Origin of the sequence: Clostridium nigeriense, from assembly GCF_050585245.1 — a bacterium.
GTDB classification, from domain to species: domain Bacteria; phylum Bacillota; class Clostridia; order Clostridiales; family Clostridiaceae; genus Clostridium; species Clostridium nigeriense_A.
In genome coordinates this window covers 622,815-719,261 of the sequence record NZ_JBNOOF010000001.1, presented here as the reverse complement: position 1 = coordinate 719,261, position 96,447 = coordinate 622,815, and the positions used below count along the sequence as shown (strand labels likewise).

Annotated in this window: 76 protein-coding genes, 4 pseudogenes, 2 riboswitches and 1 other annotated feature; of the genes and pseudogenes, 70 read left to right on the top strand and 10 right to left on the bottom strand. The window is 27.5% G+C overall.

The genetic code is table 11. From position 1 onward, the window contains the following. The 16 genes and pseudogenes from ACQPUY_RS03410 to ACQPUY_RS03335 all read left to right on the top strand — a co-directional run. Positions 1-130 (top strand): annotated as a pseudogene (locus ACQPUY_RS03410) (flagellin lysine-N-methylase); the annotation flags it as partial. 366 nt (positions 131-496) lie between these two features. Then, the gene (locus ACQPUY_RS03405; RefSeq protein WP_430839509.1) at positions 497-1,354 is read left to right on the top strand and encodes a DegV family protein; all 858 of its coding nucleotides are present in this window, start codon (positions 497-499) and stop codon (positions 1,352-1,354) included. Between the two features lie 139 nt (positions 1,355-1,493). Continuing rightward, on the top strand, positions 1,494-1,703 hold the full coding sequence (locus ACQPUY_RS03400; protein ID WP_430839508.1) for a hypothetical protein: 210 nt from the start codon (positions 1,494-1,496) through the stop codon (positions 1,701-1,703). Between the two features lie 77 nt (positions 1,704-1,780). Then, positions 1,781-2,341, top strand: coding sequence for a hypothetical protein (locus tag ACQPUY_RS03395; RefSeq protein ID WP_430839507.1), 561 nt, complete (start codon positions 1,781-1,783; stop codon positions 2,339-2,341). 706 nt (positions 2,342-3,047) lie between these two features. Beyond that, positions 3,048-8,753, top strand: coding sequence for a beta-N-acetylglucosaminidase domain-containing protein (locus ACQPUY_RS03390; protein WP_430839506.1), 5,706 nt, complete (start codon positions 3,048-3,050; stop codon positions 8,751-8,753). A 245-nt stretch (positions 8,754-8,998) separates the two neighbouring features. Then, positions 8,999-10,024 (top strand): DUF5105 domain-containing protein, encoded by a 1,026-nt coding sequence (locus ACQPUY_RS03385; RefSeq protein WP_430839505.1) that lies wholly within the window; start codon positions 8,999-9,001, stop codon positions 10,022-10,024. Between the two features lie 169 nt (positions 10,025-10,193). Beyond that, complete coding sequence (locus ACQPUY_RS03380; protein ID WP_430839504.1) at positions 10,194-10,796, top strand: YdaS family helix-turn-helix protein; 603 nt, start codon at positions 10,194-10,196, stop codon at positions 10,794-10,796. A 30-nt stretch (positions 10,797-10,826) separates the two neighbouring features. After that, positions 10,827-10,994, top strand: coding sequence for a hypothetical protein (locus ACQPUY_RS03375; protein WP_430839503.1), 168 nt, complete (start codon positions 10,827-10,829; stop codon positions 10,992-10,994). 10 nt (positions 10,995-11,004) lie between these two features. Next, the gene (locus ACQPUY_RS03370) at positions 11,005-11,163 is read left to right on the top strand and encodes a hypothetical protein (protein WP_430839502.1); all 159 of its coding nucleotides are present in this window, start codon (positions 11,005-11,007) and stop codon (positions 11,161-11,163) included. Positions 11,164-11,249: 86 nt separating this feature from the next. Beyond that, a complete protein-coding gene (locus tag ACQPUY_RS03365) occupies positions 11,250-11,564 on the top strand; it encodes a nucleotide pyrophosphohydrolase (RefSeq protein WP_430839501.1) in 315 nt (104 codons plus the stop codon). A 146-nt stretch (positions 11,565-11,710) separates the two neighbouring features. Next, the gene (locus ACQPUY_RS03360; RefSeq protein WP_430839500.1) at positions 11,711-12,628 is read left to right on the top strand and encodes a ParA family protein; all 918 of its coding nucleotides are present in this window, start codon (positions 11,711-11,713) and stop codon (positions 12,626-12,628) included. A gap of 1 nt (position 12,629) precedes the next feature. Then, on the top strand, positions 12,630-13,004 hold the full coding sequence (locus ACQPUY_RS03355; protein WP_430839499.1) for a hypothetical protein: 375 nt from the start codon (positions 12,630-12,632) through the stop codon (positions 13,002-13,004). A gap of 137 nt (positions 13,005-13,141) precedes the next feature. Further along, positions 13,142-13,852 carry an ABC transporter ATP-binding protein gene (locus tag ACQPUY_RS03350; RefSeq protein WP_430839498.1) on the top strand — a complete coding sequence of 237 codons (711 nt, stop codon included), beginning with the start codon at positions 13,142-13,144 and terminating at the stop codon, positions 13,850-13,852. Then, the gene (locus ACQPUY_RS03345; protein WP_430839497.1) at positions 13,845-15,368 is read left to right on the top strand and encodes a hypothetical protein; all 1,524 of its coding nucleotides are present in this window, start codon (positions 13,845-13,847) and stop codon (positions 15,366-15,368) included. Before ACQPUY_RS03350 ends, ACQPUY_RS03345 begins: the two co-directional genes overlap by 8 nt. 407 nt (positions 15,369-15,775) lie before the next feature. Next, entirely contained in the window at positions 15,776-17,623 is a 1,848-nt protein-coding gene (locus tag ACQPUY_RS03340) for a P-loop ATPase, Sll1717 family (protein WP_430839496.1), read from the top strand. Positions 17,624-17,900: 277 nt separating this feature from the next. Continuing rightward, the gene (locus tag ACQPUY_RS03335; RefSeq protein WP_430839495.1) at positions 17,901-19,715 is read left to right on the top strand and encodes a DNA methyltransferase; all 1,815 of its coding nucleotides are present in this window, start codon (positions 17,901-17,903) and stop codon (positions 19,713-19,715) included. Between the two features lie 41 nt (positions 19,716-19,756). On the opposite strand, the gene ACQPUY_RS03330 is transcribed toward ACQPUY_RS03335, so the two are convergent. Then, a complete protein-coding gene (locus ACQPUY_RS03330; protein ID WP_430839494.1) occupies positions 19,757-21,244 on the bottom strand; it encodes a hypothetical protein in 1,488 nt (495 codons plus the stop codon). A 363-nt stretch (positions 21,245-21,607) separates the two neighbouring features. On the opposite strand from ACQPUY_RS03330, the gene ACQPUY_RS03325 reads away from it, so the two are divergent. From ACQPUY_RS03325 to ACQPUY_RS03250, 16 genes and pseudogenes are all read left to right on the top strand, one after another. Then, positions 21,608-24,775, top strand: a complete 3,168-nt coding sequence (locus tag ACQPUY_RS03325; RefSeq protein ID WP_430839493.1) for a DUF3427 domain-containing protein — start codon at positions 21,608-21,610, stop codon at positions 24,773-24,775. A 68-nt stretch (positions 24,776-24,843) separates the two neighbouring features. Beyond that, positions 24,844-25,230 carry an 8-oxo-dGTP diphosphatase MutT gene (mutT, locus tag ACQPUY_RS03320; RefSeq protein WP_430839492.1) on the top strand — a complete coding sequence of 129 codons (387 nt, stop codon included), beginning with the start codon at positions 24,844-24,846 and terminating at the stop codon, positions 25,228-25,230. Between the two features lie 55 nt (positions 25,231-25,285). Continuing rightward, positions 25,286-25,711: pseudogene (locus ACQPUY_RS03315) on the top strand (PD-(D/E)XK nuclease domain-containing protein); the annotation flags it as partial. Positions 25,712-25,782: 71 nt separating this feature from the next. Continuing rightward, a riboswitch (cobalamin riboswitch) is annotated at positions 25,783-25,991 on the top strand. A gap of 298 nt (positions 25,992-26,289) precedes the next feature. Continuing rightward, complete coding sequence (locus tag ACQPUY_RS03310; RefSeq protein ID WP_430839491.1) at positions 26,290-27,147, top strand: sirohydrochlorin cobaltochelatase; 858 nt, start codon at positions 26,290-26,292, stop codon at positions 27,145-27,147. After that, positions 27,116-28,414 (top strand): cobyrinate a,c-diamide synthase, encoded by a 1,299-nt coding sequence (locus ACQPUY_RS03305; RefSeq protein WP_430839490.1) that lies wholly within the window; start codon positions 27,116-27,118, stop codon positions 28,412-28,414. Before ACQPUY_RS03310 ends, ACQPUY_RS03305 begins: the two co-directional genes overlap by 32 nt. Next, positions 28,414-29,037 carry a precorrin-8X methylmutase gene (locus ACQPUY_RS03300; protein ID WP_430839489.1) on the top strand — a complete coding sequence of 208 codons (624 nt, stop codon included), beginning with the start codon at positions 28,414-28,416 and terminating at the stop codon, positions 29,035-29,037. The genes ACQPUY_RS03305 and ACQPUY_RS03300 overlap by 1 nt, the downstream gene beginning before the upstream one ends. A gap of 4 nt (positions 29,038-29,041) precedes the next feature. Continuing rightward, positions 29,042-30,130 (top strand): cobalt-precorrin-5B (C(1))-methyltransferase CbiD, encoded by a 1,089-nt coding sequence (cbiD, locus tag ACQPUY_RS03295; protein ID WP_430839527.1) that lies wholly within the window; start codon positions 29,042-29,044, stop codon positions 30,128-30,130. A 1-nt stretch (position 30,131) separates the two neighbouring features. Then, positions 30,132-30,755 carry a precorrin-6y C5,15-methyltransferase (decarboxylating) subunit CbiE gene (cbiE, locus tag ACQPUY_RS03290; protein WP_430839488.1) on the top strand — a complete coding sequence of 208 codons (624 nt, stop codon included), beginning with the start codon at positions 30,132-30,134 and terminating at the stop codon, positions 30,753-30,755. After that, complete coding sequence (gene cbiT, locus ACQPUY_RS03285) at positions 30,742-31,320, top strand: precorrin-6Y C5,15-methyltransferase (decarboxylating) subunit CbiT (RefSeq protein WP_430839487.1); 579 nt, start codon at positions 30,742-30,744, stop codon at positions 31,318-31,320. The genes cbiE and cbiT overlap by 14 nt, the downstream gene beginning before the upstream one ends. Positions 31,321-31,322: 2 nt before the next feature. After that, positions 31,323-31,988: a cobalt-factor II C(20)-methyltransferase gene (locus ACQPUY_RS03280; protein WP_430839486.1), complete on the top strand. Its 666-nt coding sequence runs from the start codon at positions 31,323-31,325 to the stop codon at positions 31,986-31,988. A 15-nt stretch (positions 31,989-32,003) separates the two neighbouring features. After that, positions 32,004-32,750: a precorrin-4 C(11)-methyltransferase gene (gene cobM, locus ACQPUY_RS03275; protein WP_430839485.1), complete on the top strand. Its 747-nt coding sequence runs from the start codon at positions 32,004-32,006 to the stop codon at positions 32,748-32,750. Between the two features lies 1 nt (position 32,751). Beyond that, positions 32,752-33,720 carry a cobalt-precorrin 5A hydrolase gene (gene cbiG, locus ACQPUY_RS03270; protein ID WP_430839484.1) on the top strand — a complete coding sequence of 323 codons (969 nt, stop codon included), beginning with the start codon at positions 32,752-32,754 and terminating at the stop codon, positions 33,718-33,720. An 87-nt stretch (positions 33,721-33,807) separates the two neighbouring features. After that, on the top strand, positions 33,808-34,524 hold the full coding sequence (gene cobJ / locus ACQPUY_RS03265; protein WP_430839483.1) for a precorrin-3B C(17)-methyltransferase: 717 nt from the start codon (positions 33,808-33,810) through the stop codon (positions 34,522-34,524). Next, positions 34,521-35,297, top strand: a complete 777-nt coding sequence (locus ACQPUY_RS03260) for a cobalt-precorrin-6A reductase (protein WP_430839482.1) — start codon at positions 34,521-34,523, stop codon at positions 35,295-35,297. The genes cobJ and ACQPUY_RS03260 overlap by 4 nt, the downstream gene beginning before the upstream one ends. Before the next feature lie 283 nt (positions 35,298-35,580). Further along, positions 35,581-36,741: a 5-bromo-4-chloroindolyl phosphate hydrolysis family protein gene (locus ACQPUY_RS03255; RefSeq protein WP_430839481.1), complete on the top strand. Its 1,161-nt coding sequence runs from the start codon at positions 35,581-35,583 to the stop codon at positions 36,739-36,741. 27 nt (positions 36,742-36,768) lie between these two features. After that, positions 36,769-37,911, top strand: a complete 1,143-nt coding sequence (locus ACQPUY_RS03250; RefSeq protein WP_430839480.1) for a toxic anion resistance protein — start codon at positions 36,769-36,771, stop codon at positions 37,909-37,911. A 92-nt stretch (positions 37,912-38,003) separates the two neighbouring features. On the opposite strand, the pseudogene ACQPUY_RS03245 reads toward ACQPUY_RS03250, so the two are convergent. After that, a pseudogene (locus ACQPUY_RS03245) lies at positions 38,004-38,345 on the bottom strand (TIGR04076 family protein). A gap of 58 nt (positions 38,346-38,403) precedes the next feature. Between ACQPUY_RS03245 and ACQPUY_RS03240 the strand changes: the two are divergent. The 7 genes and pseudogenes from ACQPUY_RS03240 (at position 38,404) to srtB (ending at position 45,366) form a co-directional block, all read left to right on the top strand. Continuing rightward, positions 38,404-38,613, top strand: coding sequence for a helix-turn-helix domain-containing protein (locus ACQPUY_RS03240; RefSeq protein WP_430839479.1), 210 nt, complete (start codon positions 38,404-38,406; stop codon positions 38,611-38,613). Between the two features lie 88 nt (positions 38,614-38,701). After that, on the top strand, positions 38,702-39,598 hold the full coding sequence (locus ACQPUY_RS03235; RefSeq protein WP_430839478.1) for a LysR family transcriptional regulator: 897 nt from the start codon (positions 38,702-38,704) through the stop codon (positions 39,596-39,598). Between the two features lie 109 nt (positions 39,599-39,707). Further along, on the top strand, positions 39,708-40,220 hold the full coding sequence (locus ACQPUY_RS03230) for a flavodoxin (RefSeq protein WP_430839477.1): 513 nt from the start codon (positions 39,708-39,710) through the stop codon (positions 40,218-40,220). Then, positions 40,219-40,461: pseudogene (locus tag ACQPUY_RS03225) on the top strand (carboxymuconolactone decarboxylase family protein); the annotation flags it as partial. The gene ACQPUY_RS03230 and the pseudogene ACQPUY_RS03225, both read left to right, overlap by 2 nt. Before the next feature lie 12 nt (positions 40,462-40,473). Continuing rightward, entirely contained in the window at positions 40,474-41,310 is an 837-nt protein-coding gene (locus tag ACQPUY_RS03220; RefSeq protein ID WP_430839476.1) for an SDR family oxidoreductase, read from the top strand. Between the two features lie 299 nt (positions 41,311-41,609). Next, positions 41,610-44,480, top strand: a complete 2,871-nt coding sequence (locus ACQPUY_RS03215) for a beta-N-acetylglucosaminidase domain-containing protein (protein WP_430839475.1) — start codon at positions 41,610-41,612, stop codon at positions 44,478-44,480. Between the two features lie 160 nt (positions 44,481-44,640). Continuing rightward, positions 44,641-45,366 carry a class B sortase gene (gene srtB / locus ACQPUY_RS03210; RefSeq protein WP_430839474.1) on the top strand — a complete coding sequence of 242 codons (726 nt, stop codon included), beginning with the start codon at positions 44,641-44,643 and terminating at the stop codon, positions 45,364-45,366. Between the two features lie 208 nt (positions 45,367-45,574). Here the strand turns inward: srtB and ACQPUY_RS03205 are convergent, their stop codons facing one another. Next, on the bottom strand, positions 45,575-46,405 hold the full coding sequence (locus ACQPUY_RS03205) for a MerR family transcriptional regulator (RefSeq protein ID WP_430839473.1): 831 nt from the start codon (positions 46,403-46,405) through the stop codon (positions 45,575-45,577). Positions 46,406-46,502: 97 nt separating this feature from the next. Here ACQPUY_RS03205 and ACQPUY_RS03200 point away from each other — a divergent pair, with 97 nt between their 5' ends. Together ACQPUY_RS03200 and ACQPUY_RS03195 are read left to right on the top strand one after the other, a co-directional pair. Beyond that, positions 46,503-48,236, top strand: a complete 1,734-nt coding sequence (locus tag ACQPUY_RS03200; protein WP_430839472.1) for an ABC transporter ATP-binding protein — start codon at positions 46,503-46,505, stop codon at positions 48,234-48,236. Then, on the top strand, positions 48,229-50,007 hold the full coding sequence (locus tag ACQPUY_RS03195; protein WP_430839471.1) for an ABC transporter ATP-binding protein: 1,779 nt from the start codon (positions 48,229-48,231) through the stop codon (positions 50,005-50,007). Before ACQPUY_RS03200 ends, ACQPUY_RS03195 begins: the two co-directional genes overlap by 8 nt. A gap of 90 nt (positions 50,008-50,097) precedes the next feature. Here the strand turns inward: ACQPUY_RS03195 and ACQPUY_RS03190 are convergent, their stop codons facing one another. Next, positions 50,098-50,733 (bottom strand): DUF3793 family protein, encoded by a 636-nt coding sequence (locus ACQPUY_RS03190; protein WP_430839470.1) that lies wholly within the window; start codon positions 50,731-50,733, stop codon positions 50,098-50,100. A gap of 23 nt (positions 50,734-50,756) precedes the next feature. Further along, the gene (locus ACQPUY_RS03185) at positions 50,757-51,173 is read right to left on the bottom strand and encodes a flavodoxin (protein ID WP_430839469.1); all 417 of its coding nucleotides are present in this window, start codon (positions 51,171-51,173) and stop codon (positions 50,757-50,759) included. A gap of 169 nt (positions 51,174-51,342) precedes the next feature. Between ACQPUY_RS03185 and ACQPUY_RS03180 the strand changes: the two genes are divergently transcribed. The 3 genes from ACQPUY_RS03180 (at position 51,343) to ACQPUY_RS03170 (ending at position 53,380) form a co-directional block, all read left to right on the top strand. Continuing rightward, on the top strand, positions 51,343-51,552 hold the full coding sequence (locus ACQPUY_RS03180; protein WP_430839468.1) for a hypothetical protein: 210 nt from the start codon (positions 51,343-51,345) through the stop codon (positions 51,550-51,552). Next, on the top strand, positions 51,549-52,010 hold the full coding sequence (locus ACQPUY_RS03175; RefSeq protein ID WP_430839526.1) for a sensor histidine kinase: 462 nt from the start codon (positions 51,549-51,551) through the stop codon (positions 52,008-52,010). Before ACQPUY_RS03180 ends, ACQPUY_RS03175 begins: the two co-directional genes overlap by 4 nt. 116 nt (positions 52,011-52,126) lie before the next feature. Continuing rightward, positions 52,127-53,380 (top strand): Nramp family divalent metal transporter, encoded by a 1,254-nt coding sequence (locus tag ACQPUY_RS03170; protein WP_430839467.1) that lies wholly within the window; start codon positions 52,127-52,129, stop codon positions 53,378-53,380. Positions 53,381-53,384: 4 nt separating this feature from the next. On the opposite strand, the gene ACQPUY_RS03165 is transcribed toward ACQPUY_RS03170, so the two are convergent. Further along, on the bottom strand, positions 53,385-54,263 hold the full coding sequence (locus ACQPUY_RS03165) for a LysR family transcriptional regulator (protein ID WP_430839466.1): 879 nt from the start codon (positions 54,261-54,263) through the stop codon (positions 53,385-53,387). Between the two features lie 177 nt (positions 54,264-54,440). Between ACQPUY_RS03165 and ACQPUY_RS03160 the strand changes: the two genes are divergently transcribed. The 4 genes from ACQPUY_RS03160 (at position 54,441) to ACQPUY_RS03145 (ending at position 57,776) form a co-directional block, all read left to right on the top strand. Beyond that, the gene (locus ACQPUY_RS03160) at positions 54,441-55,103 is read left to right on the top strand and encodes a DUF6198 family protein (RefSeq protein ID WP_430839465.1); all 663 of its coding nucleotides are present in this window, start codon (positions 54,441-54,443) and stop codon (positions 55,101-55,103) included. Between the two features lie 177 nt (positions 55,104-55,280). Next, a complete protein-coding gene (locus ACQPUY_RS03155; protein ID WP_430839464.1) occupies positions 55,281-55,700 on the top strand; it encodes an Rrf2 family transcriptional regulator in 420 nt (139 codons plus the stop codon). Between the two features lie 119 nt (positions 55,701-55,819). Beyond that, the gene (locus ACQPUY_RS03150) at positions 55,820-56,368 is read left to right on the top strand and encodes an NADPH-dependent FMN reductase (protein WP_430839463.1); all 549 of its coding nucleotides are present in this window, start codon (positions 55,820-55,822) and stop codon (positions 56,366-56,368) included. Positions 56,369-56,585: 217 nt separating this feature from the next. After that, positions 56,586-57,776, top strand: coding sequence for a pyridoxal phosphate-dependent aminotransferase (locus ACQPUY_RS03145; protein ID WP_430839462.1), 1,191 nt, complete (start codon positions 56,586-56,588; stop codon positions 57,774-57,776). Positions 57,777-57,915: 139 nt separating this feature from the next. On the opposite strand, the gene speE is transcribed toward ACQPUY_RS03145, so the two are convergent. Together speE and speD are read right to left on the bottom strand one after the other, a co-directional pair. Next, on the bottom strand, positions 57,916-58,773 hold the full coding sequence (gene speE / locus ACQPUY_RS03140; protein WP_430839525.1) for a polyamine aminopropyltransferase: 858 nt from the start codon (positions 58,771-58,773) through the stop codon (positions 57,916-57,918). Between the two features lie 10 nt (positions 58,774-58,783). Beyond that, positions 58,784-59,197, bottom strand: coding sequence for an adenosylmethionine decarboxylase (speD, locus tag ACQPUY_RS03135; protein ID WP_430839524.1), 414 nt, complete (start codon positions 59,195-59,197; stop codon positions 58,784-58,786). Positions 59,198-59,635: 438 nt separating this feature from the next. Here speD and ACQPUY_RS03130 point away from each other — a divergent pair, with 438 nt between their 5' ends. The 10 genes from ACQPUY_RS03130 to ACQPUY_RS03085 all read left to right on the top strand — a co-directional run bounded on the left by ACQPUY_RS03130 (position 59,636) and on the right by ACQPUY_RS03085 (position 73,839). After that, the gene (locus ACQPUY_RS03130) at positions 59,636-60,613 is read left to right on the top strand and encodes a diaminopimelate dehydrogenase (protein ID WP_430839461.1); all 978 of its coding nucleotides are present in this window, start codon (positions 59,636-59,638) and stop codon (positions 60,611-60,613) included. Positions 60,614-60,804: 191 nt separating this feature from the next. Beyond that, positions 60,805-61,536 (top strand): AzlC family ABC transporter permease, encoded by a 732-nt coding sequence (locus ACQPUY_RS03125; RefSeq protein ID WP_430839460.1) that lies wholly within the window; start codon positions 60,805-60,807, stop codon positions 61,534-61,536. Continuing rightward, positions 61,533-61,856: an AzlD domain-containing protein gene (locus ACQPUY_RS03120; protein WP_430839459.1), complete on the top strand. Its 324-nt coding sequence runs from the start codon at positions 61,533-61,535 to the stop codon at positions 61,854-61,856. Before ACQPUY_RS03125 ends, ACQPUY_RS03120 begins: the two co-directional genes overlap by 4 nt. Positions 61,857-61,870: 14 nt before the next feature. Then, complete coding sequence (locus ACQPUY_RS03115) at positions 61,871-63,244, top strand: bifunctional metallophosphatase/5'-nucleotidase (protein ID WP_430839458.1); 1,374 nt, start codon at positions 61,871-61,873, stop codon at positions 63,242-63,244. 103 nt (positions 63,245-63,347) lie between these two features. Then, positions 63,348-63,434: riboswitch (cyclic di-GMP riboswitch) on the top strand. A 157-nt stretch (positions 63,435-63,591) separates the two neighbouring features. Further along, positions 63,592-65,760 (top strand): pectate lyase family protein, encoded by a 2,169-nt coding sequence (locus ACQPUY_RS03110; RefSeq protein WP_430839457.1) that lies wholly within the window; start codon positions 63,592-63,594, stop codon positions 65,758-65,760. 578 nt (positions 65,761-66,338) lie between these two features. After that, positions 66,339-67,682 (top strand): dicarboxylate/amino acid:cation symporter, encoded by a 1,344-nt coding sequence (locus tag ACQPUY_RS03105; RefSeq protein ID WP_430839456.1) that lies wholly within the window; start codon positions 66,339-66,341, stop codon positions 67,680-67,682. A gap of 476 nt (positions 67,683-68,158) precedes the next feature. Then, complete coding sequence (hdhA, locus tag ACQPUY_RS03100) at positions 68,159-68,956, top strand: 7alpha-hydroxysteroid dehydrogenase (RefSeq protein WP_430839455.1); 798 nt, start codon at positions 68,159-68,161, stop codon at positions 68,954-68,956. 107 nt (positions 68,957-69,063) lie between these two features. Further along, positions 69,064-71,250, top strand: coding sequence for an alpha-galactosidase (locus ACQPUY_RS03095; RefSeq protein WP_430839454.1), 2,187 nt, complete (start codon positions 69,064-69,066; stop codon positions 71,248-71,250). Positions 71,251-71,390: 140 nt separating this feature from the next. Next, on the top strand, positions 71,391-72,296 hold the full coding sequence (locus tag ACQPUY_RS03090) for an ROK family protein (protein ID WP_430839453.1): 906 nt from the start codon (positions 71,391-71,393) through the stop codon (positions 72,294-72,296). 145 nt (positions 72,297-72,441) lie between these two features. Then, positions 72,442-73,839 carry a glycoside hydrolase family 1 protein gene (locus ACQPUY_RS03085; RefSeq protein WP_430839452.1) on the top strand — a complete coding sequence of 466 codons (1,398 nt, stop codon included), beginning with the start codon at positions 72,442-72,444 and terminating at the stop codon, positions 73,837-73,839. A gap of 185 nt (positions 73,840-74,024) precedes the next feature. Here the strand turns inward: ACQPUY_RS03085 and asnB are convergent, their stop codons facing one another. Continuing rightward, positions 74,025-75,614 (bottom strand): asparagine synthase B, encoded by a 1,590-nt coding sequence (gene asnB / locus ACQPUY_RS03080; RefSeq protein WP_430839451.1) that lies wholly within the window; start codon positions 75,612-75,614, stop codon positions 74,025-74,027. Between the two features lie 48 nt (positions 75,615-75,662). Then, positions 75,663-75,922 (bottom strand) — a binding site (T-box leader). Between the two features lie 164 nt (positions 75,923-76,086). Between asnB and ACQPUY_RS03075 the strand changes: the two genes are divergently transcribed. The 9 genes from ACQPUY_RS03075 (at position 76,087) to ACQPUY_RS03035 (ending at position 86,562) form a co-directional block, all read left to right on the top strand. Beyond that, positions 76,087-76,701: an ECF transporter S component gene (locus ACQPUY_RS03075; RefSeq protein WP_430839450.1), complete on the top strand. Its 615-nt coding sequence runs from the start codon at positions 76,087-76,089 to the stop codon at positions 76,699-76,701. 167 nt (positions 76,702-76,868) lie between these two features. Further along, complete coding sequence (locus tag ACQPUY_RS03070) at positions 76,869-77,834, top strand: tRNA dihydrouridine synthase (RefSeq protein WP_430839449.1); 966 nt, start codon at positions 76,869-76,871, stop codon at positions 77,832-77,834. Between the two features lie 224 nt (positions 77,835-78,058). After that, on the top strand, positions 78,059-79,162 hold the full coding sequence (locus ACQPUY_RS03065) for an HpcH/HpaI aldolase/citrate lyase family protein (RefSeq protein WP_430839448.1): 1,104 nt from the start codon (positions 78,059-78,061) through the stop codon (positions 79,160-79,162). Continuing rightward, positions 79,152-80,345 (top strand): phosphoribosyltransferase domain-containing protein, encoded by a 1,194-nt coding sequence (locus tag ACQPUY_RS03060; protein WP_430839447.1) that lies wholly within the window; start codon positions 79,152-79,154, stop codon positions 80,343-80,345. Before ACQPUY_RS03065 ends, ACQPUY_RS03060 begins: the two co-directional genes overlap by 11 nt. Before the next feature lie 209 nt (positions 80,346-80,554). Then, on the top strand, positions 80,555-81,163 hold the full coding sequence (locus ACQPUY_RS03055; protein ID WP_430839446.1) for a nitroreductase family protein: 609 nt from the start codon (positions 80,555-80,557) through the stop codon (positions 81,161-81,163). Positions 81,164-81,312: 149 nt separating this feature from the next. Continuing rightward, on the top strand, positions 81,313-81,870 hold the full coding sequence (locus ACQPUY_RS03050; RefSeq protein ID WP_430839445.1) for a hydrolase: 558 nt from the start codon (positions 81,313-81,315) through the stop codon (positions 81,868-81,870). 26 nt (positions 81,871-81,896) lie between these two features. Further along, complete coding sequence (locus ACQPUY_RS03045) at positions 81,897-83,177, top strand: Gfo/Idh/MocA family protein (protein WP_430839444.1); 1,281 nt, start codon at positions 81,897-81,899, stop codon at positions 83,175-83,177. A 136-nt stretch (positions 83,178-83,313) separates the two neighbouring features. Beyond that, a complete protein-coding gene (locus ACQPUY_RS03040; protein WP_430839443.1) occupies positions 83,314-85,254 on the top strand; it encodes a sigma-54-dependent Fis family transcriptional regulator in 1,941 nt (646 codons plus the stop codon). 234 nt (positions 85,255-85,488) lie between these two features. Continuing rightward, on the top strand, positions 85,489-86,562 hold the full coding sequence (locus tag ACQPUY_RS03035) for a 2,3-butanediol dehydrogenase (protein ID WP_430839442.1): 1,074 nt from the start codon (positions 85,489-85,491) through the stop codon (positions 86,560-86,562). Between the two features lie 97 nt (positions 86,563-86,659). Here the strand turns inward: ACQPUY_RS03035 and ACQPUY_RS03030 are convergent, their stop codons facing one another. Beyond that, entirely contained in the window at positions 86,660-87,769 is a 1,110-nt protein-coding gene (locus tag ACQPUY_RS03030; RefSeq protein ID WP_430839441.1) for an iron-containing alcohol dehydrogenase family protein, read from the bottom strand. A gap of 395 nt (positions 87,770-88,164) precedes the next feature. On the opposite strand from ACQPUY_RS03030, the gene ACQPUY_RS03025 reads away from it, so the two are divergent. The 3 genes from ACQPUY_RS03025 to ACQPUY_RS03015 all read left to right on the top strand — a co-directional run. Next, positions 88,165-90,087 carry an OPT family oligopeptide transporter gene (locus ACQPUY_RS03025; RefSeq protein ID WP_430839440.1) on the top strand — a complete coding sequence of 641 codons (1,923 nt, stop codon included), beginning with the start codon at positions 88,165-88,167 and terminating at the stop codon, positions 90,085-90,087. A 213-nt stretch (positions 90,088-90,300) separates the two neighbouring features. Then, positions 90,301-91,596, top strand: coding sequence for a uracil permease (uraA, locus tag ACQPUY_RS03020; RefSeq protein ID WP_430839439.1), 1,296 nt, complete (start codon positions 90,301-90,303; stop codon positions 91,594-91,596). Positions 91,597-91,792: 196 nt separating this feature from the next. Beyond that, a partial coding sequence (locus tag ACQPUY_RS03015; RefSeq protein WP_430839438.1) for a glycoside hydrolase family 2 TIM barrel-domain containing protein occupies positions 91,793-96,447 on the top strand: 4,655 nt, incomplete at its 3' end.

The window sequence follows — 96,447 nt, the reverse complement described above, 5'->3', positions numbered from 1 at the left end:
AAAAGATTATATTGTAATTTTTTCAAGGATTATAGGTAATAATTCTGAGGCAGTAATAGAATTTTTATTAGATATGTTTGAAAGTGAAATATTAGAATTTGATTATATATGTTCTTTAACTTTAATTTAATAGAAATAACTGAAAAAGAAATTTTTAATACATTTTCTTTTTGGATTAATTTTAATTTCTGTTTGAAGCTGGCAATAGTTAAAAGCTATTACCTGTTTTTTGTTTTTGTACAGCTTATTATGAATTAAAAGTTTAGAAATAAAACTATGTATTATGAAAATAATGGTACAATATAACTATATAGAGAATTATTTTTAAATAAGAGATAGTATTTTGAAATTAATATATTAAATGATTATACAGTGAAAAAATGCCAACTTTTAATATATATAATTAACTTGAAGTTTAAGTGAAATTTATTTCTTTAACTAAATTTAATCGCTTTAACAATGTAAAATAAGCAGATAATAAAAGGAGGAAATAAAAATGAGTAATATTATATTAGTGGCAGAAACAGGTTCAGATATTCCAAAGGATATTGCTGAAGAAATGGGGATTTTCCTTGTTCCAATGCATGTTACTATGGGAGATAGTACTTATGATGATGGAAGTTTTCCAGTTGAACAAATTTGTGAGTATTACAATAATACAAATAAAATACCAAAGACTAGTGGAAGTTCACCACAAGACTTTACAAAGGTATTTGATGAGATTCATAGATTATATCCAGATAAGCAAATACTACATTTAGCATATTCGGCGGTAACTACTTGTTCTTATCAAAGTGCACTGATAGCAGCAGAGAATAGAGACTATGTTACAAGTTTTGATACTAAAAATGTATCTATTGGTCAGGCAGCAGTTGTGATTGAAACAGCTAGATATTTAAAAGAAAATCCAAGTGTTAATATTGAGGAATTACTAAAAGAAGTAAGAAACTTAAGTGAGGGTTGCCAAATGTGTTTTATTCCTTCTGAATTAGAGTATCTTAGAGCAGGAGGGCGTGTCAGCAATGCAGTCTTTATAGGTGGGAAAATACTAAAGATACATCCGTCAATTGAAATAGAAAATGGGTATTTAGTAGCTAAGAAAAAGTATAGAGGGAAAATGGAAAGTATAGTTACAAAGCTAATAGAAGACTTTGACTCTATAAAAAATTTGAATAAAAAAGAAGTATACCTATTGTGGTCAATAGGATTATCAGAGAAGATTCGTAGAGTGGCTGAAGATAAAGTAAAGCAAATGGGATTTGAAATAATTAGATGGATGCAAACAGGATGTGTAATTACATCTCATGGAGGACCAGGTTCATTTGGAATTGTAGGGTTTTCTAAAGAAGTTTAGAAAGTGATGTAGTTTAAAATAAATATTAAGTATAGGCATTAATCACATTAGGGATATATGTCTATACTTATTTTGTTTAAAAAGCAAAAATTCTGGAAATAATAAACAATAATAAAGCATATTTAGGAGGAAGGATATTATGGAAAATAATACTTGGACAGGAAGGTTTATTAAAGAAAGAAATGATAAAAATACAGATATAATAAAGCAATATAATAATTTATTTAAAGAGATAAGTGATATATTAATTAATGAGAATGTACAGATAGCAATAAGGAGTGATAGAGAATTTAAGGAAAATGCTTTCAAATTATATGTTATACTCAAAGATATATTTAATGAAAAATAGTTAAAGAAGCACTACATAGGAATTATTAAGAACGTTTTAGCATATCGTTTATTATAATGAATAACGAGGTGATATATTTGGAGAAAAGTTTCTTGATAATTCTAGAAAAAGTTTTAAAATGTATAATTAGTAAAATTGATAATGATGGGTTTAAGGGAATAGTTCCAATTAGTGCAGTCATATTTTTAATAATTATATTTTTATCCCCAGGATATATTTTAATATTTAATTTTAAAATAATGCAAAATATAAATAGTAACTTAATTATAGATATATCAACTATGATAGTTTTGGATGTCATATTATTTTTCATTATATATGTAGCTAGTTTAGTAATGAATATAGAAGTAGATGAAGAAAAACATCTTAAAGAGAGTGAGATAAACATTCAATTTGATATTATAAAAGTAGTTACTATATTTGGAGGAATATCAACAGTTTTATTTACGATATATGGAGTGATCTTAGCCTTGGAAAGTTCTATTAATATTAAAGTAGGACTTATATCATTAGCAGTATTACTAGCTTCGATAATAGCATTTTATGGAATGAGATTGAAGAAGATAATGAAGTCCGTAAAACTACCAAGCCCTAAAAAAGCTTTTAAGACGATAAAGAAAATTAATCAAAAAAAGTAAGTTTAATGCAATAGCAGATTAAGATAAATAGAAAACTGTATTATATCAAAAGTTTTAAGTAGTTGCTTTAATGATGATTTAGAAGAGATGATTATTTCATTTGAAATGATTATATTGGAATACTTATTAATAAGACATGCTGTATTTTTAAAATATTGCATAAAAAACAAATTAGCATCCAAGATGTAAAAGATTATATTGTAATTTTTTCAAGGATTATAGGTAATAATTCTGAGGCAGTAATAGAATTTTTATTAGATATGTTTGAAAGTGAAATATTAGAATTTGATTATATATATTATTTAACTTTAATCTAATAGAAATAACTCAAAAATTATCAAAGAAAAGCTTATTTTGTATAAGTAAAAAATATACAGAATTTTAAAGTAATAAGATTAAATAACCAGTGAAATTATAAATAGATTTAAAAAAGTAACAAAATTGCGATTTTTCAGAAAAAAATAGAAAATACGTTTACATAACCATTTTCTTATTATATAATTTAGAATAAAAGGGAATATTTGAATTTATTTTGTGTTGCGTGCTACCAATTGGGCATTAGCTTTCTTACAAGATTTGTAAGTGAGCTTTTTTTATTATTTAAAGAAAATTTAATTAAAAGATAATATGTAAATAAGAAAATTGGTAATAACATTACAAGATATTATTCAAAGTCTTTTAATATTATTTATAGGGAGGAAATAATGTGAGGATTAATGGTAAGAAATTACTGAGTTCTATTTTAGCTATTGCTATGACTTGCGGTTTGATTCAACCATCTGTGGCTCATGGAGTAACAAGAGTAGAAGAAAATGAGGAAAAAGTTGGATATGAAATCTATCCAAACCCTCATGAAATGCTATATACAGGAGACGAATTTGTAATACGTAAAGATGTAAACGTAGTTTATGATAGTACCATTGATGAGGTAACCAAAAATCGTATGACTGAAGTTTTAGATTCAAAGAATAAAAATATTACAGTCTCAAATGAAGTTGTAAATGGAAAAACAAACATATTAGTAGGAACATATTTATCAGATGAATATGTAGATAAGTATGTTCAAAGTAACCATGAATTAGATACTAAATTGTTTGAAAAAAATGATTCTTATTATATGGTATCAGAAAATGGAACAATTTCTATTTTAGGAAAAAATACAGATGCTGCATTTTATGGAATTACATCATTAAAACATATATTTAGTCAAATGGATGGATCAACAATTCTTAATTTTGAAATGAAGGATTATGCTGATACACGAATTCGTGGATTTATCGAAGGGTATTATGGTATTCCATGGACTAATGAAGATCGTATGTCTTTAATGGAGTTTGGTGGAGAGTTTAAGATGACATCTTATATTTTCGCACCTAAAGATGATTTATATCATACAAGTAAGTGGAGAGAATTATACCCAGAAGAAGAATTAGCAGAAATTGCTGAAATGGTACAAGTAGGGGTTAATACAAAGACAAAATTTGTTTGGACAGCTCATCCTTTTATGGGTGGATTTAATGCAAATGATTATGATAATGAAATGATTAAGTTAAAAGCAAAATTTCAACAATTATATGATGTTGGTGTTAGACAATTTGGTATTCTTGGAGATGATGTTGGTAGCCTTGATAAGCAAATTGTCGTTAATATGATGACTGAATTATCAGAATGGGGTAAAGAAAAAGGGGATGTTTACGATTTTGTATTCTGTCCTGCAGGTTATAATGCTAGTTGGCAAGGAGATTACTCAGAATTAAATATTTATGATGATCAATTCCCAGATGATGTTCAAATTTTCTGGACAGGTAATTCGGTATGTGCACCAATTAGTCAAGATACTTTAACTAATTTTAAAACAAATAGACTAGAAGCAGGTAAAGAGAGCAGAAGAAGTCCTTTATTCTGGTTAAACTGGCCTGTTAATGATATTAATATGCAAAGATTAATGATGGGAAAAGGAAGTTTATTACACACTGATATCAATATTGATGATTTAGCTGGTGTAGTAACAAATCCTATGCAAGATGCTGAACCATCAAAAGTATCTCTTTTTGCTATAGCAGATTATGCTTGGAATGTAAAAGAATTTGATGATGATAAGAGCTGGGAAGATTCATTTAAATATATAGATAGTGATGCTTCAGATGCATTACATACAATAGCAAAACATACTTCAGATCCAGCACCGAATGGACATGGATTAGTATTAGAAGAATCAGAGGAAATAAAACCTTTATTAGATGAATTCAAAACTAAATTAAGTAGTGGAGCTTCACTTATTGAAGTTGGAACTAAATTAGTAAAGGAAATGGATACAATAATTGAAGCTAGTGATGAATTTATTAATACTAGTAACAATGAAAGAATGGTTGAACAAATTACACCATTTGCAAATTCATTAAAGGATTTAGCAACTTCTATTAAAGATTATGTTACTGCAGCAATGAATTTAGAAGAGAAGGATAATGAATCAGCAATTCAAAATTTTGCTGAAGGAACTGTTGCATATGAGAATAGTAAGAAATATGATAGACCAACTATTAGTGGAAGTACTAAAGCTCAGCCAGGATCGAAGCGTTTAGTTCCATTTGCAGAAGCTGTTAGAGATGGAATTTCTAAAAAAATTAATGATTTAGTTAATGGTGGAGATAATTTAGTAATTACAGCTTCTACTAATATATCTAATGTATATTCAGGGAAAATTGAAGATATTATTGATGGTAAGGCAGATACATTTATATGGAATGGTCAATATGAGGCTGTAGGTCAATATTATCAGCTATCATTAAGCAAGCCAACTACAATTTATGGAGTAGATATCTTAAATGGTACTCCAGATAAGAAAGATGATACATTTGGTACTGCAAAAGTACAATATACAACTGATGGAATAACATGGAATGATATTAATAGTAAAACATATGGACCATATGCTACATCAGTTAAAGTTACTGGCGTAGAAATAGACAATGTTGTTGGGGTAAGGTATATTAGTACAGAAGTTGGAAGTGGAAATAAATGGCCAGCTATGAGAGAGTTCTCAATTGCTACATCTCCACAAGAGTCAGAAGGACCAACATTTACAAGTGAAGTAATACGTACAACTGATGGTTGGAGTGTGTATTCAGGAAAAGAATCTAATATTATAGATGGAGATGAAACTACAGGTGTTCACTATAATGTTAGACAAAGCGGAAATCCTACTAATACTAGTATCTCTGGAGACTATGTAGGAGTAAAATTAAGTGAGCCAATTATATTAGGTAAAATTAATATTGTTCAAGGGCCAGATGCTAGTTCAGGAGATTGGTTTAAGAATGCTACTTTAGAGTATTCTTTAGATGGTAAAGTTTATACAGAAATTAAACAATGTGTAAATGAGAAAGAGATTAAATTAGACCTTTCAGATCAAGAGATTGAAGCACAATATGTACGTTTAAGAAATAATGTGAATCAAGGAACTTGGATTGGATTTAGAGAATTTGAGGTAAATTCAAAAGTTTATCATAATGGTAAAGTATATACTAATGTAGAAAACTATAAAGAGCATTCAGCAGATTATTATAATGATAATGCTAGTATGGTTGAACTTCAAAATATTACTTTACAAAAGGGAGAATATATAGGATTAAAATTAGATCGTATTCATGAATTAACTGAAGCTATTGTAAATGGTTCTTCATTAGATAATCTTACATTACAAGTTTCTAAAAATGCTTATGAATGGACTAATGTAGAAAGTGGAAGCTTAACTGAAAATAATGATGCTAGATATATTCGTTTAGTTAATTTAACAGACAATGCAGTTACTTTTGATATAGATGAATTTAGAGTATCATCAAGAGAATTTGGACAACCTACAGTAAGTGAAACTAATATGGGAACAATTGCTGAGGGTAAAGTAGAAAATTTATTTGATAAAGATCGTACAACAGGTTTAAAATATCAAAAAACACAAGCAATTGGAGATTATATGATTCTTGACCTAGGTCAAGAAATAGATCTAAATGAGTTAAAGCTTGTAACTCATGATTCAGATAAAGACTATATCCGTGATGGAAAGGTTTATGTTTCAACAAATAAAACTGAATGGGGAGAGGCAATCATTACACTAGGAGATCAAGTAGCTAATACTGGAGCTGATGATTCAACTATTAATGAAAGTTTCCCAGAACATGAAATTTCATATAATGTAGCAAAAGCAACTGATATTAATAGAAGAGCCCGTTACATTAAGATTGAAATTACACAACCTTATGCTCATAGATGGACAAAACTTAATGAAGTTGAAATAAACAATGGTGAATATATTCCAACAGTAAATAATCCAACATTTGAATCAAATACAGAAGATACAGAAAAGGGATTATATGAATATTTAGTTGATGGCGATATTACTACAATGTATATTCCAAATAAAGATACAGGATATCTTGTATATTCAATATCTGAAAAAAATGAAGTTAATCATATTAGAGTTATGCAAAATGCTAAACAAATTTCAAATGCAGAAGTAAAGGTTAGAATTTTTAATACTACTAATAATAGTGCTGAGTGGATAACACTAGGAAGATTGAATAAAGCTACAAATGAGTTCATTTTACCAGTTGGAACTAATATTTTAGATGTTAAGTTTGAGTGGAATGGAGTTACTCCAAATTTAGTAGAATTATCTATGGATTCAGTATTAGATGTAAATGCAAATAAGCAAAAATTAGAAGACTTAATAAATGAGAATTTAAATACTGAAGACTGGACTACTAATAGTGCAAATGCATATAAAGAAGCTATAGAAGTAGCTAAGGAAATTAAAGAAAATAATTATGTAGCACAAGCAACTGTAGATAGTGCTATAAAAGAAATAGAAAAAGCAAAAGAAAATAAAGCAATAAAAGGTGATAGTACTGTTTTAAAAGATAAAATTGATAATGCTATTGCTGATACTGATAGTTCAAAATATACAGGTAAGACTTGGGCTAACTATCAAAAAGCTTTAAATGCAGCTAAGAAAGCAATGGAAGATGCTAATAATTTATCAGAAGCTGATATTACAAGATTAGTTGAAGAGTTAAATTCTGCAAAGGCAGCTTTAGTATATAATCCTAATAATAGAGAAGAAGCAGAAATTATAGTAGAAGATATTACTGAGTTTATGAATAATATTAAAGCTCCAGAAAAAACATATACTATAAATTCTTGGAACTTATTAAAGGGTACAAAGGCAGAATTAGAAGCATTAATTGAATTAAATAAAACAGAACCTCAAGATCCTGCAACATTTGAAGCTATAAATGAGGCTATGTTAAATGCTAAGAATTCTTTAGTAAATGTTGAATCTTTATCAGTATTAATAGATGAATTTAATAAAATAATTGACTCAAGTATTTATACAGAGGCTTCTTATAAAGCTTATGAAAATGCAATTAATAAGGCTAAAGAAGTTATGATTAATGGTACAGTTGACACAGTTAAACAAGCAGTAACTGATATTGAAAATACAAAGAAGAATTTAGAATTAGTAGATTTTAGTGATAGCATTAAAAAATACATTTCTGAATTGAAGAAATTAGATAAAGTTAATTATACTAGTAATTCTTATAAAGCATTAATGGATAGAGTAGCTGAAATAGAAGCTATGAACTTAGATGGAATGTCTGAAGAAGAATTAAAAGGATATGAAAAAGAACTATTAAACTTAAGAAATAGCTTAGTTAATGTAAGTGCATTACATGCTCAAGTTGAGACTGCTAAAGGATTTAAAGCTGACTTATATACTACAAGCAGCTACGATGCATTAATGGCCTTAGTCAATGCAGCAAATGAAGAATTTGTTTCAGGTAGTGCAGATAGCGTACAAGATTTAATTAACAAGATTGATGTAGCAATTAAAAACTTAGTTGCAAGAGTAGATAATAAAGAACTTGTAGATTATGTTAATGGTATCGAAGAGATTGATTTAACTAAATATACAGAAGAAAGTGCAGCTAAATATGCGGAAGCATTATCAGTATTAAAAGCTATGTTAGAAAATGCTGATAATACTGCTGCTACAGATTTTATAAAAGCTAAAAATAACTTTGAAGATGCAAAAGAAAACTTAGAGTTAAAACCTAATACTAACCCAGGTGAAGGGGAAGAAAATCCAGGTGGTGGAGAAGAAAATCCAGGAACAGGGGAAGAAAATCCAGGAACAGGGGAAGAAAAACCTGGTACTGGAGAAGAAAATCCAGGAGCTGGAGATAATACTACAGGAAGTGGAGAAAATTCTTCAGAAAATAGTAATGGTAAAAATGAAGGGACTCTTCCAGGAACTGGTGGAGTAAACTCTACAAATGTATTATTATTTGGATTTATATTAGTTGCTGCAGGCGTAGTATTTGTATTTAATAAAAAAGTAAAGCATGCAAAATAATAGAAGTTTCAAATGGTAGTTAATTAAAAATTAAAATGGATTATATCTTTAGTTTTAAGGATATAATCCATTTTTATTTAGATTTTTAGTAAAAAAGAAAAGAAAATCAGTATATCTTGTAGGAATATTTTATTAAGTTGTGGGGACTTATAAAAATATAATTGGAAAATAGTATTGACTAAGTAAATAAATGTAAGTATAATTTATATTGTCTAAGACAATATTTTGTGGAAGGGGTAAAATTAATGAGGAATTTTAAAAAGTTAGCATTAATATTAGCTATGATGCTATCAACAGTATTAATATACGGATGTGGAGGAAAAACGCCAACAGCTGTTGTTAATGAGTATTTTGAAAAGATTAAAAGTGGTGATACTGATGTTCAACAATTATTTTCTATGGTAGAAGAAGAAACAGAAAATGCTGAAGAGAATGAGGGGAATTCACAAGAGGATAATTTTTCTGAAGAAGTTCAAAATAAGTTGTTAGAGAAGTTAAAAGAAATAACTTATACAGTAAATAGTGAAACTATTGATGGGGATAATGCAAAAGTTAATGTTACAGTAAAAGGAATGGATCTTAATATTGTTATAGGAAAAGTTATGCAAGAAGCTTTTAGTTTTGCATTAACACAAGCTTTTTCTGGAACTGAAATGACTGAAGAAGAAAATGATGCTTATTTTAATAATTTATTTAGTAAATATTTAGATGAAGTAACCTATAGTGAAAGAACTTTAGATATTGAGTTAACTAAGGTAGATAAAGAATGGAAGATAAAAGAAACTGATACAATATCAAAGTTATTATTAGGTATTGATGAATCTACTTTTGGTAGTGAAAGTGAAGAAGAAAGTACAGTAATTACACAAGAAATGACTTTGAATACTCCATTTACTGTAGAAACAGAAAGTGGAAATTATAACTTAACTATTGAAGGTGCAAGGGCAACTGAAGAAAGAAATGAGTTTTCAGATAAAGAAGTTAATCAAGTAGTAATGTTAGATTATACTTATGAAAATATAAGCTTTGGAGAAAAAGATGGATCAGATCTTTATATTAGTGAATATGATTTTCAAGTTTTAGATGATGAAGGAAATGTTCTTGATACCTATCCAGTATCTGATGAAAATAGATATCCAAAAGCAACTCCAGTAGGGGGAAAATGTAAAGCAAGTGCAACTTTTGGAGTTCCTACTGATAGTAAAAACTTAAATGTTACATTTAAAAGAGGAAATCAAAAGGTAGCTAAGATAATAGTTCCAATAAATTAAATATAAATTAATAACAAAGGAGAAGGCAGATAAAATAAATATCTGCTTTTTCTATATAATAATTAAAATATATCATATTAATTTTACTTTTATTGCTTAAATATGAGAGAAAATGTACAATTATAGATATATTAATGAAAAAATATGTCTATGTTTAAGCAGAAAAGTGGTGAGTAAAATAAAGGGATTAGAATATATATTAGCTTTATATGATATGCAGCATGTAGAGCTAGCAGAAAAGCTTGGTATAAAGAAGCAAAATATTAATATGTGGATAAAAGGAAAGCAAAATATATCTAAAAAATATCTTCCAGTATTAGAAGAAATTTTTAATATAAAGCAAGAATATTTTAATAAGGATATAGATGAAATAGATAAGCTTGAAATACAAAAGGAAAAACTAAAAAAAGAATTAAATCCAATTATAGAAAAGCAACAATCAGTATATATATGTGAAGATGTAAATGCTATGGTTAATATGCCTATTTATGATAAAGAAGAAATAAATACTATAGAAAGAACTATAGAAAAAACTAAGCTTATAAGTAAATTTAAAGAAGCTTTAGAAATAGTAGATCCTAATCCTTATATTGATACATATAAGCTTATTATAGAAATATTAGAAAAAAGTCAGCATGAGCCTTTAGTTCATAAGACTATAGAAGCTTTAGCTCATTACTTAGAATTATTACCAGAGGGTATAACTACAGGTGATGAACAAGCAGAATTTGAAAGTGAAATATTTGAAGTTTTTGATGATAATAATTTTTAAAATTTAAGATAAATACTTGGAGGAATGAAGATGTCAACAGCAAATATAGGTTTTGAAGAAACTCTATGGAAATCAGCAGATAAATTAAGAGGAAGTATGGATTCAGCAGAATTTTATGGCTTGTTTAATAGGAAATTAAGAGGAGTCTATAGTTGTGTAATTGAGAATGAATTATACGACTTAATAATAAGTTTATAGAAAACAGTATATGTATAAGGTGTTAAATTCGAATATTATTCCAGATAATTGTGGAATAGCAATTGAGTATAGAATACCAGCTACTTCAAGAAGAATAGATTTCATTATTACTGGATTAGATTGTGAAGATAAAGATATTGAAAGTTATACGGATAAAATATTACTTTAAAGTTATCATAATTAATTAAATTCATGAGCTATATAGTTTGTATAATTAAATAAGAGTACGCTAAGGGTAAGAATGGGGAGAATAGAATGGAAGAAATAAAAAATCGAGTAAGAAAATTTAGAGATGACAGAGAATGGGCACAATTTCATACACCAGCCAATTTAGCAAAGGCAATAAGCATTGAGTCAGGTGAATTATTAGAACATTTTCTATGGAATGATGACTATGATAAAGAATCAGTATGTGAGGAATTGGCGGATGTTATGATTTATTGTTTACATATGGCAGATTCTTTAGGAGTTAATATAGAAGATATAATGAATAATAAAATGGACAAGAATGAAAAGAAATACCCAGTAGAAAAAGCTAAAGGAACAAGCAAAAAATATACGGAATTTTAAAGAATAAGCTAGTAACTAGGTTTGAATAGTTATTAGCTTATTTTTATTTAGATAAATATAAAATAAGATTTTAAAAGGTATTTATGGATTAATTAAAAGATATTGTAGTATATATAGAAAGTGAATATGTAAAAGGAGAAATTATAGTGAAAGTTATTTCTATTGTAAATTACAAAGGAGGAGTAGGTAAGAGCACGGTTGTATCTAATTTAGGGGCTTTATTAGCTTTAGAAGGCTATAAAGTATTATTAGTAGATTTAGATCCACAAGCTAGTTTAACATTTTCTTATATAGATGTTGAGGTTTGGAAAAAGGCTTATAAAAAAGATAAAACCATAAAAACTTTCTTTAATACATTAATTAATAATAACAAAGATAATATAAAGAATTATATTACTAAGGATTTAAAGGCTAATGATATTATTGTAAAAAATGGAGGACAAGCTATAGGGTTACTTCCATCTAGTACTGATTTATATGAGATACAGATAGATTTAGCTCGTACTATAAAAGGTCCTTGGAGAAGAAATCTTACAAGGAATCGACTAAATTGCATATCAAGACTGAAGAATGAAATAATGACTATTGATGGCGAGTATGATTTTGTATTATTAGATTGTCAACCAAGTTTTGATTTAATAACACAAAATGCAATTTATGCTTCAGATTATTATTTGATACCAACAAAGTTAGATTATCTATCTACAGTAGGTGCACCTACACTATATGAGCATATTGAAAAGTTAAGAGATGAAGTTTCAAAAGGTATAGATGAGTTTGATCTTAGAGAATTTAATAAGATGGATGTTAAAAATTTAGGATTATTACCAACTATGGTTAAGATAATAAGTGGTAAACCTAAGAGTTTGCATTATCAGTATCTCCAAGAGGTTAAGAAAATTAAAGGAATTAAAGCCTTCAATAGTAGTATTAGAAGCAACGATAATGAAATAGATAATAGCATTTCAATTCCTTTTGCTTTAAATAGCATTAATAAAAAGAAATCCTGTATAGATATTGATTTTGAAGAATTTAAAAATGAGTTTTTAAGAGAGGTAAAATAATATGAATAAGAAAGAAATACTTTTAGTAAATAAGTTAGCTTTTGATTTCATATTAAAACTTAAAGACGAAGATATAAATTCATTAATCAAAGGAGAAAAGAAAATAACTTTAATAGATAATGAAAAAAATCTAAAATGTGAGAAAATAAATAACACAGAAGAAAAGTTAGAAGAAGTAATAAATAGAGTATATTCCTATTCAAATAAAGATGAAGCAGTAGAATATTTGAATAAATTTAATGTAATAGATTTAAAGAAAATAGCTAAGCAAGCGAATGTATACATTAAGAGTAGAAATAGGAAAAGTGAAATTATAGATAGAATTGTAGAAGGAACAATTGGAACTAAGATAAAAATAGATATATTACAATATTAAATTATAAGATAATATGCCTGGGGATATTAGTGGGGTACTAAGTATCCCACTTGCCATTGATGTTATAAACATATGTTTATAACATTAAAACTATGCTGTTGTAAATAAAAATAATTGTTTTAGGGGTGAGATGTTATATGTTAAGCATAGAGAATATCCATATGAATTATGAAAAAAATAAAATTTTAAGGGGGATAAATCTTGAAATAAAGAAAGGGGAGATTATATGTCTATTAGGAGCAAATGGGCAAGGGAAGACAACATTACTTAATATTATATCGGGTATTTCAATACCTACCAAAGGAAGATTGAAAATAAATAATGTTTATATAGATGAAAATCCCCAATGTTATAAAAGTATGTTGGGATATGCGACTGATGATACAAAGATATTAGAATATAAAACATTAAATGAATATCTTCAATTTATTATTAGCATATACAATTGTAAGGAGAATATAGAAAATTTAAAAAAATATGTTGATATATTGAAGCTGGATGAGGAGAGAAGTAAAAGGATAGAAATTTTATCAAAAGGTAATAGAAAAAAAGTTGTAGTAGTTACTAGTATATTACATGAACCTAATGTACTAATAATGGACGAGCCGATTGATGGATTGGATTTAGATATTCAAATAGAAGTTATTAATTTAATTAAAAGTTTAAAAGAAAAAATGGCTATATTAATAGTGACTCATTCTGTTAGTGTTATTACTGAACTTGCTGATAAAGTAGCATTTCTTCATAATGGTATAATTAAAGAATTTGATACTTATGATAATTTGATGAAAAGATATAAGGTTACTTCAATTTATGATTTGTATAGAAAGGTAACATATGATGAATAAGAATGTAAAAGCTTTAAAAAATATTGAAGATAAAAAAAATAATACTTTGGTAAACTACTTGATTACAATTTTCTCAATAATATCCATTGTTATAAATATATATTTATCGAGTAAGGATATAAATTTAGTAGATTTTAATGCTTCTGAATATTTTATTAATCAAATTCTTTATTATATAAAAAATATAGTAAGTATTTTTATTGTTTCAAATTTATATAGTTTTCAACAAATTAAAAGGTACTCTAATTTTTATTATTTACCTATTTCAGTAGATGAGTTCTATATATTTTTTATACAACAGCATAAAAATAAGTTTATTATCATATCTATAACAAATTTATTTTCTTTTTTAATAACTACAATTAATTTAAAATTAAGTATTTTAACTTTAATATTTAATATTTTATTTTTAGCTATTATAACATTTATAATTTATTATGTAGTTAATATATTACTAAGTATTTTGTTATTAAATATGCCATTGAAAATATATAACAATATAATAAAAATAGTATTTCCTGTATCTGTAGTAATAAATATTATACCAAGCACTTCATTTGAAATTTTATCTAAATATTTAAATAAACATATATTCACATCATTTTTAAATTTAAGAGTATTATTAATAGTGATATTATTAAGTTTATCTATAGTGGTATTAAAAAATATTAAATCTAAATTGTTAAAAAAAATTTTTAGGAAATCAGTTATGGCTGAGGAGCAAAGTAGAAAATATGATAAATATATAAGTATTAATAAACTTAAAGTTACATCACCATTATGGGGTTATATTAAAAATGAGATATCTTTATTAAAGAAAGGGTATTTTAAATTAACCAGTGGGTTAATGTTTACTATAATATTATATAGTAGTATGTTATTATCAATAATAGCTACTTTTAATACAATAGAATTAAATGATGAAACAATTACTTTTATTATCATATATAGTGTATCCATACTTGTTGATATATCAATTTTTAATTACTCTCTAAATTCTATTTTTTTTATGGAAGACTTTATTAAATGGATAAAAGCTACTTGTTTGAATGTACTAATATATTATCGTTCTAAGTTATTAGTTAAGTGTATTCTAAATTCAATACTTTTTATAATAATTATAGTAAGCATATATTTCATTTTACCAATTATTAGAATTTCTAATGATAAAATAATTGTGCAGGCTATTATATGCTATTTTAATATTCTTATAATGTCGTATTTTGATAATAACTTAGATTTTAGATATCAAATCTTCTATAGAGATATTAATATAAAAGTTTATATCACTAAGATAAAGAAATACACTACATTTTTATTAGGGAAAATTAGTATAATTACTATTCAATTGATCATATATAATTATTTATTAAAAAATATATATGGAGCAATAATATTTTCGTATGTATTAATAGCAATAACAATTTATTTTTTTAGAGAAAATATATTTATACACATACCAATAAAACGATCTAAGAGAAAAGAAAGATATATAAAAATAGATGATCTAATATGACTTTAAAAGTGTATAAGAAATATTTGTTACATTTTATGGTGTTTTTTGGAATAGATTTTTCTAAACATTTAAGTTTAATCAATGGGAATGTTTTAAAATATTGAAGTGTTTATACTTTTTTTTATTCATATTAATTAAGACTTCTTTTCTTGGGAATATTAATTAATATTTGGAAAATAATAATTAATATTCCTGCAAGTAAATATTAATTATTATGAAAATTATTTATTGTATAAAGCTTCATTTCGCCTCCATTAAAAAAAGCTAGTATAAATAATATATATTTATTATTAGTAGTTATATAAATTTTTATAAAGTTATGTGAAAATAAAACAGTAGTATAAATATTTATTTATATAATACTGATTAAATGGTATAATAAGTAAAATGAGCTGGGAGGCGGAAATATGCTAACAGTAAAGGATATCTATATAGGAAAGCCTGATGCAAAAGATGAAATAATATCTCAAAAGTCAGATGAGTTCTTAGAAAGTTTTGTTATTCCACCAAATTTTGATTTTGAAAAATTAATTTCAGGAGATGAAATATTTATAAATGGATATAAAGGTACAGGAAAAACTGCTTTGTTATTGTATTTGAATGCTAAATGTAAAGAAAAAGATATATTAACTTGTTCATCATTTATTTTATTTAAAAGTAATTATGGAAATGTACAGAAGTTAGAATTAGAAAATATTTCTAAGAATATAATAAAAACAATAGGAATAGATAAAGAGATTCTAATAAGAGAAACTGATTTTGAATATATATGGAAATGGATTATTTTTAAACAAATAATTGATGATAATAATGAAAATAATGGAGCAATATTTATAGAAGATAGTAATTGGTATGAATTTAAAGAAATTGTAGATTCAATTCTTTCTGAAAAATCATCAAATAGGTTTTTTAGAATGCCTAACAAGGTAAAGATGGGAGTTGGATATACATATAATAACGCAAATGCTAATTCAACTATTAAGCCAGAGATATTGTTGGATTTCGATAAAAAAGATAATATTGATGAATATTCTAGCTTTATTAAATTATTAGATAAAGCAACAGAAATATTCCATACACTAAAAAGGACAGAGATACCATATTACATCTTTGTAGATGAACTTGAAGCTTTTTATGCTGAAGCTAATCTATTACAACGTGATTTAACAATGATTAGAGATTTAATTATTACAATAAAAAATATAAATACATTATTTATTGAAAGTAATTTTAATAATACAAAAATAGTGTGTTCTATTAGAACAGAAATAGTAAATAGTATAATGAAATTTGTACCATCTAAAGAGATAAATAAAATTATTTCTGGCTATGAATGTCCTTTGGTATGGAATTATAGTAATACTAATTCTTATACTCATCCAATTTTTGAAATATGGCTTAAAAGGATTGAATTGTCAGAAAATAGAAACAATTTTACGTTTAAAAATAAAAAGGAAATTTATGAAAAATGGTTTTGTCCAGAAGTTGATGAAGTTCCTACTGTTACATATATTCTAAATAATACATGGAATAAACCAAGAGATATTGTAAGATTTTTAAATTCAACTAAAAACACATTATTTTCTAATAGAAATGTATATTCACCAGGGATATTTCATGCAAGTATTCAAGAGTATTCACAGGAGAGCTTAAAGGAAATAAAAGAAGAGTTAAATGCATTATATACCCCACAAGAATTGGATGTTATTTTTATGTGTTTAACTGGATATAAGCCATATTTTTCATATGAGGAATTGGTGGAAAGAATAAATAAGTACTTTAATAATTCCTTTTTAAAGATTAATATAGGAAGTGTACTTAATGATTTATATAGAGTAGGGATAATAGGAAATAGGTCAAAATCTTCTGGGCAATATAGGTGGCAACACAAAAGTAATGACGGGATAATTTTTGATGAAGAGTGGGATATTTGCGTGCATAAAGCGCTGTGGAAAAGTTTGTCTTTAAGTGAAAAGCATGGAAGAATATCTAAGATAATTGAAGAGAATAACAAAAAGGACTTGTATGGAACAATAGTAAAGTGTGTGGTTGAAAAGGTAGTTTTAGGGTTTGCAATAGTTACATTTGAGATTAATGATGAAAAATTATATGGAAGTATACACATAAGTGAATTATCTTCTAAATATATTAAGAACATATTTGATTTTATAAAAATAGGAGATATATTAGAGGCAAAGGTTCTAAACTATAATAAAAAACATTTAAAATGGGTATTAACATGTAAAAATTTATAATGGGAGAGAAATTGAAATTTCTAAAGGGGATATAGGGCCTCCGCTAATTAAAATCTCGATAACTTATAAAGTTGTTGAGTTTTTATATTTTTAAATATAGAATTACTATAATAAGATATTTCACAATAGATATTTTTTTGTATAGGTCTATAATTATCAATAGTGAAAAGCATTATTCAATTATTTTAAGTATGAATTTATAAGACCGTAATTTTTGTGGACTTATATTAATATGAGGGACATATACAAATATAGAGCTGTTAATGGAGGATAATTTATGTTTGAGTATAATAATAAAATAATAAATAATTATGACTATTTATATAGGGATAGTACTAGTAACAAAATAAAAAATGATGGTAATATTGATGAAATTAAGTTAAGTGATAATGATAGATTATCAAATCCAATATTTAAAAGTATAGGCTATCCAAGTAAAATATATTATAAAAATATTCAGAAATTTATAAAGCAATATACCGATAAAGGAGCGATCGTATTAGATAGTTGTTGTGGAAGTGGTTCAACTGGAATAGCAGCATTATTAGAAGAAAGAATGGTTATATTATCTGATAATAGTCCACAAGCAATAAATATAACATTTAATATTTTAAATTACATTGATTTAAATCAGGCTAATAAAGAATATAAAAAGTTATTAAATAATCTAGAGGGAAAAATTAATTACCTGTATAAAGTCAATTTGGCAGATGGATCTGAAGGATATGCTGAATCAATAATAGAAAGTAGTATTTATTTGTGTCCAGAATGTGGTGAAAGAGTTATTTTATATGAGACTGCAACAGGAAAACGCTCAGAGTATAAATGTAAGAATTGTGATAGAATAATAAATATAAGCAAAAAAGAGGATAAAACCTTTTTACTTGAAAAAAGAAAGCCTGTAGAAGCTAATATAGTAATAACTAAATCAAAAGGAAAAAGAGGAAAGATTAGAAGAAATATAGAGGCTTCAGATTTAGAGTTATGGCAATGTATATTAGAGGAATATAAAGAAAAATATAGTTCATTATGGAAACCTACAGAAAAAATTATTTATAATAGATGCTACCCAAGACCGGGAGGATGGCCAGGCTTTGATATTAATTCAAGTGTTTCTGACTTGTTTACAGAAAAAAATATAATAGCTTTACAAATATTAAACGATTATATTGAAAGCAATATTTTAGATGATGATATAAAGACGTTTTTTAAATTTGTTTTTACAGAAATACTTTTTAGAACAAGTAGTAGACTATTTACTACATCAGGTATAAAAAATGTTTATCATATACCGGCAGTAGGAAAAGTTCAAAATGTTATGGCTGTATTTAAGCGAAAGTATAGCCAAATAATAAAAGCAAAGGAGTTTTTACAACAACAAACTACTAAAGAGTGTGTAGAAAATAATATTAGAATAATGAAAAATGATGCGAAAAAATTAAATGTTAATAATAATAGTATTGATTACGCCTTTATAGATCCTCCATACGGAGGAGTAGTGCCGTATGCAGAACTTAATCTTTTTTATAGTGCATGGTTAGGAGAAAAGGAGGATTTACAAAATGAAATAATAATTCCCATGGATTATGACAAAAAAATTGAATTTGTAGAAAGATGGGGGAATAAATTAGAAGCAGCATTTAAGGAAGTGTATAGGGTATTAAAGCCAGGGGCATACTTTACTATAGTTTTTCAAAGTAGATTTAATGAAATATGGAATGAATTACGAGATATAATGAACAATAGAATAGGATTTGAATTTATTAATATAGTTAAAAATGATAGAGGAACAACATTCCACACGAATAATTCAAATGACACTAATCCAGAAAGTGCATTTATTACATATAGAAAGCCAATTAATGAAATTGCTATAACACATATCGAAAGTGAAGGGATAAATGGGAAGGATGTATTCGGAATATTTCCACTAAAAGAACTTCAGCAAGAATTATCTTTAAGAGAAGTACAAACGAAAATTATTTATTTAGTTCATAAATATAAGTTAGATAAAGTACCATCAGATAATGAAATAAAATGTTGGTTAGAAAGTATATGTACATTTAGTAATAATAAGTATAAATTAAAATAGTTATAAATAATAGTCAGTATGAAAAACATACTGACTATTATTTATAATCTTATTAATTGTGAGGGGTTGTTAATATCAGAGTCAACCAATGAAAAAGCTTTTAGTAAAGAGATTAAAAATGGGATACGGTGTTCTAAACTACTTCGAGCAGGGATGCTAATATCAATAAGATTTAAGTAGTCACTTACTGAAGGGATTGTCCAAAAGTTATCATATAATTCTGAAATTAGAATTATTCCAGTAGGGTGATTAGATACATAATCAACAAGAAGTCTGAAAATATTTAAGTTGCTAAATATTTCATATAATCTTGATTTAGATAAATCATCTAAATTTCGAATGAAGTTAATATAGTAATCTACGTTATTATGTTTCATTCTCCAAGTTGTATTAGAGTTAGTGTAAAAATCATAAAAATCTGAATTAGTAACATTGTTGTTAAGTACTTCTAATAATTTAAGACCATTATTGCTTAGTGTCAAAGAAAATGAGGGATTATTCGTATTTTCAGGAAGTCTATAATCAAATAATAATAATAATTCCATACAAGCTGCAACTTTATAATTTGTTTGCCTTACAGTAGTTCCATCTGTACCAGTTGTTGAACTATTAAATAATCTTAATCTATAATCAAGTAATCCATCACCTAATGATTTAATAATATAAAAAATATGACCTAAATGAACACCTTGAGGAATGTGATAGTAATTTTTTGTAAATCCGTCTATATGTTGAATAAAGTTATTGTATGAACCATAAAGGGAATCATAAGTTTCAATACAATTAGTAGTTACAATAGGATTGGTATATATAGTAGTAATATCATTATTTGGAACAACTATTTCTTCGTCTTCAATATTATTATGATAACGATCAGATATGTCATGACTTATTCTAGGAGCAGTAAACCTTTCAGACCCAAAAATTCTTTCGTGAGAATTCGATGAATGTTCACGAGTTAAACCATTACGATTTATGATTTCTTCTGAGTAAATATAACCTCTTTCATGTAAATTATAAATTAATTCCGTAGTGACTTTCAGACAACAATTATTAGAGGTATTTGTGTAAAGTTTAAATAATTCTTGAATATCTGTATATGTTTGAGGTGTATCACAGTCATTAAGTTGGAGTTCGCCATAAATATTTGTTTCATAATTGGTAAATAATCCACCGGAAGTCAAATTGCTAGAGCCTGAAGAAAACCAAATATTATTTTCTGATTCGAAGAGATATACTTTAGGATGAAAAGTTTGCGTTGGAACTTCAGAGTGATAAATATAAAGTTCATCACATAGAACCAGTAATCTTTGAATAGCCTCTAATGAAGTATTATGTTGATCGATACCTACAGTACCGATAACTTGCCCACCATTAGATTTAAATGAGTTTATTGTATTTTCTAAATATCTAACTCCACTTAATTTAGCATAGGCTACAATGAATTTAAAAGAATTATAATTTTCATTTAGATTAGATAATAATAATGTACCTAAATTTCCGTTACTAGGTTGATTTAATAAATACATAAAATTACTCCTTTTATATAATAAATTTCTATTTAATCATAACATATAATGTGGAAAAAATGATAAAATATGAGATATTATTTAATATATTAAATCGTTATAAAAATATTAAGTTTAGGAGAAAAGCTATTTAAGATATAGTCATATATAATAAATAGCAATTTATATTAAATTATAGGATACAATGATAAAGAATAAGCATAAGTGAATTGAAATGTGTTCATAGTATCTAAAGGATAAACATAATATAGATTTTTAAAAATCACACACTAGTAGGTATTTTTATTTTGCTTAAATATCTATAATGATACAAATATCATAGAATATAAATTGACATAATAAATAAAAGAGGTGGCGAATTTATTGAAGCAAGGGTTATATGAGCAAGTAATTAATAGTGAAATACAAGAACAACTTAAAGTTATGGAAAATGAAAAGTTTATTATAGAGAAAAGCAAAATAGATAATGAAGAAGCTAAAGCTATTCTTTCTCAATATATTTCTAGGGTGATTAGGAAGTCTTTGAATTATATTAGAGATAAGGAAAAAGAAGATAGTGATAAGTTATTAAAACAAATAGAGGCTTGTAATAATATTATTAACATATTAAGTGAAGTGTCTAATGAAGATGATATTAAGAAGTATGAAATAGATAAAAATGGGGAAATACTTAATGCTTTGTATAGTAAGGTTAATAATAAAAAGGCTTTAAAGAAGGAAAAGTTAGTAAGGCCTGCAACGCCTTTATCTCAGAGTTCTTTATTTACAGGGGCTTCCTTGGAGCCTAATATGCTTGGTGAATTAAATAAGGAAATATTAACTTCTGATTCTATTGATTTATTAGTTTCTTTTGTAAAATGGAGTGGTCTTAGATGTATAATTGATAGTCTTAGAGAAGCTACAATGTCTGGAAAGAAATTAAGGATAATTACAACTTCTTATATGGGTGCTACTGATGTAAAAGCAATAGATGAATTAAGTAAGTTACCTAATACAGAAATTAAGATATCTTATGATACAGAAAGAACTAGATTGCATGCAAAGGCTTATATGTTTAAAAGGGATACAGGCTTTACTACTGCATATATTGGTTCTTCTAATCTTTCTAATGCTGCTTTAACTTCTGGTTTAGAATGGAATATAAAAATAACAGAGCAGGATTCCTTTGATATTATAAAAAAGTTTGAAGCTACTTTTGAAAGCTATTGGAATGATGGGGAATTTATATCTTATTTAGGAACTGATGAAGATAAAAATATATTAAAGAGATCATTAAATAAGGAAAAAAGAATTGATGAAGAAGAATTAAATTTTTCTTTTGATATAAGGCCTTATGCTTATCAAAAGGAGATATTAGATAAATTAAGAGTTGAAAGAGAAATATTTAATAAAAATAAGAATCTTGTTATTGCAGCAACAGGAGTAGGTAAGACAGTAATTTCAGCTTTTGATTATAAGAATTTTTGTAGAGAAAATAAGAAACAGCCAAATAGATTATTGTTTGTTGTTCATCGTGAAGAAATTCTTAGACAAGCAAGAGATACCTTTAGAGCAATACTTAAGGATAATAACTTTGGTGATTTAATGGTTGGCGGTAATGCTCCAGATAGTTTAGAGCATTTATTTGTTTCTATTCAAAGCTTAAATAGTAAGGATTTATGTGAAATAACTACAGAGGAGTATTATGACTTTATTATAGTAGATGAATTTCACCATGCAGCAGCTCCATCTTATCAAAAGTTATTAAGTTATTATAAGCCAAAGGTTTTATTAGGGTTAACAGCAACTCCAGAAAGAAATGATAATAAGGATATATTTAAATATTTTGAAGATAGAATTTCAGGGGAAATAAGATTACCAGAAGCTATTGATAGAAAGTTATTAAGTCCTTTTCAATATTTTGCCGTATCTGATTTAGTAGATTTATCAAAAGTAAAATGGCAAAGAAAAGGCTATAATATAAGTGATTTAGATAAGGTTTATACAGGAAATGATATAAGAGCAAATGAAATAGTAAATGCTTTAAATAAATATGTAACTGATATTGATGATGTTATAGGTTTAGGTTTCTGTGTAAGTAAAGAACATGCAAAGTTTATGGCTAAAAGGTTTAATGAATTTGGAATTGAATCTATAGCTTTAACTGATGAAAGTAAGAAAGATGAAAGATCTGAAGCTAAGAAAAGATTAGTAAATAAAGAAATTAAATTTATATTTGTTGTAGATTTATATAATGAAGGTGTAGATATTCCAGAAATAAATACAATATTATTCTTAAGACCAACTGAAAGCTTAACAGTATTTTTACAACAGCTTGGAAGAGGTTTAAGACTTCATGAAGATAAAGAATGTTTAACTGTTTTAGATTTTGTAGGGCAAGCTCATAAAAATTATAGCTTTGAAGAAAAATTTAGAGTGTTAATTGGAAGAAGTAACAAGGCTGTAAAAGAATATATTGAAAATGGATTTTTAACCTTACCAAAAGGCTGTTATATTCACTTAGAAAAAGAGGCTAAAGAATATATTTTAAGAAATATAAAATCTTCATCTAATACAAAAGTAAATTTAATTAATAAACTTAAGTCTTTTAAAATAGATACTAACTTAGAATTAACATTAGAAAACTTTTTAGAATATCATAACTTATCTTTAGTAGATTTTTATGGAAAAGGTAAAGATAGAAGTTTTTCTAGAATGTGTGTATTAGCAGGTGAAAGAGAAGATTTTAATGATAGTAATGAAGAAGAAATAACAAAGAAGTTAAGTAATTTATTATCTATAAATTCAAGAAGATTTATAGAATTTATTATTAATTTATTAAAGAATAATAGTGATATTAATAATGTTGAATTTAATAAAGAAGAAAGCTTAATGATTAATATGCTGTATTATATTTTCTATAATGATTCACCACAAAAGATAGGTTTAGCTTCATTAAAAGAAGGTGTTAATAGATTACTTAATAATAAAATTATGATGAGTGAAGTTTGTGATATATTAAATTATAATTATAAGCATTTAGAGTTTGTAGATAAAAAAGTAGATTTAGCCTTTGAATGCCCTTTAGATCTACATTGTGATTATACAACAGATGTAATAATGGCTGCCTTTGAATATTATAATGAAGATAAAAAGCCTGCATTTAGAGAAGGTGTTAAGTACTTTGAAGATAAGAAAATAGATATATTCTTTATTACACTAAATAAAAGTGATAAAGACTTTTCACCTTCAACATTATATGAAGATTATGCAATAAACGAAAAATTGTTTCATTGGCAAACTCAATCAAGAACTTCTGTTGAAAGTGCAACGGGACAAAGATATATTAATCACTTAAAAACAGGAAATAAGATAGCCTTATTTGTTAGAGAATATAAATCAAAGGATGGACTAACATCACCATTTACTTATTTAGGCACTTGTGAGTATAGAAGCCATAGTGGAAATAAACCAATAAGCTTTATATGGGAGCTAAAGGAAGAAATCCCTCCTAGGATGATAAATAAAGCAAATAAATCAATTATAATTTAATGGATAGATAGTGATACATCATAAAAAATAGGTATCAAATAAAATATAGGTTAAAGGAAATAGAAGGTATGAAAGTAATAGAGGTAGTTGCAGCAATAATTAAAAAAGAAGATAAAATATTTATTACCCGCAGAAGCTATGGTGAATTCAAAGATATGTGGGAATTTCCAGGTGGAAAGATAGAATCAGGTGAAACTAGGCATGATGCATTAGTACGAGAAATTAAAGAAGAACTTGAGTTAGATATTAATAATTTAGATTATTTAACAACAGTAGAATATGATTATCCTAATTTTCATTTAACAATGCATTGTTTTATTTGTGAAATATGTGGTGGAAAGTTAAATTTAAATGCACATAATGATGCAAAATGGGTTTCATTGGATGAATTATCATCACAAAATTGGGTGCCAGCAGATGTTGAAGTAGTTAAAAACTTAGTAGGAGTTTACTAAGTGAGTGATGCTATTATTTAATAAAAGATAGAAGTAGTTAATATGTAAATATCTTTATGAATATCATGGAGAAAAAGTTATTGTTTTAATAGATGAATATGATACACCAATTCAACATAGCTATTTTTCTGGAATTTATGATGAAACTATAAGCTTTATGAGAAACTTTCTTTCTAATACATTAAAGGATAATATATATTTAGAAAAAGCTATGCTTACAGGAATATTAAGAGTGGCTAGAGAATCAGGATATGGAAGATATGATGTAATGGTAATACCTAAAGATATAAAAAAGCCTGGAATTATTATTGAATTTAAAAGAGCAAGAAAAACAAATAAAAAATCAATACAAGAGCTAATAGAAGAAGCAAAAAATCAAATAGAAGATAAAAAATATGAAATGGAACTTTTGAGCAGAGGAATAACTAATATTAAAAAACTTGTTATAGTATTCAAAGGAAAAGAAGTTTTTTATAAGTGATGTAAGTTAAATCAAATAAATTCTATTATCATTTGTAATTTCATTAGATTCAGGTTATAATTATAAAAAAATAAATATAGAGTGTAATAGGTTTTTAGAATTTTAATGTAAAATTCTAGGATTAAAAGGGAAAGTGGTTAGAATCCACTGCAGCCCCCGCTACTGTAATAGCTGACAAATCTCTGATAAAGACCACTGATTAGAATTAATAGAAAAATTGGGAAGGTAGAGAGGCGGATGAAGCTTAAGTCAGGAGACCTGCCTATTATAAAACCATGCTTCGGAGGGAGGCTAAGGAGATATTTGAAAATATTGAATGCTTTTATTAGTTATTTTGTTATTTCTAATAAGGCTTTTTGATGTGCAAAAATTTTCTAGCGTCCTTAAAATAGGGCGCTTTTTATTTTTTAGGAATTTATAAAAAGATTAGCCTATGAATAACTTTTTATAAATTCCATCATTAAGCTTTGAAGTGCATCTATTAATTTTGCGATGACTTGGAGCGTAGCGACGGAATAAGCAAAATTACATAGATTCACTTTTTTATTTGAAAAATATGTAGTGATAGGGAGATGTAAATGAAAAAAGCTATAATAGTTGCTAGTTTTGGGACTAGCTATGAAAATGCGTTAAAGAACTCGATAGAAGTTATAGAAAAGGAAATAGAAGAAAATTTTAATGAGTATGATATTTTTAGAGCGTTCACTTCTCACAAAATTATTAAAAAGTTAAAGGTAACTAAGAATATTAATATACTAACTCCAGAAGAAGTATTAGAAAAACTTTATGAAGATGGATATGATGAGGTTATAATCCAGCCATTGCATATAATTCCAGGAGAAGAATATGATTATATAAAAAATATAAAAAAAGAATTTAAAGAAAAGTTTTCTAGTATAAAAATTGGAAGACCTATTTTTTATTATCAAGGTGTTGAGGGAGTTCCAGATGATTATAGTTTATTTATTAAATCTATAGATAATATATTAAAAGAAAATAAAAATGTAGTTCTATTTGGACATGGGACAGCTCATCCATCAGCATCAGTTTATGGATGTATACAAACTGTTTTAGAAGATGAAGGTTATCAAAATGTTTTTGTAGGTACAGTGGAAGGATATCCAAGCTTAAATAATGTTTTAAATAGATTAAAGAGAAAGAACATAAAAGAAGTGTTATTAATGCCATTAATGGTAGTAGCAGGAGATCATGTTTTAAATGATATGGCATCAGAAGAAGAAGATTCTTGGAAAACAATATTAGAGTCAGAAGGAATAAAGGTTAATTTATTTATGAAAGGCCTTGGTGAAATAAAAGAATTTAGAGATTTATATATAGATAGAATAGAAGATGTGATAAATGATAGATATAAAAAAGTAGGAATAACTAAGAAAGGAATAAAGAATGAAAACACTAATAATTTCGTCAAATTGTAGTGGCGGAGGTAAGACTACTTTTACATTAGGGTTAATGAATGCATTAAAAAATAGAGGCTATGAGGTTCAAGGGTTTAAGTCTGGACCAGATTATATAGATACAGCATTTCATACAGATATAACAGGAAAAGTTTCAAGAAATTTAGATATTTTCTTAATGGGCGAAGAGGGGGTTAGAGCATCATTTAGTAGAGGAGAAGGTGACTTAGCCATAGTTGAAGGGGTTATGGGATTATATGATGGAAAGGGAATAACAGATGATTATTCTACTTATTCAGTTTCAAAGGTATTAGATAATGCACCAATAGTATTAGTAATAACTCCAAAAGCTCAAAGTCTAACTATATGTGCAGAAATAAATGGAATTAAAAATTTTAGAGATGCTAATATAATTGGAGTTGTTTTAAATAATGTTAGTGATAAATATTATATTTTATTAAAAAAATTAATAGAAGAGCATTGTGATATAAAGGTTTTTGGATATATACCTAGAAATGAAAATCTTAAATTAGAAAGTAGGCATTTAGGATTAATACAAAGCATAGAGGTTCCTGATATAAAGAAAAAAATAGATTTATGCTCAGAACTTATAGAAAAATATGTAGATATTGATTCGTTAATTTTAAATTTTAAGGATGTAAAAAAGAGAGAAGATAGATTTCATTTAAAACAACTTAAGAAAAGAATAGCTATTGCCTATGATGAAGCTTTTAGATTTTATTATAAAGAAAATATAGAGCTATTAGAAGAGATAGGGGAAGTTATATATTTTAGTCCATTAAAAGATAAGGAATTACCAAAGAATATAGACTTTTTATATTTAGGAGGGGGCTACCCAGAGATATTTAAAGATAGGTTAAGTAAAAATAAATCTATGATAGAAAGTATAAAAAATGCTTTAGATAATGGATTAAATTGCTATGCAGAATGTGGTGGCCTTATGTATTTAATGGAGGAAATAGATGGAGAAAAGCTTGTAGGCTTTTTTGAGGGAAATAGTGAAATGACAAAAACTCTAAATAGATTTGGATATGCCACTATAAATGTTGATAATATTAAAATTAATTGTCATGAATTTCATAAATCTAAAGTTAATACTAATGAAAAAGCTATTTATGAAATAGAAAAAGTAAATTATAATAATGAGAAAATAAGTTGGAACTGTGGATATAAAAAGAAGAATACTTTAGCAGGATATCCCCATGTTCACTTCTTTGGAAATTTAGAATTCTTAAAATATATTTTAAATTGGAAAGAGGAAAAATAATGAGTTATGTAAAGAATCCTATGGATATAGAAAATAAAAGCTTTGAAATAATAGAAAAAGAAATGAAAAATCATAGTTATAGCATAGATGAGCTTAAGATAATAAAAAGAGTTATACATACAACAGCAGATTTTGAATATGAAGAACTTATAGAAATGAGTGATGATTTCATAGAAGCTGGTAAGAGTGTATTAAAAAATAAGCCTATTATATACACAGATACTAATATGGCTCTTTCTGGGATAAATAAAAGAGCTTTAGGAAAATTAGGAGCAGAAGCTATTTGCTATGTAAATTTAGAAGAAGTTCATAAAGAGGCAAAGGAAAAGAATATAACTAGGTCTATGGCAGCAGTAGAAAAAGCTGTTAATGATAATGTAGATGTATTTGTATTTGGAAATGCGCCAACTGCATTATTTAAATTAAAAGAACTTATAAAAGAAAAGAAAGTTACACCTAAATTAATAGTAGCAGTGCCAGTAGGTTTTGTAGGGGCTAGTGAAAGTAAGGAAAATATGAAGGATTTAAATATTCCATATATTACAGTAAGGGGAAGAAAAGGTGGTAGCACAGTAGCTGCAGCAATAATTAATGCACTTATGTATATGTGTGTTGAAAGGTAGAAATATGTTAGATCTTTATGTTGAAAGTGGAGGAAAAAAGCTAAGGTGTGGCTATACAACAGGTTCAACAGCAACAGCAGCAGCTAAAGCAGCAGCATATATGCTATTTAATAATGTTGATCTAGATTATATAGATATTTATACTCCTAAAGGAATTAAATTAAATGTAAAAATAAATTCAATAGAACGAGGAGAAAACTATGTTAAAGCATCGGTTATTAAAGATGGCGGTGATGATATAGATGCAACAGATGGAATAGAGATATTTGCTAAGGCAGAGATAGGAAAAGAAAAATTTAATTTAACAGGTGGCATTGGAGTTGGAATTGTTACTAAGGAAGGGCTTGCAATAGAACCAGGTGAATATGCTATAAATCCTGTTCCAAGAAAAATGATAGAAAAAGAAGTTTTGTCTATAACTCCGGAGAATTTAGGTGTTAAAATTTCAATATCTGTACCAGAAGGAGTAAAGGTTGCTGAAAAGACATTTAATCCACGACTTGGAATAGTAGGTGGAATTTCTATTCTAGGAACTACTGGTATAGTTTATCCAATGTCTGAAGATGCTCTTAAAGAATCTATAAAAATAGAAATTACACAAAAATCTATTAAAAGTAAAAGGTTAGTAATAACCTTTGGAAATATGGGTGAAAGATGTGCTAAGTCTTTAGGTTTTAAAGACGAAGAAATTGTTATAGCTTCTAACTTTATAGGATTTGCTATAGAAAGTTGTATTGGAGCAAAGGTTAAAGAAATAGTTTTAGTAGGTCATATAGGAAAGATTAGTAAAGTAGCATATGGATGTTTTAATACACATAGCAGGGTAAATGATGTAAGGCTTGAAGTTATTGGATTAGAACTAGCTTTATTAGGATATGATATAGATTTTGTAAAAGAAGTTTTAAAACAAAAAACTTCTGAGGGAGCTGTTGATTTTTTAGGTGAAGGATATGAAGAATTATATAGAGTTATAGGAAGAAAGATAGTAGAAAGAATGAAAATATATTCTTATGATGAATTAAAATGTGATGCCATAATGTATTATGGTTTTAGAGATTGTAAGGTTTTATATAATTCTTTGGAGGATATTTAATATGATTTATATTGTTGGATTAGGGCCAGGACATAGAGATTATATGACTAGGAAGGCCTTAGATATATTAGAAAAAAGTGATATTATAATAGGTTTTAATAGAGCAATAAATTCTTTAGATTTCGTAGGAAAAAGAAAGGTAAAAATAAAATCATTAAATGAAATATTAGATATAGTAAATGATTATAAAAGTCAAGAAACAATATCAATTATAGCTTCAGGAGATCCTTGTTTCTTTGGTATAGCTGAATATATAAGTAAAAATATAGATGAAAAAATAGAAGTTATAGCAGGAATAAGTTCCTTTCAATATTTAATGACTAAAATTAATAAATCTTGGAGTAAAGCATATACAGGAAGCTTGCATGGAAGGGAAGAGGAATTTATAAAAAAAGTTAAAGAAAATATCATTAGCATATGGCTTTGTGATAGTAAAAATTCACCACAAAAATTATGTGCAGACCTTATTAAAGAAAAAATAGAGTGTAATGTAATTATAGGTGAAAATTTATCTTATGAAAATGAGGTTATATTAGAAGGAAAAGCCCATGAATTTATAGATAAATCCTTTTCTGATTTATCAGTAATCATAGTAGAAAGAAGGAATATAAGTGATATTAATTAAAGATGAGGAATTTATTAGAGGAAAAGCTCCTATGACTAAGGAGGATATAAGAGCATTATCTATTTGGAAAATGAATTTAAGTGATAAGTCTAATGTCCTAGATATAGGATCAGGTACAGGAACTATAACAGTACAATCTGCAATGATAGCTAAAAATGGGAAAGTTTATTCTATAGAAAGAAATGAGGATGCCTACAATACTTCTCTTAAAAATATTGAAAAATTTAAAGCTACAAATGTTTTATTAGAAAAGGGAGAAGCTAAAGATATTTTAGATAACTATATAGAAAACAAACTAAGTTTTGATTCAATATTTATAGGGGGATCTGGTGGAGACTTAGAGCTATTAATTGAAAAAAGTGACTTATTATTAAAAAATAAAGGAACACTAGTGATGAATTTTATAACATTAAATAATGCTTATAAAGGAATCGAGAAGATAAAAAGTTTAAAATACAAAACAGAAATACTGTCAGTAAATATAAGTAAAAGTAAAGAGAATAGTTATATGATGATAGCTAATAATCCAATTTACATAATTAGTTGTTATAAAGGAGAAGTTTAAATATGTCAATTTTATATGGAATAGGTGTAGGACCAGGAGATAAAGAATTAGTTACAGTTAAAGCTGTTAAAGCTATTAAAAACAGTGATGTTATAGTTGCGCCAAGTGCTATGGAAGGTGGAGAAAGTATAGCATTAGAAACTGTTAGAGAATATATAGAGGATAAAACGGAAGTTGTGATTAAGCATTTTCCAATGGGAAAAAAAGATAAAGAAATCAAGGTTAAGGAAGCTTATGACTTTATAGAAGGAAAGTTAAATGAGGGGAAGGTAGTATCTTTCTTAACTATTGGAGATCCATTTGTATATAGCACCTATATTCATTTATTAACTCATATGAAAGAAAAGAAGTTTAAAGTTGAAACTATAGCGGGAATAACTTCATTTTGTGCAGCAGCAAGTATTGTTGAGAGAACATTAGTAGTAGGTAACAATAGATTAGTTATATTACCAGCAAAGAAAGTAAATGAAATAACTGATGAAAAATACGTAGTTATTATGAAAGTGTACAAGCATGAAAAAGAAGTAATAGATACTTTAGAAGAAAAAGGGTTTACTGATTATGTATATGTAAGTAGAGCAGGAAGAGAAGGGGAGTTAATTTTAACAGATAAAGAGGAAATAATAAATTCAAGAGATTATATGTCTTTAATTTTAGCAAGTAAATAATAGAGGGGAATAAGTATGGTTTATTTTATAGGCGCAGGTCCAGGAGATGTTGATTTAATTACAGTTAAGGGTAGAAATATATTAGAAGAAGCAGATATTGTTATATATGCAGGTTCATTAGTGGCAAAGGAACATATGGATTTTTGTAAAAAAGAAGTTGAAATATATAATTCAGCAACTATGACTTTAGATGAAGTTATAGAAGTAATTAAAAATAATAGAGATAAATCTATAGTTAGACTTCATACAGGCGATCCATCTATATATGGTGCTATTAAAGAGCAAATGGATGAATTAGATAAATTAGAAATAAAATATGAAGTTGTTCCAGGAGTAAGTTCATTTGTAGCAGCAGCTGCAGCAATAAAAAAAGAATTTACTTTGCCATCAGTAAGTCAAACTGTAATATTAACTAGGGTTGAAGGAAGAACTAAGGTTCCAGAAGGTGAAGATTTAGAAAATTTAGCTAAGATAGGAGCTTCCATGGCTATATTTTTATCTATTTCAATGATAGACAAAGTTGTAGATAAATTAAGAAAGGGATATGGGAAAAATGTACCTATAGCAGTAGTAGCTAGAGCAACTTGGGAAGATGAAAAGATATTAATAGGGACTTTAGATGATATTTCAGAGAAAGTTAAAGCTGAAGGAATTAATAAATGTGCACAAATATTAGTAGGTGACTTTATTAATTGTGACTATGAAAAGAGTCTTTTATATGATAAAAGCTTTACTCATATGTATAGAAAAGGAATAGAGTAATATGCTTGCAGTTATTAGTGTTACTGAACTTGGTGATGAAATAGGAAGAAAAATTAATAATGAATTTGGTGGAAAAGTTTATTATAAGTCTAAAATAAAGAACTTTAGTTTAGATGAAATAGTAAAGGAAACTTTTAAAGAATGTGATTCAATAATATTTATAAGTTCAACTGGAATAGCAGTAAGGGCAATTTCAAGTTATTTAAAATCAAAGGATGTAGACCCAGCAGTAGTTGTCGTTGATGTATGCAATAAATTTACTATAAGCTTAGTTTCAGGGCATTTAGGAGGAGCTAATAAACTTGCTCTAGAGGTTTCAAATTTATTAGAAAACACTCCTGTCATAACAACAGCAACAGATAATTTAAATAAGAAAGCTCCAGATATAATAGCAAAAGAAAATAATCTAATAATAGAAAGTTTAGATAAAGCTAAAGAGATAGCAGCTAGGTTAGTTAATGGGAAAAGTGTTTATTTTAAAGATGATTTAAATAAAATTAAATGTCCAAAGGGATATATAAATAGTGATGAAATTAAAAAAAATATGCTTTGGATTACAGATAGATTAAACTATGATGAAGCTATACTTAGGCTTATAAGAAAAAATATAGTTCTTGGAATTGGATGTAGAAAAAACACATCTTCAGAAAAAATGATTAATTTTATAGAGAAAACTTTAGAAGAAAATGAAATAGATATAAGAAGTGTTAAGGTAGTTGCATCTATAGATATAAAAAGTGATGAAAAGGCTATTTTAGATTTAAAGGATAGGCTTAATGTAGACTTAAAATTCTTTACTAAAGAAGAAATTAAAAAAGTCCATAATAACTATGAAGGTAGTGACTTTGTAGAAAAAAACATTGGAGTTAGAGCTGTAAGTCAGCCTGTTGTAGAGTTATTAGGCGGAGAAATAATTATAGATAAGATAAAGTTTGATGGGATTACATTAACTGTTGGAAGAATAATTTAAGAGAAGAATTTATTTTTAAGTAAAATTTGAAATATAAAAAAGAAATTTAATTTGTATATAAGAAATATATTAAAAATGGAGGTACATATGGGAAAGTTATATGTAATAGGAATAGGTCCAGGTGGTTTAGATCATATGACAATAATGGCAAAAAAGGCTATTGAGGAAAGTGAAGTAGTAGTTGGATATATAAAATATATAGATATGATAAAGCCTATGATAGAAGGAAAAGAAGTTTTTAGTACTGGCATGAGAGGCGAAGAACAAAGATGTAGGGAAGCCTTAAGGTTATCAAAGGATAAGATAGTTGCATTAGTAAGTACAGGTGACTCTGGCATATATGGTATGGCAGGATTAGTTCTAGAGCTTATGCAGGATGAAGATGTAGAAATAATACCAGGATTAACAGCTTCAAGTGCAGCTGGTTCAATACTAGGAGCTCCACTTATGCATGATAATTGTAATATAAGCTTAAGTGATTTAATGACACCTTATGATCTTATAAAAAAGAGAGTCGAAAATGCAGCAGATGCAGATTTTATTATTTCATTATATAATCCAAGAAGTAAGGGAAGACCACACTATCTAAAAGAATGTATAGATATAATAAGAAAGTATAGAAAAGATGATACTCCAATAGCTGTTGTAAGACATGCTTTAAGGGAAGGACAAGAGGTTAGATTATTTACATTAGAAAATTTTGATGAAAGCATAGTGGACATGTTCTCTATAGTTATAGTAGGAAATACTCAAAGTTATATTAAGAATGATAAATTTATAACTCCAAGAGGTTATAAGATATGATAGGATTTGTTCTTGGAACATCTGAAGGTAATGAAATATTAGAAAAAGTAAATAAAATAACAGACAATATAGTAATATCAACAGCTACTAATTATGGTGGAGAGCTTTTAAAAAAATATAAATTTAAGCATTTAAACACACAACCTTTAGATGAAGAAAAATTTAAAAAGTTAATTAAAGATTTTAATATAAAATTATTTGTTGATGCATCACATCCATATGCAAAGGAAGTATCAAAGACATTAATTAAAGCTTGTGATGATTTAAATATTGAATATGTAAGATATGAAAGAAAAAGTCACCTTGATAATATATGTGATGATAAAATTATTAAAATAGATAGTTATGAAGAGTTACCAGAAGCATTAAAAGATATAGATGGAAATGTATTAAACACAACAGGAAGCAATAATGCAGGGCTTATAAATAGTTTAAATATAAAAAATAGAATAATACATAGGGTATTACCCTTACCTAACATACTTCAAAAACTTATAGATTCAGGAATTAAAATAGAAGATATAATTGCTATAAAAGGTCCTTTTGGTAAAGAAATAAATGATGGAATAGTAAAGGAATATAAAATAAAAGCAATTATAACTAAGGATAGTGGAATAGAAGGTGGAATGAAAGAAAAAATAGAATCTGCCTTAGAAAATAATACTAAGATAATAGTAATAAATAGACCAGTAGTTAAATATAAAAGAATTTATGAAAATATAGATGATTTAATAGAATTTATAAGTATTACTTATAATTTTTTATATTATTAATACACTAACATAAATAGGTGTGTACTTATCATTTAAATATGAGAAGTACACACCTTATTTTTAATGCCTAAGAAAGCATAAGAAGAGTTTTATTATTAGTTATCAGTATTTAAGAAAAATCTAAGAAATGAATTAGAAGAAATTTTGTTTAGAAAAATAATTTTATATAGTTGTTATAAATTGTAATTGGATAAATTATAAGATATAATAAACCTAAAATGTTATTATTATGGGATATTAAATTTAATCTTGAATATAAGAAAAATAATCTGGAGGCAAGATAATGGATAAAAAGGATTTTTCTGATTTAGAAGATCAAATTATGTCTACAGTTACAAATGCACTTAAGGCCATAGATTTTGCTAATTTAAAAAGAGATATTAGCGATAAAACTGAGGACACTTTAAATGAGTTTAAATCGAAATTTAATGAATATAGTGAAAAAATAGAAAGCAAATATAGGACTATAAATAAAAAGGCTAAAAACGATATATCAACATATATTAGTAAAAGACCAGTTGGAAGTATATCAGGAGTAATTTATACAGTATTCGGATCCATTGGAAGCCTGATTTTTGGCTTTTTAGTATTTATATTTTTGATATTTATGATATTTTTGGGTGGTGTTATAGCAAATATTTATATCGCCTTTGGCGTTTTATTTGCATTTTTTGCAGTAAGTTTAGGTTTACTTTTAAGAGGAGTAAATTTAAGAAAAAGAGTAAAGCGATTTAAGACTTATGTAAGATTTATTGAAGACAATAGTTATTGCTTAATTAAAGATTTAGCGAGATTTGCAAAAGAAAAGGAAGCTTTTGTAATTAAAGACTTAAATAAAATGATTAATTTAGGAATGTTTTTAGAAGGGCATATAGATGAAGAAAAAACTTACTTTATGTTAAATGATGAAGTTTATGGGGACTATTTAAATTTAAAAAAACAACAAATGGATAAAGAAAAATTAAATAAAAAAGAAGAAGTAAATGAAGATGAAAATTGTTCAGAAAAAGAAAAACTAAATTCTATAATTAAAATGGGAAGAAGTTATATTGAACAAATAAAAGCTGTAAGAAATGAACTTTATAAAGAAGAAGTAGCTATAAAGTTAGATAAATTACAAAGTGTTGCAAATCAAATTCTTAATTATGTAGAGAAAAATCCTAAAAAGCTACAAGAAGTTAATAAATTTATAAATCATTACCTTCCTATTACTATAAAACTTATTAATTCATATAAAGAGCTAAATAATCAATTAGTTCAAGGAGAAAATATTAAAAATGCTAAAAGTGAAATTGAAAAAAGTATTGATCTTATAGATAATGCTTTTGAAAATTTATTAGATGATTTATATGAAGATGTTGTGTTAGATATTTCTACAGATATTTCTGTTCTTAAAACCTTATTTAAACAAGAGGGATTAACCGAGGAAGATTTTAAAAAATAAGTTTAAAGTAAAAAGGAGACATTTAAAATGAGTGATGAATTTAAAGATGATATTAATATAAAACCAGAATTAACCTTTGAACCATTGAAAGAGGAAGTTATTGATATAAAAGTAAATGAAGAAAAAAAAGAAGAAATAATTGATGAAATCCATCTGACAGAAGAAGAAAAAAAGATGGTAGATCAATTTGTAGATAAAATAGAAATAACTAATTCAAATTCTATTTTACAATATGGAGTAGGTGCTCAAAAGAAAATTTCTGATTTTTCAGAAACAGCATTAAATAATGTAAAAACTAAAGATTTAGGTGAAGTTGGTGAAATGCTATCTAGTGTAGTTTATGAGTTAAAGAATTTTGAAGAATCAGAAGAGAAAAAAGGAATTTTAGGCTTCTTTAAAAAAGGCAAAGACAAGATTTCTCAAATGAAAGTAAAGTATGATAAGGTAGAAAATAATATTGGAAAAATGTGCGATATTCTTGAAAAACATCAAATACAGCTTTTAAAAGATATTGCTATGTTGGATAAAATGTATGAAATAAATAAAGTATATTTTAAAGAACTTTCTATGTATATACTAGCTGGAAAAAAGAAACTTCAAAAATTAGAAAAAGAAGAGCTTCCTAGATTACAAGAAAAAGCAAGAAAAAGTGGACTTCCTCAGGATGCTCAAGAAGTAAATGATTTTATTGCTCTTTGCAATCGCTTTGAAAAGAAAATTCACGATTTAGAATTGACGAAAATGATTTCTCTGCAGATGGCTCCTCAAATTCGTTTAATTCAAAACAATGATTCTTTAATGTCTGAAAAAATACAATCTACAATTGTAAATACTATTCCACTTTGGAAAAGTCAAATAGTTTTAGCACTTGGAGTTGCACATTCTAGTAATGCAGCAAAGGTTCAAAGAGAAGTAACAGATATGACAAATGAACTTTTACGTAAAAATGCAGAAATATTAAAAACTTCAACTATAGAAACTGCAAAAGAATCTGAAAGAGGAATCGTTGACATTGATACACTTAGAGTTACTAATGAATCATTAATTTCAACTCTTGATGAAATACTTCACATACAAACAGAAGGACGTCAAAAGCGTAGAGAAGCTGAATTAGAATTAAGAAATATAGAAGATCAATTAAAAAATAAACTTTTAGATTTTAAGTATTAATATATAGGGAATATAAATATTAGATTAGAAATTTAATAATAATTAAAATGGGCTACTAGGAATAATAGAAAATAATCCTAGTAGTTCTTATATTATCTATTAATAGGAGTATAGTTAATAGTAGCTTCTTCATCAGTTCTTTCGATTTTAGAAATTACAGGTCTTAAACCATCATTATAGCTTACAATTGCAACTCCAGGTGTTTCAATCCAATCACCGTAATAAAAAGTTTCACTTCCATGAGATAATGCAAAAACATATTGATAAATTGCTTTCCAAGCTTAATCACAAAACCCTTCAGGTTTTGCATAATCAGCAAAAAATATTTCTCCTTCTTTATGCATAGGACATTTACCAATCCCTTTACTACCATATTGATTAGCTAATTCCTTATCAAAATGAGTTGTTAAAACTGTTATTTTACATTTTTTCATTGTTATAGTCCTCCTAAAAAAATTTATATATTTTATTAGAAGTAGTTTATATTTATTAGTGTCTAATGAACTATTTAAAGAAAATACAATTGAACTTAATCAGGAAGAGATAGCTAATTTAATAGGTGCATCGAGAATACAAGTTGCTAGAGTATTACATCTTTTAAAAGAAAATAAGATAATTAAAACTAATAGAAATAGTATTAAAATATTAGATGTGAAAAAATTAAGTGAGCTATGCTCAAAGGATGTTTTGAAAAGTAATTAAAAGACATAATCTTTGTATAACCGGAGTATAAAATTTTTGTGCAAAATAGTTTCAATGATATACTTATATATGAAAGAAGGTGGTTTTTATGTTATTAAAGCAGATGAAATATTTTGTTACAGTAATAGAGTGCAATAGTTTTACAAAAGCTGCCGAACAATGTTATATATCTCAATCGGCCATTTCACAGCAAATACAATCCTTGGAAGAAGAGCTAGGGGTTGAATTGATTAAAAGACAAAATAGAAGATTCTTTTTAACACCTGCTGGAGAGTATTTCTATCGTCATGCATGTGAGTTATTATATGAAATTGAAAATTTAAAAAATGAAACAATAAGACTTGGGGAAGATAATGAATTATCTTTAAAAATAGGTTATTTAAGAGGCTATGCTGCACAAGAGTTACAGCATGCTATTGCGGAATTTTCAAGAATTTATCCTGAGGTTTCACTTTCTATTGTGAATGGAACACATGAAGAACTATATGATTTTCTAAGGTTTCATACTGTTGATCTTGTGATTAGTGATCAAAGAAGAGCATTTTCTAATGATTATTTTAATTATGAATTATTATATAGTAATTGTTATATTGAGATGTCTTCACGTAATCCCTTAAGTAAAAAAGATACTTTGACTTTAGAGGATTTAAAAAGAATATCTTGTATTTTGATTACCTCAAAGGAACAACAGCTACATGAAAAAGAATATTATCAAAATACATTAGGATATTCTAATCAATTCTTATTTGCTGATACATTAGAAGAAGGACGATTATTGGTTGTAAGCAATAGTGGATTTTTACCTATTGAGGCAGTTGGAACTTTGCCACCTGTTTCTCAGGGAATTACACGTATTCCTTTATATAATGCTGGTAAGCAATTACAACGTAATTATTGTGCTTTTTGGAAAAAGGAAAGAACTAATTATTATATAGAAGAATTTGCTGAAATATTAAGAAGGTTATTAAAGAAAGACTCACTTTGAGTCTTTTTTTTCATATAAGTTTTACTTATGTGAATGATTAGTAAGTTGAATTGGTGTTTATAAAAAAATAACATACAATAGATTTGTAAAAGAAAGAGGAGGTTGGATTATGGAAAAAACACTCATCGTTTATTTTTCACATAAGAAAGAAAATTATGTATCAGGAGTTATTAAAGAGTTAGAGGTTGGAAATACAGAAGTTATTGCTAAAAAAATTCAATCAATTATAGATGCAGATATTTTTGAAATTAAACCACTTCATGATTATCCATTTAACTATCATGAATGTACAGAAGTTGCGAAAAAGGAACAGTCTAATAATGAGAGACCAAAGATTTTAAATATTGTACAACATATGGAGGATTATAAAAATATTTATTTAGGATTTCCTAATTGGTGGGGAACAATGCCAATGTGTGTATGGACTTTTTTAGAAAGTTATGATTTCCAAGATAAAAGGATATATCCATTTTGTACTCATGAAGGAAGTGGGATAGGAAGCAGTATTGCAGATATTCGTAAACTTTGCCCTAATAGTGTAATAGAAAATGGTTTATCTATTTATGGAAGTAAAGTGAATAATGCAGATAAAAAATTAAATGAATGGTTAAAGGGGAAATAATTGTTTTGGTGATTACTATACACGTACAGGTTTAGATTATAAAGATAGAGAAATGATTACTTTTTGTTTTTTAGCAGTTCAAGGTGGATGTGAACCACAACTTACAAGTCATGCAAAAGCGAATATTAGACTTGGAAATTATAAGAAATTTTTAATTAAAGTTGTTTCACAATGTTTACCGTTTATTGGTTATCCGAGAAGTCTCAATGCATTAAGGTGCATTGGAAATGCAATTAAATAATGAGGTGATGAAATGAAAAATTGGTTAATTACTGGTGTTAGTAGTGGTTTTGGTTATGAAATAACAAAGCAATTATTAAATAAAGGAGAAAAAGTTATTGGCACTGTAAGAAACACAGAAAAAGTAGAAGTATTGATTAAGCAGTACCCGGACACTTTTGATTGTAAAATATTAGATGTAACTGATACTTTAGCTATTAAGGATATAGTTAAGGAAACAATAAAGAAACATCAAAGAATTGATGTTGTTGTAAGTAATGCTGGATATGGATTATTTGGAGCGGTGGAAGAGTTAAGTGATGATGAAGTGAATCATATGATTGCAACAAACTTAACAGGTTCTATTCAGTTGATTCGTTCTGTTATTCCTTATATGAGAATACAAGGTCATGGAAGGATTATTCAATTATCATCATATGGTGGACAAGTTGCTTTTCCTGGTAATTCTATGTACCACGCTACAAAATGGGGGATTGAAGGGTTTTGTGAGTCTGTAGCACAAGAAGTAGCTCCATTCAATATTGGTATGACGATTGTTGAACCTGGTGGAGCAAGAACAGAGTTTAGATATGGTAGTGCAAAGGTAGCAAAATTAATGGATGAATATGAAGGGAATCCTGCTCATAACTTTTTAACAATGTTAGATCCAGCGAATGGATTAGCACCTGGAGATCCAGTTAAAATGGCAACACGAATTATTGAAAGCGTAGATATAAATCCTGCACCCCTTAGAATGGTATTAGGCTCGCAAGCTCTTGCAAGCACAATATATACATTAAAGTCACGATTAGAAGATTTTGAATCTCAAGTGGAGGTAGCTGCTTCTACTGACTTTCAATTAGGGGAATGAAATTATAATTGTTCTAGAAAATTATATAATTTATTTTGTGTTGAAAACAATAACATATTATGTTAAAATAAAAGTAATTAAACTAAATATTGTTAAATAAAGCGTGTTACAATTTGGCATTAGCTCTAAAAATACAGAATTATTCTGTATTTTTAGAGCTTTTTATTTTTTAGTTTATTAGAAATAGAAATTTATTTTCTATAAAGTTTAAAGAGGGAGGAGAAGTGAATATTAGAAATAAATTTTATGTTTTTTATTAAATAAAGTTTATAAATTATTAATTAAGGAGGAAATAGTTAGTGAATAAGAAGATTAAAAAAGTATTTAGTATTGCAATAGCATTTACGATAGCTAGTAGTTATTTTAATGGATCTGTAAGAACTGTACAAGCAGCTGAGGGGAATGAAGTAACTGTTCAGAATAATGTAACAGAATATGAAATTTATCCAAATCCACAAAAAATATCATATTATGATGGTAGTTTTGTAATTGGTAATGAAGTTAACGTTGTTTTTGAAAATACAATAGATGAAGTTACTAAAAATAAATTAGATGAAGTATTAAAGTCAAAAGAAGTTAGTGTATCAATTTCAGATAAAATTGTAGAAGATAAATTAAATGTATTAGTTGGTACAAATAATTCAGGTGGATATGTTGATACATATGTAAAGGAAAATATAAATATAAAAACAGAAAACCTATTTGATAATATTGATGCATATAGTCTAAATTTACAAAATGATGTAATTACTATTTTAGGAAAAGATACTGATGCAGCTTTCTATGGAGTTACAACATTAAAAAATATTTTTAACCAAACAGATAAAAATATTTTGAATGTAGCTATAGAAGATTATGCAAATACAGAATTAAGAGGATTCATTGAAGGTTATTATGGTATTCCATGGTCCAATGAAGATAGAGCATCTTTAATGGAATTTGGTGGAGATTTTAAAATGAATACATATATATTTGCACCAAAGGATGATCCATATCATAACCAAAGATGGAGAGACTTATATCCACAAGAAGAACTTCAAAAAATAAAAGAGTTAGTTCAAGTTGGAAATGAGACGAAGGTTAAGTTTACTTGGTCAATTCATCCGTTTATGAATGATAAAATTAGTGAGCCAGAAGTTACAAGTGAAGAGGCATATCAAAATGACATGGCAATTATTAAGGCCAAATTTGATCAGCTTTATAGTGTTGGGGTAAGACAATTTGGTGTTTGTGCTGATGATATTCAAGGACGTTTTAATCCTGCTTTCCATTCTAGAGTAATGGAAGATTTATTGGCATGGGGAAATGATAAAGATGAGCATGTTGAATTGATATTTGTACCTACAGTTTATACTGGAATGTATATGGGATGGGGTGCTGATTATGTTCGTCAAATAGGTAAATTAATGCCTAAAGAAGTTCATATAATGTGGACTGGTGAAAGTGTTTTAGGAAGAGTTACACAAGAAACTGTAGATAATTTTATTAATTATACATCAACACCAGAAGAAGGGGTTGAAGGTAGAAAACCATTTTTCTGGTTAAACTGGCCTGTAAATGATATTAATAATAAACGTTTAATAATGTCACCAGCCACTGTAATAGATAGTGGGGTTAAAAACTTAGATGGTATTGTTACAAATCCAATGCAACAAGCAGAAGCATCAAAGATTGCATTATTCTCAGTAGCAGATTTTGCTTGGAATGTAGATAAATTTGATTATAACAAAGCTTATGAAGATGGATTTAAATATATAGAACCAGATGCAACTGAATATTTTCATGAATTAGCAAAACATTTATCAGACCCATCAGATCCATCTCAAGTATTACCAGAATCGGAAGAATTTATTGGATTATTTGAGGAGTACAATAGATTAATAGAGGAAGGCAAGAGTACTAAAGATGTAGCTAATGTATTAATACCTAAATACGAAAAAATAATTGTTTCTGTAGATAAATTTAAAGAATTATCAAAAAATGAAAATCTTAAAAAGGAGATAGAACCATGGATTAACTCTTTAAGAGATGTAGCAAGTGCCTCAATTGAATTTTTAAATCTTGAAATTCAATTAGAAGATGAAAACTATACAGATTTATGGGAAAACTATAAGAGTGCTAAAATTTTAGAGCAAAATTCTAAAACATATATAGTTGAAAATTTAGGTGGACCAACTATGGTTGAAGCAGGGGCAAAGAGATTAGTTCCATTTATGAGTAGCATAATTGATAGATTATCAACACAAGTTTATGAAATATTACAATCTAAAGAAAATAATGGAGAATCTATTTTTGATAGAAATAAGCAAGAATTAACTTATTTAATACAAAATCCTGTTTCATTTGAAGGTATTACAGCAAATATATCAGAGAATAATGAAAACTTAGAAGCTATAAAAAAAGCATATAATAATTATATGAATGATATCAAAGAATTTACTAATGCTTTAGTAGAAGATGTAGATGGAAATAAAATTGATGAAATGGTGGCTAACATAAAGGATAAACAAAATAAAATAGTAGAGGCTACAGGTACGGATAATGAAAATAATAAATTAGTTGAAGAATATGTTGAAAAACTTAAAGAGTTGGAAAAAGGCGGATACACTACACGTAGCTTAAATGAAGTTGAGTATGCAGTTAATGATTTAATAACTTTCCAAGGTTTAATTAATAATAATGATGTATTAAAAGAAGAGTTGCTTGGAAAGATTGAAAGTCAAATTTCAAAACTAGTTCAAAAAGCCAATAATGATAATTTACAAGCTAAGTTAGATGAAGTGTCAAAATTAGATTCTACCAAATATACAGATGAGTCTTGGCAAGCTGTTGTAGATGCTATTAATAAAGTTAATAGTTTAATGGCTAATGATTATAATGCTACAAAAGAAAATGAAAAAGAAGTTATAAAGGAAGTTGATTTAGCAGTTTCATCCTTAGTAGAAAAGGAAATAAATAATTCAGGAAATTCAGATAATCCAGGAGATTCTGGTAATACAGGGGAATCAGGAAGTACAGGAGGTTCAAATAATCAAGGAAACTCAGATAATAATAGTAATTCTAATGGTCATCTAGTAGAAACTGGTGATTATCTTATAGGAATTTTTATTGTGATGCTTACACTTTCTGCTATAGGAATAGTAGTTTTAAGAAAAAAACAAAGAGCTTAATAATTTAACAAGATAGAAGAATAAGGGGATCTCATAAATGACTAAAACTTGGTTACTTGAGATCTCCTTTTATATTTATTGTGATAATTCATATAGTATTGTTGGAATGAATTACTGATTATAGCTTATATATATGTTAAAATAAAGGTGGGTGATAAAGATGAAAAAGATATTTAATAAAGTGTTAATATTAATTTTATGGGGAATATTTATAGTTTCACTTTATAATTTATATAGAATTTTTAGTGAATATAATAAGAATAGAGAGTCATATAGTGATATTAGTAATATAGTTATGAAAGAAAATGAAGAAGTGCATATAGAAAATGAAGAGTATACTAAGTTAAAAGAAATAAATGCGGATTATCTATTTTGGTTATTTATACCTAATACTAATATTAATTATCCGGTTGTAAAATCAGAAAATAATGAGGAATATTTATATAAAAACTTTAAAGGAGAGGAAAATAGAGGGGGAAGTATTTTTGTAGATTCAAGAAATGTATTAGGTGATGACAATATAATAATACATGGACATAATATGAAGGACAAAAGTATGTTTGGAACACTTTCAAATTTATTAAAACCAGAATATTTAAGTGAGAATAAGACTATATACATTTATCTAGAAAATAAAGTATTAGAATATGAAATATTTTCAGTATATATAACCAATGGAGAAATGTTTCCATATGAGAATAAATTTGAAACTGATGAAGAGTTTAATAATTATATAAATCTAGTAATGAGTAAATCTATTCACAAATTAGATTATTTTGAAGATGGTAAAAGAAATATTATAACTTTATCAACTTGCACCAATGCTACAGGAGAAGAGAGAACTATAGTAAATGCTAAATTAAAGGATATAAAAACTTTAGAATAATATATTTTTTATCATAAAGAAATTTATATATTTTTGTATGAATTATTAAATGGAAGTTGAATAAATAAATTAATTATAATGGAACAGTAGTTAGTTTTTCTAAAAAGCTAACTACTGTTCTTATATATTCTTTAGAAAATTTTAAAGAGGTACCTTTTGAATAATCTTTTATAATTTCATTATGTAAGCTCTGAAGTGATCTTGTTTTTTAGTTCTCTGAAACTTGTATTGATACTTTTATTATGTAATCATCAATGTTTTTACAAACTAGCTCATCAGCTAATACTTTTTCGTATGAATTTCCAATGATTTTTAGATTATTATTATTAATATAAGAAATTAATTTTTCATAAAAATAAGGAAGCTTATCATAGTATCCTTTAAAATATCCTACAACATATAAACCTTTAGGTTTTTTTATTATATTAGTATGATTTGATATATTTTCTTTATTTGTTTTAGTAAAATAAAAACTACAATCTTTGTAATTACCTATAATTAAATTATCCATAGATATTATAGTCCCAGTTGAATATCCAATATTGAGGTCATTGTCAAAACAATAGTTTACATGATTAACATAAGTATCAATATCATAATACTCTTTACTATTATCTATAGAATTGCTTAATACCAGATATTCTTCATCTTCATAAGCTAGTTTTATTTCTCTTTTATAATTTTTACTTTCCTCAATTGATTTAATTTTATTAATTAGTCTTTCTTTATTTGCCTTTAATTTATTAATTTCATTTTCTATATTTATAATTTCCGAATTTAAAATATTAATAACGTTATTAATACTTCTTTTATTTATAAAATCTTTAATTTCTTTAAGAGACATCCCCATATCTTTTAAACTAAAAATAATACCTAATAATTCTATTTGAGTATGAGAATAATACATATATCCATTAGGTAATATTTTTTCAGGTTTAAATAAATCAATTTCATTATAGTAAAATAAAGTTTTTTTATTTATATGAAATAGTTTAGCAAATTCACCAGTAGTAAAATAAAGCTTATTATCATTATTCATTTAAAATTCCTCCTTGACTGTCTAGTTACTGGATACTTTAAGATTATTATAGCATAAAATAATAAAATTTTTACAAATGAAAGGAAGTGAAAATATCATGAAATTATTATTAAACTACATAAAAAGATATAAATTACTTCTAGCTCTTAATGTTATATCTGTGTTTGGATTTGCTTTAGTAGAGCTTGGAATTCCGACTATAATGGCTAAGGTTATAGATCATGGAATAGTATATCAAGATATAAGCTATATAAAAAGAATGGGAGTAGTAATAGGAATTATATCAATAATAGGAGTTATAGGAACTATAACTTTAGGATATTGTTCAGCTAAAATATCTAGTAATATAACAAGAGACATCAGAAATGATATTTTTAAAAAGTCACAGGAGTTTTCGCATACAGAGTATGATAAATTTGGAGTATCATCAATGATTACAAGAACGGGAAATGATGCCTTTGTATTACTTCAATTTACTAATACACTGTTAAGAATGGCACTTTTAACTCCAGTAATGTTTATTATAAGTTTAATTATGATTTTAAAAACTAATGTATCTTTATCTTTAGTTTTAGCAATAACTGTACCTTTTATAATTGTTGGTGTTATAGTAATTGCTAAAAAATCAGAGCCTTTATCTGAAAAACAACAAAAAAAGTTAGATAAATTAAATAGAATATCAAGAGAAAATTTAACGGGAATAAGAGTAATAAGAGCATTTGGAAATGATAATCATGAAGCTGAGAGATTTGATAAGACAAATGAATCATATGCTAAGGTAGCAAAAAAAGTGAACAAACTTATGTCTATATCTCAACCAACATTCTTTTTTCTACTTAATTTAGCAATTATAGCTATATTTATAGTTTCTAGTAACATGATAAATGCTAACAAACTACAAGTTGGTCAATTAGTAGCATTTATAGAATACTTATTCCATGCAATGTTTTCTATTATGTTATTCTCTATGGTTTTTGTTATGTATCCGAAAGCACAAGTATCAGCTAATAGAATAAATGAAATTTTAGTAGAAGAGCCTATAATAAAGAGTCCTATAAATGGAGTTAAAGAAACAGATATTAAGGGAGAAATAGAATTTAATAATGTTTCATTTAAATATCCAAATAGTGAAGAATATGTATTAAGAAATATATCCTTTAAAGCTAAAAAAGGTGAAACTATAGCCTTTATAGGAAGTACAGGCAGTGGTAAAAGTACATTAATAAATCTTATTCCAAGATTTTATGATGTAACAGAAGGATATATTAACGTAGATGGAATAAATGTTAAAGATTATGATTTAAAAGCTTTAAGAAAGAAAATAGGGTTTATTCCACAAAAATCTTTATTATTTACAGGAAGTATTACAAATAATATTAGATTTGGTAAGAAAAATGCAAGTACTGGTGAAGTAGAATATTCCACAAAAGTTGCACAAGCTTATGATTTTATTGCTAATAAACCAAAGAAATTTAATGAAGTTATAAGTGAAGGTGGAGCTAACTTATCAGGAGGACAAAAGCAAAGATTATCAATAGCTAGAGCAATAGTTAGACAGCCTGAAATTTATATATTTGATGATAGCTTCTCAGCATTAGATTTTAAGACAGATGCAACATTAAGAAAAAGACTTAAAAGTGAAACAAAAGAGTCTGTTGTTTTAATAGTTGCACAAAGAGTAGGATCTATAATGGATGCAGATAAAATCATAGTTCTAAATGAAGGTGAAGTAGTTGGTATAGGAACTCACAAAGAACTTCTTAAAAATTGTGAAATTTATTATGAAATAGCAGAATCACAGCTTACAAAGGAGGAGTTAACTAATGAATAATTTAAAAAGAACTATAAATAAAATTACTCCTTTTATAAAAAATTATAAGTGGTCCTTTATAGGAGCTATTACATTTATAATTTCATCAGCTGTATTTACAGCTATAGCACCTAGAACAGAAGGTTTAATAATCACTCAATTAACAAAGGATTTTGAAAAAATTATAAAGGGTGTAGAAGGAGCTAGTGTAAATTTTAATTATATATATAAAGTTTTAGTTTTATTATTCTTTGTTTATATAGGTAGTGCTGGTTCTACAATTATAGCTAACTTTTTGTTAACAAATGCAATTCAAAATACTATGAAGGATATAAGAGGTAAAGTACAAAGAAAAATAAGTAAGTTACCAGTAAAATATTTTGATGGTAATAGCTATGGTGATGTATTAAGTCGTATAACAAATGATGTAGATACTATATCAAATGCACTGCAACAAAGTTTCTTGCAGGTTGTAAATGCATTTTTAGCAATAGCATTAGCGTTAATAATGATGTATTCTATTAACATTAAATTAGCACTTTTAGCAACTTTAATAATTCCAATAAGTTTATTAATAACAAAATTTATAGTAGGAAAATCTCAAAATTTATTTATTAAGCAACAAGAAGCTTTAGGTAAATTAAATGGAAGAGTTCAAGAAATATATACAGGTTTTAATGTAATTAAGTTATATGGAAAGCAAGAGGATGCTATAAAAGATCTTATGGAAGCTAATGAAGAGCTAAGAGAGAATGGATTTAAGGCTCAATTTATATCAGGAATAATGTCTCCATTAGTAAGTCTTGTTACTTATTTAGGAATTGCAACAGTGGGAGTTACAGGAGCTATTATATCAATAGCAGGAGGTATAACTGTTGGTAATTTACAAGCATTTATCCGTTACATATGGCAAATAAATCAACCATTATCTCAAGTAACACAACTTTCTTCAGCAATTCAATCAGCTTTTGCAGCAGCTCATAGAGTATTTGAATTTTTAGAGGAAGAAGAGGAAGTTAGGGATATAGAAAATTCTATTAAAGTAGAAAATCCTAAGGGAAATGTAAGTTTTGAACATGTAAAATTTGGATATAGTGAAGATAAGATATTAATTAAGGATTTAAGTGTAGAAGTTAAAAGTGGACAAATGGTTGCTATTGTTGGACCAACAGGAGCAGGAAAAACTACATTAATTAATTTATTAATGAGATTCTATGAAATTAATGGTGGATCAATAAAAATTGATGGCGTAGATATAAGAGATATGAAACGTGAAGATTTAAGATCTATCTTTGGTATGGTACTTCAAGATACATGGCTATTCAATGGAACAATTTACGAAAATCTAGAGTATGGTAGATTTGGAGCAACTAAAGAAGAAATAATAGAAGCAGCTAAAGTAGCAAATGTACATCATTTTATAAAAACATTACCAGGTGGATATGATATGTTTTTAAATGAAGAAGCTTCAAATATTTCTCAAGGAGAAAAGCAGCTTCTAACTATAGCAAGAGCTGTACTTAAAGATCCAGCTATATTAATTCTAGATGAAGCAACAAGTTCTGTTGATACAAGATTAGAGTTATTACTTCAAAAAGCTATGAGAAACATAATGAAAGATAGAACAAGCTTTGTAATAGCACATAGATTATCTACTATTAGAAATGCAGATTTAATATTAGTAATTAATGAAGGAAATATAATTGAACAAGGAACTCATGAAGAACTTATGGCAAAAGGTGGTTTCTATGAGAACTTGTACAATAGCCAATTTGCAGATAAAGAAAATTAAAGTATTAATTAAAGGGTAAAGAAACTGTAAATCAATTTCTTTACCCTTTTTTTAAATAATTTAAATTTTATTGAAAATATAATATTAAAATTATATATATTTAGCACTTTGATTAAAAGAATTTTTTATACTTAAAACTAAATTAATAGATGAATTTCCAGTTAGTATAGTTTTTATTGTATGTTCTTTAATCTTATCATATGTATCAAAAATTGTTTTGGCTTTATTACTATCGTTATAAACTTTCCAATATTTACATAATAAACATTTCTTTGTAGTACATTCTATAAAATCTTTAACATCTTTAATAGGTATTCCTAAAAATATTCCAATTTCATGGGGGCAGTGATATTGCTCATATCTAAATTTTAATGTATTCACATAATCTGTAGTAGATGAATTAGAAGAATAGCCTATATTAGTTAAAAAATCTATATTATGCTTAGAATTTAGATGTTTTCCTAATATAGATTCATCATAAACCATAATTACAACTGCATCGAAACATTCTCTTAATTGAATATAATTTAAGTTTAACTCTTTTATAAAAGGAGAACCAAAAATATTCCAATTTTCATATAATTTAGGATTATTTTTCTTTATTGTAATTGTAACAGCTGGTTTAGCACCTGCTATAACTAATGATAAATTATACACTAAAAAAGTTTCTACGTATTCTTTATCATCCAGTGAGTTTAATTTACTGTAAAAATCTAAATATTTCATAATATATCACCGCCAACTAAATTTTATTCAGAAGCTATTTTTTTACCAAAGTCTATGCATTCTTGTTCGTTTGCATCAGGCTCATATTGCATTATTAATGGAGAATCAATAAGAGTGCATCCATAGCCTGTCATTCTTTCTTCAAAATCTCTCATCCATTGACCATCTCCCCATCCATAAGAACCAAATAATGCTACTTTTTTACCAGATACTTTAGAGGAGATTTCTTCTATGAAAGGTTCAAACTCAGATTCTTCAAGAATTTCATCACCCATAGCAGGACAGCCTAATATAAGTATTTCATCTTCTAATAATTCCGCTATATTGACATTAGAAACGTTTATAACTTGTACATTTTTACCAGCTTGTACAATTCCATCTTTAATTAATTCTGCCATTTTTTCAGTATTACCTGTTCCAGACCAGTATACTATTTTCATAAAAACAACTCCCAACACTTAATTATTAATAATGAAAATCATTATCAATTAAAGTGTATATTATTAATATTTCTTTGTCAAGAATTATTTTAAGTAATGATTATACAATTGATAATTAAATTATTTTATATTACTATAAATTATTATATGTAGTTTAAAGGAGGATAAAGTGGATAAAAAAATTGAAAAATTAATTAGAAATTATACTATAGAAGATTTAGAAGGAATATTAGATAAATTACCTTATCAGGTATGGTTAAAAGATAAAGATGGAAAACATATATATATAAATAAATTAGGAAATCACAATATTATTAGCATAGTAGAAAATCTAATTATGTCAACTGTAAATATGCAAATGAAAAGAAACGAAATATAGTTTTTGATACGGATCAAGAAGAACTAATTCTAGCTCGTGATTCAGATAAAATTGAAAAAATTATTCTTAATCTAATATCTAATGCAATAAAATTTTCGAATTGTGATACTGATATAGAAATAAAAATTAATACAGACTTACCTTCAAAAAGGTTATTTATATCTGTTAAAAATTATGGCGAAATCATTGAAGAAGATGATAGGGAGAGAATTTTTGGGAAATTCACTCAAACAGAAAATTTATTTATTAGAAAAAATGAAGGTAGTGGCATAGGGTTATTTCTAGTTAGAAAATTTGTAGAAATGCATAATGGTAAAATATATGTTGAGAATATAGAAAATGCAACTCAGTTTACTTTCTATCTACCTATATACATTATAGAAGAAGAGGTGTATAACCAAATAATAGATGAAAATGATATTTTAAATAAATGTAATATTGAATTTTCCGATATATAACAACTTAAAAGTAATAAAAATACAAAGTTGTATTTTTATATTAAAATACTATAATTATATATAACATAAGATAAATAATGTAAGTTGATATATAGTAATAAGGAAGGAATTTATAAATGAAAGAAACAATAAAGAAAACTTTTATAAAAGAAAATCAAAATTTTAGTGGAAGGGAATTCTTGAAATATATAGGACCAGGAATATTAGTTACAGTTGGATTTATAGATCCAGGAAATTGGGTATCTAATATTTCAGCAGGATCTGAATATGGGTACAAATTATTATGGATAGTAACCTTATCAACAATAATGCTAATAATATTACAACATAATGCAGCACATTTAGGAATAGTTACAGGTCTATGTATTTCAGAAGCCATAAGTGAATATATAAAGCCTACTATAGGTAAAATAATAACTTCAACAGCAATATTAGCAGCAATAGGAACAGCAATGGCAGAAATTTTAGGGGCTGCCATAGGCTTAAAAATGCTTTTTAATATTCCTATAAAATTAGGATCATTATTAGCAACAGCATTTATTATATTTATGCTATTTTCAAATTCATATAAGAAAATAGAAAAAATTATAATTGGATTTGTATCATTAATTGGAATTTCATTCATATTTGAAGCTGTTTTAGCAAATATTAATTGGGGGGAAGCTGTTAAAGGATGGGTAACACCATCAATTCCAAGGGATTCTCTACCAATAATAATGAGTGTATTAGGAGCAGTAGTTATGCCACATAACTTATTCTTACATTCTGAAGTAATTCAAAGTAGAGAGTGGAATCTTAAAGATAAAGCTATTATGGAGAGACAATTAAAATATGAATACATGGATACAATTTTATCTATGATAATAGGCTTTATTATAAATAGTGCAATGGTTCTTGTATCTATAACATTCTTTAGAAATAATATTTCAGTAACAGAACTTGAACAAGCACAAGAATTATTAAAACCATTATTAGGAAATTCAGCAGCAATAATATTTGCAATAGCATTACTTTTTGCAGGAATAGCATCTTGTGTTACAGCAGGAATGGCAGGAGGATCTATATTTGCAGGATTATTTAAAAAATCCTATGATATAAATGAGAAACGCACTAAGATAGGTGTGCTATTAACAATGATTTTGGCATTAGTAATAATATTCTTTATTAGTGATCCATTTAAAGGATTATTATATTCACAAATGCTATTAAGTGTACAACTTCCAATAACTATTTTCACTCAAATATATTTAACATCATCTAAAAAGGTTATGGGAGAGTATAAGAATACATTAGTAGAAAATATTATGTTATGGATAATTGGAGCAATTGTCACTGCTTTAAATATTATGTTATTAATAAGCTATATTTAAATAATTATAAGCCTTTCTCACAGACATATTTATAGAATGATTCTGCTGCTGGCGAATGATATCTGTTTTTCATTCTGGCTGCATAAAAATAGCTTTCCCATTCTGGCTGAATTATTGGAATAGTTTTTACATTCATATATTGAAGAGAAGACATTTTAGGGAGAATTGCTATTCCAAAATTTTGAGCAACAAGTCCTGCAATAAAGTTATCGTCCTCAACTTCATAGGCAATATTGGGAGATTGCCCTATTTTATTAAATAATCCATCAATTACAGGTCTTAGACCGCTATTTTTTGAAAATACTATATGTTTATATGGTATTGTTTCTATTAAATCTAATTCATTATGCATAGCTAGTGGATGTCCAAAGGGTACAATGGCACACATTTCCTGTTTCTGTACTGGTACAAACTCAATATCAGCTTCACTTTCTATTTTCGAACAAAAACCGATATCATAAATATCATTTTTTAGTCCCTGTATAATATCATTTGTTACTCCTGTATAAAATTTAAAATCTATATCCTTATCTTTATTAATATCTAAAAAATTATGAGTTACTCTTGGAATATCCTGTATTGCAAGAGGCTTTATACTAGATATATTAATTTGTCCACCTCCTTTACTTATAATTTTAAAAGAATTTATGCTTGAATCTAAAATACTTATAACTTTATTGACATCATCAAAAAATATTTTTCCATACTTATTTAATACTATATTCCGACCTTCTTTTTCAAATAGAGAAACACCAAGTTCATCTTCTAATGATGCCATAGCATGACTCAATCCTGGTTGAGTTATTTTTAATTTTTCAGCTGCTTTTCCATAATGCTCTAATTTAGCTAATGTAACAAAATATCTCAAATGATATAAATTCAATATTTTTCATCCTTTCTAAAATCATTTTTTTTATTATCTCATAATACATGCAAAAAATGAATTGATTACCATAAAATAAATCATTAGAATTTATGAAAAGCATATTCTATAATAAATAAGTGAAAAAATTACATAATTAATTTAATTATTTTTATTTAAATGAAAGAAGGCTTATCTATGAAAAAAATTAAAATGCCAGGTGAATTAGCGCTAATTGTTGCAGTAATTATTAATAGCCTTGGTATTGCATTAATGACAAAAAGTAATTTTGGTATATCATCTATCTCTTCAGTTCCTTATGTTTTTAGTAGTGCATTTTCTATTTTGAGTTTTGGAACATGGAATTATATATTTCAAACAATCTTAATTATATCTCTAATGATATTAAGCAAAAAAATTAATATTGGCTATATTTTCTCTTTTCTAATGGGACTTGCTTTTGGAAAAATGATTGATGTTCATGAATTATGGATTTATTTTTTGCCAGATTCTTTGATGTGGCACATTATTTACTTTATAACAAGTTTTTTTATAATAGCATTTGGAATATGTCTGTCAAATAACAGTATGCTTCCAATTATTCCAACAGATACATTTCCAAGAGACTTATCTGCTATTTTAAAAAAGCAATATAAATATATCAAAACTACATTTGATATATGTTGTTTAACTACAACACTTATAATATCATTATTTATTCTTCATAAAGTTATTGGAGTTGGTATTGGTACAGTTATCTGTGCACTTACTACTGGAAAAATAGTTTCACTTATACAATCTTTTTTAGATAAACATGTAGAGTTTTATAGATATATTTTATCAGACAGTGTTAAGGTTTAATGAACTTTGTATTTTTATTCACATCTCTTAGTAAAAAAATCATTAAGAAAATTGATAATTAATAACTTATATATTTTTTAAATATATGAAATTGTATGAAAATTAATATTATAAAGAAGATTATTTCATTGACAAATATTTCATTTGAAACTATAATGGTAACAAATGGAGGAGCTGATGATTATGTACTCAACAAAATATGCTGTAAGCATTCACATTTTAAGTCTTATTGCTTTGAAAAAGGAAGAAAGTATTACATCTGACTATATTGCTAGTAGTGTTAATACTAATCCAGCACTTGTTAGACGTCTTATGAGTGATTTAAAAAAAGCAGGGCTTATTAAAACACAAACTAAAATCGGCGTAACTATGCTTTTGAAAAAACCAAAAGAAATATCTCTTTTAGAAATTTTTAAAGCTGTTGAAAATAGGCATGACCTATTCGCTATCCATTCAGATACTAATAAAGATTGTCCTGTGGGTTCTAAAATAGGATATGTATTAGAAAACATTAATGGAAAAGTTCAGTCAGATTTTGAAAAGATGTTAGAATGCTTGCATTTATCGGATATATTGGATGGATTAGTAGATATATAATTTTAATTATTTATCTTTATTAAAAATAAAAATTTAATGACTTATAAATGAGTTTATAAAAAATCTATAGTCTATGACAATAAAGGCTTAGAGATTTAAAATATTAGGAGGGAAAAATTATGAGTAAAAAAACAATTGGAGTAATTGTAGGAAGTTTAAGAAAGGAATCTTTTAATAGATCAATTGCAAATTATGTAGCATCAGTAATACCTACAGAGTATGAAGTAAAATTTATTGATATTAAGGATGTTGATATGTTCAATCAAGATTTAGAAGATAATCCACCAGCTTCTTGGACACGTTTAAGAGAAGATGTAAAATCTGTTGATGCATATCTTTTCTTTACTCCAGAATATAATCGTTCAGTACCAGCAGTATTAAAAAATGTTTTGGATGTAGCGTCAAGACCATATGGACAAAATGTATGGGCTAAAAAGCCAGCAGGAATAGTAAGCGTATCTATGGGAGGTATATCTGCTTTTGGAGCAAATCATCACCTAAGACAATCGCTTACTTTCTTAGATGTTTATACATTACAACAACCAGAAGCATATATAGGAAATGTTATTGAATTACTTGATGAAAAGGGTGTTTTGGTAAACGAAAATACAAAAAACTTTTTAAAGTCATATGTAGACGCTTTTGTAGCTTGGGTAGAAAAATTTTAATAAGTGATTTCTAAAAAGAAAATAAAGTTTAGTAAAAGAATGATAAGGGCAAATAGAAGTAATTTTTTATTTGCCTTTTAATATAAAGTAAATTAATTAAGGTAATATTTTCAGAAGGGAATTGTCTAAATAATCCATTAGAAGGTATAATAGATTATAATAAAGAGATGAGCTCTTTATTATTTGGGAAAATAAATGGTGTAGAGGAGTATTTAAGATGATATCACAAAAAATGTATAAATTAGGAACTAAGAAATCTACAATAAGAACTATTTTTGAGTATGGAAGAATGAGAGCTAGCATAGTTGGAGAAGAAAACATATATGATTTTAGTTTAGGAAATCCAAATGTTCCAACACCTAAATTTATTACTGATGAACTTATAAATATATTGAAAAATGAAGATCCATGCAGTATTCATGGCTATACAGTTGCACCTGGAGATCCAGAAGCAAGAGAATTACTTGCAAAAAGTTTAAATAAAAGATTTGAAACTAATTTTTCAGGAAGTAATTTGTTTATGACTGCTGGGGCAGCTGCAGCTATAAGTATATGTTTCAAAGCTTTAAGTGAAGATAATGATGAGTTTTTAACATTTGCTCCATACTTTCCAGAGTATAATTGTTTTGTAGAATCTACTGGTGCTAAATTAACAGTTGTACCAGCTCAAGTAGAAGATTTTCAAATTAATTTTCCAGAATTTTTAAAGAAAATTAATAAGAATACAAAGGCTGTTATTATCAATTCGCCAAATAATCCAAGTGGTGCAGTATATTCAGAAGAAACAATAATTAAATTAGCAGATATTTTAAGAGAAAAAGAAAAAGAATATAATCATCCAATATTCATAATATCAGACGAGCCGTATCGTGAAATTGCTTATAATAATGTTAAAGTACCTTATATAACTAAATATTACAAAAATACATTAGTATGTTACTCATATAGTAAATCTTTTTCACTTGCTGGTGAAAGAATTGGCTATATAGTAGTTCCTAATGAAGTTATTGATTTTGATAAGGTTTATGGAGCTATAGCTGGGGCATCAAGAGTTTTAACACATGTGAATGCACCATCATTATTTCAAAAAACAGTAGCAAGATGTGCAGATATGCCATCAGATATAAGTATTTATGAAAAAAATATGAAATTATTATATAATGGTTTAGTAGAAGCAGGATTTAAGTGTAATAAGCCAGATGGAGCTTTTTATTTATTCCCAAAAGCATTAGAAGAAGATGATGTTGCTTTCTGTGAAAAAGCTAAAAAGTATGATTTATTATTAGTGCCTGGTAGTGACTTTGGATGTCCTGGACATTTCAGAGCTTCATATTGTATTAAAACTTCAACAATTGAAAAATCACTTCCATTATTTAAGAAGTTAGCTGAAGAATATAATATATTATAAAAATGAAAAAAGAAGCTACTTCAGAAGATAATTATATATTCTTATAATTAGGATTAGAAAATAATAAATAGATAGTGTTAAATAACCACTAAGCAAATAGACTCAAAAATTGCTTAGTGGTTTAGTATTTAGAAATTTACTAGTATTCTTCTTCTTTATTTAACATATTTATTACATAATTAGGCAAATAGAAAGCTCCCTTATGTAATTCTGTATTATAGTATTTTGTTTCTAAACCTAGATCATTCCATTTTTCAGCATCTAAATCTTTAATAGGATCTAATATTTTTGATGCAAAACAGAATATCATATGTCCAGATGGGTAAGTTGGCATATGGTATTGATATGTTTTACATATATCAAATAGATTATTTAGCTTATTATAAGACCTCTTCATTTCATATGCATTATGCGAATAGTAAGGACTTTCACATTGATTTATTAATATGCCTTTTTCTGTTAAGGCATTATAGCAATCTGTATAAAATTCTGTTGTGAATAAACCTTCACCGGGGCCTATGGGATCAGTTGAATCAACAATTATTAAGTCATATAGATTTTCTTTACCTTTAACAAATTTTATTCCATCTTCAAAGTATAAGTTAACTCTAGGATCAGATAATTTATTTGATGTGAAAGGTAAATGTTCTATAGAAGCTTTAACAACCAACTCATCTATTTCAACCATATCTATATTTACAATAGAATTATATCTAGTAAGTTCTCTAACTGTACCACCATCTCCAGCACCAATTACAAGAATATTTTTTATAGTAGGATTTGTAGCAAGTGCTACATGGGTTATCATTTCATGATAAATGAATTCATCTTTTTCAGTTAGCATTGTCCAATTATCGATAACTAAAACTTTTCCAAATTCGTAAGTGTCTATTATGTCTATTTTTTGAAAGTCACTTTGAGCAGAATAAAGATGATTTTTTACTTTCATTGAGAAATTAACATTTTTTGTTTGATTTTCTGTATACCATAACTCCATATTCATCTCTTTATACCTCCAATTTATGGGACATTACTAATTGATCATATTGACCATCACCAAAAGTTCTAATTTTATCTACTAGCCCTCTTGAAACTTCGGTAGATTCGCTTCTATCTGAACCTAATATTTTTTCAAGGTATTTAAATCCATTCCATGGATTAATACTATCACCACATGTAAATAAATCTACTGATGCATAACCATATTCTGGCCAAGTGTGAATTGTAAGATGGGATTCTTGTATAATAACAGCTCCACTTACTCCCCATGGATTAAATTCATGAAAGCAGCTAGTTACTATTGTTGCATTTGCTTCTCTAGCAGCTTGATTCATATGTTTTTCAATAGCTGAATGATCCTTTAATAATTCCTTATCACAGTTATAATACTCTACTAAAATGTGTCTTCCTAATTGTTCAATATTCATAATAAACCTCCAATAATTTTAATTTAATTCCATCCAATAGATAAATATTTTCTTAATAAAAATGCAATATCCATAAAACCTCCTATACAAAATTTGAGAAAAGTTTAGTATTAGTAAATTTCAAGTTAACTATTACTAACTACAATAGTTATTTTAGATTTTTTTGAATAAATTGTCAATATATTCTTAATATTATATTGACAATTTTATGATGATAATTAGGCATAAATAATAATAAAATTAAGCTTTTTAATTGATTTTTAGTTACCATAAGTTGAATTATCGATATATTTTAATAGTTAGAACAAGGTTAAAATACTAAATATAAAAAAAGATTATATGGGAAAAAATATGAAAATATGATAATATTGTTATAAAAATAAATTTAGAATTTATAAAAGGGGGAAATTGGCTTTAGAGTCAAGGAAGTATATGAGTAATAAGATTAGAGTAGGGATTGTTGGTTATGGAAATCTTGGGAAAGGCGTAGAATTAGCATTATCGCAAAATCCAGATTTTCAACTAGAGGCCATATTTACAAGAAGAGATCCGGATAGATTATTAGCTACCTCAAAAATGGTACATATTTCAGAGGTGGAAAATTATAAAGGAAAAATTGATGTTATGATTCTTTGTGGTGGTTCTGCTACTGATTTACCTAAGCAGACACCAGAAATTGCAAAGATGTTTAATATAGTAGACAGTTTTGATACTCATGCAAAGATACCAGAGCATTTTAATAAGTTAGACGATGTAACAAAAAATGCAGGGACTATTGGACTTATATCAGTTGGTTGGGATCCAGGATTATTTTCATTAAATCGTCTTTTAGGTCAGGTAGTACTTCCAAGTGGACAGGATTATACTTTTTGGGGCAAAGGTTTAAGTCAAGGACATTCAGATGCTATTAGAAGAGTAGAGGGAGTTAAAGATGGAGTTCAATATACTGTACCTATTGAAAATGCTATTGATATGATTAGAACAGGAAAAAATATAGAACTTTCAGCTAGAGAAAAACATGAGAGAGTTTGTTATGTTGTTCCAGAAGATGATGCAGATTTGAATTATGTTAAAAATAAAATCATAAATATGCCTAATTATTTTGCAGATTATAATACAATAGTGCATTTCATAACTCAAGAAGAACTAAACGAAAATCATAAGGGTATGCCTCATGGAGGGTTCGTTATTCGGACAGGAGTTACTGGAGATGGAACAAAGCAGAGAATGGAATTTAGTTTAAAGCTTGATAGTAATCCAGAGTTTACTTCTAGTGTTTTAGTAGCTTATGCAAGAGCAGTTTATAGATTGCATAAAGAAGGTCAAATAGGAGCTCGTACAGTATTAGATATTCCATTTAGTTATTTATCTCCAAAATCAGGAGAAGAATTAAGAAAAGAGTTGTTATGAAGATTATTAATTAATAAAAAATTTATAAGAGATTAATACAAGAATTAATGAAAAATGGATGTCTCATAATTATTTTGAGATATCTATTTATTTTCTATGTATTATGTTAAATGAAACTAGTGATTTGTAAGAATTTTAGGTTCCTAATAGAAATTTTTCTACATAATAAGTAAATATAAGGGGGGCTTCTAATGAATGAAAATACTATATTTGAATTAGAAGAAAAGGATGTAGTAAATAATGAAGAGAATTTTAAACAAGGAGTTAAGGATTGTATTCCAACATTGCTTGGATATTTAAGTATTGGATTCGCTGCTGGAGTAGTTGAAAAAACTTCAGGCATGAGTATTTTAGAAATAATTCTAATGGGGCTTATACTTTATGCTGGTTCAGCACAATTTACAGCGGCAGCAATGATAATGTCAAATGCATCAATCTCTTCTACAATTTTTACTATATTCTTAGTAAATTTAAGACATTTATTATTAAGTGCTTCAATAGCACCATATTTTAAAGGCCTTTCAAAATTAAAGAGCTTTATAATAGGGGTTGAATTAACTGATGAAACTTTTGTAGTTGCAGCTAATAAAGGATCAAAAAGTAAAAAAGTAAACTTTAATTGGATGTTAGGACTTAATATAACAGCGCATTTAAATTGGTTAATAGCTAATATTTTAGGTGGGGTATTTGGAGAGTTTATAGAAGATCCAACGAATTTGGGCTTAGATTTTGCTCTTCCAGCTATGTTTATAGGATTATTAATAATTCAAATATGTCAAGAAAGTAAATATAAGAAAAATGTGATTATTGCAGTACTAACAGTTATATCAATGTTTATATGTAGTAAATTATTTTCTGGAAATATAAGTGTCATTATTGCAACAGTAATAGGAGCGACAATTGGGGTGGTGATGGATAAATGAAAGTAAGTTCGTATGTTTTAATTATAATTATAGGATCAGGAGTAGTAACTCTTTTACCAAGGGTTCTACCTTTAGTTTTCTTAAATAATGTGAAATTAAAAAAAGAAGTAGTAAATTGGCTAAATTATATACCAGTTGCAGTCTTATCAGCTCTTTTAGCTCAAGAATTACTTATTTCAAATGGACAAATATCAATATTCAATAATGAAAAATTACTAGCAGCATTACCAACATTCTTAGTGGCAATTATAACTAAAAGTCTATTGGGAACTGTAGTAGTTGGAATTATATCAATGTTAGCAATAAAGTTAATATATTAGAAGGGGATAGAATTATGAGATTTAAGATATTACATACTAATGATATTCATAGTAGGTTTGAAAATTTTGCTAGAATTACTACTAAAATAAAAGAGTTGAAAGATGAAAATACATTGATTTTAGATGCTGGAGATTATCATGATTTTAAAGATGTAATGCTTCAAGGTACAGGTGGAAAAGCTGGATCAGAGTTGCTTTTAGAGGCAGGTTATGAAGCTATTGCAATTGGTAACAATGAAGGATTTGAAGGTTTAGAGATTCTAAATTCTATGGTAAATTGTGAGAGTATACCATTCTTATCTTGTAACTTGGTTCATTTAGATGGAAGTAGTATCAAAGGAGTTAAAAGAAGTATAATAATTAATAAATCTGGAGTGAGATTTTTAATAATTGGAACATCACCTAATTTTAAAACTTTTTTTCATCTTTTAGGTATGGATACTCTTGATTATAAAGAGCAAATTAAAAAAGAGTTAAGAGATAATGAAGGAAAATATGATGTATGTATTTTGCTTTCACATTTAGGACTTATTGAAGATACTGATATAGCTAATACTATGGAAGGAATAGATATTATAATTGATGGTCATAGTCATGATCTTATGTCAGAGCCAGAGATAGTTAAAAATACTGTTATTCATATGTCAGGCTGTTATGGTGAGAATTTAGGAGCTTTAGACTTTGAGTATGATGGAAATATAACTAATATCAATGGAGTAAATATTAATATAAAGAATGTAGAGATGGATGAAAATATTTTAAAGATTATTGAGAAAAATAGAAAAATTGCAAAGGATAATCTTGGAGTATCTCTTTATAGCATAGATAGAGATATGTGGCATGATGTGGTGGAGGAGAATCCTTTAACTAATTTATTAGCAGATGCTATTAGGGATATATTTAATTGTGATATTGGTTTAATTAATAGTGGAATTATGAATAGTGGTATAAGAAAAGGTGAGGTATCTTTTAAGAAATTAATTGAAATATGTCCGTCACCACTAAATCCAACTTATATGGAGATACAAGGTAAATATATAAAGGCGGCGTTAGAGCAATCTTTAAATCCAGAGATTTGTTACCAAGATGGTGCAGGACCAGGCTTTAGAGGAAGATTTTTAGGAAAACTTCATATTTCAGGTGCTATGATTGAACATGATGGTAATAGAATTAATAGAATAATTGTAAATGGTAAAGAACTTGATGAAGAAAAATATTATAGTGTTGCTACCTCAGACTATTTACAAAGAGGTACTGGCTATAAAGCTTTAGCTAATAATATAAACGAGAAATATAATGTAGAATATCTTAGAATAGTACTTAAGGATTATTTATCTAGAAATAATTTTTTAGATAGGTCCTATATTTATAGATGGATTAAAATATAAAGTATATCTATAAATAGTAAATTTATTATAAAATAAAATTATTAATTAAAATATATAAAATTATCTTTACAATCATAAAATGATTATATATAATTAGTCAGTAAAATTTAATAGGCAAACTTAGAGAAATCTAAGGACGCAAAGCTATAGGGACTAAGGTTTTAATAAACTATGTCAGCCAGTTGCCAAAGAGTGCATTACTTTTTGTTTTATTAAAATTAATCTAAATATATTTGTCATATATAATAAATATATTTATTAATGGTTTTGATGATTATTTCTGCTGCTCTTTAGGAGCAGCTTTTTTAATGCACTTTTTAATAAATATATTAAAAAGGGGAATAAAAATGTATAAAGAATCAGAAATAAAGAAAAACAGGTGTATGTCTAAAAGGTTATGTCTGCAGGTCATGGCTATTTCACTAGTATCATCAGTTGCAATTACACAAGCTACTTCTGTTAGTGCTTATAAATTAGATAACAGTGTTAATTCAACATCTATAAGTAATTATGATAAAGAAAATATAGTTATTTTAGATACTTATGGTGATTTAGAAAATGCAAGTGTTGAGTGGAGAGGTTTAGAAGGTGCATCAGGTTATAATGTATACTATAAAGGAATAGGAGAAGTTGATTCTAAATACAGACAGTTAGATAGCGAATTAATAAGACAATATTCATCTTATTTTAGAGCTGATGTACTTGGAATTGAAGAAGGATCTTATGTTATAAAGATAGTACCATTATTTGATGGAAAGGAAAATACATTAAAATCTGTAGTTACTTCATCAATTAATGTTAAGGCTCATACAAGAGAAGGTTTTGCTTTTTCAAAAGACTCTGTTATGGGGACTGCATCAGGTGGATATAATGATGATGGAACCGTAGCTGAAGATGCTAATACACTTTATGTTACAGCAGATAATATAAATACAATAAAGGCTGATGTTATAACAAACTCAAAGGGATCTAAAACTACATGTACTGGTCTTGTTGACATTTTATCAAAGCGTCAAAAAGGTTACGATAAATCTCATCTTATTATACGTATAATTGGGGAAATTAAAGCATCAGATATATCTGGTCTTAACAGTAGTGGATATATTCAATTAAAGGGATGTTATAATCTTACTCTTGAAGGTGTAGGTGAAGATGCTACAATAAATGGTTGGGGGATTCTTATAAGAAACTCAAGAAATGTAGAAGTTAGAAATCTTGGAATAATGCTTTTCCCTGATGATGCTATTTCTTTAGATACAGATAATGAAAATATATGGATTCATAATAATGATATATTCTATGGAACAGCAGGAAGTGATACTGACCAAGCTAAGGGCGATGGTTCAGCAGATGTTAAGGGAAAATCTACTAATGTTACTATTTCATATAATCATTTTTGGGATTCAGGAAAGTCTTCACTTTGTGGCATGAGTGATTCAGAAGAATTTTTTGTAACATATCATCATAACTGGTTTGATCATTCAGATTCAAGACATCCACGTATTAGAGTAGGAACAATTCATATTTATAATAACTATTTTGATGGAAATTCAAAATATGGTGTTGGTGTTACAAAAGGAGCATCAGCTTTTGTAGAAGCAAATACATTTAGAAATTGTAAATATCCAATGCTTAGTTCTCTACAAGGTTCAGATATAGCTGGAAAATCTGCTGGAACATTTTCTGGTGAAGCTGGAGGAATGATTAAGGCTTATAATAATAGCATAACTGGAGAAAAGTCTTTAATTTATGCACAGGATGATGCTGTACAGTTTGATGCTTATCTTGCAAGTTCAAGAGATGAAGTTGTGCCAACGTCATATAAGACAGTAAGTGGAGGAACAACTTATAATAATTTTGATACAAGTTCAAAAATGTATAAATATGAAGCAGATAATGTAGAAGATGTGGTAGGCATTGTTACTGACTATGCAGGAAGAGTTAATGGGGGAGATTTTACATGGACATTTACAAATGCAGATGATGAATTATCATCAGTAAATAAGGCTCTTATGGAAAAACTTCTAAATTATAAGTCTGATATAGTTTCTATTGGAGGAAATTCTGTAGTTGTTAGCCCTGATGATGGTGATAATTCTGAAGTACCAGAAGTTCCATCAGAGCCAGAAGTACCAGAAGTTCCATCAGAACCAGAGGTTCCAGAAACACCAGAAACAGATGACATTAATGTTCAGAATTTCACAGATTCAGGTATTGAAAGTTCATATTTTACTATAAAAGGTAACTTAGGAACAAATAAAACTGGAAGAGTATATAATGGATTACTTTTAACTAAGTATCTAAAAATTGAAACTAGTACAAGTATCTCATTTACTACAGATAGTACTGCAACTTTAACTTTAGTATTAGATTCTAGTTTCTCAAAATATATACTTGTTGATGGAGTTAAATATAAAGCGGATAAAGGTATAGTTACGGTAAAATTAGATGCTGGTAAGCATACTATTAAAAAAGGTGATGCAGCAAAACTTTATTATATGTCTGTTGAAGTTTAAAATTAAAAGGAAATGGAATTGTAATAGAAAAATAGAATATTTAATGATTGTGAGAGTATTTAGAAAATTTAAATTTATACATAATCATAGAGAATACGTTAGACAAAGATTGACAAGCTTTATATTGAATGATAATATAAGAAAAAATCCCTTTAAATTGATTCGAGAAATCAGCAAGGAAGTTATAGTATACTTATAAAGTTTAACTTTTTATCGTAATGAAAATTAAAATAAAAAGTTATTAGTAGAGTTATAGTAGCCTTCCTTATTAGGAAGGCTTTTTTATTCTTTAGGAAATTATATTTGTTTGCTAATAAATTGTTGATAACTTTAACATCTAATAAATATAAAGACATAAATAATAAAGAATAAAAGATAATAAAGTGCGCCTGCTAGTTTTCCTCGCAAGATCAGAAGGAGCAGATGCACTAAAAAAATTGACGCTCCACAGTCGCCTTGACTATTTTTAGTTATGTAAAACATGTATGACTAAAAAGTATTAGAATTTAAGTATATGAAACCTTATGTAGTTGTTTAGGTCTCACAAATAGGGAAATAACTAATTAGGAGAAAATAAAATGAAAGTAAACAACAATAATAGAGTAGCTATAAAAATGGCTATTGCTCTAGTTTTAGGGTTAGTAGTAGGTATAGGATGTTTATTACTAAGAGAAAATTTAATAGCAAATGGAAATGCAGATTTATGGGGGAAAATAAATAATATTTTATTCCAAGACATATCTGCAGAAGGTGCCACAAGCGCTTTAGGAATTTTTTATATTATAGGACAACTATTTGTTAACTCACTTCAACTTATAATTGTACCAATGGTATTTACTTCTATAGCTTTAGCTATGTGTGAAATAAGTGATACTAAGAAGCTTGGACGTATTTCATTTAAGACTATATCAGGATTCTTAATAACATCATTTTTTGCATTAGCATTAGCAGGAATAGTAGGATTTATAATTAAAAACTTAGGTTTATTTACTGCTAACGTAGATAATCTTTCAGCACAAGCAGGAGTAGCAAGTTCTTCAAATCCATTACTTGTAGTAGTAAGTGTAATACCTAATAATATTATATCGGTATTTTCTAAAAATACTGAAGTGCTTGCAGTTGTATTTATAGCCGTGGTAGTAGGATTATGTATTAATAATTTAGAAGGTAAGATTAAGATATTAAAAAACTTATTAGAAGAAGTTAATTCTATTATTACTGTATTTTTAAGTTTCGTAATAACTAAGTTTGGACCAATTGCAATATTTGTACTTATAACAAGAACATTTGCAATATATGGTATAGACAATTTAAAGCCAGCTCTAGTATATGTAGTAGTTACAATATTTACATTATTATTATTCTTAATATTTGGATATGCAATATTTATAGCTGTAGGAGCTAAGGTTAATCCAATTAAGTTTGTTAAGAAAATGGGAAAAGTTGCTTTATTTGGATTTTCAACTTCATCTTCAGCAGCAACATTACCGTTAAATACCAAGACGACAGTTGAAGAACTAGGTGTTGATAAGGATATAGCATCTTTTATATTACCTCTTGGAATGACTATAAACATGAATGGGACTGCAATAATGCAAGTTATTGCAACAATATTTATAGCATCATCAGCAGGTTATAATGTAACAGTAGGAAATATAATTGTTATTGCGTTAATAGCATTAATAGCATCAGCTGGTACTCCAGCAGCACCAGGAGCGGGAGCAATAATACTTTTTACAGTATTATCAGGAATGGGATATAACAATGATGGAGCGATACTTGCTTACTCATTAATACTTGCTATAAATAGGCCTATAGAAATGCTTGTAACATCTTTAAATGTAGTAGGAGATGCAGCAACAAGTGTTGTAGTTGCGAAGTCTGAAGGAATGTTAGATGAAGAAGTTTATAATGCTGATTAAAGTATAGATATAATAAATACATATAAAAATACAAAAATAACATAATTTATAAATTGAAATAAAAAATCCATGGCGGAAATGCCATGGATTTTTATTAAATCAGATGGTATGAACTACTTATATTAAAGTATCATATTTGGATTAAAAGGCTACGCTAGAAATATTAATAAATAGATCATTTTAAAATATTTAATATTTGTGGTGAATTTGTATAAATAGGTATACTTATATATATTAATTAGGGTTTACTATATTTATAAAAAGATCTATAATGATGATAATAAAAATATAGAATTGTTGATAACTTTAAATGTAATAAATATAAAGAGCATAGGTTTCTAAAAGATAAAAGAGAATAAAGTGGACCTGCCATTTTCTCCTTGGTAAGCGCGTAAGGACAGATACACTAAAAATGATGGCTCAAAGAGGTCTCGACAATTTTTTATTTAATTTTTTGGAAAGAAGGATGTATTTATATGAGATTAAAAGATAAGGTGGTATTAGTTACAGCATCTACAAGGGGAATAGGCTTGGCTATAGTTAAAGCTTGTGCAAAAGAAGGTGCTATTGTATATATGGCAGCTCGTAATTTAGAGAAGGCAGGAGAAGTAGCTAAAGAACTAAATGATGAAGGGTATAGAGTAAAAACTGTATATAATGATGCATATAAAAAAGATACGTATGTTTCTATGATTGAAGAAACTGTTAAAAATGAAGGAAGAATAGATGTTCTTGTTAATAACTTTGGTACTTCTAATCCTAAATTAGATTTAGATATTAAAAATACAAGTTATGAAGAGTATATAAACACAATTGATACAAATTTAGCTAGTGTATTTATATCATCTCAAAAAGCTATAGAATATATGAGTAAAAATGGTGAAGGATCTATAATTAATATATCTTCGATTGGAGGTATAATTCCAGATATTTCACAAATTGCGTATACTACAAGTAAGGCTTCAATAAATTATTTAACTAAACTTATAGCTGTTCAATGTGCTAGGGATAATATACGTTGTAATGCAGTATTACCAGGTATGACAGCTACTGATGCAGTTAAAGGTGCTTTAACTGATGAATTTAAAGAATTTTTCTTAAAGCATATACCTATTAAAAGAATGGGAAATCCAGAGGAAATTGCAGCAACTGTAGTTTATTTTGCAAGTGATGAATCAGCATATACAACAGGACAAATTATAGATGTATCAGGTGGCTTTGGATTAGCAACACCAATATTTGGAGATATGATAAATCTTAAAAATAAAAGATAATTGAGTAATATTATAAAAATATATAAGACATTAATAATAACTATCGTATTAGAGTTACAAAAGCTTTAGCGATAGTTTTTTATTTTCAAGTAGGGGGAGAGATATATATGAGTATAAAATTTATAGAAGAACATAAAGTATTTAAACTTGATGCTAGGGATACATCTTATATTATAGCAATTGTAGATGAGGAAAGGTTTTTAGGTCATGTCTATTTCGGCAAAAAGATAATAGATAACAATATAAATCATTTATTAAGATTAGAAGAACCTCCGTATGTGCCTTCAAAAAATAATCGTGATAGAGTGTCATTTTATGATAGTTTTCCAACAGAATACTCAACATATGGGATAGGTGATTTTAGAGAATCATGCCTTAGAGTAAAAGATAAAAATGGACATACAGCATGTAGGATTCAATATTCTTCTCATAAAATTTATAAGGGAAAGAAAAGTTTAAAAGGATTACCGTCCACATTTGGAGATGATAATAGTTGCACAAGTCTTGAGATAACCTGTTTAGATAATGATTTGAATTTAGAAGTAGTCTTATTATACACTGTTTTTGAAGAGCTAGATGTAATAACTAGAAGTGTGCGTATAAAGAATTGTTCAAAAGATGAAGTATTTCTAACTAAGGTTCTATCTACATGTATAGATTTTGATGGAATTAATTATGATATGATTTCTCTACATGGATCATGGGCAAGGGAAAGGCATATCTCAAGAAAGAAAATAAGCTATGGAAAACATTCCGTTTCTACGATTAGAGGAGAATCAAGTCATCAAGATAATCCATTTATTGCGTTATTAGATAATTCTGCTACAGATGAAAGTGGAAATGTATACGGATTCAATTTTGTTTATTCTGGAAATTTCTTTACACAAGTTGAGGGATGTCAATTTGATACAACTAGAGTAGTTATGGGAATTAATCCAGAAGATTTTTCATGGAAATTAAAAGAGAATGAAGAATTTGTAGCTCCTGAAGTTGTAATGGTATACTCTGATAAAGGTATAGGTAAAATGACAAGAACTTTCCATGATCTATATCGTAATCATTTAATAAGAGGTCAATTTAAGGATAAGAAGAGGCCTATTTTAATAAATAATTGGGAGGCTACCTATTTTGATTTTAATACTGAAAAATTATTATCAATAGCAAAAGAAGCTTCAGAACTTGGTATAGAAATGCTAGTAATGGATGATGGTTGGTTTGGAAAGCGTAACAGTGATAATTCATCATTAGGTGATTGGGTCGTTAATACTGAAAAAATAGAAGGTGGATTAAAAAATCTTGTTGATGAAGTAAATAATTTAGGTATGGAGTTTGGTATATGGATTGAACCAGAGATGATATCTCCAAATTCAGATCTTTATAGAGAACATCCAGATTGGTGTATTCATATAGAAGGTAGAACACCAGCTTTATGTAGAGAGCAATATGTATTAGATTTATCTAGAAAAGAGATAGTTGATTATATTTATGAAAGTGTTAAAAAAGTACTTTCAAGTGCTAATATAACTTATGTAAAGTGGGATATGAATAGACAATTAACTGATTTAGGAAGTATTGCTATTCCTTCTGACCAACATGGAGAAATATTTCATAGGTATGTTTTAGCAGTTTATGATATGATGGATAGATTAACAAATGATTTTCCATATATTTTATTAGAAAATTGCTCAGGTGGGGGAGCTAGATTTGATCCAGGTATGCTATATTATAGTCCTCAAATTTGGTGCTCTGATGATACTGATGCAATTGAAAGATTAAAAATTCAGGAAGGTACAGCAATGGTTTATCCACTTTCTGCAATCGGAGCGCATGTTAGTGATTGTCCAAATCATACAGTAGGAAGAACTACGCCTTTTGAAACAAGGGGATATGTAGCTCTTGCGGGAACTTTTGGTTATGAATTAGATGTGACTAAAATACCGGAAGAAGATAGAAAGATGATTCCAGATCAAATATCTATGTATCATAAATATAATGACTTAGTAAGAACTGGAGATTATTATCGTATAGAAAATTTCTCAAAAAACAATAGTTTTGATTGTTGGGCTGTAGTGTCAAAAGATAAAAGTGAAGTTTTAGTTACATGTATTCAAGTATTAGGAAGGCCTAATTATCATAGTAGAAGAATTAAGTTAAAAGGACTATTAGATAGTAAGATGTATATTAATGAGGAAACTAATGAAGTTTTATCTGGTGGAGCATTAATGTATTCTGGTATTAATGTTAGCTTATATGGAGATTATTCAGGAAAGTTAATTTATTTTAAATTAGCTTAGCCTTAAAAGTATAAGTGTATATAATAATTTAGAATATCTCAAGGCAATCTAATAAATATTTGATTAAAAAAACTCTGATGCTTTTATGTATATGTATTGAAATTAAATCTGAGAAAAAGTTTTTAAAAGGAGAAATCGAAATGAAGAATTATATAGTGTTTGATATAGGTGGATCATCAGTAAAATGGTCTGTAATTAATAATAAAGGAGTTATACTTATTAGTGGTAAAATAGCTATAGCTGAAACAATAGAAGGATTTTTTGAAGAGTTATCTAATAAGGTTAATAATTTAAAGGAAGAATATACTTTGCAAGGTATTGCATTAAGTGCACCTGGTGCAGTAGATAATGAAACAGGAATTATTGGCGGTATGAGTGCATTGCCTTACATACATGGTCCAAATTTTAAAGAAATATTAAATAAGATGACAGGGTTGCAAGCAGAAATAGAAAATGATGCTAATTGTGCAGCATTAGGAGAATGCTGGCTGGGTGCAGCTAAGGAGGAAAATGATTGCGCTTTTGTGGTTTGTGGGACAGGTATAGGGGGAGCATTAGTTAAAGATAAAAAGATACATTCAGGTGTTCATAAACATGGTGGTGAGTTTGGATATTGCTTAGTAGATATAGATGTTTATAATCAAAAATATTTATCATGGAGTATGGCAGGTTCAACTTTTGCAGTTTCAAAGTTTATTGCAGATAGAAAAGGGATAAGTATGGATAACTTTAATGGTATAAAAGCATTTGAGTTATATGATAATGGCGATGAAATAGCAATAGAAGAAGTAAATAGATTTTTTAGATATATGGCTATAGGCATATACAATATTCAATATACTTATGATCCAGAGGTTATAGTTTTAGGTGGGGCTATTTGTGAAAGAAAAGGATTTTTAGATGAAGTAAATAAAAAGATAGATGAAGTTAAGAACTCTAATCCATATGCTACAATAAAACCAATAGTTAGGATTTGTAAATATGGAAATGATGCAAATAAACTAGGTGCTTTATACAATTTTTTACAAAAACAAAATTTAATATAATATAGTAAATAAGCAGTTAATATAAATATATACAAATTAAGAAGTAATATGAAAATATAGTAAGTAAACATTATCATTATATAATAGAAGTATATCTTTTATTATATATAGTTTAATAATTATTATAATCAAAGGAGAGAGAATAATGAGTAATAAGTATACATTCCCAGAAGGATTTTGGTGGGGATCGGCAACATCAGGGCCACAGTGTGAAGGAACATTTAATAAGCCACATAAAAGTGTATTTGATTATTGGTATGAAGTAGAGCCAGAAGTCTTTTTTGATAAAGTTGGACCAGAAGTAACATCAAATTTTTATAATAGTTATAGAGAAGATTTAGCTATGTTGAAAGAAATTGGTTTAAATAGCTTTAGAACATCTATTCAGTGGACAAGACTTATAAAGGATTTAGAAACTGCTGAGCCAGACGAAGATGGAATAAGATTTTATAATGATGTTATAGATGAAACAATAAAAAATGGAATGATTCCTGTAATAAACCTACATCACTTTGATTTACCAGTTGAATTATATAATAAATATGGTGGATGGGAATCAAAGCATGTAGTAGAGTTATTTGTTAAATTTGCTGAAACTGCATTTAAACTATTTTCAGATAGGGTAAAACATTGGACAACCTTTAATGAGCCAATGGTAGTTGTTGAAGGACAATACTTATATCAATTCCATTATCCAAAAGTAGTAGATGGAAGGAAAGCGGTTCAAGTGTTATATAATATAAATTTAGCCTCAGCTAAAGCAATTAAAAAGTTTAGAGAACTTGAATGTGAAAAGGATGGAGGAAGAATTGGTATAGTTCTTAATTTAACTCCAGCATATCCAAGAAGTAATAGTGAAGAGGACTTAAGATCATCTAAAATAGCAGATACTATGTTTAACTATTCATTCTTAGATCCAGCAGTAAATGGAGAATTTCCAAGTCTTTTAGTAGATCTTTTGAATGAAGATGGAGTATTATGGCAGTCTACAGAGGAAGAGCTTAAGATAATAAAAGAAAATAGAATTGACTTTTTAGGTGTTAATTATTATCAACCAAGAAGAGTTAAAGCTAAAGAGAATGAGTTTGATGAATCAAAAGGTTGGATGCCAGAAAAGTACTTTGATTATTATGATATGCCTAATAAGAGAATGAATCCATATAGGGGATGGGAGATTTATCCTCAAAGTATGTATGATATAGCTATAAATATAAGAGATAACTATAATAATATTCCATGGTATATTTCTGAAAATGGAATGGGTGTTGAAGGTGAAGAAAAATATAAAAATGAAGATGGATCAATTCAGGATGATTATAGAATTGAGTTCTTAGAAGAGCATTTACAATATCTGTATAAAGGAATAGAAGAGGGATCAAATTGTTTTGGATATCACTCTTGGACTCCAATAGACTGTTGGTCTTGGAGTAATGCATATAAAAATAGGTATGGATATATTGCATTAGACTTGGATACTCAAAAGAAAACAATTAAAAAATCAGGAAGATGGATTAAAGAAGTATCAAAAAATAACGGATTTTAATATTGATCTTATTTATTGATTTTATATGGAGGAAAAGGTATGAATTAAATTTAGATAGTTATAGAATTTAAATAAATGTAATTAATGAAAAGTATATTTTAAAAAATTTTATATATAAGCATAATGAATGCACACCCATTATTATTTTTAATAATAGATGTGCATTTTATTTACTTCCTTATTACTTATTTGCCACTAGCACCATAGTTTGAGAGAACTCTTGCACTAGGGTCATTTACGTTACAGCCTTCCCAAGACTTATTTGGCATCCAGAAGTCTACAATCATTTCTGCTTGATTTGAATAATATTTTTCAAATATTTCTCTATATAATAGTGATTCCTTTGTAAATGGTTTTGAGTGATAACTATATTTTTCACATAGGTTTTCAAATTCTTCATTAGAGTACTTGGATTCTGCATATTCTTTTATATAATCTACCATTGAATGACCTACAGCATCACTAAAGGCTGCTTTTTCACGATATAAGATATTAAGAGGAAGATAATCACTTTCAAAGGCTCGTCTTAATAAATATTTGCCCATGTTATATTTATTTAATTTCTTTTCTGGATCAATTGCCATAACATATTTTACAAAATCTAAGTCGCCAAATGGTACTCTTGCTTCTAGAGAATTTGAACTTATACATCGATCTGCACGAAGTACGTCATACATAAATAATTCTCTAATTCTTTTTTGTGATTCTTTTTGAAATTCTTCTGCATTTGGAGCAAAATCTGTATATTTATATCCAAATAGCTCATCAGAAATTTCACCAGTTAAAAGTACTTTTACGTCAGAAGTTTCATGTATCTTCTTACAAAGTAAATACATTCCCATGCTTGCTCTTATTGTTGTAATATCATAAGTTACAAGAATTTTAATAACTTCATCTAATGATTCAATTACTTCTTCTTTTGTCATATATAAAGCCTTATGATCACTATTTATATAATCTGCAACTTCCTTTGCATATTTTAAATCAATAGCATCTTCAGTCATACCTATGCAGAAGGTTTTAATTTGTTTTTCAGGATATAACTTTTTAGCCACTGCACATACTAAAGAACTATCTAATCCACCACTTAATAAGAATCCTACAGGTGCATCTGCATCCATACGTTTTTCTATAGCTTTTACTAATTTATCATGAATTTGTTTAAAAATAATTTCTAAATCATCTTTTAAGTATCCACCATTTACTTCACTGATATCACAATAACATGTGAATTCACAATTAGCATAATAATGCCCTGGTGGGAATGGCATAATCTTATCAGATAAACCAACTAAATTTTTTGCTTCACTTGCAAACATAATATTACCTGATTTAGAGTAACCATAAAATAGTGGGCGGATTCCAAGTGGATCTCTAGCAGCAATATAACTGTCTTTTTCCCCATCATAAATGACAGTTGCAAATTCTGCATCTAATTTTGAAAACATATCTAATCCATATTCATAATACATAGGAAGTAGAACTTCACAATCACTATCAGAAATAAACTTATAGCCTTTTTTTATTAGGTCCTTTTTAATTTCATGGAAACCATAAATTTCACCGTTACATATTGCAGCATCTTTATTATTTGTAAATGGCTGCATTCCGTTATTACTTAAATCCATAATAGAAAGTCTTTGAAATCCCAAAATACCAGATGGTAAATCAAAAATCTTTGACATATCTGGACCTCTAGATTCAGTCCTTTCTAATGCTCCTTCAAATTTTTCACGAGTTATGTCTGTTCCCGTATAACACATAATTGTACACATAAAAGTAAGCCCCCTTTTAGATATAAAAATAGCATCAATTCATCTTAATAATAGGACGAATTGATGCTTATCCGCGGTGCCACCTAATTTACCTTAATCGGTCACTTCCCAGCCACTACTGGTATCCAAATAACGCATGGAATACGTCGCTCCTACTTTATCTTAGCCCATAAAAATATATAAGGCTTTTGATATTTCAGTTTGCAGCTACGGAGTGTTATTCAAAAAAGTCCTGCCACTGGATTCACACTATCTCCAGCTCACTGTTAGTGGTTATTTTTCTTACTTCTCTCCATCATTGCTTTTCAATTAATTGTTTTAATTCTAAATTGTGGAAATTGATTTGTCAATATATTTTTATATAAAATATATTAAAAACATTTCATTTACAATTGTATGGGTACAATTGACTTGTTTTCCACTAAGTTGTAAAATTTATTATAAGTTTTATAAATACAAGGGGGTAATTACTTTGAATAATCAAATAAGGTTTAAGAAATTAATTCAAACAGCATTATTAGCAGCATTATGTTTTGTATCATTTACTTATTTACAAATTAAAATTCCACTACCAAGTGGGGATGCAAGTTCAATTCATATTGGAAATGCATTTTGTGTTTTAGCTGCATTATTACTTGGAGGATGGTATGGGGGATTAGCAGGTGCAATAGGTATGACAATTGCAGATTTACTTGATCCAGTATATATAACTGTAGCACCTAAGACATTTATTTTAAAATTATGTATTGGATTGATTACAGGATTAATTGCTCATAGAATTGCGAAAATAAGTGAAAGTAATGATAAAAAATATATTTTTAGATGGAGCATTATTGCATCTATTGGAGGGTTAGCTTTTAATGTAGTAGCAGATCCTATTGTAGGATTCTTTTATAAGCAATATTTATTAGGACAGCCTCAAGATGCAGCTGCTATTTTGGCTAAATTAAGTGCAGTTACTACCTTTATAAATGCAGTAGTTTCTACAATATTAGTAGTAATTATTTATAATGCAATAAGACCAATATTAAAGAAATCGGGTTTATTATTACCAGTAGGAAAAAGTAATACAGAGAGTGCAGTTTAACTAATCATGAAATACTCCTATTATGATAGATAATTTTTTGTTTTATCTATCATAATAGGAGCATTTTTATTTTTTTATTCAGTTTTTTATAAAAAATTTAGAATAAGTGGATGATAAAAAAGAAGGCTGATATAATATTTCTATATTAACTATAAAGGAGATATTAAATGAAATATTATTTAGCACCAATGGAAGGAATTACAGGACACGTATATAGAAATTCTTATGAAAAGTTTTTTCATAATATTGATAAATATTTTACACCTTTTATTGTTCCAACTAGTAGTAAAAGTTTTAAAACTAAAGAATTAAGAGATGTTTTACCTGAAAATAATCAGGGAATGAATATAGTTCCTCAAATACTTACTAATGATTCAGAAGGTTTTATTAATACTGCAATAAAATTACAGCAATTAGGGTATAATGAAGTAAATTTAAATTTAGGATGTCCATCTGGAACAGTTGTATCAAAAGGAAGAGGATCTGGATTTCTAGCTAAAAGAGAAGAACTTGATATTTTCTTAGAAGAGATATATAAGAAAGATGATATAAAAATATCTATAAAAACTAGAATAGGAAAGGATAGTCCAGAAGAGTTTTATGAATTAATTAAAATTTTCAATAAATATCCTATAGAAGAACTTATAATTCATCCTAGAACTAGGCAAGATTTTTATGGAAATAAGCCTAATTTAGAAGTCTTTAAAGACGCAATAAATTTAAGTACTAACCCTATATGTTATAATGGAGATATTTTTACATCAGATGATTATAAAAACTTTATAAAGTCTTTTCCAGAAGTAAATGAATTAATGTTAGGAAGAGGAATACTTGCAAATCCAGGACTAATTAATGAAATAAATAATAATATTGTATTAGATAAAGAATTATTAAAAAAGTTTCATGATGATATTTTATTTAATTACATAGAAGTATTTAAAGATGATAATATTGCTTTATATAGAATGAAAGAACTTTGGGGATATATGATTTATATATTTTCTAATAATAAGAAGTATGCTAAGAAGATAAAGAAGTCACAAAAGTTAAAGGATTATAATGAAGCAGTATTAAATTTATTTAATGAACAAGAAATAGTGAAAGGTGCTGGTTTATTTAGTAATAATAATTAGATATTGAAGGTTATATAGAAAAATGTTTTATAAATTCTATATAACTTTTTTACTTTTTAGGAAATTATAAGGATGTTACCATGTGAATAACTTTTTATAATTTCTTTTTTTAGTTTTTAAATGATTTTAGAATAAAAAGCAATGAATAAAAATATAATACCATATAGCTACCTGAGTTTGAATAAATTAAAAATTGAATTTATTATAAGGGTGAAGGTGTTAATATGAGACATTTAAAAAGTATTAGTAATGATAAATTTTTTAAAGAGCCTCTGGATTTTAATAAATATACTAATAAGGATTTATTAAAATACGCAGTAGGCTCTAATTTATATATGAATGCATTAATGGATATATATAGCAAAATAAAATTAGAAAAAATTAAAGATACTTGTACTATTACAATTTGCTTTGAGGACTCAATAAAAGAAAGTGATGTTGAAGTTGGAGAGGAAAATGTTTTAGATTCTTTAGAAAAATTAAGTTATGATTTAATCAATGGAGATATAAGTAAAAATATACTTCCATTGATTTTTATTAGGGTACGAAGTGTTTCTCATTTTATTAATTTTTCATCTAAGTTATCTAAGGGCCAATTGAAGATAATTACTGGTTTTATATTTCCTAAGTTTAATAAAAAGAATGGAGCATATTATTTAGGACATTTAGAAGCTATAGAAAATGAATTTGCTGAGAAAATTTATGGAATGCCTATTCTTGAGAGTGAAGAAATAGTATATAAGGAAAATAGAACTCAAGAGATTTTATATCTAAAGGAATTAATAGATAGGTATAAAGATTCTATTTTAAATATTAGAGTAGGGGGAACTGATTTTTCTTCAAAATTCGGATTAAGAAGAAGTGTAAGTAGAAGTATATATGATATTGGTGTTATAAATGATTGTCTTTGCGACATAGTAAATATTTTTGGAAGATGTAAAGAGGATTATATAGTCTCAGCTCCTGTATGGGAATATTTTTCATCAGGTATAAATTCTAAAGAAGTCAAAGGACTAATTAGAGAAATAGAATTAGATAAGGAAAATGGATTTTGTGGAAAGACTATTATTCATCCAACTCAAGGAATATATGTAAATTCTTTATATTCAGTAGAGTATGAAGATTATATTGATGCTATAAATATATTAAATAATTCAGAGCTTGGAGGAGTCTTTAAGGGATATAGTAATAATAAAATGAATGAAATCTCACCACATTATAATTGGGCAAAAAGAATTGGAAATAGAGCAAAGATTTTTGGTGTTTTGAATAAAGAAATAAGTTATTATGATTTATTTAGTAAGGTAGGAAGTAAAATTGAAGATTAATATAAAAGAGAATGTTTATGACTTAAATTTAGATGATTTAGTTTCTATAGGTTATAGAGATAATAATAGTAAAAGAAATTTTTTATTTATTAGTAAGGTTTTAGGTAAGCATATAGAAGTAAAGCCAAATATATGTAGAGTTACTGGCTTTTTATTAGTTTCGACTATTTTAGGGACAACTAAAGAGACAAGTATCTTAATTAATTATATAAAAAATTATAAAGATAATGATATTAATGTTAATGAGGTTATGAAGTTAACTTATAGAACTAATGAAAAATTAGTAGTTATAGGATTTGCAGAAACAGCTACAGGCATAGGAATGTCAGTAGCATCGGCAATAGAAAATTCTTATTATGTTACAACTACAAGAGAAAATATTGAAGGAATAAAGTCATTTCTTAACTTTGAAGAAGAACATTCACATGCAACTACCCATAAATGTTTTCCAGAGGATATTTATAAATTAAGAGAGGCAGATAGAATAATTTTAGTTGATGATGAAATTACTACTGGAAAATCTATGTTAAATATAATAAAAGAATTAAAAAGAAATACAGGTGTTAGAAAATATGAAATTTTAACTATTTTAGATTGGAGAAACATAGAGTATAGGGATTTATATAAAGATTTTATAAGAAAGAATAAAGTAGAAATAGAAGTTAGAGCTTTAATATCAGGAGATATTGAGGTAGAAGATAATAATGTTTATTGTTATAAGAAAGAAAATTTATTATCTGAAAAAATGAATGTGAATTATCTAAATATATTAAGTAGAAAAGGACAATATCTAAAATTTACAGGTAGATTTGGAGTAGATTTTGATGATATAAAAAAAACTGAGGAAGAGTGTATTAAAGCAGCAAATAAAATTCAAGAAATAATAGGAGATAATAAAAAGATATTAGTGCTAGGGCATGGAGAAAATATATATATTCCATCAAGAATAGCATCATATTTAGAAGGAGATGTTTACTTTAAAAGTACAACGAGAAGTCCTATTTATTGCAGTGATGAAAGAAGTTATTTAATTAATGAAAGAAGTATTTTTTATCATAATGGAGTTAAATATTATTTTTATAATAAATCCAGAATAGAAGAAAATTATGAGAAAGTAATTTTAATTACAGAAGATGATTTAGATATAAAGCTAACTAACAATTTAATTATAGTAAAACCATAAATATAAATATAAATTTAAATTACAATAATTATTAAATAATATTAATATTATTGTAATTTAAAATAAATAGTATTATAATTATATTAATGAGAATTAATATCAATTAATATCTATTTTCAATAATATAATAAATAGTTATTTTATAGTTATAGTATAGTTTCATTGTTAGATATCTAACAAATTAAGAAAAATACGGTTTTATATAAGTAATGAATATATGTAAAAAGGAAGGAAAGATGAATATGACAGTAGAATATCCTATGTCAAAATTAATAAGTGAAAGAAGAACAATAAGAAAGTTTAAAGAAGAGTCTGTATCAACAGAACTATTAAGTGATTTATTAGAAGTTGCAAGCTGGGCTCCAAATCATAAATTAAGAGAGCCGTGGAGATTTATTATTTATAATGGACAAGGTACTAAAGAATTAGCTGATGTAATGGCAGAGGTGATATCAAAGGGAGGAAAAATGAAAAAGAGCCCAGAGGAAATGAAAAATTATTTTCTTTCAATTCCAGCACATATTCTTGTAGTAATGCCTGAAGATCCAAATCCTTTTATTAGAGAAGAAGATTATGCAGCTACTAGTGCATTAATTCAAAATTTCCAACTTGCAGCATGGGAAAGAGGTATAGGTGTATTCTGGAAAACTGATTCATACCTTACTTTACCATATTTTAGGAAAAGGGTAGGGGCTAAGCCAGGAGAGAAGATTGCAGCAATTCTACATGTTGGATATCCAGATATGACTCCTAATGCACGTCCAAAAACTTCAATATCTGAAAAAATTACAGTAATTGATGGTAAGAATGAAAAATAAATTAACATAAAAGTGAAATATAAAAATATAATGGCTAGAATTGTAATAAAACAGTTCTGGCTATTTTTGTATTTACTGTTAAAGTGTTATAATTAATATTATTTAAGATTAATGCTTAGATAAATTTAATAAGGGGAGGAGGAGCATTTATGACGAGTAACATTTCAAGAGAAGAGGCATGGAAGCTATTAACCGAGTATAATGAAGAAAAATTTCATAGACAACATGCAGAAACAGTAGAAGGCGTAATGAAGTATTTTGCAGAAAAATTAGGCTATGGAGATGAAAAAGAAGTCTGGGGAATAGTTGGACTTCTTCATGATTTAGATTTTGAAAAATTTCCTGAGGATCACTGTATAAAAGAACAGGAAATCATGAGAGAAAGAGGAGTATGTGAAGAAATTATACATGCTACAGCAAGCCATGGTTATGAAATTACAGTGGATATTAAACCAGAACATAAAATGGAAAAAGTACTTTATGCTGTTGATGAATTAACAGGACTAATAGGAGCAGTAGTACTAATGAGACCTTCAAAAAGTGTTCAAGATTTAGAATTAAAGTCTGTTAAGAAGAAATATAAAAGTAAGGGATTTGCTACTGGATGTTCAAGAGATGTAATTGAAAGAGGAGCAAATATGCTTGGATGGGAATTAGACTATTTAATAAATGAAACAATTCTAGCTTTAAGAAGTATAGAAAAATAAACAGAAATTATAAGGGGAGTGGTATTGTGAAAGTTATAAAAGTAGCTGTTATAGGAGCTGGTTCTAGAGGAAGGCATGCTTATGGAAACTATGTATTAAATAATCAAGATAAAATAAAGTATGTGGCTGTTATAGAACCAGATGCTAATAAAAGAGCGGCATTAGCTGCAGAACATAATATAAATTCAGAAATGTGTTTTGAAGACGAAAATGAATTCTTTAAGTTTGGTAAAGTATGTGATGCTATTATAGTTGCACATCAAGATAAGCAACATTATAAGACTACAGTTAAGGCATTAAATTTGGGGTATGATGTTTTACTTGAAAAGCCTATGACACCAGATGCTTTTGAATGTTTAGATTTAGAGGAATGTGCTAAAAGAAATGGTGTAAATCTTATGGTATGTCATGTATTAAGATATACAGAGTTTTTTGAAAAGATTAAAGAATTAGTTGATGAAAAGGTAATTGGAGATTTAATTGGATTTGATCACAAAGAGAATATTGGACATTATCATATGGCACATAGCTTTGTAAGAGGAAATTGGAGAAATTCTGAGGAAACATCACCACTTATACTAGCAAAAACTTGTCATGATATGGATATTATTACATGGCTTATAAATGATGAATGTACAGCAGTTTATTCAAGTGGGGATTTAAATTATTTTAAAAAAGAAAATGCTCCAAAAGAAAGTGCAAAAAAGTGTCTAGAATGTAAGTTAAATGAAGAGTGTATTTTTTCAGCCAAAAGAATTTATTTAGATAATTGTAGAAATGTTTGGCCTGTGAATACATTATGTGCAAATCCTACTTATGAAACTGTTAAAGAAGTGTTAGATAAAACAAATTATGGAACTTGTGTATGGAAGGTTGAAGATAATGATGTTTGTGATAATCAAGTAGCAGTAATGGAGTTTAAAAATGGAGTTAGGGGAACTTTCACTGTAACAGCTTTTACACATAATCAGTTTAGAGAAACAATGCTTTTTGGAACAAAGGGATCTATTTATGCAAATACAAGGGATAATGAAATAATAGTTAGAAAACATGGAATTGATGAATATTCAGAATCTAACATAACAATAATAAAACCTAAAAGAATAGTAGGAGGCCATGGAGGCGGAGATGTAGGATTAATGGAAGATTTCATAAATGTAGTTAATGGTTCAGGAAAGGAACCTAGAACAAGCGTAGAACAATCGATTCAATCGCATCTTATGTCTTATGCTTGTGAAAAATCTAGATTAGAAAAAAGAAGAATAGAAATAGAAGACTTTAAAAAAGAAATAAAAAGCGAAATATAAAAATAAATAATAGCCAGAAATGTAGTAATGCAGTTCTGGTTATTTTTGTATTTATAATTAAAGTGTTATAATTAAAATACCAAAAAATTAGTATTTAAGTAATTTTAAAAATAATTATAAGTAATGGAGAATAAATATGGGGAATTACTCAGAATTTATAAAAAAAGCATGGGAAGAGTTTGTTTCTACAGGCGAGATAAATTCAAAAATTAGAACTGAAATTATAGATTCATGGATAAGATGTAAGAAAAATGGTGTTGATCCTTATAACGGAAAAGGAATTGTTAGGCATCCTAATATAGATGAGTTAATTAAGAAAAGCAGTGATTTAATACATATAGCTAGACCCATAATGGAGAGTATTTACAGTATGGTTTCTAGATCTGGATTTGCTCTATTTTTAGCAGATAAAGATGGATATATTATAGATGTAATAGGAGATAAAGATATATTGAAGAGGGGAGAGGAACTAAATTTTATTAAAGGTGAACTATGGTCTGAAGAAGTTGTTGGAACTAATGCTATAGGTACTGCCTTATATCTTAATAAAGCATTTCAAACTATAGGTGCAGAGCATTATGGTGTTAATCAACATTCTTGGACCTGTTCTGCTGCACCTATTTATGATGAATACGATAATTTAATCGGATGCATTAATATGTCAGGAAGTTATTATAATGCTCATTCTCATACTTTAGGGATTGTAACTGCAGCAGCTCAATCTATGCAAAAACAAATGGCTTTACTTTCCTCATATAACTTACTTAATATAACTTTTGATTCAATATCAGAGGGAATGATAGTAATAAATAAAGATATGAAAATAAAAAGAATAAATGGAAGTGCATTAAAAATTTTAAATATTTCCTTAGAGGATGTAAAGGATACGGATATTAATAAAATTTTAACTGGCATTAACTTTCATAGATTTATTGAGGAAAAGAAGTCTTTAAATAATTATGAGTGTGATATATCTATTAATGATAGAAATATTAAGTGTATTATTAATATTTTTTCATTGTATAATAATGGAAAAAGTAATGGTGCAGTAATAACTTTTACTGAAGTGAAAGTTGTTCATAAGTTAGTAAATAAGTTTGTAGGATATAGAGCTAAATATGAGTTTAAAGATATTATCACAAATGATTTAGAAATGAAAAATGTTATTAGCTTTGCTAAAAAGGCTTCTAAAAGTGATTGTAATATATTAATTCAAGGTGAAAGTGGAACAGGAAAAGAATTAATTGCACAATCAGTACATAATTTTAGTAATCGTTCAAAAGGTCCCTTTGTTGCTGTAAATTGTGCATCGATTCCAAGTGAGTTAGTTGAAAGTGAATTGTTTGGATATGATAAAGGCGCATTTACAGGAGCTTTAAAGGAAGGCCGTCCAGGTAAGTTTGAATTAGCAGATGGCGGAACAATTTTTCTTGATGAATTAGGAGAATTACCACTAGATATGCAAAGTAAACTTCTTAGAGTTTTAGATAATGGAAAAGTAGTAAGAGTGGGAGGAATAAACGAAAAACAATTTGATGTTAGGATAATTGGAGCTACTAATAGAGAGCTTAGAAATGAAATAGTTAAAAGAAATTTTAGAGAAGATTTATTTTATAGATTAAGTGTAATGGAGATTCAGACTATACCACTTAGAAGAAGGAGAGATGATATAGATTTACTTGTAAAATATTTTGTTAATAAGTTAAATGAAAAAAACAATAATAAATTTATAGATATAAAACAATCATATATTGATGAATTAAAAAAATATGATTGGCCTGGTAATATAAGAGAGCTAAAAAATGTTGTTGAAAGGGATTATTATCTAAGTGAAGGTGAACTTAAGAATATTAGCAATAAATATTATGATAGTAAGTTGGATAGTATTAAAAACAAAGATGATATTAGTATTAAAGAGAATGAAATAGTACCTTTTGATAAAGTAGAAGAAAAAACAATAAGAGCTGCTATAGAAAAATGTAATGGGAATATTCAGTTAACAGCAAAATTATTAAGGATAGGAAGAGCAACTTTATATAGAAAAATAAAAAAATATGAAATTGATGTATCAAAATGAGAATTTAAAACAAGTGTATCAAAATAAGAATAAATAAATGTATCATTTTGATACACTTGTTTTTATACTTTCTAATATGGGGAATTTCTTATGATTATGAAATGACAAAATTAGAGTGAATAAGTGATAGTTAGCTAAAAAAATATAAAAAAGTAACTAAGTGTCTTTTTTTGGCACTATTATTGCTATTAATATATGTGAATAATTTAACAATAAAATATGGGGGGATTATGTATGAAAGCAGCATTATGGTATGCAAAGAAAGATATTAGAGTAGAGGAAATTGAAGAACCAAAAGTAACAAAAAATAATGTTAAAATCAAAGTTAAATGGTGTGGAATTTGTGGGTCAGATTTACATGAATATTTAAATGGTCCAATATTTATTCCAGTAGGACAACCACATCCATTAAGCGGAACAACTGCACCAGTTGTATTAGGGCATGAGTTTTCAGGAGAAGTTGTAGAGATAGGAGAAGGTGTTACTAAGTTTAAAATAGGGGATAGAGTAATAGTAGAACCGATAGTTGCTTGTGGAAAATGTCCAGCATGTTTAGAAGGAAAATATAATTTATGTTCTTCCTTAGGTTTCCATGGACTTTGCGGTAGTGGTGGAGGACTTGCTGAATATACAGTTTTTCCAGAGGAATTTGTTCATAAGATACCAGATGAAATGTCATATGAAAAGGCAGCATTAGTTGAACCTATGGCTGTTGCTTTACATTCTATTAGAATTGCAAACTTTAAAATAGGTGATACAGCTATAGTATTAGGATGTGGACCAATAGGATTAGCAACTATTGAATGTTTAAAATCAGCAGGTGCAAAATTAGTAATAGTTTTACAAAGAAAATCAATAAGACAAGAATATGCTAAAAGAGCAGGTGCAGATTTAGTTTTAGATCCTAATGAAGTCAATATACCAGAAGAAGTTAAAAAACTTACTAATGGAGTAGGTGTTGATGTAGCTTTTGAAACTACAGGAGCTCAAGTTGGATTTGATATAGGACTAGAGAGTTTAAAATTTGAAGGAATTATGGTTGTTACAAGTATATGGGAAGATAATGTAAGTTTTAATCCAAATACTTTAGTATTTTCTGAAAAGAAAATAATTGGTACTTTAGCTTATAGACATGAATTCCCAGCTACTATTGCAGAACTTAATGATGGAAGAATAAAGGCAGAAGGATATGTAACAAAAAGAGTACTTTTAGATGATGTAGTAGATGAAGGTTTTGGTGCATTAACAGGTCCAGAAAAGAAAAAGCATGTTAAGATATTAGTTACGCCTGATAAGAGCCTTTTATAGATATAATAGAAGTTCAATTATATATTTTGTAAATTTATTAAGACATATAAATAAAAGCAGTAGAAAGATTATTATAAAATCTTTCTACTGCTTTTGATTATTTAAACCGTCTTCCAGCTTTATCTGTATCTTTAATTGCTTGAATAAATTTTTCTTTGGTTGGATTGCCTGGCACATAAGTCCATTCAATTGAAGTTGAAGCTTTCTTTGCAATTATATCTAAATCATCTTCGGTAAGACTTATGTCACTTAAGGTAATAGGAAGGCCTACGCTTTTATTGAATTTCATAATTCTATTACGCTCTTCTATTTGATTATCATATGTTAATAGGCATAAAACTCCAAAAGAAACTATTTCACCATGTAGATGCTTCTCACAAGCTTTAATTAGTGATGTGCCATAATATACACAGTGAGCTAAGGAACTATTATAGTAATAATTATCTTTAGGGTCTTTTTGTCCTTCATGAGTTACAAAGTTTGATACTATTCCTGTAGATACTATGATATCTAAAGCAACTTGTTCTAATTCAAAGGATGAAATATTATTTTTACAATCCTCTATTGCTTTTTTACCATATTCAATTAATGGATTTGTACATATTTTTGACATACATACACCAATTAATGGTGTATGATACATAAATTTATCTCTACTAGCAAAAAGTACTTCACATTCTTTTGATAATGCATCACCTATACCTGCCCAAAGTAATTTTTCAGGAGAATCAGCTATAATCTTTGTGTTAATAAAAGTATGATAGGATGGTTGCTTCATATAATAATATTCTTTGAATGTTCCATCGCTATTATATATAACTGAAATTGCTGTAGTACCAGCACAGTTAGAACCTAGTGTTGGAAATGTGAAAAATGGTTTATCTTCCATATCAGCTAAGGTCTTTACTGTATCGCAAGCACGTCCACCACCTACAGCAAAAAGCATATCTGACTTCTGGACAATTGGATTATTTTTCAAGATTTCAATATTTTCATAAGTTGAATCACCACCATACCATATGAAATCTAATATTTCAATATCAGAATTGTTAATGGCCTTTAATAATTCCTCTTTAGATTTTTCTATAGCAGTTTTACCCCCTATAACAGCTACTTTTTTTCCATATTTTCTTATAACATAAGGAATTTCACTATAACAATTTACTCCTACGCTATAACTCGGTAAATATATACTATAATTTGACATTTGTTTAACCCCCTTAATGCTTAATATTTTAATTTTAATCTTTATTATATTTAATTTCAATATTTTCTGAATATAATAAATAATACTATTATTTTAGTTAGATCAAATTTTATCGTTAAAAGTATTTTCTTTTTTATCTATTGTTGGCATAATAAAAAAGTATTAAAATATCATATCTAGGTTCCGTCGCTTCGCTCCAAGTCACCTTGCTATGATATTTTAATACTTCAAAACTGAATGATGGAAATTATAAAAAGTTATTCACAGGGTAACATCTTTATAATTTCCTAAAGAGTAAAAAAGTATTTTATAAATAATATAATGTAGAATTATGTTAATTTATAAAATGGATATACTAATTATAAACAAATGAATAAATAAAAAGGAGAGTACATATGAAAAAGAAATTACCTAAAGAAGCTTATGGAGGTGTCCATGGAAAAAAATATGTTCCATATATAACTGACAAATCCAATAAAGGAGCAAATTTATCAGTAATTATTATAGGTGTTGTATTATCTGCTATATTTGCTGCATCTACTGCATATTCTGGTATGAAATCTGGATTAACTGTTGCAGCTGGAATACCTGGGGCCATAATAGGTTCAATGCTTATAGGAGTATTTGCACGTAGTAAAGGAATACTTGGTAAAAATATAACTCAAGGAATGTCAAGTGGTGGTGAATCTATAGCAAGTGGTATGATTTACGTATTACCTGCAATTATTTTAATAGGAAATAATATTACTTTTATAGAAGGTTTAGTTGTAGGTGTAGGAGGGGTTCTATTTGGTATAGGATGCCTATCACTAGTTTATGATTATTTAATTGTTGAGGAACATGGAAAGCTTATGTATCCAGAATCGATGGCTATATCTGAAACACTTGTTGCTTCAGAAGGTGGCGGAGATGCTATAAAATTCATGGGAATTGGATTTGGAATAAGTGGTATTATAAATCTTTTAACTGGATCATTTTTAAATATAATTAATAATACTATTAGTTATGTGGGAAGTAAATTTTATAAGTGGAAATTTTCTACTGAAGTGAATCCTCTTTTATTAGGAATTGGATTTATTGTTGGATTAGAAGTTTCTTTAACTATGTTTGCTGGATCTATCTTAGCTAACTTTGGTATTGCACCATTAATAGGTTATTTTACTGATTTTGCAGATAAGAATATACACTCTTGGAATGATGCTTCAATATTACTTCATCAAATTGATGTAAATTCAATATCAGGAAGTTACGTAAAATATATAGGGGCAGGAATGATGCTTTGTGGGGGATTAATAGGAGCATTAAAGCTTATACCAACAATTATTGTATCTATAAGAGAAACAGTAAAAGCTAAATCAAGTAATGATTCTAATTCTGAAAAAAGTTCTGGTGAAATAATAGTACTTTTAATAGGAGTTGTTATTGCGTTTGTATCAGCATTTATAGTATCTCAAAGTATTAAAATGGCTATAATTGCAACTATAGTTTCTCTTATATTATCCTTATTGTTTGTAATAGTATCTGGTAGATTAACAGGAACAATAGGAACATCTAACCTTCCAGTATCAGGTATGACTATAGCTTCATTAGTTATATTGACATTAGTATTTGTTATAATGGGATGGACTACTAATGCAGATAATAAATCATTATTATTATTTGCTGCATTTATGGTTGTTGCTATATCTGTAGCAGGAGGATATAGTCAATCACAAAAGGTTACATATATTATAGGTGGTAGTAGAAAAGAGATGCTAAGTACTTTTGCTATATCTAGTATAGTAGGAGTTGTTGTTGTTACAGGAACAATAATGGTGTTATCTAGCCAATTAGCAGTAACTGGGCCAGAAGCCCAATTTGCATTACCACAAGCAAATTTAATGGCTACATTAACTTCAGGAATAATGTCAGGTGATTTACCATGGCCAATGATTTTAGTAGGAATTGTTATGGCATTGTTCTTATTCCTATTAAATTTACCGATAATGACTATTGCTATAGGTTTTTACTTACCAATATCAACAACTTCAATAATATTAGTTGGAGCATTAATACGTGTATTTGTTGAAAAAATGAGTAAAGATGAGCATGATAGAGAAGTAAGAGTTTCTAATGGAATAAGCTTATCATCTGGACTTGTAGCAGGAGGATCTATTATAGGATTATTAGGAATAATATTACAAGTATCAGGAATAATAACTCCAAAAATACCAGTTGGATTTGCATCAAGTAATACTATGGCTATAATTTTATTAATAATCTTAGTTATGTTAACTACACTTCCTATAATTCTTTCAAAACAAAAAAGTAATAGTTAAATAATAAAAAATAACAAAAAACTATCGATTTTTAATTGATAGTTTTTTATTATTTTCTATATGAAAATTATTTAATTTATATAAACTTATTAAAAAAAGATATATATTTTTTAATAAAAGTATATATCTTAGGTTGAAACATATTCAAAATGGTGATATATTTTATGAGAATACTTTAATTTAGTCCGAGAGACTAAGAAGGAGGAGTTTAACATGTCAAAGAAAGAAAATCTAGATAATGAAGTATTAATGGTGGATGTAGATGAAAAAGTACCATTTGGAAAAGCATTACCATTAAGTATTCAGCATCTATTTGCAATGTTTGGATCATCAGTATTGGTTCCAATTCTCTTTAAAATGGATCCTGCAACAGTTTTATTTTTTAATGGAATAGGAACACTATTATATGCATTTATTACCAAAAGGAAAATACCTGCATATTTAGGATCAAGCTTTGCTTTCCTTGCACCAGTATTTTTACTTATGGGTCAAGGGTATGATTTTCAAACTATTCAAGGTGGATTCGTAGCATCAGGAGCACTATTTGCAGTAGTTGCTATTATTGTCGGATATACTGGTATTGGATGGATAAATAAATTATTTCCACCAGCGGCAATGGGATCAATAATTACAATAATAGGACTAGAACTTGCGGGGACAGCAGCAGATATGGCGGGTTTCCCTGTTGGAGGAAGTAATTCGCCTACATTAAATACAACTTGGGTAATAGTTTCAATGGTAACATTAGCAGCAGTAATATTAAGTAATGTGTTATTAAGAGGATTTTTAAAGGTAATACCAATACTTATAGGAATTATTGTTGGATACATAACAGCTTATTTTATGGGAATTGTAAATTTTACAGAAATAAGTAATGCATCTTTCTTTACAATTCCAAATATAAAATTAGCACACTTTGATACTACAGCTATCCTTACTATATTACCAGCTACATTTGTAGTTATAGTGGAGCATGTAGGGCATTTAAAAGTAACTAGCAGCATAGTTGGAAAAGATTTAATTGAGGATCCAGGTCTTCATAGATCTTTATTAGGGGATGGATTATCAACTATGGTTTCAGGTATGTTTGGTTCAGTACCAACAACTACATATGGCGAGAATATCGGAGTTATGGCTTTAACAAAAGTATATAGTGTATATATAATTTGTGGAGCTGGGATAATGTCAATAATATTAGGATTCTCAGGAAAATTATCAGCATTGATAAGCACAATACCAACACCAGTAATTGGAGGAGTAAGCTTCTTGTTATTTGGTACTATAGCAGTTTCTGGATTAAGAACGTTTATTGAAGAAAAAGTTGACTTTTCAAAATCAAGAAATTTAATCCTTGCATCAGTAACTTTTATAGTGGGACTAAGTGGTATAACTATTACAATAGGAACTGTAGAATTTACAGGAATGGGACTTGCAACTATAGTAGCAATGGTATTAGGAATAGCATTTATGATTTTTGACAAATTAGGAATAATGAATGAGGAAGAATAAAATAAAGGAGTAGATTTTATAAGTAGAATCTACTCCTTTATTTTATTCTTCTTGATTTTTATAAAGAAGTTATTAGTTAATATATTCAATACTTTTAAGTAGAATTTTATATTGTTAATAGATGATGATAGGTATAAAATTAACAGGAAAACATTTACAGAAAAATATAAATATATTAAATAAGGGGGTAGGTTGAATGATTAGTAAGAAAGTTACAGCATTTTTATTAAGTACAACAATTTTATTTACCAGTATAAGTGAAAGTGTAGCCTTCGCTGCAAGTGTAGGTGAAGGTCCAACAGAATGGAATGGACAGCCTGGAGTATTTCAAGTAAATAGGGAAGAAGCTAGGGCGACATTTTATAACTATGACAATGTTGAACAAGCACTTGAAAGAAATAAGGAAGAATCATCTAAGTATGAATTATTGAATGGGACATGGAAGTTTAGTTGGGCTGAAAAACCAGAGGATAGAATAGCTACAAAAGACTCAGACTTTAATAAAACAGAATATGATGATAGTGAATGGGATGACATAGCTGTACCTAAAAGTTGGCAAGTTAACTTCAATGCAGATGGTAGCTTTAAGTATGATCCTGTAATTTATTCAAATCAAAATTATCCATGGATAAAAATTGAAGGAAAGAAAGATGTAGTTGGAACGGCTCCAACAGAATTTAATCCAGTTGGAACCTATAGAAAAACTTTTACCTTAGATCCATCATGGAAAGGGAAAGAGGTTTTTATAAATTTTGAAGGTGTAGAATCTGCTATGTATTTATGGGTAAACGGTGAGTATATAGGATATTCAGAGGATAGTTACACACGAGATGAATTTAACATAAGTGAAGCTTTAAATTATGAGGGAGAAAATGCAATTACTGTAGAAGTATATAGATGGAGTGATGCTAGTTATATTGAAAATCAAGATGCATTAAGGCTTTCGGGAATATTTAGGGATGTATATTTAACAGCAAAGGAAAATATTGAAATAAGAGATTTTACAGTAGTAACAGATTTAGATGAAAACTATGAAAATGCTGATTTAAATTTAGAAGTTGAGCTTAGAGATCTAGGATCTGAAATGAATGCAAAGGAAAATTTATCAGTAGTTGGTACATTGTATGATTCAGATAACAATATAGTTACTACAACACCATTATCTTCAGAAGTTGTATTTGACGGAGATAGTGATAAAAAGGTTGCTAATTTAAATCAAAAAATAGTAAATCCAGAAAAGTGGTCGGCTGAACATCCTAATTTATATACTTTAGTTTTAGAGCTTAAAAGAGGAGAAGATTCTATAGAAACGACATCGGTTAGAGTTGGATTTAGAGAATTTGAATTATCAAGTACAGGAAAAGAAATGCTTTTAAATGGAGAAATAATTTCATTTAAAGGTGTTAATAGACATGAGACAAATCCAGATACAGGAAGATACTTAACAGAAGATGATATGAGAGAAGAAATAGAATTGATGAAACAAAATAATATAAATTCAGTAAGAACATCACATTATCCAAATGATCCAGTATTTTATGACTTATGCGATGAATATGGAATATATGTTATGGATGAGGCTAATGTTGAATCTCATAATGGAAGAGGGCAGTATGGAGTTCCAGGGGATATTCCAGGATATATAGAAGCATGTTTAGATAGAGCTAAAAATATGTTAGAAAGAGATAAGAATTATCCTTCAATTCTTATATGGTCTCCAGGAAATGAAACTGGTGCTGGACAATCTATAAATGGAATGCTTAAATATTTCAATGAAAACGATTCAACAAGATTAATTCATTATCAAGGTTGGAATGCAAATGAATATACAGATATGGAATCAATGATGTATCCTGATATAGATACAGTATTAAGAAGAGGTCAAAATAATTCAAGACCATTTATTATGTGTGAATATGCACATGCAATGGGAAATAGTTTAGGTAGCTTAAATGATTACTGGGATGTTATTAGAAGTTATGATAATCTTCAAGGCGGATTTATTTGGGAATGGGTAGATCATTCTATAAACACTCCTATACCTGGAAATCCAAGTGAAACATATTGGGCATATGATGGTGATTGGGGTGAGGAAACAGCATCAGGCAATAAAAATTTCTGCGCTGATGCAATAATTTCACCAGATAGAACAGCACAACCTGAATTATATGAGGTTAAAAAAGTATATCAATCAATTCAAATGAAACTTAAGGATTTAGAGAATAATATAGTTACTATAACTAATGAAAATCTAGATACTAATTTAAATGAATATATAATGATATGGGACTTAGTTAAAGATGGAGAAATAATTCAAACAGGGGATATGACTATAGATGTAGCTCCTCAAAGTTATAAAGATATTACTATTCCATTTAATAAGCCGCAAGTAAATGATGGAGAAGAGTATTTCATAAATATAAAATTTGTTACAACAAAAAGTAATTCTTGGTCAGAAGCAGGTCATGAAGTTGCAAGTGAGCAATTTAAATTAGATTATGAAAGCACTAGTGGAAGTTTAGAAACATTGGATACAGCTGATATGAAAGAATTTAAAAATGTTAATGATACTGATGAAGCTTTAACTATAGAAGGTGAAGACTTTAATATTACCTTTGATAAGAAAAATGGTGAAATGATTTCATTTATAGCTAATGGAAAGGAAATGATAGCTGATTCATTAGAAACTAACACTTGGAGAGCTTTAACTGATAATGATAAAACTCAAGATTTTAAATGGAAGGATGCAGTAACTAATTCTGAAGTAGTGGATGTAAGTATAATAAAAAGTGATAAAGTTGTGTATATTACAACAAGGTTAAATATGACTACTGTTGATGGCTCACAGAACACAATAACTTATGCAGTTTATTCAAGTGGAGATATTGTTGTTAAAAACACATTATCACCAGGAGCAGGATTAAGTGACTTACCACGTTTTGGTATGAGGTTACAGATGTCAAGTGGATTTGAAAATCTTACATGGTATGGAAGAGGTCCTTCAGATAGTTATAGTGATAGAAAAGTTGGATACGATGTTGGAGTTTATAATAGTACAGTCAGTGATCAGTTTATAAATTTTGTTAAGCCTCAAGAAACAGGAAATAAGACTGATACAAGATGGTTAGCAGTAACAGATAGTGAAGGTGATGGATTATTATTTGATTCCTTGAATACCATGGAATTTAGTGCCCTTCACAATACTCAAGAAGATTTAGAACAGGCAGGTCATCCATATCAATTAAAGGGAACTGATAATACTGTTGTAACATTAGACTATGCACAAATGGGTTTGGGAACTGGAAGTTGTGGACCAGTAGTATTAAGTAAGTACTCATTACAAGCTAATAAAAATTATACACATATATTTAGAATTAAACCAGTAAGCAATCAAACTGAAAAAGAGCTTATGAATGAAAGTAAAGTTATATTTAATGATGAAACTAAGCTTTTAGACTCTATAGAAATTGATGGTGAAGAAATAGATAATTTTAGTAATGATATAAAGTATTATAAATCATATAAAAATTCTGCTAATGGAGCACCAGAAGTTACTGCAACAGCTGCTAGTGAAGATGTTGAAATCAAAATAGAACAGGCAGCAAGTATTCCAGGAAAAGCTGTTATTAAAGCGAGTAATAGTTTGGGTTATTCTAGTGAATATATTATTGACTTTGTGTATACTAAAAACCTTTATTTATCAGATATTCCATGGGAATCTGCTACTATTGGATATGCAAGTGCAAGTATAGTTAAGGACAAAACTATTGAAAATATTCCAATAAAGATACAAACAGATAATGGATTAGAAACGTTTGAAAAAGGAATAGGTACACATGCGACATCGGCTATAGTATATGATATAAGCAAATATGATGTTGAAAGACTTCAAACCTATGCAACTATTTCTTATAACAAAGTATCTGGAAAAAAATCTAGTTCTATAACTTTTACTGTTAAATTTGATGATAAAGAAGTTTACAATAGTGGAGAGTTAACATATAAAGATCCATATAGATATATTGATTTAGAAATTCCAGAAGGAGTAAAGAAAGTTTCGCTAATAGCAAATGCTGGAGCTACAAATGGGCATGATCAATGTGATTGGGCAGATGCAAAATTTATATTAAAGGATGCATCACAAGATGAAAAAGTAGAATTAAAATTAACAGAAGAAACAATTGAAAACACTGATATGGAAATAGTAGAGGAAAATGGGAATAAATATTTAATTAATGTTCCTAGAGGATTGACAGTAGCTAATATAAAGAAAGTGTTTGTTGAATATGACAATTGTGATTTATATTTTACGGATGGATATGGATCACCTATAGTAAATGATGATGAACCAATAATATCAGATGTAAAAATCGTATTGAAGGAAAATGGGACAAATAAAGATTCTCTAACAATTAGAGTTAAGCCAGTGGAAATTAAAGAGGTGTCAGTAATTGAAGAAATAGAAACAGAAGTTGGTATAGATTTCAATAAATTAAAGCTTCCAAGTGAAGTAAATGTTATTTTATCTGATAATAGTCAAGAAAAAATAGCAGTAAAATGGACAAGTGATAATTATAATAAGAATGAAGTTGGAAAATATAGTGCTATTGGTAAATTAATATTACCTGACGATGGTTCAATAATTAACACCAACAATTTAACTGCAAGTATTGGTATAATTACAAAAAAGACAGTAGTAGTAAATAAAACAAAATTAGAAGAAGCATATAAGGCAAATAAAGATAAAGAGCAAGGAAATTATACAGAAGAAAGCTGGAATCTATTTAAAGAAGCATTAGAAAAAGCAAAAGCGGTCTTAGAAAAAGAAGAAGCAAAACAAGAAGAAGTAGA

Coding starts and splice junctions, on each gene's coding strand:
- ACQPUY_RS03115 (WP_430839458.1), top strand. CDS start 61,871: ATGAGATTTAAGATATTACATACTAATGATATTCATAGTAGGTTTGAA.
- ACQPUY_RS03345 (WP_430839497.1), top strand. CDS start 13,845: ATGAATAAGAATGTAAAAGCTTTAAAAAATATTGAAGATAAAAAAAAT.
- asnB (WP_430839451.1), bottom strand. CDS start 75,614: ATGTGTACAATTATGTGTTATACGGGAACAGACATAACTCGTGAAAAA.
- ACQPUY_RS03300 (WP_430839489.1), top strand. CDS start 28,414: ATGAGTTATGTAAAGAATCCTATGGATATAGAAAATAAAAGCTTTGAA.
- ACQPUY_RS03235 (WP_430839478.1), top strand. CDS start 38,702: ATGTTATTAAAGCAGATGAAATATTTTGTTACAGTAATAGAGTGCAAT.
- ACQPUY_RS03355 (WP_430839499.1), top strand. CDS start 12,630: ATGAATAAGAAAGAAATACTTTTAGTAAATAAGTTAGCTTTTGATTTC.
- srtB (WP_430839474.1), top strand. CDS start 44,641: ATGAAAAAGATATTTAATAAAGTGTTAATATTAATTTTATGGGGAATA.
- ACQPUY_RS03230 (WP_430839477.1), top strand. CDS start 39,708: ATGGAAAAAACACTCATCGTTTATTTTTCACATAAGAAAGAAAATTAT.
- ACQPUY_RS03170 (WP_430839467.1), top strand. CDS start 52,127: ATGAAAGAAACAATAAAGAAAACTTTTATAAAAGAAAATCAAAATTTT.
- ACQPUY_RS03120 (WP_430839459.1), top strand. CDS start 61,533: ATGAAAGTAAGTTCGTATGTTTTAATTATAATTATAGGATCAGGAGTA.
- ACQPUY_RS03185 (WP_430839469.1), bottom strand. CDS start 51,173: ATGAAAATAGTATACTGGTCTGGAACAGGTAATACTGAAAAAATGGCA.
- ACQPUY_RS03065 (WP_430839448.1), top strand. CDS start 78,059: ATGAGACATTTAAAAAGTATTAGTAATGATAAATTTTTTAAAGAGCCT.
- ACQPUY_RS03190 (WP_430839470.1), bottom strand. CDS start 50,733: ATGAAATATTTAGATTTTTACAGTAAATTAAACTCACTGGATGATAAA.
- ACQPUY_RS03030 (WP_430839441.1), bottom strand. CDS start 87,769: ATGTCAAATTATAGTATATATTTACCGAGTTATAGCGTAGGAGTAAAT.
- ACQPUY_RS03375 (WP_430839503.1), top strand. CDS start 10,827: ATGTCAACAGCAAATATAGGTTTTGAAGAAACTCTATGGAAATCAGCA.
- ACQPUY_RS03280 (WP_430839486.1), top strand. CDS start 31,323: ATGTCAATTTTATATGGAATAGGTGTAGGACCAGGAGATAAAGAATTA.
- cbiE (WP_430839488.1), top strand. CDS start 30,132: ATGATTTATATTGTTGGATTAGGGCCAGGACATAGAGATTATATGACT.
- ACQPUY_RS03155 (WP_430839464.1), top strand. CDS start 55,281: ATGATTATGTACTCAACAAAATATGCTGTAAGCATTCACATTTTAAGT.
- ACQPUY_RS03335 (WP_430839495.1), top strand. CDS start 17,901: ATGTTTGAGTATAATAATAAAATAATAAATAATTATGACTATTTATAT.
- ACQPUY_RS03125 (WP_430839460.1), top strand. CDS start 60,805: ATGAATGAAAATACTATATTTGAATTAGAAGAAAAGGATGTAGTAAAT.
- speE (WP_430839525.1), bottom strand. CDS start 58,773: ATGGAGTTATGGTATACAGAAAATCAAACAAAAAATGTTAATTTCTCA.
- ACQPUY_RS03400 (WP_430839508.1), top strand. CDS start 1,494: ATGGAAAATAATACTTGGACAGGAAGGTTTATTAAAGAAAGAAATGAT.
- ACQPUY_RS03110 (WP_430839457.1), top strand. CDS start 63,592: ATGTATAAAGAATCAGAAATAAAGAAAAACAGGTGTATGTCTAAAAGG.
- ACQPUY_RS03405 (WP_430839509.1), top strand. CDS start 497: ATGAGTAATATTATATTAGTGGCAGAAACAGGTTCAGATATTCCAAAG.
- ACQPUY_RS03365 (WP_430839501.1), top strand. CDS start 11,250: ATGGAAGAAATAAAAAATCGAGTAAGAAAATTTAGAGATGACAGAGAA.
- cobJ (WP_430839483.1), top strand. CDS start 33,808: ATGGGAAAGTTATATGTAATAGGAATAGGTCCAGGTGGTTTAGATCAT.
- ACQPUY_RS03160 (WP_430839465.1), top strand. CDS start 54,441: ATGAAAAAAATTAAAATGCCAGGTGAATTAGCGCTAATTGTTGCAGTA.
- ACQPUY_RS03055 (WP_430839446.1), top strand. CDS start 80,555: ATGAATATATGTAAAAAGGAAGGAAAGATGAATATGACAGTAGAATAT.
- ACQPUY_RS03370 (WP_430839502.1), top strand. CDS start 11,005: ATGTATAAGGTGTTAAATTCGAATATTATTCCAGATAATTGTGGAATA.
- ACQPUY_RS03340 (WP_430839496.1), top strand. CDS start 15,776: ATGCTAACAGTAAAGGATATCTATATAGGAAAGCCTGATGCAAAAGAT.
- ACQPUY_RS03025 (WP_430839440.1), top strand. CDS start 88,165: ATGAAAAAGAAATTACCTAAAGAAGCTTATGGAGGTGTCCATGGAAAA.
- ACQPUY_RS03130 (WP_430839461.1), top strand. CDS start 59,636: ATGAGTAATAAGATTAGAGTAGGGATTGTTGGTTATGGAAATCTTGGG.
- ACQPUY_RS03150 (WP_430839463.1), top strand. CDS start 55,820: ATGAGTAAAAAAACAATTGGAGTAATTGTAGGAAGTTTAAGAAAGGAA.
- ACQPUY_RS03200 (WP_430839472.1), top strand. CDS start 46,503: ATGAAATTATTATTAAACTACATAAAAAGATATAAATTACTTCTAGCT.
- ACQPUY_RS03305 (WP_430839490.1), top strand. CDS start 27,116: ATGAAAACACTAATAATTTCGTCAAATTGTAGTGGCGGAGGTAAGACT.
- ACQPUY_RS03310 (WP_430839491.1), top strand. CDS start 26,290: ATGAAAAAAGCTATAATAGTTGCTAGTTTTGGGACTAGCTATGAAAAT.
- ACQPUY_RS03330 (WP_430839494.1), bottom strand. CDS start 21,244: ATGTATTTATTAAATCAACCTAGTAACGGAAATTTAGGTACATTATTA.
- ACQPUY_RS03205 (WP_430839473.1), bottom strand. CDS start 46,405: ATGAATAATGATAATAAGCTTTATTTTACTACTGGTGAATTTGCTAAA.
- uraA (WP_430839439.1), top strand. CDS start 90,301: ATGTCAAAGAAAGAAAATCTAGATAATGAAGTATTAATGGTGGATGTA.
- ACQPUY_RS03035 (WP_430839442.1), top strand. CDS start 85,489: ATGAAAGCAGCATTATGGTATGCAAAGAAAGATATTAGAGTAGAGGAA.
- ACQPUY_RS03260 (WP_430839482.1), top strand. CDS start 34,521: ATGATAGGATTTGTTCTTGGAACATCTGAAGGTAATGAAATATTAGAA.
- ACQPUY_RS03090 (WP_430839453.1), top strand. CDS start 71,391: ATGAAGAATTATATAGTGTTTGATATAGGTGGATCATCAGTAAAATGG.
- ACQPUY_RS03040 (WP_430839443.1), top strand. CDS start 83,314: ATGGGGAATTACTCAGAATTTATAAAAAAAGCATGGGAAGAGTTTGTT.
- mutT (WP_430839492.1), top strand. CDS start 24,844: ATGAAAGTAATAGAGGTAGTTGCAGCAATAATTAAAAAAGAAGATAAA.
- ACQPUY_RS03350 (WP_430839498.1), top strand. CDS start 13,142: ATGTTAAGCATAGAGAATATCCATATGAATTATGAAAAAAATAAAATT.
- ACQPUY_RS03220 (WP_430839476.1), top strand. CDS start 40,474: ATGAAAAATTGGTTAATTACTGGTGTTAGTAGTGGTTTTGGTTATGAA.
- ACQPUY_RS03085 (WP_430839452.1), top strand. CDS start 72,442: ATGAGTAATAAGTATACATTCCCAGAAGGATTTTGGTGGGGATCGGCA.
- ACQPUY_RS03255 (WP_430839481.1), top strand. CDS start 35,581: ATGGATAAAAAGGATTTTTCTGATTTAGAAGATCAAATTATGTCTACA.
- ACQPUY_RS03070 (WP_430839449.1), top strand. CDS start 76,869: ATGAAATATTATTTAGCACCAATGGAAGGAATTACAGGACACGTATAT.
- cobM (WP_430839485.1), top strand. CDS start 32,004: ATGGTTTATTTTATAGGCGCAGGTCCAGGAGATGTTGATTTAATTACA.
- cbiG (WP_430839484.1), top strand. CDS start 32,752: ATGCTTGCAGTTATTAGTGTTACTGAACTTGGTGATGAAATAGGAAGA.
- ACQPUY_RS03385 (WP_430839505.1), top strand. CDS start 8,999: ATGAGGAATTTTAAAAAGTTAGCATTAATATTAGCTATGATGCTATCA.
- ACQPUY_RS03095 (WP_430839454.1), top strand. CDS start 69,064: ATGAGTATAAAATTTATAGAAGAACATAAAGTATTTAAACTTGATGCT.
- ACQPUY_RS03050 (WP_430839445.1), top strand. CDS start 81,313: ATGACGAGTAACATTTCAAGAGAAGAGGCATGGAAGCTATTAACCGAG.
- hdhA (WP_430839455.1), top strand. CDS start 68,159: ATGAGATTAAAAGATAAGGTGGTATTAGTTACAGCATCTACAAGGGGA.
- ACQPUY_RS03145 (WP_430839462.1), top strand. CDS start 56,586: ATGATATCACAAAAAATGTATAAATTAGGAACTAAGAAATCTACAATA.
- cbiD (WP_430839527.1), top strand. CDS start 29,042: ATGTTAGATCTTTATGTTGAAAGTGGAGGAAAAAAGCTAAGGTGTGGC.
- ACQPUY_RS03250 (WP_430839480.1), top strand. CDS start 36,769: ATGAGTGATGAATTTAAAGATGATATTAATATAAAACCAGAATTAACC.
- ACQPUY_RS03195 (WP_430839471.1), top strand. CDS start 48,229: ATGAATAATTTAAAAAGAACTATAAATAAAATTACTCCTTTTATAAAA.
- ACQPUY_RS03105 (WP_430839456.1), top strand. CDS start 66,339: ATGAAAGTAAACAACAATAATAGAGTAGCTATAAAAATGGCTATTGCT.